The sequence below is a fragment of the Burkholderia sp. WP42 genome, from assembly GCF_000745665.1.
GTDB classification, from domain to species: Bacteria; Pseudomonadota; Gammaproteobacteria; order Burkholderiales; family Burkholderiaceae; genus Burkholderia; species Burkholderia vietnamiensis.
The window spans coordinates 57,228-170,695 of record NZ_KN050726.1 but is presented as its reverse complement, the minus strand read 5'-3'; the positions used below and the strand labels follow the sequence as shown (position 1 = coordinate 170,695).

Annotated in this window: 103 protein-coding genes, 1 tRNA gene and 1 pseudogene (1 of these 105 only partly in view); 64 read left to right on the top strand and 41 right to left on the bottom strand. The window is 68.1% G+C overall.

All coding sequences use genetic code 11. The features are described from left to right. Positions 1–333: 333 nt before the first annotated feature. The 5 genes from EX20_RS28705 (at position 334) to EX20_RS28685 (ending at position 6,126) form a co-directional block, all read left to right on the top strand. A complete protein-coding gene (locus EX20_RS28705) occupies positions 334–1,944 on the top strand; it encodes a DUF2957 domain-containing protein (protein WP_034195501.1) in 1,611 nt (536 codons plus the stop codon). A gap of 71 nt (positions 1,945–2,015) precedes the next feature. Further along, positions 2,016–3,269: a DUF2957 domain-containing protein gene (locus tag EX20_RS28700; RefSeq protein ID WP_014723983.1), complete on the top strand. Its 1,254-nt coding sequence runs from the start codon at positions 2,016–2,018 to the stop codon at positions 3,267–3,269. 65 nt (positions 3,270–3,334) lie between these two features. After that, the gene (locus EX20_RS28695) at positions 3,335–4,159 is read left to right on the top strand and encodes an OmpW/AlkL family protein (RefSeq protein ID WP_014723982.1); all 825 of its coding nucleotides are present in this window, start codon (positions 3,335–3,337) and stop codon (positions 4,157–4,159) included. Between the two features lie 121 nt (positions 4,160–4,280). Continuing rightward, entirely contained in the window at positions 4,281–4,784 is a 504-nt protein-coding gene (locus tag EX20_RS28690; protein ID WP_011880786.1) for a hypothetical protein, read from the top strand. Between the two features lie 229 nt (positions 4,785–5,013). Next, positions 5,014–6,126 carry a hypothetical protein gene (locus EX20_RS28685; protein WP_034195500.1) on the top strand — a complete coding sequence of 371 codons (1,113 nt, stop codon included), beginning with the start codon at positions 5,014–5,016 and terminating at the stop codon, positions 6,124–6,126. A 60-nt stretch (positions 6,127–6,186) separates the two neighbouring features. Here the strand turns inward: EX20_RS28685 and betA are convergent, their stop codons facing one another. The 3 genes from betA to betI are packed head-to-tail and all read right to left on the bottom strand — an operon-like array spanning position 6,187 to position 9,996. Continuing rightward, a complete protein-coding gene (gene betA, locus EX20_RS28680) occupies positions 6,187–7,887 on the bottom strand; it encodes a choline dehydrogenase (protein ID WP_034195499.1) in 1,701 nt (566 codons plus the stop codon). Positions 7,888–7,909: 22 nt separating this feature from the next. Next, the gene (betB, locus tag EX20_RS28675; protein WP_034195542.1) at positions 7,910–9,379 is read right to left on the bottom strand and encodes a betaine-aldehyde dehydrogenase; all 1,470 of its coding nucleotides are present in this window, start codon (positions 9,377–9,379) and stop codon (positions 7,910–7,912) included. Positions 9,380–9,411: 32 nt separating this feature from the next. Then, positions 9,412–9,996 (bottom strand): transcriptional regulator BetI, encoded by a 585-nt coding sequence (gene betI, locus EX20_RS28670; protein WP_011880782.1) that lies wholly within the window; start codon positions 9,994–9,996, stop codon positions 9,412–9,414. Between the two features lie 294 nt (positions 9,997–10,290). On the opposite strand from betI, the gene fdhA reads away from it, so the two are divergent. Continuing rightward, complete coding sequence (fdhA, locus tag EX20_RS28665; RefSeq protein ID WP_011880781.1) at positions 10,291–11,487, top strand: formaldehyde dehydrogenase, glutathione-independent; 1,197 nt, start codon at positions 10,291–10,293, stop codon at positions 11,485–11,487. Between the two features lie 95 nt (positions 11,488–11,582). On the opposite strand, the gene EX20_RS28660 is transcribed toward fdhA, so the two are convergent. The 4 genes from EX20_RS28660 to EX20_RS33095 all read right to left on the bottom strand — a co-directional run bounded on the left by EX20_RS28660 (position 11,583) and on the right by EX20_RS33095 (position 16,380). Beyond that, the gene (locus EX20_RS28660; protein WP_014723978.1) at positions 11,583–12,890 is read right to left on the bottom strand and encodes an NRAMP family divalent metal transporter; all 1,308 of its coding nucleotides are present in this window, start codon (positions 12,888–12,890) and stop codon (positions 11,583–11,585) included. 415 nt (positions 12,891–13,305) lie between these two features. Continuing rightward, positions 13,306–14,121: a hypothetical protein gene (locus EX20_RS28655; protein ID WP_034195498.1), complete on the bottom strand. Its 816-nt coding sequence runs from the start codon at positions 14,119–14,121 to the stop codon at positions 13,306–13,308. Positions 14,122–14,911: 790 nt separating this feature from the next. Next, positions 14,912–15,940: a GlxA family transcriptional regulator gene (locus EX20_RS28650; protein ID WP_011880777.1), complete on the bottom strand. Its 1,029-nt coding sequence runs from the start codon at positions 15,938–15,940 to the stop codon at positions 14,912–14,914. A gap of 20 nt (positions 15,941–15,960) precedes the next feature. Further along, positions 15,961–16,380 carry a hypothetical protein gene (locus tag EX20_RS33095; protein ID WP_231572307.1) on the bottom strand — a complete coding sequence of 140 codons (420 nt, stop codon included), beginning with the start codon at positions 16,378–16,380 and terminating at the stop codon, positions 15,961–15,963. 9 nt (positions 16,381–16,389) lie between these two features. Here EX20_RS33095 and EX20_RS28645 point away from each other — a divergent pair, with 9 nt between their 5' ends. From EX20_RS28645 to EX20_RS28595, 11 genes are all read left to right on the top strand, one after another. Continuing rightward, entirely contained in the window at positions 16,390–17,661 is a 1,272-nt protein-coding gene (locus EX20_RS28645; RefSeq protein ID WP_034195497.1) for a serine hydroxymethyltransferase, read from the top strand. A gap of 42 nt (positions 17,662–17,703) precedes the next feature. After that, complete coding sequence (locus EX20_RS28640; protein WP_011880775.1) at positions 17,704–18,675, top strand: dipeptidase; 972 nt, start codon at positions 17,704–17,706, stop codon at positions 18,673–18,675. Positions 18,676–18,823: 148 nt separating this feature from the next. Next, entirely contained in the window at positions 18,824–19,357 is a 534-nt protein-coding gene (locus EX20_RS28635) for a DUF5943 domain-containing protein (RefSeq protein WP_014723974.1), read from the top strand. Between the two features lie 71 nt (positions 19,358–19,428). Beyond that, complete coding sequence (locus tag EX20_RS28630; protein WP_034195496.1) at positions 19,429–21,492, top strand: NADH:flavin oxidoreductase; 2,064 nt, start codon at positions 19,429–19,431, stop codon at positions 21,490–21,492. Positions 21,493–21,494: 2 nt separating this feature from the next. Beyond that, positions 21,495–23,420: a (Fe-S)-binding protein gene (locus tag EX20_RS28625; protein ID WP_034195495.1), complete on the top strand. Its 1,926-nt coding sequence runs from the start codon at positions 21,495–21,497 to the stop codon at positions 23,418–23,420. A gap of 4 nt (positions 23,421–23,424) precedes the next feature. Next, positions 23,425–24,612, top strand: a complete 1,188-nt coding sequence (locus EX20_RS28620; protein WP_011880771.1) for an electron transfer flavoprotein subunit alpha/FixB family protein — start codon at positions 23,425–23,427, stop codon at positions 24,610–24,612. Next, positions 24,609–25,394, top strand: coding sequence for an electron transfer flavoprotein subunit beta/FixA family protein (locus EX20_RS28615; RefSeq protein WP_034195494.1), 786 nt, complete (start codon positions 24,609–24,611; stop codon positions 25,392–25,394). Before EX20_RS28620 ends, EX20_RS28615 begins: the two co-directional genes overlap by 4 nt. 53 nt (positions 25,395–25,447) lie before the next feature. Continuing rightward, positions 25,448–26,689: an aromatic ring-hydroxylating oxygenase subunit alpha gene (locus EX20_RS28610; RefSeq protein WP_011880769.1), complete on the top strand. Its 1,242-nt coding sequence runs from the start codon at positions 25,448–25,450 to the stop codon at positions 26,687–26,689. A 29-nt stretch (positions 26,690–26,718) separates the two neighbouring features. Then, positions 26,719–27,867, top strand: a complete 1,149-nt coding sequence (locus tag EX20_RS28605; protein ID WP_011880768.1) for an FAD-binding oxidoreductase — start codon at positions 26,719–26,721, stop codon at positions 27,865–27,867. A 135-nt stretch (positions 27,868–28,002) separates the two neighbouring features. Then, positions 28,003–28,866, top strand: a complete 864-nt coding sequence (locus EX20_RS28600; protein ID WP_034195493.1) for a glycine betaine ABC transporter substrate-binding protein — start codon at positions 28,003–28,005, stop codon at positions 28,864–28,866. Between the two features lie 235 nt (positions 28,867–29,101). Further along, positions 29,102–30,757, top strand: a complete 1,656-nt coding sequence (locus tag EX20_RS28595; protein WP_034195492.1) for an APC family permease — start codon at positions 29,102–29,104, stop codon at positions 30,755–30,757. A 124-nt stretch (positions 30,758–30,881) separates the two neighbouring features. Here the strand turns inward: EX20_RS28595 and purU are convergent, their stop codons facing one another. Then, complete coding sequence (purU, locus tag EX20_RS28590; RefSeq protein WP_011880765.1) at positions 30,882–31,766, bottom strand: formyltetrahydrofolate deformylase; 885 nt, start codon at positions 31,764–31,766, stop codon at positions 30,882–30,884. A 181-nt stretch (positions 31,767–31,947) separates the two neighbouring features. Beyond that, entirely contained in the window at positions 31,948–32,874 is a 927-nt protein-coding gene (locus EX20_RS28585) for a choline sulfate utilization transcriptional regulator (protein WP_072465479.1), read from the bottom strand. 199 nt (positions 32,875–33,073) lie between these two features. On the opposite strand from EX20_RS28585, the gene betC reads away from it, so the two are divergent. From betC to EX20_RS28565, 4 genes are all read left to right on the top strand, one after another. Next, positions 33,074–34,609: a choline-sulfatase gene (gene betC, locus EX20_RS28580; RefSeq protein WP_034195490.1), complete on the top strand. Its 1,536-nt coding sequence runs from the start codon at positions 33,074–33,076 to the stop codon at positions 34,607–34,609. A gap of 44 nt (positions 34,610–34,653) precedes the next feature. After that, positions 34,654–35,628, top strand: coding sequence for a choline ABC transporter substrate-binding protein (gene choX, locus EX20_RS28575; protein ID WP_034195489.1), 975 nt, complete (start codon positions 34,654–34,656; stop codon positions 35,626–35,628). 252 nt (positions 35,629–35,880) lie between these two features. Next, the gene (locus EX20_RS28570; RefSeq protein ID WP_034195488.1) at positions 35,881–37,020 is read left to right on the top strand and encodes a porin; all 1,140 of its coding nucleotides are present in this window, start codon (positions 35,881–35,883) and stop codon (positions 37,018–37,020) included. A 236-nt stretch (positions 37,021–37,256) separates the two neighbouring features. Then, positions 37,257–38,507 carry an MFS transporter gene (locus tag EX20_RS28565; RefSeq protein ID WP_034195487.1) on the top strand — a complete coding sequence of 417 codons (1,251 nt, stop codon included), beginning with the start codon at positions 37,257–37,259 and terminating at the stop codon, positions 38,505–38,507. Positions 38,508–38,513: 6 nt separating this feature from the next. Here EX20_RS28565 and EX20_RS28560 read toward each other — a convergent pair whose 3' ends face one another. Further along, entirely contained in the window at positions 38,514–38,876 is a 363-nt protein-coding gene (locus EX20_RS28560; protein WP_034195486.1) for a YbjQ family protein, read from the bottom strand. A gap of 133 nt (positions 38,877–39,009) precedes the next feature. Then, a pseudogene (locus tag EX20_RS28555) lies at positions 39,010–39,618 on the bottom strand (LysR substrate-binding domain-containing protein); the annotation flags it as partial. On the opposite strand from EX20_RS28555, the gene EX20_RS28550 reads away from it, so the two are divergent. Continuing rightward, on the top strand, positions 39,545–41,479 hold the full coding sequence (locus EX20_RS28550; protein ID WP_081350646.1) for an FAD-dependent oxidoreductase: 1,935 nt from the start codon (positions 39,545–39,547) through the stop codon (positions 41,477–41,479). The pseudogene EX20_RS28555 and the gene EX20_RS28550 sit on opposite strands and share 74 nt — an antisense overlap. 49 nt (positions 41,480–41,528) lie before the next feature. Further along, a complete protein-coding gene (locus EX20_RS28545; protein ID WP_011880754.1) occupies positions 41,529–42,317 on the top strand; it encodes an ABC transporter substrate-binding protein in 789 nt (262 codons plus the stop codon). Positions 42,318–42,372: 55 nt separating this feature from the next. On the opposite strand, the gene EX20_RS28540 is transcribed toward EX20_RS28545, so the two are convergent. Next, positions 42,373–43,326, bottom strand: coding sequence for a GlxA family transcriptional regulator (locus EX20_RS28540; protein WP_011880753.1), 954 nt, complete (start codon positions 43,324–43,326; stop codon positions 42,373–42,375). Between the two features lie 369 nt (positions 43,327–43,695). Then, positions 43,696–44,460: an SDR family NAD(P)-dependent oxidoreductase gene (locus EX20_RS28535; RefSeq protein WP_014723959.1), complete on the bottom strand. Its 765-nt coding sequence runs from the start codon at positions 44,458–44,460 to the stop codon at positions 43,696–43,698. A 136-nt stretch (positions 44,461–44,596) separates the two neighbouring features. On the opposite strand from EX20_RS28535, the gene EX20_RS28530 reads away from it, so the two are divergent. Together EX20_RS28530 and EX20_RS28525 are read left to right on the top strand one after the other, a co-directional pair. Then, complete coding sequence (locus EX20_RS28530) at positions 44,597–45,514, top strand: LysR family transcriptional regulator (RefSeq protein ID WP_034195485.1); 918 nt, start codon at positions 44,597–44,599, stop codon at positions 45,512–45,514. Positions 45,515–45,691: 177 nt separating this feature from the next. Further along, complete coding sequence (locus tag EX20_RS28525) at positions 45,692–46,819, top strand: aminotransferase class V-fold PLP-dependent enzyme (RefSeq protein WP_014723956.1); 1,128 nt, start codon at positions 45,692–45,694, stop codon at positions 46,817–46,819. A 63-nt stretch (positions 46,820–46,882) separates the two neighbouring features. Here the strand turns inward: EX20_RS28525 and EX20_RS28520 are convergent, their stop codons facing one another. Continuing rightward, a complete protein-coding gene (locus tag EX20_RS28520) occupies positions 46,883–49,183 on the bottom strand; it encodes an NADP-dependent malic enzyme (RefSeq protein ID WP_011880749.1) in 2,301 nt (766 codons plus the stop codon). A gap of 136 nt (positions 49,184–49,319) precedes the next feature. On the opposite strand from EX20_RS28520, the gene EX20_RS28515 reads away from it, so the two are divergent. The 7 genes from EX20_RS28515 (at position 49,320) to EX20_RS28485 (ending at position 56,245) form a co-directional block, all read left to right on the top strand. Then, on the top strand, positions 49,320–50,291 hold the full coding sequence (locus tag EX20_RS28515; protein ID WP_034195484.1) for a LysR substrate-binding domain-containing protein: 972 nt from the start codon (positions 49,320–49,322) through the stop codon (positions 50,289–50,291). A gap of 264 nt (positions 50,292–50,555) precedes the next feature. Further along, positions 50,556–51,509 (top strand): choline ABC transporter substrate-binding protein, encoded by a 954-nt coding sequence (locus EX20_RS28510; RefSeq protein ID WP_034195483.1) that lies wholly within the window; start codon positions 50,556–50,558, stop codon positions 51,507–51,509. Positions 51,510–51,563: 54 nt separating this feature from the next. After that, positions 51,564–52,493 (top strand): 3-dehydrocarnitine:acetyl-CoA trimethylamine transferase CdhC, encoded by a 930-nt coding sequence (locus tag EX20_RS28505; RefSeq protein WP_011880746.1) that lies wholly within the window; start codon positions 51,564–51,566, stop codon positions 52,491–52,493. A gap of 90 nt (positions 52,494–52,583) precedes the next feature. After that, positions 52,584–53,549 carry an L-carnitine dehydrogenase gene (locus tag EX20_RS28500; RefSeq protein ID WP_011880745.1) on the top strand — a complete coding sequence of 322 codons (966 nt, stop codon included), beginning with the start codon at positions 52,584–52,586 and terminating at the stop codon, positions 53,547–53,549. 6 nt (positions 53,550–53,555) lie between these two features. Then, on the top strand, positions 53,556–54,044 hold the full coding sequence (locus EX20_RS28495; protein WP_011880744.1) for a thioesterase family protein: 489 nt from the start codon (positions 53,556–53,558) through the stop codon (positions 54,042–54,044). Positions 54,045–54,069: 25 nt separating this feature from the next. After that, positions 54,070–55,026, top strand: a complete 957-nt coding sequence (locus EX20_RS28490) for an alpha/beta hydrolase (protein ID WP_011880743.1) — start codon at positions 54,070–54,072, stop codon at positions 55,024–55,026. A gap of 22 nt (positions 55,027–55,048) precedes the next feature. Continuing rightward, complete coding sequence (locus tag EX20_RS28485) at positions 55,049–56,245, top strand: TauD/TfdA family dioxygenase (protein ID WP_034195482.1); 1,197 nt, start codon at positions 55,049–55,051, stop codon at positions 56,243–56,245. A gap of 190 nt (positions 56,246–56,435) precedes the next feature. On the opposite strand, the gene EX20_RS28480 is transcribed toward EX20_RS28485, so the two are convergent. Then, positions 56,436–56,738: a DUF4148 domain-containing protein gene (locus tag EX20_RS28480; protein ID WP_011880741.1), complete on the bottom strand. Its 303-nt coding sequence runs from the start codon at positions 56,736–56,738 to the stop codon at positions 56,436–56,438. Between the two features lie 353 nt (positions 56,739–57,091). Next, complete coding sequence (locus EX20_RS28475) at positions 57,092–57,382, bottom strand: DUF3331 domain-containing protein (protein WP_011880740.1); 291 nt, start codon at positions 57,380–57,382, stop codon at positions 57,092–57,094. A 663-nt stretch (positions 57,383–58,045) separates the two neighbouring features. Between EX20_RS28475 and EX20_RS28470 the strand changes: the two genes are divergently transcribed. The 9 genes from EX20_RS28470 (at position 58,046) to EX20_RS28430 (ending at position 67,283) form a co-directional block, all read left to right on the top strand. Next, positions 58,046–58,810, top strand: a complete 765-nt coding sequence (locus EX20_RS28470; protein ID WP_011880739.1) for an SDR family oxidoreductase — start codon at positions 58,046–58,048, stop codon at positions 58,808–58,810. A gap of 51 nt (positions 58,811–58,861) precedes the next feature. Then, positions 58,862–59,704 carry an ureidoglycolate lyase gene (locus EX20_RS28465; protein ID WP_034195481.1) on the top strand — a complete coding sequence of 281 codons (843 nt, stop codon included), beginning with the start codon at positions 58,862–58,864 and terminating at the stop codon, positions 59,702–59,704. A gap of 23 nt (positions 59,705–59,727) precedes the next feature. Then, positions 59,728–61,005, top strand: coding sequence for an L-fuconate dehydratase (locus EX20_RS28460; protein WP_034195480.1), 1,278 nt, complete (start codon positions 59,728–59,730; stop codon positions 61,003–61,005). 74 nt (positions 61,006–61,079) lie between these two features. Further along, a complete protein-coding gene (locus EX20_RS28455; protein ID WP_011880736.1) occupies positions 61,080–61,856 on the top strand; it encodes an SDR family oxidoreductase in 777 nt (258 codons plus the stop codon). Positions 61,857–61,868: 12 nt separating this feature from the next. Further along, positions 61,869–63,407 carry a sugar ABC transporter ATP-binding protein gene (locus EX20_RS28450; protein ID WP_034195479.1) on the top strand — a complete coding sequence of 513 codons (1,539 nt, stop codon included), beginning with the start codon at positions 61,869–61,871 and terminating at the stop codon, positions 63,405–63,407. A gap of 20 nt (positions 63,408–63,427) precedes the next feature. Beyond that, entirely contained in the window at positions 63,428–64,465 is a 1,038-nt protein-coding gene (locus tag EX20_RS28445) for an ABC transporter permease (protein ID WP_011880734.1), read from the top strand. An 89-nt stretch (positions 64,466–64,554) separates the two neighbouring features. Next, positions 64,555–65,496, top strand: a complete 942-nt coding sequence (locus EX20_RS28440) for an ABC transporter substrate-binding protein (RefSeq protein WP_011880733.1) — start codon at positions 64,555–64,557, stop codon at positions 65,494–65,496. A 63-nt stretch (positions 65,497–65,559) separates the two neighbouring features. Continuing rightward, complete coding sequence (locus tag EX20_RS28435; RefSeq protein WP_034195478.1) at positions 65,560–66,450, top strand: L-fucono-1,5-lactonase; 891 nt, start codon at positions 65,560–65,562, stop codon at positions 66,448–66,450. Between the two features lie 71 nt (positions 66,451–66,521). Next, positions 66,522–67,283 (top strand): FadR/GntR family transcriptional regulator, encoded by a 762-nt coding sequence (locus EX20_RS28430; protein WP_014723942.1) that lies wholly within the window; start codon positions 66,522–66,524, stop codon positions 67,281–67,283. Between the two features lie 16 nt (positions 67,284–67,299). Here EX20_RS28430 and EX20_RS28425 read toward each other — a convergent pair whose 3' ends face one another. Together EX20_RS28425 and EX20_RS32355 are read right to left on the bottom strand one after the other, a co-directional pair. After that, on the bottom strand, positions 67,300–68,541 hold the full coding sequence (locus EX20_RS28425) for an NAD(P)/FAD-dependent oxidoreductase (RefSeq protein WP_014723941.1): 1,242 nt from the start codon (positions 68,539–68,541) through the stop codon (positions 67,300–67,302). Positions 68,542–69,104: 563 nt separating this feature from the next. Beyond that, positions 69,105–70,025: a hypothetical protein gene (locus tag EX20_RS32355; protein ID WP_131929098.1), complete on the bottom strand. Its 921-nt coding sequence runs from the start codon at positions 70,023–70,025 to the stop codon at positions 69,105–69,107. A gap of 46 nt (positions 70,026–70,071) precedes the next feature. On the opposite strand from EX20_RS32355, the gene EX20_RS32350 reads away from it, so the two are divergent. Both EX20_RS32350 and EX20_RS28415 read left to right on the top strand, forming a co-directional pair. After that, complete coding sequence (locus tag EX20_RS32350) at positions 70,072–70,281, top strand: hypothetical protein (protein ID WP_126220612.1); 210 nt, start codon at positions 70,072–70,074, stop codon at positions 70,279–70,281. A gap of 296 nt (positions 70,282–70,577) precedes the next feature. Next, complete coding sequence (locus EX20_RS28415; RefSeq protein ID WP_034195476.1) at positions 70,578–70,799, top strand: SymE family type I addiction module toxin; 222 nt, start codon at positions 70,578–70,580, stop codon at positions 70,797–70,799. A 256-nt stretch (positions 70,800–71,055) separates the two neighbouring features. On the opposite strand, the gene EX20_RS28410 is transcribed toward EX20_RS28415, so the two are convergent. After that, a complete protein-coding gene (locus EX20_RS28410; RefSeq protein ID WP_034195475.1) occupies positions 71,056–71,613 on the bottom strand; it encodes a hypothetical protein in 558 nt (185 codons plus the stop codon). Between the two features lie 787 nt (positions 71,614–72,400). Here EX20_RS28410 and EX20_RS28405 point away from each other — a divergent pair. The 6 genes from EX20_RS28405 to EX20_RS28380 all read left to right on the top strand — a co-directional run bounded on the left by EX20_RS28405 (position 72,401) and on the right by EX20_RS28380 (position 77,844). Continuing rightward, positions 72,401–73,519: a branched-chain amino acid ABC transporter substrate-binding protein gene (locus EX20_RS28405; RefSeq protein WP_034195540.1), complete on the top strand. Its 1,119-nt coding sequence runs from the start codon at positions 72,401–72,403 to the stop codon at positions 73,517–73,519. A gap of 202 nt (positions 73,520–73,721) precedes the next feature. Then, positions 73,722–74,648, top strand: coding sequence for a high-affinity branched-chain amino acid ABC transporter permease LivH (gene livH / locus EX20_RS28400; RefSeq protein ID WP_011880725.1), 927 nt, complete (start codon positions 73,722–73,724; stop codon positions 74,646–74,648). Positions 74,649–74,659: 11 nt separating this feature from the next. Then, complete coding sequence (locus EX20_RS28395) at positions 74,660–75,931, top strand: high-affinity branched-chain amino acid ABC transporter permease LivM (protein WP_011880724.1); 1,272 nt, start codon at positions 74,660–74,662, stop codon at positions 75,929–75,931. Continuing rightward, on the top strand, positions 75,928–76,701 hold the full coding sequence (gene livG / locus EX20_RS28390; protein WP_011880723.1) for a high-affinity branched-chain amino acid ABC transporter ATP-binding protein LivG: 774 nt from the start codon (positions 75,928–75,930) through the stop codon (positions 76,699–76,701). The genes EX20_RS28395 and livG overlap by 4 nt, the downstream gene beginning before the upstream one ends. Next, entirely contained in the window at positions 76,701–77,402 is a 702-nt protein-coding gene (locus EX20_RS28385; protein WP_011880722.1) for an ABC transporter ATP-binding protein, read from the top strand. The genes livG and EX20_RS28385 overlap by 1 nt, the downstream gene beginning before the upstream one ends. A 91-nt stretch (positions 77,403–77,493) precedes the next feature. Further along, complete coding sequence (locus EX20_RS28380) at positions 77,494–77,844, top strand: VOC family protein (protein WP_011880721.1); 351 nt, start codon at positions 77,494–77,496, stop codon at positions 77,842–77,844. 31 nt (positions 77,845–77,875) lie between these two features. On the opposite strand, the gene EX20_RS28375 is transcribed toward EX20_RS28380, so the two are convergent. From EX20_RS28375 to EX20_RS28365, 3 genes are all read right to left on the bottom strand, one after another. Further along, positions 77,876–78,283 (bottom strand): DUF2000 domain-containing protein, encoded by a 408-nt coding sequence (locus tag EX20_RS28375; RefSeq protein ID WP_011880720.1) that lies wholly within the window; start codon positions 78,281–78,283, stop codon positions 77,876–77,878. A gap of 44 nt (positions 78,284–78,327) precedes the next feature. After that, positions 78,328–79,191, bottom strand: a complete 864-nt coding sequence (locus EX20_RS28370; protein WP_011880719.1) for an AraC family transcriptional regulator — start codon at positions 79,189–79,191, stop codon at positions 78,328–78,330. Positions 79,192–79,276: 85 nt separating this feature from the next. Beyond that, entirely contained in the window at positions 79,277–80,578 is a 1,302-nt protein-coding gene (locus EX20_RS28365) for an aspartate aminotransferase family protein (protein ID WP_034195474.1), read from the bottom strand. Positions 80,579–80,654: 76 nt separating this feature from the next. Here EX20_RS28365 and EX20_RS28360 point away from each other — a divergent pair, with 76 nt between their 5' ends. Then, on the top strand, positions 80,655–81,539 hold the full coding sequence (locus EX20_RS28360) for a LysR family transcriptional regulator (protein ID WP_175464260.1): 885 nt from the start codon (positions 80,655–80,657) through the stop codon (positions 81,537–81,539). Positions 81,540–82,068: 529 nt separating this feature from the next. Then, on the top strand, positions 82,069–83,358 hold the full coding sequence (locus EX20_RS28355; protein ID WP_014723934.1) for a right-handed parallel beta-helix repeat-containing protein: 1,290 nt from the start codon (positions 82,069–82,071) through the stop codon (positions 83,356–83,358). A gap of 251 nt (positions 83,359–83,609) precedes the next feature. Here EX20_RS28355 and EX20_RS28350 read toward each other — a convergent pair whose 3' ends face one another. Continuing rightward, the gene (locus tag EX20_RS28350) at positions 83,610–84,251 is read right to left on the bottom strand and encodes a response regulator (RefSeq protein ID WP_011880715.1); all 642 of its coding nucleotides are present in this window, start codon (positions 84,249–84,251) and stop codon (positions 83,610–83,612) included. On the opposite strand from EX20_RS28350, the gene EX20_RS32345 reads away from it, so the two are divergent. Beyond that, positions 84,225–84,830 carry a flagellar transcriptional regulator FlhD gene (locus EX20_RS32345; RefSeq protein ID WP_131929100.1) on the top strand — a complete coding sequence of 202 codons (606 nt, stop codon included), beginning with the start codon at positions 84,225–84,227 and terminating at the stop codon, positions 84,828–84,830. The genes EX20_RS28350 and EX20_RS32345 overlap by 27 nt on opposite strands. Positions 84,831–84,870: 40 nt before the next feature. On the opposite strand, the gene EX20_RS28340 is transcribed toward EX20_RS32345, so the two are convergent. Then, positions 84,871–86,682, bottom strand: coding sequence for an ATP-binding response regulator (locus EX20_RS28340; protein WP_034195471.1), 1,812 nt, complete (start codon positions 86,680–86,682; stop codon positions 84,871–84,873). Positions 86,683–87,067: 385 nt separating this feature from the next. Further along, positions 87,068–87,152, bottom strand: a tRNA-Leu gene (locus EX20_RS28335). A 147-nt stretch (positions 87,153–87,299) separates the two neighbouring features. On the opposite strand from EX20_RS28335, the gene EX20_RS28330 reads away from it, so the two are divergent. After that, on the top strand, positions 87,300–88,625 hold the full coding sequence (locus EX20_RS28330) for a leucine-rich repeat-containing protein kinase family protein (RefSeq protein ID WP_034195470.1): 1,326 nt from the start codon (positions 87,300–87,302) through the stop codon (positions 88,623–88,625). Positions 88,626–88,663: 38 nt separating this feature from the next. On the opposite strand, the gene EX20_RS28325 is transcribed toward EX20_RS28330, so the two are convergent. The 7 genes from EX20_RS28325 to EX20_RS28300 form a co-directional block, all read right to left on the bottom strand. Further along, complete coding sequence (locus EX20_RS28325) at positions 88,664–89,293, bottom strand: LysE family translocator (RefSeq protein WP_034195469.1); 630 nt, start codon at positions 89,291–89,293, stop codon at positions 88,664–88,666. 86 nt (positions 89,294–89,379) lie between these two features. Continuing rightward, positions 89,380–89,556, bottom strand: a complete 177-nt coding sequence (locus EX20_RS32680; RefSeq protein WP_011880711.1) for a hypothetical protein — start codon at positions 89,554–89,556, stop codon at positions 89,380–89,382. 29 nt (positions 89,557–89,585) lie between these two features. Then, positions 89,586–90,032, bottom strand: a complete 447-nt coding sequence (locus EX20_RS28320; RefSeq protein WP_034195539.1) for a copper chaperone PCu(A)C — start codon at positions 90,030–90,032, stop codon at positions 89,586–89,588. 52 nt (positions 90,033–90,084) lie between these two features. After that, positions 90,085–90,450, bottom strand: a complete 366-nt coding sequence (copC, locus tag EX20_RS28315) for a copper homeostasis periplasmic binding protein CopC (RefSeq protein WP_011880709.1) — start codon at positions 90,448–90,450, stop codon at positions 90,085–90,087. A gap of 217 nt (positions 90,451–90,667) precedes the next feature. After that, the gene (locus tag EX20_RS28310; RefSeq protein WP_034195468.1) at positions 90,668–91,045 is read right to left on the bottom strand and encodes a DUF2946 domain-containing protein; all 378 of its coding nucleotides are present in this window, start codon (positions 91,043–91,045) and stop codon (positions 90,668–90,670) included. 94 nt (positions 91,046–91,139) lie between these two features. Continuing rightward, positions 91,140–91,442: a 2Fe-2S iron-sulfur cluster-binding protein gene (locus EX20_RS28305; protein WP_034195467.1), complete on the bottom strand. Its 303-nt coding sequence runs from the start codon at positions 91,440–91,442 to the stop codon at positions 91,140–91,142. Between the two features lie 98 nt (positions 91,443–91,540). After that, entirely contained in the window at positions 91,541–93,439 is a 1,899-nt protein-coding gene (locus EX20_RS28300; RefSeq protein ID WP_034195466.1) for a sigma-54-dependent Fis family transcriptional regulator, read from the bottom strand. A 224-nt stretch (positions 93,440–93,663) separates the two neighbouring features. Here EX20_RS28300 and EX20_RS28295 point away from each other — a divergent pair, with 224 nt between their 5' ends. Next, positions 93,664–93,939, top strand: a complete 276-nt coding sequence (locus EX20_RS28295) for a DUF2964 family protein (RefSeq protein WP_226184110.1) — start codon at positions 93,664–93,666, stop codon at positions 93,937–93,939. A gap of 242 nt (positions 93,940–94,181) precedes the next feature. Continuing rightward, positions 94,182–94,469, top strand: a complete 288-nt coding sequence (locus EX20_RS28290) for a DUF1488 family protein (RefSeq protein WP_011880704.1) — start codon at positions 94,182–94,184, stop codon at positions 94,467–94,469. 156 nt (positions 94,470–94,625) lie between these two features. On the opposite strand, the gene EX20_RS28285 is transcribed toward EX20_RS28290, so the two are convergent. Genes EX20_RS28285 through EX20_RS28275 form a run of 3 tightly spaced genes read right to left on the bottom strand, consistent with a single transcriptional unit; the run spans position 94,626 to position 96,370 of the window. Then, the gene (locus EX20_RS28285; protein ID WP_034195465.1) at positions 94,626–95,489 is read right to left on the bottom strand and encodes an MBL fold metallo-hydrolase; all 864 of its coding nucleotides are present in this window, start codon (positions 95,487–95,489) and stop codon (positions 94,626–94,628) included. 2 nt (positions 95,490–95,491) lie between these two features. Continuing rightward, on the bottom strand, positions 95,492–95,818 hold the full coding sequence (locus EX20_RS28280) for a hypothetical protein (protein ID WP_011880702.1): 327 nt from the start codon (positions 95,816–95,818) through the stop codon (positions 95,492–95,494). 12 nt (positions 95,819–95,830) lie between these two features. Continuing rightward, on the bottom strand, positions 95,831–96,370 hold the full coding sequence (locus tag EX20_RS28275; RefSeq protein WP_034195464.1) for a hypothetical protein: 540 nt from the start codon (positions 96,368–96,370) through the stop codon (positions 95,831–95,833). A 190-nt stretch (positions 96,371–96,560) separates the two neighbouring features. Between EX20_RS28275 and EX20_RS28270 the strand changes: the two genes are divergently transcribed. After that, positions 96,561–97,412, top strand: coding sequence for a LysR substrate-binding domain-containing protein (locus EX20_RS28270; RefSeq protein WP_034195463.1), 852 nt, complete (start codon positions 96,561–96,563; stop codon positions 97,410–97,412). 91 nt (positions 97,413–97,503) lie between these two features. On the opposite strand, the gene EX20_RS28265 is transcribed toward EX20_RS28270, so the two are convergent. Then, positions 97,504–98,805 (bottom strand): NCS2 family permease, encoded by a 1,302-nt coding sequence (locus EX20_RS28265; protein WP_011880699.1) that lies wholly within the window; start codon positions 98,803–98,805, stop codon positions 97,504–97,506. 690 nt (positions 98,806–99,495) lie between these two features. On the opposite strand from EX20_RS28265, the gene EX20_RS28260 reads away from it, so the two are divergent. Continuing rightward, complete coding sequence (locus EX20_RS28260) at positions 99,496–99,774, top strand: hypothetical protein (protein WP_011880698.1); 279 nt, start codon at positions 99,496–99,498, stop codon at positions 99,772–99,774. 163 nt (positions 99,775–99,937) lie between these two features. On the opposite strand, the gene EX20_RS28255 is transcribed toward EX20_RS28260, so the two are convergent. Together EX20_RS28255 and EX20_RS28250 are read right to left on the bottom strand one after the other, a co-directional pair. After that, positions 99,938–100,312, bottom strand: a complete 375-nt coding sequence (locus tag EX20_RS28255) for a DUF2917 domain-containing protein (RefSeq protein ID WP_034195462.1) — start codon at positions 100,310–100,312, stop codon at positions 99,938–99,940. 250 nt (positions 100,313–100,562) lie between these two features. Further along, on the bottom strand, positions 100,563–100,850 hold the full coding sequence (locus tag EX20_RS28250; protein WP_011880696.1) for a hypothetical protein: 288 nt from the start codon (positions 100,848–100,850) through the stop codon (positions 100,563–100,565). A gap of 503 nt (positions 100,851–101,353) precedes the next feature. Between EX20_RS28250 and EX20_RS28245 the strand changes: the two genes are divergently transcribed. Continuing rightward, entirely contained in the window at positions 101,354–102,631 is a 1,278-nt protein-coding gene (locus EX20_RS28245) for an HAD family hydrolase (RefSeq protein ID WP_034195461.1), read from the top strand. Positions 102,632–102,691: 60 nt separating this feature from the next. Here the strand turns inward: EX20_RS28245 and EX20_RS28240 are convergent, their stop codons facing one another. From EX20_RS28240 to EX20_RS28230, 3 genes are all read right to left on the bottom strand, one after another. Beyond that, positions 102,692–103,465: a slipin family protein gene (locus EX20_RS28240; RefSeq protein ID WP_011880694.1), complete on the bottom strand. Its 774-nt coding sequence runs from the start codon at positions 103,463–103,465 to the stop codon at positions 102,692–102,694. Further along, positions 103,462–105,012: an NfeD family protein gene (locus tag EX20_RS28235; protein WP_034195460.1), complete on the bottom strand. Its 1,551-nt coding sequence runs from the start codon at positions 105,010–105,012 to the stop codon at positions 103,462–103,464. The genes EX20_RS28240 and EX20_RS28235 overlap by 4 nt, the downstream gene beginning before the upstream one ends. A 111-nt stretch (positions 105,013–105,123) precedes the next feature. Next, a complete protein-coding gene (locus tag EX20_RS28230; RefSeq protein ID WP_011880692.1) occupies positions 105,124–106,158 on the bottom strand; it encodes an AraC family transcriptional regulator in 1,035 nt (344 codons plus the stop codon). 137 nt (positions 106,159–106,295) lie between these two features. Here EX20_RS28230 and EX20_RS28225 point away from each other — a divergent pair, with 137 nt between their 5' ends. The 6 genes from EX20_RS28225 to EX20_RS28200 form a co-directional block, all read left to right on the top strand. Further along, positions 106,296–107,429 carry an acyl-CoA dehydrogenase family protein gene (locus EX20_RS28225; protein ID WP_011880691.1) on the top strand — a complete coding sequence of 378 codons (1,134 nt, stop codon included), beginning with the start codon at positions 106,296–106,298 and terminating at the stop codon, positions 107,427–107,429. A 223-nt stretch (positions 107,430–107,652) separates the two neighbouring features. Beyond that, positions 107,653–109,365, top strand: coding sequence for an AMP-binding protein (locus tag EX20_RS28220; protein ID WP_034195459.1), 1,713 nt, complete (start codon positions 107,653–107,655; stop codon positions 109,363–109,365). 142 nt (positions 109,366–109,507) lie between these two features. Further along, the gene (locus EX20_RS28215; RefSeq protein WP_034195458.1) at positions 109,508–111,037 is read left to right on the top strand and encodes a CoA-acylating methylmalonate-semialdehyde dehydrogenase; all 1,530 of its coding nucleotides are present in this window, start codon (positions 109,508–109,510) and stop codon (positions 111,035–111,037) included. Positions 111,038–111,055: 18 nt separating this feature from the next. Next, positions 111,056–111,955: a 3-hydroxyisobutyrate dehydrogenase gene (gene mmsB / locus EX20_RS28210; protein ID WP_014723908.1), complete on the top strand. Its 900-nt coding sequence runs from the start codon at positions 111,056–111,058 to the stop codon at positions 111,953–111,955. Beyond that, positions 111,955–112,746 carry an enoyl-CoA hydratase gene (locus EX20_RS28205; RefSeq protein ID WP_034195457.1) on the top strand — a complete coding sequence of 264 codons (792 nt, stop codon included), beginning with the start codon at positions 111,955–111,957 and terminating at the stop codon, positions 112,744–112,746. The genes mmsB and EX20_RS28205 overlap by 1 nt, the downstream gene beginning before the upstream one ends. Further along, positions 112,743–113,468, top strand: partial view of an enoyl-CoA hydratase/isomerase family protein gene (locus EX20_RS28200; RefSeq protein ID WP_011880686.1) — the 5' portion only. The gene runs 414 nt beyond the window's last position; only the first 726 of its 1,140 coding nucleotides appear in the window; its start codon is at positions 112,743–112,745; its stop codon lies beyond the right edge, outside the window. Before EX20_RS28205 ends, EX20_RS28200 begins: the two co-directional genes overlap by 4 nt.

Genomic DNA, 113,468 nt, shown 5'->3' with positions numbered 1-113,468 from the left:
ACGCCTTTCCGAGGGCCCGGCCAAGCTGCCGTTCATCAGCTGTTCGCCTGACGCAGGCGCGACGCGAGTCGCCTGCCTGCGTTACCGCATCGCGTCGGCGCTGTAGCGACGCATCCCGATCCGTTTCGATTGTTCCGACGGCGCCGTGCCCGATGGCGGCGCTGCCGGCTTGCGCCTGCGTGTCGCCGCGACTCCGTGTTCGCTCGGACGAGCCGTGCGGCGCGCGCTGCGCGCATCGTCATGCGCCGCGCCCGATGTGCGCGGCGTGATACCAACCGGCGGGCCACGCAGCCCGACCGGACGAGACTCGTCGTACCTCAAAAGGAGGGGTTGATGCTTTGCATTCCTGAGTGGCGGAAAGCGATCCTGTCGTGTGCCGTGCTGGCGCTGCCGTTCGTCGCTGGCTGCGGCGGCGGTGACGACCCGGGGCCGATCAACGTGCCGCAGTGTTCGGGCAGCGCGTGCGGGCCGAGCGGCGCCGAAACGACGCCGCCCGTCGTGACGAAGCTGTGCCCGGATGCGCTCGACTACACGACCACCTACACCGGCGGCTCGGGCAGCGGCGAATACGTGAAGGTGAAGTTCGACACGACCAGGCTCACTTACCAGATGCAGTTCCTCGAATCGTCGGTGCCGACCTCGGCGGGGCAGGTCAACGACACGCGTGCGGGCCTGACGATCAGCGGCGCATTCCATCACCCGACCAACCTGCCGACCGCCGAGCAGAACCGCTGCGCGTTCGTGCTCGACAGCGGCGCAACGAGCGACGGTGCATATTCCGTGACGATCAATCGCGCCGATCCGCCGATGCTGTTCGTCGGCAACGGCGTGGTCGGCGGCGGCATTCCGGGTGCGACGATCGCGTTTCCGGGCATCGAGCTGCTGCCGGGGCTGTTCCTCGGCACCGTGCCGTCGCGTACGTTCGACTTCTATCCGTTCATCGGCTTCACCGACACCGAGACCGATTTCGCGAAAGTCGCGGGCAACTACAACGAGGTGGGCATCCATCTGTCGCCGCTCGGCGGCAACGCGCAGAGCACGGCCGGCCCGGTCGGCTGGGAGCCGGACGTCGTGAACTGGAACCAGACGCTCAATGCCGACGGCTCCTGCACGATCACGCCGAACAGCGACTACTCCTGCCAGACCACCGGCTCGCCGTGGACGCTGCGCAAGAACGCGGACGGATCGAACGACAACGTGTTCGTGAGCAATGCGGTGGCGAGCCAGTTCGGCACGCCGGTGTACCCGCTCGCGGGGCAGGGCGCGTCGCTCGTGATCGCACCGAGCCAGGCGAAGGGCATCATGATCGTCGGCAAGCTCAACGGCGTGCGCGTGCCGGTCGTGATTCGCGTCGGCTACAACCACGTCGATGCCGGCAATCTGCTTGCGTCCGTCGCGGACCCCGAGGTCGGCATCTCGATGCTTTCGTCGACGACCGCGATCGCCGCGAATTCGCTGAAGGGCGGCTACATCGGCGCGACGAGCGCATCCGCATGCGGTGTCGTGACGTCGACCGGGCAGGCGAACGCGCTGGCGGTGGGCGGGCCGAGCCTGGACGTGAGCGTCCCGCACCCCGACCTGCCGGGCACGTTCATGAACGGCGCGTTCTATTCGGCGGCCGGCAGTTGCAACGACGGCACCGCCGTGTCGACGATGGCGGCGAACTACACGTCGACGCTGTTCCAGGGCGCCACCGCGGCGTTCATCGATCCGCAGACTTCGTCGGTCACCTCGCAGTTCGCGCTCGACTACACGCAGGCCACGCCGGGCAAGATCAAGGTGACGGTCGCCCAGGACTTCAACGCGAAGGGCGCGAACGGCAACGTGGCGATCTTCGCCAAGGGCGACACGGGCTGGCTCGTGACGGCGGGCAACGTCTACGCGATGGTGGTCAACAACAGCAAGGTCAACCCGTTCTTCACGGTCGGCGCGTTCGTTCAGTAACGGCGCATCGAACACGGAACCCCGGCGGCGCACGCAGCGCCGCCGGCGAACAAAATTTCAAGAGGATTCCTATGAACGTGAAGCATTGGATGGTGGCGGCGTCGCTCGCGCCGCTGGTGGCCGCGTGCGGCGGCGACGGCGACCCGCCGGCCGTCAGCCCCGTGCGGCTGTGTCCGCAGACGATCGACTACAACACGGCCTTCGTCGGCGGCTCCGGCTCGGGCGAGCTCGTGAAGGTGCAGCTCGACACCACGAAGATGACGTACCGCGTGACCTACCTCGCGTCGCCGGTCCCGACCACGACCGGCACGGTGCAGCCGACGCGCGACGCGGCGCCGGCCAACGTGGTCGACGGCACGCTGGTCGACGAGACGGGGCTGCCGACGGTGAAGCTGAACCAGTGCACGTTCCGGATGCAGAACGCGAGCCTCGACCCGACCCGGCCGGCCCGCCTGTTCCTCGGCGAAGGCGTGCTCGGCGGTGCGATTCCCGGCGCGACGATCCAGTTCGACGGCGTGATCGGCGTCGGCAAGATCTCGAAGACGACGTTCCCGTACTACCCGTTCATCAGCTTCTCGTCGCTCGAAACCGATCTGTCGAAGATCGCCGGCACCTACAACCAGCTCGGCTATCACCAGGTGCCGTCGCAGAGCTTCGCGCCGGTGGCGCTCGACCAGCAGGTGACGATCCACGCGGACGGCAGCTACGTCGAAACCGACAACTTCGGCAAGAAGAACGGCGGGCAGCCGCTGGCGTCGAGCGCGACCGTGAACCAGCCGTTCACGCTGCGCGCCGACGCGCCGGCCTTCCAGTCGCTCAACTACCAGCCGCAGATTGCGCCCACGCTCGCGGCCGTCGATCCGGCGAAGGCCGGCAAGGGCATTCTGATCGTCGGCAAGCTGCGCAATCAGCTCGTGCCGATCTTCATCCGGACCGGCGCGGCGAATGCGGACCTCACGCAGGGCCCGCCGAGCGCCGACGACGAATCGGGCATCTCGTTCCTGAGCCCGCAGACGGCCATCGCGCCAGGCTCGCAGAACGGCGAGTACACGGGGGTCGACAGCACGTTCAACTATCGCGCCACCGCGCTCGTCGGCGCGCAGGCGACGCTGCTCGATCCGTTCAACGCGTCGCAGGCCGCACTCGCGCGCGCGCTGAACCTCGACTTCACGCAGCAGGTGCCGGGCGTCGTGACGACCGTGCATGCGGACGCGGCGTCGGGGCCGGCCACCGGCAAGTTCGTGTTCACCGGCGGCGTGTTCGGGTTCCTCGACATGGCCGATGCAAGCAATCCGTACTTCACGGTCGGCGCGTTCGTGCAGTGATTGCGCGCAGCGACACGGCGGCGCCGCGCAAGTGCGCGGCGCCCGGACAGAACAGGGGAGACTTCATGAAGAAGGTGATTGCCGCGGGTGCCGTCGCATGCATGTCGACGCTTGCATCGGCGCAGCAGGCGGGTGACAACGTCGCGACGCTGGGCTGGCTGCACATCATGCCGCAGGATTCGACCAACGGGCTGACGACCAATCTCGCCAACATGCCGATCAATGGGCCGCTGCGGCTGCCCGGCTCGTTCACGTCGCCGGGCACCAGCCTGACGGTGAACAACGCCGATACGGTCGGCCTCACGCTCACGCACTTTTTCACCGACCACATCGCGGTGACCTCGGTACTCGGCGTGCCGCCCGAATTCACGCTGACCGGGCACGGCGTGATCCGGCCGCCGGGGCCGTCCGGCGCGCTCGGCTCGGTCGACATGGACAAGACGTCGAACCAGCCGGCCGTGAAGAACGCGCGGCAATGGAGTCCGACCGTCATTCTTCAGTACTACTTCAATGCGCCGACCGCGAAGTTTCGTCCGTTCGTCGGGATCGGCGTCGCGTACAGCTGGTTCAGCAACATCGAGCTGAACGGCAACTTCGCGAGGGACATCAACGAGAACCTCGGCAGCGTGCTGGCGGCCGGGGCCGGCAAGCCGGGACCGACGTCGGTGGAGGGCAAGGCGTCGTCGTCGTTTACGCCCGTCTACAACATCGGCGCGAGCTACGCGATCGACAAGCACTGGGGGCTGACGGCAACGCTGACCTACATGCCGCTGAAGACTTACTCGTCGCTCGTGATCAAGGCGGCCGACGGCTCGACGCTCGCCACCACGCGCACCAGGCTGAAGGCCGATCCGCTGATTACGTTCGTCGGGATTTCCTACAAGTTCTGAGCCGCACGGCGCGCCCGGCGCGCGCCGTGCGGCTTCCTGCGACGGGCCGGCCGTTCGCTTCGTCCGGGCCGTCGCGTTTCCGGCGGCATGCCGCCATTTGTGAAGAGAGGGGGCAGTTCAAATGAGCATTCGTCAAATCGCATCGCTTGTTGCTGCAGTGGCATTCACCGCGGCTGCGGCCGCGCCCGCGTTCGCGGTGACCGTATCGCGCGCGGACGGCCAGCCGATGAACCCCAACGGCGAACCGTTCTCCGCGTCCGGGCTCACGACGCTCAGCAAGGGGTCGATCAATGCGGCATGCAACGCGACGTTCAACGGCACGATCACGTCGACCGGCATCGTCAACATCACGTCGACGACCTTCACGGGCGGCGCCACCTGCGGGCTGATCAGCGGCAGCGCGACGAGTGCGTCGCCGTGGACCGGCCAGGCCGACAGTCCGACCCAACTGTCGATCAACAACGCGAAGGTGACCGTCACGCTGCTCGGCACCTGCGGGCCGAGCAAGGTCGTGACCGCGTGGAGCGATCCGAACTCGTCGCTGACGTTCAACAACGCGGTGCTGACGCCGGACTGCAAGGTCAGCGGCACGGTCGTCACGTCGCCGAAGTTCCACGTGCAGTAAGCATCGCGCGATCGCGACCGCACGCCTGCCGGTTACGAGGGCCGTGAGAGGATGCGCGGCGGGCGTCGCGGTTTCGCGGGACTGGGCGTGGCCGCTCGGACCAGCGCGGATCGACGCGGCAGCGAGGCAGGCGGTGCGGCTCATCGCGCCGCCTGCGCTTGACGGGACCGCTTGACCGGCCCACTACATAACAACCATTCCGATTCGCCGGAACTCCTTCGGACCACCCATGCTCACCGACCCAGCGAAGTATGGCGATGCCCGCGGTGCGACGCCTGACCGGCTGCGCACGGCCGCGTGGCTGCAGTATCTGATCGAACGTCTGCACGTGCCGGCCGGTGCCGAGGCCGACGCGGCCGCTGCGCCGTCGGCGGACTCGCGCGATGCGCGCGTGCGCGCCGGCGCAGCGCTTTCCGATGAGGCGATCGCCGTCCTGCACGAGGTCGCGCCGTGGCTGGCGACGGATGGCGGCGGTTGCGCATGCGACGCGGGCGACGCGCTCGAAGCATGCGTGCACGTGCCCGACGCGCAGCAGTTGGCGCATGCGGAGCGTCGCTGCCCCGGTTCGCGCGCGGCGTTCGAAGCCGCTCACGGATTCGTCGCTGCGTGGACCTTCGACGATCCCGACGATGGCTGGGCCGCACTCGAGCGGATTGCCAGCGGCGTCGCCCTCGATGACGGCAGCGGCGAACGCGCACCGCATGAAGCCGAAGCAGACGGCGAAGCACCGCCTGCGAAGAACCCGAGAGAACGCCGCGTGGCGGTCGCCGCGGGCGGCATGGACGCGTCGGCCGGCCCCGACGCGATCATCGACGCGCTCGTGCTGCGCGTGTGCGGGCCGCGCGACGCGGCGGCCCGCATCGACGAGATGGCCGCGCTCGCGACGTACTGCGCGGCGCTCGCCGCAGGCACGCGGATGTCGCTGGCCGCATACGGCGGCCGGCACAATCTCGTCGCGCGCGCGATCCGCGAACGGCGCGGCGATCTCGCATCGGTGTCCGGACTGCTCGCGGCGGTGTCGGTGTGCCGGCTCGAACGGCTCGTCGGCGCGGGCAGCTTCTGGGCGTATTACCTGCTGGCCGGCGTCGTGATCGCGGCGCCCGACACGGTGCGCGCATATGCGCGCCGCTTCTACGGCGACGCATGGCAGAGCTGGCTCGATCAGACGCTCGCATGGCCGGCGATCGGCCGCTTCGGGCCGAAAGAAGAGGTCGCGTTCGACCGCTTGCGCGGCGCGATGAGCCTGACGTCGCGTGCGAACCCGATCGTGCGCGCGAAACGCATACGGTCGCGAGCGACCGCGATCACGCGCTTCAATGCGGGCGGCAGCGACGCCCAATGAAAAACGGCTCGCGGCGAGAACGCCGCGAGCCGTGCACGCTGTCGTCGCGCGCGGACGCGCCTACGCCGTCTCCGGTTGCCGCACCGCTTTCGCGACGTTGCGCGCCGGCGCGCCGTTCGCGACGTAGTACGCGACGTTCGCACGCGCGAGCGGCTGACGCCCGCGAATCCGGTCGGCGATCTTCTCCGCGATCATGATCGTCGGCGCGTTCAGGTTGCCGGTCGTGATGATCGGCATGATCGACGCGTCGACGACCCGCAGCCCGTCCAGCCCATGCACGCGGCCTTCGTCGTCGACCACGGCCATGTCGTCGTAGCCCATCTTGCACGAGCACGACGGATGGAACGCGGTCTCGGCGCGCGCGCGCACGAACGTATCGAGTTCCTTGTCGGAGCGGCAGTCGGCGCCCGGGTTCAACTCGCGGCCGCGATAGCGGTCGAGCGCCGGTTGCCGCATGATCTCGCGCGTCGCGCGGATCGCATCGCGGAATTCGCGCCAGTCGAGCGCTTCGGCCATGTAGTTGAACAGGATGCTCGGATGGTCGTTCGGGTCGCGCGAGCGCAGCTTCACGCGGCCCCGGCTCGGCGAGCGCATCGAGCCGACGTGCGCCTGGAAGCCGTGCATCTCGATCGCGTTCGAGCCGTTGTAGTTGATCGCGACGGGCAGGAAGTGATACTGGATGTTCGGCCAGGGATCGTCGTCGCGCGTGCGGATGAAGCCGCCGGCCTCGAAATGGTTGCTCGCGCCGAGGCCCGTGCCGTTCAGCATCCATTCGAGCCCGATCTTCGGCTGGTTCCACCATTTGAGCGCCGGATACAGCGAGACGGGCTCCTTGCATTCGTACTGGATGTACATCTCCAGGTGATCCTGCAGGTTCTGGCCGACCCCCGGCAGGTCCAGCACGATCGGGATGTCGAGTTCCTTCAGCCACGCGCCGGGGCCGACGCCCGAGCGCTGCAGCAGTTGCGGCGACGCGATCGCGCCGCTGCACACGAGCACCTCGCGGCGCGCATGCGCGGTGGCGCGCTCGCTGCCGCGCAGGTATGCGACACCCGACGCGCGCTTGCCGTCGAACAGGATGCGGTCGGCCAGCGCGTGCGTGACGATCTCGAGGTTCGGGCGCGTCTTCGCCTGGTCGAGGTAGCCGCGCGCGGTGCTCGCGCGGCGGCCCTTCGGCGTGACGGTGCGGTCCATCGGGCCGAAGCCTTCCTGCTGATAGCCGTTGAGGTCGTCGGTGCGCGGATAGCCGGCCTGCACGCCGGCCTCGACCATCGCTTCGAACAGTGGGTTCGCGCCCGGCTTGCTGGTCGTGACCGACACGGGGCCGTCGCCGCCGTGGTAATCGTTCGGGCCGACGTCGCGCGTTTCGGCCTTCCGGAAGTACGGCAGGCAATCGAGATAGGTCCAGCGCTCGAGGCCCTGGTGCGTCGACCAGTTGTCGTAGTCGAGCGCGTTGCCGCGGATGTAGCACATCCCGTTGATCAGCGACGAGCCGCCAAGCCCCTTGCCGCGGCCGCATTCCATGCGGCGGTTGTCCATGTGCGGCTCGGGGTCGGTTTCGTACGCCCAGTTGTAGCGGCGGCCCTGCAGCGGATAGGCGAGCGCCGCCGGCATCTGCGTACGGAAGTCGAAGCGGTAGTCGGGGCCACCGGCTTCGAGCAGCAGCACCGTGACGTTCGGATCTTCCGTCAGGCGCGTCGCGAGCACGTTGCCCGCGGAACCGGCGCCGCAGATGATGTAGTCGTATTCGCGTGTCGTCATGACGGGATATCTCCTATCGTTCTCAAAACACCGGGTTGTAGCGGCCGAGTTCGACCTGTACCGATTTGATTCGAGTGTAGTGTTCGAGCGTCGTGATGCCGTTCTCGCGTCCGACACCGGATTGCTTGTATCCGCCAACCGGCATCTCGGCCGGCGATTCGCCCCACGTGTTGATCCAGCAGATGCCGGCTTCGAGGCGATGGATCGTGCGATGCGCGCGCGACAGGTTCTCCGTGACGACGCCGGCCGCGAGGCCGTAGTGCGTGTCGTTCGCGCGCGCGATCACTTCGTCCTCCGATTCGAAATCGAGGATGCTCATCACAGGCCCGAAGATTTCCTCGCGCACGATCTTCATGTCGTCGCGGCAGTCGCCGAATACCGTCGGCGCGACGTACTGGCCGTCGGCGAAATGGCCGTCGGTGAGCCGCGTGCCGCCGGCCAGCAGCTTCGCGCCTTCCGCCTTGCCGCTGGCGATGAAGCCGAGCACCTTGTCGAGCTGCGCGGCCGACACGAGCGGGCCGAAGTTGGTGTCGGCATCGGTCGGCTTGCCCACGCGGATCCGCTTCACGCGTTCGAGCACCTTGGCGGTGAACGCGTCCTTGATCGAGCGCTGCACGAACACGCGCGTGCCGTTGGTGCAGACCTGGCCCGAGCTGAAGAAGTTGGCGGTCACCGCGATGTCGGCCGCGCGATCGAGGTCGGCATCGTCGAACACGATCAGCGGCGACTTGCCGCCGAGCTCCATCGTCACTTCCTTCAGCGACGACGCGCCGGCCAGCGACATCACCTTCTTGCCGGTCTCGACGCCGCCCGTGAACGACACCTTCGCGATGTCCGGGTGACCGGTCAGCAGCGCACCGACCGAGCCGTCGCCCTGCACGACGTTGAACACGCCGGCCGGCACGCCGGCTTCCGTATAGATCTCGGCGAGCTTCAGCGCGGTGAGCGGCGTGACCTCGCTCGGCTTGAACACCATCGCGTTGCCGGCCGCGAGCGCGGGCGCCGTCTTCCAGCATGCGATCTGGATCGGGTAGTTCCACGCGCCGATGCCCGCGCACACGCCGAGCGGCTCGCGGCGCGTGTAGACGAACGACTCGGCGCGCAACGGCACCTGCAGCCCTTCGATCGCGGTCGCGAGGCCCGCGTAGTACTCGATCACGTCCGCGCCGGTGACGATGTCGACCGCGAGCGTCTCGCCGATCGGCTTGCCGGTGTCGCGCGTCTCGATCGCCGCGAGTTCGTCGTTGCGCTCGCGCAGCAGATCGACTGCGCGGCGCAGGATGCGCGAGCGCTGCATCGCGGTCAGCGCCGCCCATTCGCGCTGCCCTTGCTGCGCCGAGGCGACCGCACGGTCGACGTCGGCCGCGCTCGCTTGCTGCACCTGCGCGAGCAGCTCGCCGGTGGCGGGATCGAAGGTGTCGAAAGTCTTGCCGCTGGTGGCGTCGACATAAGCGCCGCCGATGTACAGGCGCTGCAAACCGTATACGGACATGAGGATCTCCAGGTTGGCGACTGCGCGACGCGTCACGCGGACGCGAGCAGCAGGTCGATGTAATCGTGGGCGAGCTTCAAGGCCGCCCGGGTGTCGATCGGGCCGCCGGCGAGCGCGCCGCGCAGCCACAGGCCGTCGATCAGCGCGGCGAGGCCGCTGGCCGCTTCGCGCGCCTTCGCGCGCGGCAGGCGCTTCGCGAATTCGGCGCACAGGTTCGAGTGCAGGCGCCGCGTGTTGACGTGCTGCAGGCGCTTGAGCCTCGGCTCGTGCATGCTCTGCGACCAGAACGCGAGCCAGGTCTTCATCACCGGCGCGCTGACCTGCGTGTCGTCGAAGTTGGCGGCGACGATCGCGCGCAGCCTCGCGCGCGGATCCTTGCGCGCGGCGACGCGGCGGCGCGTGGTGGCCGCCCACAGATCGCGCAGCACGTGCCGCATCGTGGCTTCGAGCAGGCCGTCCTTGTCGCCGAAGTAGTGACTGACGATGCCCGTCGAGATCTTCGCGCGCTGCGCGACCGACGCGAGCGTCGTGCCGGGCAGGCCGGCCTCGTCGATCGAGCGCAGCGTCGCGTCGATCAGCTGCGCGCGACGGATCTCCCGCATTCCGACTTTCGGCATCGCGCACTCCTTCGCCCCGGACGGGCCGTTCGTGGAAGTCGAGAGCTTATCGGTTTTTTATTGATCGTTCAATCAACAAAAAATCGGGTCCGACGATGTGCGGCGGCGACGCCGTGCGGCGGCGCGGCGCCGGCTCGGGCTTCGCGCGGCCGATGTCGGCACCGGTCAAACACCTGTCGCGTTTGAGACATCGGCGCCCCGGTCTCGGGGACTACTCTCGAACAGCACGTTGCAGGTGCGCCGCAGTCGTGCGGCGGCCCGCAGCGCGAACCAACGAGACATGGAGACAATACGATGAGCAGCAATCGAGGTGTCGTCTATCTTGGGCCGGGCAAGGTCGAGGTGCAGAAGATCGATTATCCGAAGATGGTCGATCCGACCGGGCGCGCGATCGGCCACGGCGTGATCCTGAAAGTGGTGAGCACGAACATCTGCGGTTCCGACCAGCACATGGTGCGCGGCCGCACGACCGCGCCGGTCGGACTCGTGCTCGGGCACGAGATCACCGGCGAGGTGGTCGAGGTCGGCCCCGACGTCGAGACGCTGAAGATCGGCGATCTCGTGTCGGTGCCGTTCAACGTCGCGTGCGGACGCTGCGCGATGTGCAAGGACACCCATACGGGCGTGTGCCTGAACGTGAACCCGTCGCGTGCGGGCGGCGCGTACGGCTACGTCGACATGGGCGGCTGGATCGGCGGACAGGCCGAGTACGTGCTCGTGCCGTACGCCGACTTCAACCTGCTGAAATTCCCGGACCGCGATCAGGCGATGGCGAAGATCCGCGACCTGACCTGCCTGTCCGACATTCTGCCGACCGGCTACCACGGCGCGGTGAGCGCGGGCGTGAAGCCGGGCTCGACGGTCTATATCGCGGGCGCAGGCCCGGTCGGGATGGCGGCGGCCGCGTCGGCGCGGCTGCTCGGCGCGGCGGTCACGATCGTCGGCGACATGAACGCGGAACGCCTCGCCCATGCGCGCGCGATGGGCTTCGAGACGGTCGACCTGTCGAAGGATGCGTCGCTCGGCGAGCAGATCGCGCAGATTCTCGGCGTGCCGGAAATCGACTGCGCGGTCGACTGCGTGGGCTTCGAGGCGCACGGCCACGGCTCGTCGGGCAGTGCGGAGGAAGCGCCGGCGACGGTGCTGAACTCGCTGATGGAGATCACGCGGCCTGCCGGCGCGATCGGCATCCCGGGCCTCTACGTGACCGACGATCCGGGCGCGAAGGACAAGGCCGCGCAGCACGGCAGCCTGAGCATCCGCTTCGGCCTCGGCTGGGCGAAGTCGCATTCGTTCTTCACGGGTCAGACGCCGGTGCTGAAGTACAACCGCAACCTGATGCAGGCGATCCTGTTCGACCGGCTGCCGATCGCGAAGATCGTCAACGTCGAGGTGATCTCGCTCGATCAGGCGCCGGAAGGCTACAAGAAGTTCGACGGCGGCGCACCGCGCAAATTCGTGATCGACCCGCACGGCCTGCTCGCGGCCTGACGCGCGAACGGCTCACATGAAGCGGGCGGCGCCGGAGACGGCGCCGCCCGTTTTTCATTCCTCGACGACTCTCCCGACGCCTGCCGCGCTACCGGTCAGAACGAAGTCACCACCATCCCGACCGCGATCACGAACATCACGATCGTGGCGAGCCAGCCCAGCGCGCGCAGCCAGCCCTTGACGCTGAAGGCACCCATGATGTCGGTGCGCGACGCGATCAACATCATCACGACCATCACGGGCACGGCGATCACGCCGTTGAGCACGGCGCTCCAGTAAAGCGCCTTGATCGCGTTGATGGACGTGAAATTGATGACCATCCCGATCAGCGTGGCGATCGCGATGGTGGCATAAAAGGCCTTGGCCTCCTGGACCTTCCGCGAAAACCCGACGGGCCAGTCGCGCGCCTCGCCTACGGCGTAGGCGGCCGAGCCGGCCAGCACCGGCACCGCGAGCAAGCCGGTCCCGACGATGCCGACGGTGAACAGCAGCGCCGCGAAGTGTCCCGCGATCGGCCGCAGTGCGAGCGCCGCCTGCGCCGAAGTCTGGATGTCCGTGATGCCGCCTGCGTTGAGTGTGGCGGCGGTGGTGGCGAGGATCGCGAGGGCGACCAGATTGGACAGGCCCATCCCGGTCACCGTGTCCATCTCGATGCGGTGCAGCGCCGTCGGCGCCTGTGCCGGCGCGCTGAAAAGGTCGCGGCGGGTCGGATGCGCGTGCATGTCCTCCACTTCCTCTTCGGATTGCCAGAAGAACAGATAGGGGCTGATGGTGGTGCCGAAGATTGCCACGACGAGCGTCAGGTAGGACGACGTCCAGCTCAGATGCGGAACGAACAAATGGCTCGCCAGACGCGCCCATTCGATATGCGCGATCGCGAGCACGGCGAAGTACGCGAACAGCGACAACGTGAACCATTTCAGCACGGCGACGTAGCGCGTGTACTGCAGCAGCAACTGCATCGCGATGCAGATGGCCGAGAAAAGCAGCACGTACAGCCACTTCGGGCCGGGCAGCAGGAGCGCCATCGCATCGGCCATCGCGCCAAGATCGGCGCCGAGATTGATGATGTTGGCGATGAGCAGGAGCACGACGACCCATTGGAGCAGCCAGTCGGGATAGTGCCGGCGCAGCACGCCGGCGATGCCGTGGCCGGTGGTGCGCCCGATCCGGGCGCTGATCATCTGGATCGCGACCATCAGCGGATAGCTGAACAGCAACGTCCACGAAAGCCCGTAGCCGAACGCCGCGCCGGCCTGACTGTAGGTTGCGATGCCGCTCGGGTCGTCGTCCGATGCGCCGGTGATCAAGCCGGCGCCGAGAAAGCCGAACAGGCGCGGTTTGGACGGACCGACGACGGGGTCGCGCGTGGGTAGGGGATCGTTCTGTGAATTGCTGTCCATGGGACGAGGGTCTTTGCGCGAGGGCGGGAATTCGGGTGGGTGTCTACCGACGCGGGTTATGACGCGCGCCCGTTCCGTCAGACGCCCGCGAGGGTTGCGCCGTAAGCCGACCTGCCGTGCGGGATGAGCCGGTAGACGAGGCAGCCGATAGCGTATCGGATTCTGGCGAAGGAGGCATTCTCGTTCGCTCCTCGCGGCCGAGCGCGGGCGGTTGGTCGACCAGCGGCGGCGGGAGGCTTGCGAGCGGGGTCGTGACTATGCGGGGTTGGTCGGCGGGTGCGCGCGGGTGGCCGGGGCAGGCTTCGTCAGCGGCCACGGATATTGTCCGGCGCCGACTGGAGCGGCGGCGACCGACGGCTCCGCTACCGACATCCGCGGCAACTGACGCGCAACCAGGTTCCTCGCTGCGCGGCCGTCAGTGTCCGCGGTACAGATAGGCCATTTCGGCGTCGGTCGCCCCGCGTCGCAGATGGCGCGCGTGCCAGCTCACGCGACGGGTCGCATGCGTGCGCCGGGCCGGGACGCCGCCTTTCCAGTCGGCGACGCGGATGCCGCCTTGCGCGCGGTCCGTGTCGCGAAGCGGCGGCACTTGCCGCGCGAGCGTCGCGGGCGCGCCTGCGCCCGCTCTCGCACTCGCCCTCGCGTGGCGGCTCGAGGCCGCACCACGCGGACCGTCGACGGTGGCCGGCTGGCCGGCATCGGCGAGCGGGCCGGCCGCCGGCGCCAGCGTCTCATCCCGACGAAACGCATAGACGGGTGCGGGCAGCACCGGCAACGCGGGCGTGTCGGCGACCTGCACGCCGGCGTCGGCCGCGCCGGTGCTCGTTGCGCCGTGGCCGCGACAGACCGGGTCGGCCCGGCACGTGCGGTCGAACGTCACGTAACCGCCGACGAGCAGGACCAGCGTCAACACGCTGAGCAACGGTGCGCTCGATGCGCGCGGCCGATGAATCGCCGCGTTGCGTACGGCGGCCGCGAAGCGCGACACCCATGTGGGTGCCGACGGCGCGCCGTGGTCGGGAGCGGCCGGCTCGCCGCCGCGCCAGCGACCGAGCGGGGCGAACGGCCGGTTCCCCGTTCCGCACACGGGGCAGGTATCGCTGGCGCGGAATGCCATGAAGCCGCATTCCCGACAGCGCTGACTGACCGTCACGCGCGGCTGGACGCGCACATTCATCGCGCCGAGCAGCGTGTCGCGTGAGCGGACTCTCCGGCTGGGCAGGACTCGCATCGTCGTTGCTACCTCGTTTGTCGTTGCCGGTCGGCGAGCGTTCCGAGGGTCCGGATCGCATCCTCGACGGCGGGAGGCCACGGCCAGCGATGGCTGAGCCGGGTATGGCGTGCTTGAACTGGTCGGTCGACTGGAATGTCGCGTCGTCGTCGCGCGCGGTTTGCGACGCGTCGGTGCGGTGCTGGATCGCAATGCATTCGCGTGGCGTGGTGGTTCGGGACAAGCTGACCACGGCGCGCACATGCGGCGGTCGGCGGCTCGCTTTCGCACATGTAGAAGCCGCGCCGCGCGGTAGCAGGATTTACACGACGCGCGCCGCATGCGGACGGCTCAGTCGCGACGCGCGCGACATGGGAGAAATCACCGTACCGGATCGAGTTGGCGACCATTTGCGCGATCGCCGCATATCGCTTCATGCGTGGCCTCCGGCCGGGCGCGGCCGGCGCTGAAGAAAGATTAGCAACGGCAACCGCCGCATTCAATCCCGCCCCAATCGCCAATGTTTCGCGGGCGATTCCGCTCCGCTGCATCGGTTCGGGAACCGGGCGTCCTGCGCAAGTCTCGTTCCCGCTGGCGGGTCGGTACGGCGTCACGTTTTCCGCTGCCGAGCGGCGAGGTTGCTGAAGCCGAACGCGCGCGAATGCACATTCGAGGATCGTGTACGCGGCGCGCGATGCAGCCACCTGACACGCTCGCCGAAACGCACGCGCCGAAATCGTCAGCGCAAAAGAAAAGCGGCCATTGGGCCGCTTTCGTGATTGCAACGCTCGCGCCGCAGTCGGCGCCGGCGTCACGCATGGAGCGCATGCACCGGAAACATCGGCGCGGCCGCCGCCGCTGCGCCCTGCGCGAGCGGCGCCACCTGCTTGCGGCGCTCGCGCGTCGGCGCGACGCCGAACGCGTCGCGATAGCTCTTGCTGAAATGGCACGCCGACTGGAACCCGCACGCCATCGTGATGTGCATGATCGACATGTCGGTCTGCAACAGCAGCTCGCGTGCGCGGCGCAGCCGCAGCGTCAGGTAATAGTGGGTGGGCGTCATCCCGAGGTGCTCGCGGAACAGCCGCTGCAACTGCCGCTGCGACATGTTCGCGAGCCGCGCGAGCTCCTCGCGCGACAGCGGCTCCTCGATGTTGTTCTCCATCAGCGCGATCACTTCGAACAGCGACTTGTTCGCCGAGCCGAGCCGTGCGACGAGCGGCATCCGCTGCTGCGCGCTCGTGTCGCGCACGTGTTCGACGATGAACTGCTCGGCGATCTGCGTGACGCGCGCGGTGCCCACGCGTGCGGCGATCAGGTTCAGCATCATGTCGAGCGGCGCGACGCCGCCCGTGCAGGTGATGCGATCGCGGTCGATGACGAACAGCTCCTTCAGGAAGCGCGTGTCCGGAAACTCCTCCTTCAGCGCCGACATGTTCTCCCAGTGGATCGCGCACGCGTAGCCCGCGAGCAGCCCCGACTTCGCGAGCGCATAGGTGCCCGTGCACAGGCTGCCGAGCGCGACGCCCGAGCGCGCGAAACGGCGCAGCGTCGACAGATGGTCGGGCGTGGTCGCGCGCTGCACGTCGACGCCGCCGCACACGAAGACGATATCGGGCAGCCCGACGCAATCGGCCGGCCCCGTGTCGACCGTGAGCCCGTTGCTGGCCGTCACCGGTCCGCCCTCCGGGCTGATCACCGACCAGCGGTAGAGCGGCTGGCCGCTCAGATAGTTCGCCATCCGAAGCACCTCGATCGCATTCGTGAACGCGATCATCGTGAAGTTCGGCAGGGGCATGAACGCGAAGTGAGACAGCGACGCTGTGCGGTCGGGCGACATGGGGAGCGTTCCTTGAATCTCTAATAGCTATGGGCCCGAGTGGCACGGATCGGGCTGCCGTATTGTGTGAGCCAGCGCAACAAGCGTGCCATACGGCTAAACCCTAGCTCCATACGTTGTCTGGCCGTCCGGCCGATATTGCACTGCACCGTAAGCGTGATGCGCTGCACCCCGCGCGCGCAGCGGCGGCACCGGCGAAGTGCTTGCGCACGAACGCAGCGCACGACGCCGCGCGCAGCGGCGCTTCGAAAAGCACGATCGGTCACTTGTGCAAAACGGACGCGCATGGCGGAAAAGGCAAAGAACGCGTCTAAATTCATCAATCCGCCGAAAATCCGAACGACAAGAATAGAGCCGTCGGCAGCCTTGCACTGGAAGCGCTGGAAACCCAGGTACGGCGGGCCTCGAGCTTCGGTTACACGCCCTTCATTCTTCGTCACGGACGCACTATGTCGAACACCCAGCCTTTCTTCTCGCAGCCCCTCGCCGAGCGCGACGCCCCGGTGCGCAGCGCCATCCTGAAGGAGCTCGAGCGCCAGCAGTCGCAGGTCGAGCTGATCGCGTCGGAAAACATCGTGTCGCGCGCCGTGCTGGAAGCGCAGGGTTCGGTGCTGACCAACAAGTATGCGGAAGGCTATCCGGGCAAGCGCTATTACGGCGGCTGCGAATTCGCCGATGAAATCGAGGCGCTCGCGATCGAGCGTGTGAAGCAGATCTTCAACGCCGGCTATGCGAACGTGCAGCCGCATTCGGGTGCGCAGGCGAACGGCTCGGTGATGCTCGCGCTCGCGAAGCCGGGCGACACGGTGCTCGGCATGTCGCTCGACGCCGGCGGCCACCTCACGCACGGCGCGAAGCCGGCGCTGTCGGGCAAGTGGTTCAACGCGGTGCAGTACGGCGTGAACCGCGACACGATGCGCATCGACTACGACCAGGTCGAGGAGCTCGCCCACCAGCACAAGCCGACGCTGCTCATCGCCGGCTTCTCCGCTTATCCGCGCGCGCTCGACTTCGCGCGCTTCCGCGCGATCGCCGACAGCGTCGGCGCGAAGCTGATGGTCGACATGGCGCACATCGCGGGCGTGATCGCGGCCGGTCGCCATGCGAACCCGGTCGAGCACGCGCACGTCGTCACGTCGACCACGCACAAGACGCTGCGCGGCCCGCGCGGCGGCGTGATCCTGATGAAGGCGGAGTACGAGAAGCAGATCAACTCGGCGATTTTCCCGGGCATCCAGGGCGGCCCGCTGATGCACGTGATCGCCGGCAAGGCCGTCGCGTTCGGCGAAGTGCTGCATGCCGACTTCAAGACCTACATCGACCGCGTGCTCGCGAACGCGCAGGCGCTCGGCGACGTGCTCAAGGCAGGCGGCGTCGATCTCGTCACCGGCGGCACCGACAACCACCTGCTGCTGGTCGACCTGCGCCCGAAGGGGCTGAAGGGCGCGCCGGTCGAGCAGGCGCTCGAGCGCGCGGGCATCACCTGCAACAAGAACGGCATTCCGTTCGACACCGAGAAGCCGACCGTCACGTCGGGCATCCGCCTCGGCACGCCGGCCGGCACGACGCGCGGCTTCGGCGTGGCCGAGTTCCGCGAGATCGGCCGCCTGATTCTCGAAGTGTTCGACGCGCTGCGCGCGAATCCGGACGGCGACCACGCGACCGAGCAACGCGTGCGCCGCGAGATTTTCGCGCTTTGCGAGCGCTTCCCGATTTACTGATCGACGACCCCACACACGCAGAGACTAGAGCGAGAGGCAGATATGAGCACGCTGCATCAGGACAGCATCATCATCGATGGATTGAACATCTCGAAGTTCGAGAAGCCGGTGTTCGAAGACATGCGCCGCGGCGGCATCACCGCCGCGAACTGCACGGTATCGGTGTGGGAGAACTTCACCAAGACCGTCGACAACATCGGCGTGATGAAGAAGAAGATCCGCGACAACGGCGAGCTGCTGACGCTGGTGCGCACCACCGACGACATCTTCCGCGCGAAGCAGGAAGGCAAGACCGGCATCATCCTCGGCTTCCAGAACGCGCATGCGTTCGAGGACAACATCGGCTACATCGAGGCGTTCGCCGACATGGGCGTGCGCGTCGTGCAGCTTTGCTACAACACGCAGAACCTGGTCGGCACCGGCTGCTACGAGCGCGACGGCGGCCTGTCCGACTTCGGCCGCGAAGTGATCACGGAAATGAACCGCGTCGGCATCATGGTCGACCTGTCGCACGTGGGCGGCAACACGTCGTCGGAAGCGATCGCGTTCTCGAAGAAGCCGGTGTGCTATTCGCACTGCCTGCCGTCGGGCCTGAAAGAGCATCCGCGCAACAAGAGCGACGCGCAGCTCAAGGAGATCGCCGACGCCGGCGGCTTCGTCGGCGTGACGATGTTCGCGCCGTTCCTGAAGCGCGGGATCGAAGCGAACATCGACGACTACATCGAGGCGATCGAATACGTCGTGAACCTGATCGGCGAAGACGCGGTCGGCATCGGCACCGACTTCACGCAGGACTACGCGAAGGAATTCTTCGACATGCTGACGCACGACAAGGGCCGCTATCGCCAGCTGACGAACTTCGGCAAGGTGATCAACCCCGAAGGCATCCGCACGATCGGCGAATTCCCGAACCTGACCGCGGCGATGGAGCGCCACGGCTGGAAGGAGTCGCGCATCCGCAAGATCATGGGCGAGAACTGGGTGCGCGTGTTCAAGGACGTGTGGGGCGCGTAAGCGCACGCACGAACCGAACCGAGCCGAACCGCCCCAGCGATTCAACACCACAAGAATCCGGCCGTGCCGGCGCGTCGCGCGCTGGCGCGCGGACGATATCGCGCCTGCGCCCGAGCCGCGCGGCGTTTTTCCTCACGGAGCCACCACGATGCAACCGCAACTGCCGATCAACGTCGATCCCGATACCGGCGTCTGGACCACCGACGCGCTGCCGATGCTGTACGTGCCGCGTCACTTCTTCACGAACAACCACGTCGCGGTCGAGGAAGCGCTCGGCGTCGAAGCGTATGCGCAGATTCTCTACAAGGCCGGCTACAAGTCCGCCTACCACTGGTGCGACAAGGAAGCGAAGCTGCACGGGCTGACCGGCATGGCCGTGTTCGAGCATTACCTGAAGCGCCTGTCGCAACGCGGCTGGGGCCTGTTCTCGATCATCGAAGCCGATCCGGCCAGCGCACGCGCGAAGATCGAGCTGCGCCACTCGTCGTTCGTGCTCCAGCAGCCGGAGAAGGAAGGCAAGCTCTGCTACATGTTCGCGGGCTGGTTCGCCGGCGCGATGGACTGGGTCAACGACACGACGCCGGAAGGCCAGGGTGCGCCGCGCGCGCAGTCGAAGGAAGTGCAGTGTGCGGCCGAGCACCACGATCACTGCGTCTTCGAAGTGTCGCCGATCGCCCACTGACGCACTGAAGCCGCCCAGCAACACCACAACACCCGCAATACGAGACATTCGAACGCCAGAGGTCGCCAGCGATGCGTTATCCCCACCTGTTCAAACCCATGCAGCTGAACCAGCTGACGCTGCGCAACCGGATCGTCAGCACCGCGCACGCGGAGGTGTATGCCGAGCCGGGCGGCCTGCCGGGCGACCGCTACATCCGCTACTACGAGGAGAAGGCCAAGGGCGGCGTCGGCCTCGCGATCTGCGGCGGCTCGAGCCCCGTGTCGATCGACAGCCCGCAGGGCTGGTGGAAGTCGGTGAACCTGTCGAACGACAAGATCATCGATCCGCTCACGCGGCTGGCCGACACGATGCACAAGCACGGCGCGAAGATCATGATCCAGGCGACGCACATGGGCCGCCGCTCGTCGTTCCACGGCGAGCACTGGCCGCATCTGATGTCGCCGTCGGGCGTGCGCGAGCCGGTGCACCGCGGCAACGCGAAGATCATCGAGATCGAGGAAATCCGCCGCATCATCGGCGATTTCGCGGCGGCCGCGAAGCGCGTGAAGGCGGCCGGCATGGACGGCATTGAGATCTCGGCGGCGCACCAGCATCTGATCGACCAGTTCTGGAGCAAGCGCTCGAACCATCGCACCGACGAATGGGGCGGCAGCCTCGAGAACCGTCTGCGTTTCGGCATCGAAGTGCTGACGGCCGTGCGCGAGGCGGTGGGCAAGGACTTCTGCGTCGGGCTGCGCATGTGCGGCGACGAATTCCACGAAGATGGCCTCGATCACGAAGCACTGAAGGAAATCGCGCAGGCGATGTCCGAGACGGGCCTGATCGACTACCTGAGCGTGGTCGGCTCGGGCGGCGACACGCACAACACGATCGCGAACTGCATGCCGCCGATGGCGCTGCCGCCGGAGCCGTTCGTGCATCTCGCGGCCGGCATCAAGTCGGTCGTGAAGATCCCGGTCATGCACGCGCAGAGCATCCGCGATGCGGGCCAGGCCGAGCGCCTGCTCGCGAACGGGATGATCGACCTGGTCGGCATGACGCGCGCGCAGATCGCCGATCCGCACATGGTGATCAAGATCCGCGACGGCCGCGAGGACGAAATCAAGCAATGCGTCGGCGCGAACTACTGCATCGACCGCCAGTACAACGGCCTCGACGTGCTGTGCATCCAGAACGCGGCCACCTCGCGCGAAGCGACGATGCCGCACATCATCGAGAAATCGCGCGGCCCGAAGCGCAAGGTCGTCGTGGTCGGCGCGGGCCCGGCCGGGCTCGAGGCCGCGCGCGTCGCGAAGCTGCGCGGCCATGACGTCGTGCTGTTCGAGAAGAACGCCGAGGTCGGCGGCCAGGTGATGATCGCGGCGAAGGCGCCGCAGCGCGAGCAGATGTCGGGGATCATCCGCTGGTTCGACATGGAAACGAAGCGGCTGGGCGTCGACCGGCGTCTGGGCGTCGCTGCCGACGAGAAGATGATCATGGCCGAGAAGCCGGACATCGTCGTGCTCGCGACGGGCGGCTCGAGCTTCACGTGGCAGGTGCCGGCGTGGGGCGTCGCCGAAGGGCTGGCGGTCAGCTCGTGGGACATCCTGACCGGCAAGGTCGAGCCGAAGCAGAACGTGCTGCTGTTCGACGGCGTGAGCACGCATGCGGGCGCGGGCGTCGCCGACTTCATGGCGAGCCGCGGCTCGAAGGTCGAGGTCGTCACGCCCGACGTGAAGGTGGCCGACGACTGCGGCGGCACGACGTTCCCGATCTTCTATCGGCGCCTGTACGCGCTCGGCGTGATCCCGACGCCGAACACGATGCTCGACCGCGTGTACGAGGAAGACGGCAAGAAGATCGCCGTGCTGCGCAATGAATACACGGAAGAACTCGAAGAGCGCGCGGTCGACCAGGTCGTGATCGAGAACGGTTCGGCGCCCAACGACGAGCTGTACTGGAAGCTCAAGCCGGAGTCGGTGAACCGCGGCCAGATCGATCCGCACACGCTGTTCGCGGCCGAGCCGCAACCGTGCCTGTCGGAAGAGCTGGGCAACGGCCGCTTCCTGCTGTTCCGTGTCGGCGACTGCATCTCGATGCACAACGTCCACGGGGCGATCTACGACTCGCTGCGTCTCGTCAAGGATTTCTGAAGATGAATCCGGCTTTCCTCATTACAGCACTGCTGTGGCTGTCGGTGGCGGGGCTCGTGTTCGCGGTCGCGAAGCGCTCGTCCTACTGGCGTCTCGGGCGCGCGACGGCGCCCGGCTCGTTCGGCGTCGCGAACCTGTTCGCGATTCCGAAGCGCTACTTCGTCGACCTGCACCACGTGGTCGCCCGCGATCCGTACATCGCGAAGACCCACGTCGCGACCGCGGGCGGCGCGATCGCCGCGCTCGCGCTGGTGTTCGTCAACTACGGCCTCGCGATCTATTCGCCGTGGCTCGACCGGCTGATCTTCGTCGCGGCGCTCGCGATGCTGGTCGGCGCGGTGTTCGTGTGGCGCCGTCGTGCGGCGAAGAACGTGCCGGCCCGGCTGTCGCGCGGCCCGTGGAACACGCTGCCGTGGATGCTCGGTTCGTTCGCGCTCGGCCTCGTGCTGTTCATGGTCGTGCCGACCGGCGCGATGTCGGGCGCGTTCGCCTTGCTCTGCGCGCTGCTGATCGCGGCCGGCGCGTTCACGATGACGGTCGGCGCCGCGAAGGGCGGCCCGATGAAGCATGCGATCGCCGGGCTGCTGCACCTCGCGTTTCACCCGCGTCAGGAACGTTTCGCGGCCACCCGTGAATCGTTCACCGGCAACGGCACCGCGACGCCGCCGACCGCGCTGAAGCTGCCCGATATCGAACACGACGAGTACGGCGTCGCGAAGCCGGTCGAATTCCGCTGGAACCAGCTGCTGAGCTTCGACGCATGCGTGCAGTGCGGCAAGTGCGAAGCCGCGTGCCCCGCGTTCGCGTCGGGCCAGCCGCTGAACCCGAAGAAGCTGATCCAGGATCTGGTCGTCGGGATGGCCGGCGGCACCGATGCCGCGTATGCGGGCAGCCCGTACCCGGGCATCCCGGTCGGCCAGCATCGCGGCGAGCCGAACGGCCCGATCGTGTCGGGCCTGATCGAAGAGCAGACGCTGTGGTCGTGCACGACCTGCCGTGCATGCGTGCAGGAGTGCCCGATGCTGATCGAGCACGTCGACGCGATCGTCGACCTGCGCCGCAACCGCACGCTGGTGCACGGCACGGTGCCGGGCAAGGGCCAGGAGGTGCTCGCGAACCTGCGCGAGACGGGCACGATGGGCGGCTACGACACGGCCGCGCGCTACGACTGGTCGGTCGACCTGAACGCGCCGATCGCGCAAGCGGGCAAGCCGGTCGACGTGCTGATCGTCGCGGGTGAAGGCGCGTTCGACATGCGCTACCAGCGCACGCTGCGTGCGTTCATCAAGGTGCTGAACAAGGCGGGCGTCGACTACGCGGTGCTCGGCGGCGCCGAGACCGACACGGGCGACGTGGCGCGCCGCCTCGGCGACGAAGCGACGTTCCAGCAGATGGCGAAGCGTCTGATCGGCACGCTCGGCGCGCTGTCGTACCAGCAGATCGTCACGGCCGATCCGCACGTGATGCACAGCCTGCGCAACGAGTATCGCGCGCTCGGGCTGCGCGTGACGGTCAAGCATCACACGACCTACCTCGCGGAGCTGGCCGACAGCGGCAAGATCGCGCCGAAGGCCGTCGATGCGCTGCGCGAGAAGCGCACCACGTACCACGATCCGTGCTATCTCGGCCGCTACAACGGCGAGACGGAGTCGCCGCGCAAGCTGCTGAAGAAGATCGGCATCCAGGTCGTCGAGATGGAGCGCAACGGCATGCGCGGGCGCTGCTGCGGCGGTGGCGGCGGTGCGCCGCTGACCGACATCCCGGGCAAGCAGCGCATTCCCGACATCCGCATCGCCGACGCGCGCGCGATCGGTGCGGACGTGGTCGCGGTCGGCTGCCCGAACTGCACGGCGATGCTCGAAGGCGTCGTGGGCCCGCGCCCCGATGTGCTCGACGTAGCCGAACTCGTTGCCGCCTCGCTGGAGTGAATCGATGAACCCGATCAAACGAATCGATCCGCGCCGGCCGTTCATCATCACGGCTGCCGGCCTGAAGCGCATCACGCTCGGCGAGGAAGGCAGCGCCGACGCGAGCGCCGCGCAGTGGTCCGCGCACGGTCATGGCGGCGCGGCCGCGAAGCCGCGCCGCGCGGTGCAGGACCCGAAGCACGTGATGCTGGTGGTCGCGCACACCGAGCGCGGCGCGCTCGACGACCACGCGCGGCAAGCGATCGCCGCCGCCGCGGTGCTCGCCGACGCGCAGACGGAAGTCGCGCTGCTGGCGTTCGGCGAACTGAAAGACGACGCGGCCGCGCTCGGCGTCGACAAGCTGGTCGAGCTGACCGGCTTCGACCGTCGCGCGTTCGCGCCCGAAAGCGAATTGCAGGCGTTGCAGGCCTGTGCGGCCGCGCTCGCGCCGAAGCACGTGCTGATGCCCGACAACGCGACGGGCGACGGCGATCTCGGCCGGCGCTACGCGGCGGCGGCCGGCGCGAGCGTCGCGACCCATGTGGTCGAGATCGACGCGAAGCACGTCGGCGCGTATGCGCACGCGGGCCGCGCGTTCGCCACCCGTGACCTGCCCGACGTGATCCTGCTCGCGCCGAACGCGGTGGAGCCGAAGCTGCCGTTCGTCGGCGCCGGCGAGCGCCTGGCTGCGGACTTCATTCATCCGACCGGCGACGCGGCCGGCGCGGCCGGTGCGGCCGACGCCTATCGCGACCTCGGCCTCGACGAAATCGACGCGGCGCAAGTCGCGCTGGAGGAAGCCGACTTCATCGTGTCGGCCGGCAACGGCGTGTCCGACATCGCCGCGTTCGAGCGGCTTGCCGGCGTGTTCGGCGCGGCGATCGGCGCGAGCCGCGTCGCGGTCGACAACGGCCATTTCACGCGCGACAAGCAGGTGGGCGCGACCGGCAAGACGGTCGAGGCGAGCGTGTACATCGCGTTCGGCATCTCCGGCGCGGTGCAGCATCTGCAGGGGATCAAGGACTGCCGCCATGTGATCGCGGTCAACCTCGACGGCAGCGCGCCGATCGCGAAGCGCGCGAACCTGACGGTCGTGGGCGACGCGCAGGCGACGATCTCGGCGCTGATCGAACAGGTGCAGGCCGCGCGCGCTGCGCGTGGACAATCGCCGGCCGCGGTCGGCGCCCGTGAAACGGAAGGAGTCGCAGCATGAACGCCCCCCGCCAGTTGCAACGCATCGCGGTGCTCGTGTCCGTGGGCCGGCATCCGGTCAGCGGCACCGCACGATACAGCCGCAACGACGCGGCCGCGCTCGAGCTTGGCCGCCAGCTCGCCGAGCGGCACCGCGCGCAGCTCGACGTCGTCCATGCGGGCGACCCCGCCAATCAGGCGCTCGCCGAATACCTCGCGCTCGGCGCGCGCGAGGTCGAGGTGCTCGCGTGCCGCGACGGCGACGACGCCGCGCACGCGCTCGCGGCCCGCGTCGAAGGCTACGACCTCGTGCTGACCGGCACCCGCGCTGAAGGCGCGTACGACACCGGCATGCTGCCGTACCGCGTCGCCGCGACGCTCGGCTACCCGCTGGTCGGTGCGGCCGTCGACGTGACGGTGGACGCCGGCCGCGCGGCGGTCCGGCAATTCTTGCCGAAGGGGCTGCGGCGCCGGGTCGACACGGCGCTGCCGGCGGTCGTCGCGGTGCATCCGCTCGCGAACGCGCAGCCGCGCTACGCGTATGCGCGGCTGCGGGCCGGCGCGATCCGGCCGGCGCTCGCGTCGAGCGGCGCGGATGCCGAGGCGGCCGCGTGGAAGGTCGGTCCGGTCGAGCGTAAACCCGTAAAACTGGTCGCCGCCGAGAAGCGCTCCGGGCACGCGCGGATGCTGTCCGCGACGACGACCGAAAGCCGCGGCGGGAACGTCGTAAATGAAGGGAGTTCAGTCGAAAAAGCACAAGTGATCCTCGCGTATTTGCGCGAGCATCAGCTCATCGACTACTGATTTTTGGGGCCTGTCGGCAACCACCCAGGGATGCAAGGAATCCGGAGCAAACGATGAAAGTATCGGCAGACATTCGCGCACTGATCGAACGACGCAAGGCAGGCTACAGCCTCGAGGCACCGTTCTATACGAGCGAGGAAATTTTCGCGCTCGACATGGAGGCAATCTTCCGCCAGCACTGGATCCAGGTCGCGGTCGAGCCTGACGTCCCGGAGCCGGGCGACTACGTGACCGTCGAGCTGGGCAGCGACTCGATCCTGATCGTGCGCGACGACGACATGGAGATCCGCGCGTTCCACAACGTGTGCCGCCACCGCGGTGCGCGCCTGTGCAACGAGGACAAGGGTTCGGTGGGCAACATCGTGTGCCCGTACCACAGCTGGACCTACAACCTGACCGGGCAGCTGATGTTCGCCGAGCACATGGGCGAGCAGTTCGACCGCTGCAAGCACAGCCTGAAGTCGGTGCACGTGCAGAACCTCGCGGGCCTGATCTTCGTGTGCCTCGCCGACGAGCCGCCGGCCGACTTCGCGCAGCTGCGCGCGCAGATGGAGCCGTACATGCTGCCGCACGATCTGCCGAACGCGAAGATCGCCGCACAGGTCGACATCATCGAGGAAGGCAACTGGAAGCTCACGATGGAGAACAACCGCGAGTGCTATCACTGCGTCGCGAACCATCCGGAGCTGACGATCTCGCTGTACGAATACGGCTTCGGCTACCAGCGCTCCGACGCGAACGCCGAAGGCATGGACGCGTTCGCGGAAACCTGCGTGCGCCGCGGCAAGGAATGGGCCGAGATGGGCCTGCCGTCCGCCGAGATCGAGAAGCTGCTCGACGTGACCGGTTTCCGCACGCAGCGCCTGCCGCTCGACCGCAGCGGCGAATCGCAGACGCTCGACGCGAAAGTCGCGTCGAAGAAGCTGCTCGGCAAGTTCGAACAGGCCGACCTCGGCGGCCTGTCGTTCTGGACGCAGCCGAATTCGTGGCATCACTTCATGAGCGACCACATCGTCAGCTTCTCGGTGATTCCGCTGTCGGCCGGCAAGACGCTCGTGCGTACCAAGTGGCTCGTGCACAAGGACGCGAAGGAAGGCATCGACTACGACGTGAAGAACCTCACGGCCGTGTGGAATGCGACCAACGACCAGGATCGCGCGCTCGTCGAATTCTCGCAGCGCGGCGCGAGCAGCAGCGCGTACGAGCCCGGCCCGTATTCGCCGTACACGGAAGGCCTCGTCGAAAAATTCTCGGCCTGGTACATCGCCCGGCTCGCCGAAAAGATCGGCGCATAGTATCCAGCAGCGGACAAGCGGAGCAAGACATGATGCGAGATGCGGCCAATTTCGAGCCGGTGGACAGCCGGGTCACGCACCCGGCGTTCTGGAACGCGCTGCCGGAGCGCTGGACGAGCGACGTCGAGGAAACGCTGGTGTGCTGCCACGTGCGGCAGGAAACGCATGACGTGAAGAGCTTCTTCTTCCGTTCGCCGCAGGGCCGTACGTTCTCGTTCGAGCCCGGGCAGTTCATCACGCTCGAGCTCGACATCGACGGCGAGACGATCAATCGCTGCTATACGATCTCGTCGTCGCCCGCGCGGCCGCACACGATTTCGATCACGGTCAAGCGGGTGCCGGGCGGCAAGGTGTCGAACTGGCTGCACGACAACCTGCAGCCGGGCGCGCCGGTGCGCGTGCTCGGCCCGGCCGGCGAATTCACCTGCGCGCGGCATCCGGCGCGCAAGTATCTGTTCCTGTCGGCCGGCTCGGGCATCACGCCGCTGATGTCGATGAGCCGCGCGCACCACGATCTCGCCGAGGATCGCGACATCATGTTCGTACACAGCGCGCGCACGCCGGACGACATCATCTTCGCGCGCGAGCTGGACCTGATCGCATCGAACCACACGAACTTCCGCACGTCGTTCGTCGTCGAGCGCGTCGGCGCGCGCACCAACTGGCCGGGCGTCACGGGTTTCCTGACGCTGCCGCTGCTGAAGCTGATCGCGCCGGACTTCATGGAGCGCGAGATCTTCACGTGCGGGCCGGCGCCGTACATGAAGGCCGTGCGCGACCTGCTCGACGAGGCCGGCTTCGACCGCAAGCAGTATCACGAGGAGAGCTTCTCGTTCGAAACGCTCGCGCAGACCGCGAGCGACGACGTGCTCGCCGAACTCGTGCCCGCGGCCGACGGCGGCGACGTCGCGACGAAGCAGTACACCGTCAGCTTCGCGAAGAGCAACCGCGAGATCTCGTGCGGCTCCGAGCAGCACGTGCTCGACGCGGCGCGCCAGTCTGGCGTGCGGCTGCCGGCATCGTGCACGCAGGGCATGTGCGGCACCTGCAAGGTGAAGCTCGTGTCGGGGCAGGTCGAGATGAAGCACAACGGCGGCATCCGCCAGCGCGAGATCGATCAGGGCATGGTGCTGCTCTGCTGCAGCAAGCCGCTGTCGGATCTCGTCATCGACAAATAGCGCGCAACGCATCGTCGGCCGTCCGTGCGCGTCGCGTGCGGACAAGCATCCGTCGCAAAATAGCGATACCGTGGATTTGTGGTTGAAGAACCTAGAGAGGCAACGCGCGGTGAGCGCATATCAAGGAGATCGACCATGAAGCTGTTCGGGAAACTGCTGTGGGCCGGCGCAGTGTCGGCGATGGTGACGCTGAGCGCGTCGGCAATCGCGGATACGAAGCCGACGCTGAAAATCGGTTACGTAGAAGGCTGGGACGACAGCGTCGCGACGTCGAACGTCGCGGCCCGCGTGATCGAGAAGAAACTCGGCTACCACGTGCAGCTGGTGCCGGTCGCCGCCGGGATCATGTGGCAAGGCGTGGCGCGCGGCGACCTCGACGCGACGCTGTCGGCGTGGCTGCCCGTCACGCACGGCTCCTACTGGAGCGAATACAAGACGAAGGTCGTCGACCTCGGCGTGAACTTTCCGGACGCGAAGATCGGCCTGATCGTGCCCGACTACGTGAAGGCGAAGAGCATCGACGATCTCAACGCCGAGAAGAGCAGCTTCGGCGGCCGCATCGTCGGTATCGACGCGGGTGCGGGCGTGATGCGCAAGACCGACGAGGCGATCAAGAGCTACGGGCTCAGCTACACGCTGATGCCGAGCTCGGGTAGCGCGATGACGGCCGAGCTGTCGCGCTCGGTCGGTGCGAACAAACCGGTGATCGTGACCGGCTGGGCACCGCACTGGATGTTCGCGAAGTGGAAGCTGCGCTTCCTCGACGATCCGAAGAAGGTGTTCGGCGGCGCGGAGCACGTCGACAGCGTCGTCAATCCGCAGCTCGAAACGAAGGCGAAGCCGGTCGTCGCGTTCCTGAAGAAGTTCCAGTGGAAGCCGGGCGAGATCGACAGCGTGATGCTGGCGATCCAGAACGGCTCGAAGCCGGATGCGGCCGCCGACGCATGGATCGCAGCGCATGCGGACCGCGTGAATGCGTGGACCGAAGGCGCGCAATAAGCCGCAATAAGCACACGACGGTTCGTCCCGCGAATCGTCACGACGACACGCCGGGAATGGCTAGCAGGAATCCGAAACAATCGTGAATCCATGCGTCCATATCCCGGCTTTCTTTTGCTGATTCTGCAAAAAACCCCGCAAGTTGTTACACTACGGCGCTCGTGCGGAGTCATCTGCTTTGCATCGAACCAGCGTAAACGCTAAAGCGCCAACACTGATCGAGAGGAGGAACTGGATGAGTCAAGCAGGACTGCGTGCGAATCGCACCAGCGATGTCGAGACAACCATCTCACATGATTCGACGGGCCACACGCTGCAGCGTGGCCTGACATGGAAAGACGCATTCTGGGTGACGAGCGGCGTGCCGGCTGGCGTGCTGTTCACGATCGGCGGCGTATGCACGACGATCGGCCAGCCCGCGTGGGCGATCTGGATCGCCGCGATCGCGATGGGGCTGATTCAAAGCGCGACTTATGCGGAAATTTCGGGGCTATTTCCTCATAAATCGGGCGGCGCGTCGGTGTACGGCGCGATTGGTTGGGTCCGTTACAGCAAGCTGATTGCCCCGGTTTCAGTGTGGTGCAACTGGCTCGCGTGGTCGCCGATGCTCGCGCTCGGCTGCGGCCTCGCGGCGAGCTACGCGCTCACGAGTCTCTTTCCCGCCGACGCGGCGGTGCTGCACTGGCAGCTCAAGGTCGCCGATCTCGGTTTCATCAAGCCCGGCCTCTCCCTGCGAATCAACGCGACGTTCATCATCGCGACGATTCTTCTCCTCATCACGTTCAAGCTCCAGCACAGCGGCGCATCGAAGGCGGCGCGCACGCAGCGCATCCTCGGCATCGCGTCGCTCACGCCGCTGTTGATCGTCGGCATCGTGCCGTTCGTCACCGGCGACGTGCCGATGTCGCATCTGCTCCCGCTGCTGCCGCTCGGTCACGACGCGAACGGCAACGTCACGGCCGCGACGTTCGGCACGTGGAACGGGCAGGGCGTCACGATGGCGCTCGGCGCGATGTTCATGGCCGGCTGGGCGTCGTATGGGTTCGAGACGGCCGTCTGCTATACGCGCGAGTTCCGCGATCCGCGCCGCGACACCGCGAAGGCGATCTTCTGGTCGGGCGCATTGTGCCTGGTCGTGATGACGCTGGTGCCGATGGCGTTCCAGGGCGCGCTCGGCACGCAGGCGCTGCTCGATCCGGCGATCGGCGACGGCACCGGCGTCGCGGCGGCGATGGCGAAGATCGTCGGCGGCGGCGTGTGGGTCGCGAATGCGGTCGTCGTGATGCTGATGCTGTCGATCCTGCTGATCGTGATGACGTCGATGATGGGCTCGTCGCGCACACTGTATCAGGCATCGGTCGACGGCTGGCTGCCGAAGTACCTGTCGCACGTGAACGAGCACGGGTCGCCCACGCGCGCGATGTGGACCGATCTCGGCTTCAATCTCGTGCTGCTGATGATGTCGGACTACATGACGGTGCTGTCGATCTCGAACGTCTGCTACATGTTGTTCGTGTTCCTGAATCTGCAGTCGGGCTGGATCCACCGGCTGGATCGCGGCAACTGGGAGCGGCCGTTCCGCTGCCCGACCTGGCTGCTCGTCGGCGGCGCGATCTGCGGCTATGCGAATCTCGTCTACGTCGGCGCCGGTGCGAACCTGCAGGGCGACGGGACGCTGCGCAACGGGCTGATCGCGATGCTGCTGATCGTGCCGGTGTTCCTGTATCGCCACTACTGGCAGGATCGCGGCTGCTTCCCCACCCAGATGCAGCGCGACATGGAGCTCGAAGTGCCGCAGCGTGCGATGTGGCTGAACCTGATGCCGTATGCGTCGCTGGTCGGCGCGGCGCTCGCGATCGGGTTGTCGTATTACTTCGCCTGGGTGAAATGAGTCACCGCGCGCGACACGCGTCGCGCGCTTCACCGAAGTGCACGTGACAAAAAAAATCGACCGGCTTTTGCCGGTCGATTTTTTTGCGCGCAGCCCGCGTCCGAGCGGGACCGTCGGCGCGCGCTTACGGAAACACCACCGTCCGGTCGCCGTTCAGGAACACGCGCCGCTCGATGAACGCCTTCACCGCGCGCGCGAGCGTGAGGGATTCGACGTCGCGGCCCACCGCCAGCAACTGCTCCGGCCGCAGCGCATGATCGACGCGCTCGACGACCTGCTCGATGATCGGGCCTTCGTCGAGATCGTCGGTCACGAAGTGCGCGGTGGCGCCGATCAGCTTCACGCCGCGCGCATGCGCCTGGTGATACGGCTTCGCTCCCTTGAAGCCGGGCAGGAACGAGTGATGGATGTTGATCGCGCGATTCGCGAGCTTCGCGCTGGTCTCCTGCGACAGCACCTGCATGTAGCGCGCGAGGATCACGAGTTCCGCGCCGCTCGATTCGAAGAAGTCGAGCCACTGCGCTTCCTGCTGCGCCTTCGTATCTGCCGTGATCGGGAAATGGCGGAACGGCAGCCCGTGCTGCGCGGCGAGCGGCTCGAAGTCGGGATGGTTCGACACGATGCCGACGATGTCCATCTTCAGCTCGCCCATCCGCCAGCGGAACAGCAGATCCGCGAGGCAGTGCTCGAGCTTCGACACCATGATCAGCACCTTGGGCCGCGCGTTGACGTCGTGAATCGCCCATTGCGTGTCGCCGCCGTCGCCGGCGAGCGCGGCCGCGATCGGCCCGAACTCGTGGCGCAGCGCGTCGATCTGCAGCGTCTCGTCGGTCGGATGAAACACGCAGCGCACGAAGAAGTGGTTGCTGAGATCGTCGTCGAACACGTTCAGCGCGTCGACATAGCAGCGATGGCGCTCGAGAAAGCCGACGACGGCGGCGACCTGGCCGGCCGCGCTCGGGCACGACAGCGTCAGGACGAATTGATCGGGGCGTGAGTCGGCGGTCATGGGATTCCTCGGGTGTCATGGGGCGCGAAGCCGCGGCGCAGCGCGGCTTCGCGCCGCGTGTCGCGGTAGCGGGAGGCTCAAGTAAATCAGGACGATTACGCGGCGGATAGAACCAACCCGCCGTGTGGCTGGTATCGGCGCGCCAGCGCCGCCGCGCCCATGCGCGATCGCGCGCGGCGCGTCACGCCGTTGCGCACGCGTCGAGCAGCCAGCGCCGGAACACGTGGGTCGCGTCGGTCTCGGGCCGTTGCGGCGGCCGCACCAGGAAGTAGCCGCGCGACGTGACGACCGGCGCGTCGACGAGTTTCACCAGTTGCCCGGACGCGACCAGCTCGTCGACGAGCGGCGACCAGCCGAGCGCGGCGCCTTCGCCGAGCAGCGCCGCGTGGATCACCAGCGCATAGCTGTTGAAGGTCACGCCGCGCGCGGCGGCCGGCGCGTCGAGGCCGTGCGCGTCGAACCAGCCGGCCCACGACAGCCAGCGCTCCGGGTGCGTCGGCTGCACGTGCAGCAGCGGCAGCGCGTGCAGATGTTCGGGCCGCGCGACGTGCGCGTGCGCCGCATGGAACGCCGGCGCGCAGACGGGCGTGACCGATTCGGGAAAGAGCCGCGCGGCCGTGCACGACGGCCAGTGGCCGTCGCCGAACAGGATCGCGATGTCCGCGTGATCGCGCTGCACGTCGTAATCCTGTGACGTGACGACGCGCACGTCGACGTCCGGCATCACGCGTTTCAGCCCGGCCAGGCGCGGCATCAGCCAGTAGGTCGCGAAACCGACGTCGGTGACGATCGTCAGCGCGCCGTGCTCGCGGCGCGCGCGCAGCGTCGCGGTCGCGCCGCGCAGCGTCTCGAGGCTCGCGCGCACGGCTTTGTACAGGCACTGGCCGTCGTTCGTCAGCGTGACGCCGCGCGGGCTGCGCTCGAACAGCGGCACGCCCAGCTCCGCTTCCAGCTGGAACACCTGCTGGCTCACGGCCGGCTGCGTCGAGCCGAGCTCGCGCGCGGCGGCCGTGAAGCTCTGCAGACGCGCGGCCGATTCGAACGCGCGCAGCGCCTGCATCGACGGTAACGATTCGGATTTCGACATAAGCCTCTCTAATGGCCCCATAAGAGCCGGACGTCTTCCCGCGCGGATTCGGGCGGGAGATAGTGCATCGGACGGCTCGGCGCCGCGCGGCCTGTCGCGATTCTAGCCAGTCGCGGCCCGAGCGCGCGGCACTTCGTGCAGCCGCGTCCGTCATGCCGGCTGCGTCGCTGCAACAGCGTCGCGCCGTTCCGTTCGAACACCGATTTCCCCACGACCGCCGATGACGAACCCGACTCCCAACATCCTGATCCTGATGGCCGACCAGCTCACGCCTTTCGCGTTGCCGGCCTACGGCAACCGCGTCGCGCGCACGCCGACGCTCGACCGGCTCGCCGCGCAAGGCGTGGTGTTCGACGCCGCGTACTGCGCGAGCCCGCTGTGCGCGCCGTCGCGCTTCTCGCTGCTGACCGGCAAGCTGCCGTCGCGTATCGGCGCCTACGATAACGCCGCCGAATTGCCCGCGCAAACGCTGACCTTCGCGCACTACCTGCGCGCGGGCGGTTACCGGACGATGCTGTCCGGGAAAATGCACTTCTGCGGCCCCGACCAGTTGCACGGCTTCGAGGAGCGGCTCACGACCGACATCTATCCGGCCGACTTCGGCTGGGTGCCCGACTGGGACCACCCGACCGAGCGGCCGAGCTGGTATCACAACATGAGCTCGGTGCTCGACGCCGGGCCGTGCGTGCGCACCAATCAGCTCGATTTCGACGACGAAGTGACGTTCGCGGCCCGCCAGAAGCTGTTCGACGTCGCGCGCGAGCGTGCGGCCGGCCACGACGCACGGCCGTTCTGCATGGTCGTGTCGTTGACGCATCCGCACGATCCGTATGCGATCACGCGCGAATACTGGGACCTGTACCGCGACGACGAGATCGACATGCCGGCGGTGCGGCTCGACGCCCAGCAGAGCGATCCGCATTCGCAGCGGCTGCGCTTCGTCTGCGAGAACGACCGTACGCCGCCGACCGACGCGCAGATCCGCGCCGCCCGCCGCGCATACTACGGCGCGACCTCGTACGTCGACGCGCAGTTCGCCAGCGTGCTCGCCGCGCTCGAGCAATGCGGCTTCGCCGACGACACGATCGTGATCGTCACGTCCGACCACGGCGACATGCTCGGCGAGCGCGGGCTCTGGTACAAGATGACGTTCTTCGAGGGCGGCTGCCGCGTGCCGCTGATCGTGCATGCGCCGCGGCGCTTCGACGCGGCGCGCGTGCGCACGCCGGTGTCGCACCTCGACCTGCTACCGACGCTGGTGGACCTCGCCGGTGTGACGCCGGCCGGCGGCTGGCCGGACCCGGTCGACGGCGCGAGCCTCGTGCCGCAGCTGCGCGGCGCGCCGGCGCACGACGTCGCGCTCGGCGAATATCTCGCCGAAGGCGCGGTCGCGCCGATCGTGATGATTCGCCGCGGCGACTGGAAGTACGTGCACTGCGCGGCCGATCCCGACCAGCTGTACAACCTCGCCGACGATCCGCACGAGCGCATGAACCTGGCCGGCCTGCCCGACGCGGCGGAGGTGCTCGCCGCGTTGCGCGCGGAGGCCGCGCGGCGCTGGAACCTGACCGAGCTCGACGCGCAGGTGCGCGCGAGCCAGCGGCGCCGGCGCTTCCATTACGCGGCGACCACGCAGGGCCGCATCCACGCATGGGACTGGCAGCCGTTCACCGACGCGAGCCAGCGCTACATGCGCAATCACATCGAACTCGACACGCTCGAAGCGATGGCGCGCTTCCCGCGCGTCGGCCGCTGAACGCATACATCGCGCACACCGACGAACGACGGAGGAACCGACTCATGAAACGGCAATGCAATGCAGCAATCCGCAGACTCGGCACGGCGCTCGCCGCAGCCGCCTGCGTCGCGGCGACGGCGCTGCAGCCCGCGCACGCCGCCGACGCGCAGACGTGTCGCGACGTGAAGATGGCGGCGCCCGGCTGGACCGACATCGACGCGACCAACGCGATGGCCGGCGTGGTGCTGAAGGCGCTCGGCTACCGCCAGGACGTGGCGAACCTGTCGGTGCCGATCACGTACCAGGGGCTGAAGAAAGGGCAGGTCGACGTGTTCCTCGGCAACTGGATGCCCGCACAGGCGCCGCTCGTGAAGCCGTTCGTCGACGAGAAGGCGATCGACGTGCTGCACGCGAACCTGAGCGGTGCGAAATTCACGCTTGCGGTGCCCGACTACGTGGCGGCGGCCGGCGTGCACACGTTCGCCGATCTCGCGGCCCACGCGGACCAGTTCGGCGGCAAGATCTACGGGATCGAGCCGGGCGCGCCCGCGAACCAGAACATCAAGCGGATGCTCGCCGATCATGCGCTGGGCGCGGCGAACTGGTCGCTGGTCGAATCGAGCGAGACGGGGATGCTCACGCAGGTCGAGCGCGCGGTGCGCGACAAGCGCTGGATCGTGTTCCTCGCGTGGGAGCCGCACCTGATGAACACCAAGTTCCATCTGACCTACCTGTCGGGCGGCGACGCGTACTTCGGGCCGAACTACGGCGGCGCGACCGTCAACACCGTGACGCGCGCGGGCTTTGCCGGCCAGTGCGCGAACCTCGCGCGGCTGTTCCGGCAGATGACGTTCTCCGTCGACGTCGAGAACCGCATGATCGCCGACATGCTCGACCACAAGACGCCCCCCGCCGTCGCGGCGCAGCACGTGCTGAAAGCGGACCCGCCGCTGGTCGAGCGCTGGCTCGACGGCGTGACGACCGCGGCCGGCGCACCCGCGCTGCCGGCCGTGCGCGCGGCGCTCGACGCGCGCTGACGGCCCCTCGGGCGGCCGGTTGCGGCCGCGCCGCCCGTCTCCGTGTTTTCCCGAACGGTCGTAACGAGACTATTTGTTGTCGCCTTTAGACGGGTGAGCCGAAATATGGGTTTGTACTTTTTGCCAATGGCTGCGTTATTGCGGAATACGTAATAGCGAAGCCAGAGGAGTACAAAATTCGAATCAGCCAGCGCAATGCGGCGCGCGCCAGCCAAGATTCCTTCCATCGAACGGTTCAGGGGGTAGTCGACAATGAAGCAAACGAAAGTTGCCGTAGCCGCCGCGCTCGCGTGCGCGGCCTGCATTCCCACCATCGGCCACGCGCAGAGCAGCGTGACGCTGTACGGGATTCTCGACGCCGGCATCACGTACGTGAACAACACGGGCGGCTCGCACGTGGTGAAGTTCGACGACGGCGTCTCGTACGGGAACCGCTTCGGCCTGAAAGGCACGGAAGATCTCGGCGGCGGCCTGAAGGCGGTGTTCGCGCTCGAGAGCGGTTTCCACCTCGGCAACGGGCAGCTCGGCTTCGGCGGCGCCGAATTCGGCAGGCAGGCTTATGTCGGGCTGCAGAACGACTGGGGCACGCTGTCGTTCGGCAACCAGCTCGACATCACGAACGAACTCGTATCGATCTACAACATCTCGGCGTGGGGCAGCGGCTATGCGATCCACCAGGGCGACTTCGACCGGTTCAACGGCGACCGCCTGCCGAATTCGGTGAAGTTCCTGTCGAACGACCTGAGTGGCTTCAAGTTCGGCGCGATGTACTCGTTCGGCAACGTCGCCGGCAACTTCCATCGCAACAGCGCGTGGAGCGCGGGCGCGAGCTTCACGAAGGGCGACTTCTCGATCGGCGCCGCGTACACGCGCCTGAACAACCCGAACGGCATCTATGCGTTCGACCCGTACGCGATGATCGGCACGCATACGTTCCTCGGGCAGCAAACGGTCACCGTCGATCCGGCCACCGGAGCACGCACCGACCTGTTCGCGAACACGGCGATGGACGTCGACAGCCAGGGCACGTTCGGCATCGGCACGAGCTACACGATCGGCAAGCTGTCGCTCGACGCGAACTTCTCGTACACGACGATCAAGGGCTTCGGCCAATCGTCGCACATGCAGGTCTACGAAGGCGGCGGCATGTACCAGTTCACGCCGGCGCTCAGCTTCATCGCCGGCTACCAGCACACGCGCTTCGAGGGCCACCACTGGAACCAGGGCACGGCCGGCCTGCACTACCTGCTGTCGAAGCGCACCGACGTGTACATCTCCGGCGATTACCTGCGCGCGTCGCAGGGCGTCGACGCGGTGATCGGCTACAGCTTCACGCCGTCGACCACGCAGACGCAGGCCGACGTGCGGATCGGGATGCGGCATTCGTTCTGAGCCCGGCAGGGTAGTTCATTCGACGTCTTCAGCGAGGTCTCTCTTTCGCGCGAACTGCGGTTCGCGCTTTTTTTTTTGCTGCGATTTTTGTTGCGATAGGGCGCCGGGTGCGACATGCGCGTGCCGAGCGCGGTCGCGGCACTTGACGATATCATCGCGGTTCGACACGCGCCGTGTCGCGCCGATCGCCTGCCGGCGACACGACGATATCCCGTCGATATCCCGCCGATGACCCGATGACCACCCCGTTACCCGAATCCGCTCCGCCGTCGCCGCTACCGGCGAATCTGTTCCGCCATGCGCCGTTCCAGCGTTTCTGGGGGACGCGCGTGACGTCGTCCCTAGCGTTCCAGATCCTGTCGGTCGCGATCGGCTGGTACGTTTATACGCTCACGCACAGCGCGTTCGCGCTCGGCCTCGTCGGGCTTGCGCAGTTCGTGCCGATGTTCGCGCTGACGCTCGTCGTCGGGCAGGTGGCCGACCGCTACGACCGGCGGCGCATCGCGACGATCTGTCAGAGCGTCGAGGCGCTGGCTGCCGGCGTGTTCGTGCTCGGCGCGGCACGCGGCTGGCTGACGGCGCCGGGCGTCTACGCGCTCGCGGCGCTCGTCGGCACCGCGCGCGCGTTCGAATCGCCGTCGGTGTCGTCGCTGCTGCCGGCCGTCGTGCCGCGCGGCGACCTGCCGCGCGCGACCGCGCTGTCCACCTCGGCCAACCAGGCCGCGCAGATTCTCGGGCCGGCGTTCGGCGGCCTGCTGTACGGCGTCGGCGCACCGGCCGCGTTCGGCACGAGCGCCGCCGCGTTCGCGATTGCCGCGGTGCTCAGCGGCACCATCCCGCTGCGCAGCGCGCCGCCCGCGCGCGAGCCGGTCACGCTGCGTTCGGTGTTCTCGGGCATCGCGTTCATCCGGCGCGAGCCGGCGATCCTCGGCGCGCTGTCGCTCGACCTGTTCGCCGTGCTGTTCGGCGGCGCGACCGCGCTGTTGCCGATCTATGCGCGCGACATCCTGCAGGTCGGGCCGTGGGGGCTCGGCGCGCTGCGCGCGGCGCCGGCCGTCGGCGCGCTCGCGGGCACGCTGTGGCTCACGCGCTTTCCGCTCGACGTGCGGCCGGGCCGCGCGATGTTCGGCGGCGTGATCGCGTTCGGCATCGCGACGATCGTGTTCGGCCTGTCGCGGCATTTCGCGCTGTCGCTCGTCGCGCTGGCGGCATTGGGCGCGTCGGACGTGGTGAGCGTCGTCGTGCGTCTGTCGCTCGTACAGCTGCGCACGCCGGACGACATGCTCGGGCGCGTGAGCGCGGTGAATTCGCTGTTCATCGGCACGTCGAACCAGCTCGGCGAATTCGAATCGGGCGTGACGGCCGCATGGTGGGGCGCGCCGGCGGCGATCGTCGTCGGCGGCACGGCGACGATCGCGGTCGCGCTCGCGTGGATGCGCCTGTTTCCTCAGCTGACCGGCATGAAGTCGCTCGAACGCGACCGGTGATGCGCGTCACGCATCGGGCGTCACGCACACCGCGGTGCCGTAGCAGATCACTTCGGTGACGCCCGAGCCGATCTCGGTCGAGTCGTAGCGCATCGCGACGATCGCGTTCGCGCCGAGCTTGCGCGCATCCGCGAGCATCTTCTCGAATGCCTGCTCGCGCGCCTTCTCGCACAGCGACGTATAGAGCGTGATGTTGCCGCCGAAGATGGTCTGCAGCGCCGCGCCGAACGAGCCGACGATCGAGCGCGAACGCACGATGATGCCCTGCGCGACGCCGAGCGAGCGGACGGTCGTGTGGCCCGGCAGATCGAAGGCGGTCGTGACGCGTGCGGGCGTGAGCGCATCGGCGGAGCGGGAAAGGTCGGTCATGGCGGCGCACCGTATCGCGGAAGTGGATGGACGACGATTCTATCCGGAATGACGGGCCTGCCCGGCGCGGGCCGCGCGCATGCCGGGCGCGCGCACGGGCTGCGCGATCGCTTTCGTCCGCTATCCGCCTCGTTCATTCGCCGCGTCGATCGTGCATCCGCGCGAAGGCATCGCGCAATTCCACACAGAATGCATCGCCGAGCATCGACAGCGGCTGCGACGCGGACGTCACCAGATAGAAGTGATCGGGCACGGCCGGCTCGAACGGCTTCACGGCCACGCGATGCCCGGCAAAGGCCGCCGTCACCGGATCGATCAGCGCGACGCCGGCGCCGTTCGCGACGAAGGCGACGATCGTCTGCGACAGCTGCGCCTCGATCGACAGCACGCGCGACACGCCGGCCTCGACGAACAAGCGGTCGATCGCGCTGCGCGCGTCGAAGCTCGGCGGAAACGAGATGAACGACTCGCCGCTCAGATCGGCCGGCCGCACCACGCGCTTGCGCGCGAGCCGGTGCCCGCGCGGCACGATGCAGCACATCGCGCCTTCCGCGAGACGCTCGGTGCGCACCGCCGGATGCGGGACCGGCTCCGCGATCAAGCCGACGTCGCACTGGCCCGACGCGACCTTGTCGACCACGGTGGACGCGCTGTGCGCGAGCAGCGTGATGTCGACGCCCGGATGCGCGTGCGAGAAACGCGTGACGAGTTCCGGCAGCAGGTCGAGCGCGACGGCCGGCGCGCTGTGGTCGCCGAACGACGGCCATGCGAATCCGCTCTATACGCTGCGCGCGATGCTGCAGGCGTTCGTGCAAAGCGGCGGCGTCTATCTGCCGCGCAACCCGGTGAACGAGATCCGTCCGCATGCCGGGCGCTTCGAGGTCGACACGCGCGAAGGCCGTCTCGAAGCGGGGCGCATCGTGCTCGCGGCCGGACTCGACAATGCGCGCCTCGCGCCGATGGTCGACATGCACGCGCCGATCGCGCCGCTGCGCGGCCAGATCATGGTCACCGAACGGCTCGCGCCGTTTCTCGACTATCCGACGCTGGTCGTGCGCCAGACGCCCGAGGGTTCGGTGCTGCTCGGCGATTCGGCGGAAGACGTCGGCTTCGACGACGGCCAGACACGTGCCGCGATGGTCGACATCGCACGCCGCGCACGCACCGCGTTTCCGGCGCTCGCGCATGCGCGCATCGTCCGGGCCTGGGGCGCGCTGCGCATCATGACGCCCGACGGGCTGCCCGTGTACGAAGCGTCGACTGCGCATCCCGGCGCGTTCGTCGCGATCTGCCACAGTGGCGTGACGCTCGCGGCCGCGCCTGCCGAACTCGCGCGCTGGCTCGGCAGGGATTACGTCGCCGGCCGGCCGCTCGTCGACGCGTTGCATGCGAGCGGCGCGCGTTATCTGCCGCGCAGCACGGTATGGCAGGTGGCGTTGGAGCCGGAGCCGGTCGCGATGCTGACGCGAAGCGGTCCGTCGGGCGGCACGCTCGAAATCGGCGCGCGCGCGGTGCTGATCGCGGCCGGCGCGCAGGAGCGGCCGTGGCCGATACCGGGCTGGACGCTGCCGGGCGTGATGGGCGTCGGCGCCGCGCAGTCGTTGCTGAAATCGTCGGGGCTCGCGCCGTCGGCCGACACCGTGCTCGCCGGCAGCGGCCCGCTGCTGTGGCTGTTCGCGGCGCAATTGCTGAACGCGGGCAGGCGCGTGCGCGCGCTGGTCGACACGACGCCGCGCGATGCGTGGCGCCGTGCGCTTCCGCACGCGCTGCCGGCGCTGCGCGGCGCCGACTATCTGCTCAAGGGCTGGCGCATGCTGCGTGCGGTGCGCGATGCGGGCATCGCGGTTCATCGCGGCGCGACCGACGTGCGGATCGACGGCGACGGCCGCGCGCAAGCCATCCACTTTCGCGGCGCGCACGGCATCGCGCATTCGCTCGACACGTCGCTCGTGCTGTTGCACCAGGGCGTGATTCCGTCGACGCAGCTCGCGCGCGCGCTCGGCTGCGCGCATGAATGGGACGGACGCGCGGCATGCTGGCGGCCGCAATGCGACGCGCGCGGCCGCAGCAGCGTCGCGCCGGTCTGGATTGCCGGCGACGGCGCCGGCATCGGCGGCGCGCAGGCCGCGGCACTGGCGGGCGAAGTCGCCGCGCTCGACGTTGCTGCCGCGCTCGGCGTGCTCGATCGGCACGCGCAGGCCGAACGCGAGCGCCCGTTGCTGCGTGCGCGGCGCCGTCATCTCGCCGTGCGTCCTCTGCTCGATGCGCTCTATACGCCGCCCGCCATGCTGCGCCGCCCCGACGGCGACACCATCGTATGCCGCTGCGAGGAGATCACGGCCGCCGAAATACGCGGCCTCGCGGCGCTCGGCTGTCCGGGGCCGAACCAGATGAAGGCGTTCACGCGCTGTGGAATGGGGCCGTGCCAGGGGCGCTGGTGCAGCACGACGGTCGGCGAACTGATCGCCGACGTGCAGCGGCGCGACGTCGGCGACGTGGGCCACTACCGGATCCGCGCGCCGATCAAGCCCGTGACCGTCGGCGAGATGGCCGACGCGCTTGAACTGTCGAACGATTTCCGGCGCGGCGAATTCCCGAGCTGACGCACGGCCCGCGCATGCCCCAGCTTGCCCACCCGAACGGAGCCTGACCATGAAGAACAAGACCCGCATCACGATCCTGCTTTCCGCCGCCACGATGGCCTTCGCGACGCTGGCGTCGGCGAAGGAGTGGACGACGATCCGCATCGGCGTGGACCCGACCTATCCGCCGTTCGAATCGACCGCGACCGACGGCAGCGTGCAGGGCTTCGACGTCGACCTCGGCAATGCGCTGTGCGCGAAGCTGAACGCGAAATGCGTGTGGGTGTCGAGCAGCTTCGACGGACTGATTCCGGGCCTGCAGGCGCGCAAGTTCGACGTGATCCTGTCGTCGATGGCCGCGACCGAACAGCGCCGCCAGCAGATCGACTTCACCGACCGCCTGTACCGCAACCAGACGCGCCTGATCGCCCGCACGGGCGCCGGGCTGCTGCCCGACGCGGCGAAGCTCGCCGGCAAGCGCATCGCGGTCGAACAGGGGACGATCCAGGAGACCTATGCGCGCGAGAAATGGGCGCCGGCGAAGGTCGAGGTCGTGCCGTACCCGAGCTACGACCAGGCGTATGCGGACCTCGTGACGGGGCGCATCGACGGCGTGCTGATGGATGCGGTGCAGGGCCAGCTCGGCTTCCTGGCGACGCCGCGCGGCAAGGGCTTCTCGTTCGCGGGCGGCGTCGTGTTCGATCCGCGGATCATGGGCAACGGCGACGCGATCGGCGTGCGCAAGGCCGATACCGACCTGCGCGACGCGCTGAATCGCGCGATCGCGCAGATTCGCAGCGACGGCACGTATCGCAAGATCGAGTCGAAGTACTTCGACTTCGACATGTACGGGAATTGACGGCCGTCGCCGCGGCGCGCGGCAACGCATCGGTTCGCGGCGCGCCCCGCACCGCTCAGCGCTTCGGCGCGAGGCCGCCGCGGTCGCTGCGCGGGCTCACGCCGAAGCGCGTGCGGTACGTGCGCGAGAAATGCGACGGCGATTCGAACCCACACGCGACGCACACCGACGTGATGCTCATGTCGGTCTGCTGCAGCAGCTCGCGGGCGCGATCGAGCCGCAGGTTCAGATAGAAGCGCGTCGGCGTGTCGTTCAGCGTCGCGCTGAACAGCCGTTCGAGCTGGCGTCGCGTGATCGACACCTCCTGCGCGAGCGCGTCGGAGCCGAGCGGCGTCTCCATGTGACGCTGCATCGAGTCGATCACCTGGATCAGCTTGCGGTTGTGCACGCCGTAGCGCGCGGCGATCTCGAGGCGCTGGCTGTCCGAGCGCTGCCGGATGCGGCTCACGACGAACTGCTCGGAGATCGCCGCGGCGAGATCGGCGCCGTGCCGCCGGCCGATCAGGTCGAGCATCATGTCGATCGACGCGGTGCCGCCCGCGCAGGTGATGCGCCGCTCGTCGATCTCGAACAGCTCCTGCGTCGCGTTCAGGCGCGGGTAACGCTCGCGGAACGCGGCGAGCGCCTCCCAGTGCAGCGTCAGCGTTTGCGACGCGTCGAACAGCCCGGCTTCCGCGAGCACGAAGCTGCCGGTGTCGATGCCGCCGAGCGTCGCGCCGTGCCGGTGCTGGCGGCGCAGCCAGTCGGCGAGCGCGCGGTCGTAGCAGGCGAGCGGATCGAAGCCGGCGACGACGAACACCGTGTCGACCTGCCCGACGTCCGCATAGGCGGCCTCGGCCGCCACCGGGATGCCGTTGCTCGCGGCGACGGGCGCGCCGTCCGCGCTGATCACGTGCCAGCGGTACAGCTCGGTGCGGAACCGGTTCGCGACCCGCAGCGGTTCGACCGCGGACATGAAGCCGAGCGCGGAGAAGCCGGGCAGCAACAGGAAGTGGAAATCCTCGGGCATCGCGGGGTCGCGTCGAATCGGATGAAGGCCGGGCGACGAGCGGGGCGCAGTGCGCGCCGGACGCTCGACACTGGATTATCGCGGGTTTGCGCGGCGCTCCGCGTATTTTCGTGCGACGGCCGCTGCAGCCGCTCGACCGAGAAGCGGGCGACGAGATCGAAGTTCAGCGGGATCAGGCGGTACAGCGAATGCGTCGACTGGCCCGCGAAACGCTCGGCGTGCGGTCGCCGACGGCAGCTCGCCGAATTGCGTGTTGTAGACGGTCGCGAAATTTCCGAGGCGGATGAGGCCCCGGCGCGCGGCGGCAGCGCTGACCGGCGTCTCGGCGTGGCGCGTGCCGCCGGTCTAACCGCCGCAGCCTCATCATGTTCAGATCTGTTGCTGACCGCCGTCGACGAACAGCTCGATGCCGTTCACGAAGCTCGCATCGTCCGACGCGAGGAACAGCGCAGCGCCCGCGATTTCCTCGGGTTCGCCGAGGCGCCCCATCGGAATCAGCGAAGCCAGATAGTCGGCGAGCCCCTGACGCTGCGCGGCGTCCTGGCCGGCGAGGTCGAGCAGGCCCGGCGTACGCGTCGCACCGGGGCTGATCGTGTTCACGCGGATGCCGCGCTCCTTGAGGTCGAGAATCCAGTTGCGTGCGAACGAGCGTACCGCGGCCTTCGACGCCGCATACACGCTGAACGCCGCGGTGCCGGCGCTGGCTGCCGTCGAGCCGGTGAGGATCACCGACGCGCGGTCGGCGAGCAGCGGCAGCGCCTTTTGCACGGTGAACAGCACGCCTTTCACGTTGCGATCGAACGTGTCGTCGAAGTGCTCTTCGGTGATGCTGCCGAACGGCAGCATCGAGCCGCCGCCCGCGTTCGCGAACAGCACGTCGAGGCGGCCGCGTTCTTCGCCGATCTGCGCGTACAGCGCGTCGAGTTCGTCGAGCTTCGTCGAGTCGATCCGCACGCCGGTCGCGCTGCCGCCGTTGTCGCGGATCGAGCCGACCGCGGCGTCGAGTTCGGCCTGACGGCGGCCGGTCACGTAGACGTGGGCGCCTTCCGCGGCGAAGCGCTGGGCGGTCGCGAGGCCGATCCCGCTGGTGCCGCCGGTGACGAGTGCGATCTTGTTGTCGAGCTTGCGTGCCATGGTGCTTCTCCTTTCGATATCTGGATGAGGGGGTTCGTGTTACGTGCTGCGATGTAAGGAGAATATCGACGCACCCAGGCTTTCGAAATAGAATTGATTGCAAGCCAATGTTGCATAAATGAAAAGATGAGGGGAAATGGCCAGATTGCCTGACTTCGAGGGGCTCGCGATGTTCGCGAAGGTCGCCGAGGAGGGCTCGTTCGCGGCGGCGGCCCGCTCGATGGGCGTGTCGGTGGCGACCGTGTCGCGCGGCGTCGCGCGCCTGGAAGACCGGCTCGGCGGGCGGCTCTTCAACCGCACGTCGCGGCAGCTCGCGCTCACCGAGTTCGGCCGGACCTTGTGCGAAAAGGCGGGCGACATGTATCGCCACGCGGAAGAAGCGGAGAGCGCCGCGCGTGAGATGGCCGTGCAGCCGCGCGGGCTCGTGCGGCTCGCGGTGCCGATGTCGTTCGGCCTGCGTTGGGTCGCGCCGCTGTTGCCGGCGTTCTTTCGCGCCTATCCGGAAGTGTCGATCGACCTGCATCTGTCGGATGCGTCGGTCGATCTGATCGCCGACGGTTTCGATGCCGCGCTGCGGATCGCCGCGCTGCCCGATTCGTCGCTGGTCGCGCGGCGCCTGTGCGCGGTGACGCAATACGTGGTCGCGTCGCCGGCCTATCTGGCGCGCGAAGGCCGGCCGACGCATCCGCGCGATCTGGCCGGGCGCGCATGCCTGTCGTATGCGTACCGCGCGCACAGCGACGTGTGGCGCTTCACGAACGACGCCGGCGAAGAAGAACCGATCCTGCCGGACGGGCCGCTGCGCGTGACGAATTCCGACGCGCTGCTGCCGACGCTGCTCGAAGGGCTCGCGATCGGCGAGCTGCCGGAGTTCATCGCCGGCGAATATCTGGCCGACGGCCGGCTCGAAGCGATCCTGACCGACTGGTCGCTCACCAAGGGCGGCCTGTACTTCATCACGCCTTCCGCGCGCGCCCGGCCGGCGAAGATCGCCGCGCTGTCCGACTTCTTCGCCGAACATCTGTCGGAGCCGAGCTGGCGGTGGCCGAGGTAGGCGAGCGGCGCGGCAACGTGCAGCGCGCCTCCGCGCCCCGTCGTACCAAGCGCAGCGGCTTTCGCTAGAATCGGTCGTCGTCGATGCAACCGTCATCCGATGTTGCATTGCAGCGGCGGCGTCCGCCCGGATGCCGCGCGCGCTCATCCCATGCCAGATTCTTTACCGGAGGCGAACGTGCCAGGATTACTTCCCGATGTCGACCGCGACGGGCTTCTCGAATATTCGGTGGTGTACACCGACCGGTCGATCAATCACATGTCGCAGCGCTTCCAGCACGTGATGCGCGACATTTCCGCTGCGTTGAAGCAGGTCTACCACGCGAAGGCCGTCGCCATCGTGCCGGGCAGCGGGACCTTCGGCATGGAGGCCGTCGCGCGGCAGTTCGCGACCAACCGCAAATGCCTCGTGATCCGCAACGGCTGGTTCAGCTTCCGCTGGTCGCAGATCTTCGAGATGGGCGGCATTCCGTCCGAAGCGATCGTGCTGAAGGCGCGTCCGGTCGAGCCGGGCCGGCAGGCCGCCTATGCGCCTGCGCCGCTCGACGAAGTGGTCGCCGCGATTCGCGAGCACAAGCCGGATCTCGTGTTCGCGCCGCACGTCGAGACCGCCTCCGGCATGATGCTGCCCGACGCGTATCTGCGCGCGGTGGCGGACGCCGTGCATGCGGTCGGCGGGATGTTCGTGCTCGATTGCATCGCGTCCGGCACGGTGTGGGTCGACATGGAGGCGACCGGCGTCGACGTGCTGATCAGCGCGCCGCAGAAGGGCTGGAGCGCCTCGCCCGGCTGCGGACTGGTGATGCTCGGCGCGCTGGCGCGCGAGCGGATCGACGCGACCACCAGCACCAGCTTCGCGTGCGATCTGCGCAAGTGGCTGCAGATCATGGAGGCGTACGAGAACGGCGGCTTCGCGTATCACGCGACGATGCCGACCGACAGCCTCGCGACGCTGCGCGACGTCATCGCCGAAACACAGGCGTACGGCTTCGACAAGGTGAAGGCCGAGCAGCTCGAGCTCGGCGCGCGGATTCGCGCGTTGCTCGCGCAGAAGGGGTTTCGCAGCGTGGCGGCCGAAGGCTTCGAGGCGCCGGGCGTGGTCGTCAGCTATACCGACGACGACGGGATCCGTTCCGGCAAGAAGTTTGCCGACGTGGGCGTGCAGATCGCGGCCGGCGTGCCGCTGCAATGCGACGAGCCGGCCGACTTCAAGACCTTCCGCATCGGCCTGTTCGGCCTCGACAAGCTGCATGACGTCGATGCGGCGGTGGCGCGCTTCGCCGCTGCGCTGGAGCGCATCGTATAAGCGCAACGGGCGGTGCGCAGCACCGGACGAGGGGCCGCCTCGGCCGCCCCTCGTCCGTGGTCGTTACGCCGCCGCGTTGCGATTCGCCTCGATCACCGTCAGCGCGGTCATGTTCACGATCCGCCGCACGGTCGCGCTCGACGTGAGGATGTTCACCGGCGCATTGACGCCGAGCAGGAACGGCCCGACCGCGACGTTGCTGCCCGCTTCGGTCTTGAGCAGGTTGTACGCGATGTTGCCGGCGTCGACGTTCGGGCACACGAGCAGGTTTGCCGCACCCTTGAGCGGCGACATCGGCAGCAGCCGCAAGCGCAGCGACTCATCGAGCGCGCAGTCGCCGTGCATCTCGCCGTCGGCCTGGATGTCCGGCGCCTGCGCGCGGATGATCTCCAGCGCGTTGCGCATCTTCGCGCCCGACGCCGCGCTCCCCGACCCGAAGTTCGAACGCGACAGCAGCGCGACCTTCGGCGTCAGGTTCAGCCATTCCATCTGGCGCGCCGCCGCGATCGTGAATTCGGCGATCTGCTCCGCATCGGGGTTGTCGTTGACGTGCGTATCGACGAGCGCGACGGTCCGCTGGTTCAGCAGCAGGATGTTCATCGCCGCGTAGGTCGACGCATCGGGCTTCCTGCCGATCACTTCGTCGACGAAGCGCAGGTGGTTGTGATATTCGCCGACGGTCCCGCAGATCATCCCGTCCGCATCGCCGAGCCGCACCATCATCGCGCCGATCAGCGTCAGGCGCCGGCGCATCTCGACGCGCGCCATCTCCTTCGAGATGCCGTCGCGGCAACGCAGTTCCCAATACGTCGTCCAGTACTGCGGGAAGCGCTCGTCGTATTCCGGATTGGTGACCTCGACGTCCTGGCCGAGCCGCAGGCGCAGCCCGAAGCGCTCGATGCGCGCGAGCAGCACCTCGGGGCGACCGACCAGGATCGGACGCGCGAGCTTCTCGTCGACGATCACCTGCACCGCGCGCAGCACGCGTTCGTCCTCGCCCTCGGTGAACACGATGCGCGCCTTGCCGCCGTCGCGCACCAGCTGGCGCGCGGCCGCGAACAGCGGCTTCATGAACGCGCCCGAGTGATAGACGAACTGCTGCAGCTGCTCGACGTACGCGTCGAGGTCGGCGAGCGGGCGCGTCGCGACGCCGCCTTCGATCGCGGCCTTCGCCACCGCCGGCGCGATACGGACGATCAGGCGCGGGTCGAACGGCTTCGGAATCAGGTATTGCGGGCCGAACGACACCTCGTCGCCGCCATAGGCCGCCGCGACGATGTCGCTCTGTTCTTCCTGCGCGAGACCGGCGATCGCGTGGACCGCGGCGATTTCCATTTCACGCGTGATCGTGGTCGCGCCCACGTCGAGCGCGCCGCGGAAGATGTACGGGAAGCACAGCACGTTGTTGACCTGGTTCGGGAAATCCGAGCGGCCGGTCGCGATCACGACGTCGTCGCGGGTCGCATGCGCGAGCTCCGGGAAGATCTCCGGCGTCGGATTCGCGAGCGCGAGGATCAGCGGACGCGCGGCCATCGCGCTCAGCATCTCCGGCTTCAGCACGCCGCCGGCCGACAGGCCGAGGAAGATGTCGGCGCCGCCGATCACCTCGGCCAGCGTGCGCGCATCGGTTTCCTGCGCGAAGCGCTCCTTGGCCGGGTCCATCAGCGTGGTGCGGCCGCGGTAGACGACGCCTTCGATGTCGGTCGCCCACACGTTTTCGATCGGCAGCCCGAGGTCGACGAGCAGGTCGAGGCAGGCGAGCGCGGCCGCGCCGGCGCCCGAGGTCACGACCTTCACGTCCGAGATCGACTTGCCGACCACCTTCAGCCCGTTGATGAACGCGGCCGCGACGGTGATCGCGGTGCCGTGCTGGTCGTCGTGGAACACGGGGATCTTCATGCGCTCGCGCAGCTTGCGCTCGACGGTGAAGCACTCGGGCGCCTTGATGTCCTCGAGGTTGATCCCGCCGAAGGTCGGCTCGAGGCCGGCGATGATGTCGACCAGCTTGTCCGGGTCGGTCTCGTTGATCTCGATGTCGAACACGTCGATCCCGGCGAACTTCTTGAACAGCACGGCCTTGCCTTCCATCACCGGCTTCGACGCGAGCGCGCCGATGTTGCCCAGACCCAGCACCGCCGTGCCGTTGGTGATCACGCCCACCAGATTGCCGCGGCTCGTGAAGCGATGCGCGTTCAGCGGTTCGGCGGCGATCGACTCGCAGACGCTCGCGACGCCCGGCGTGTAAGCCAGCGCCAGATCGCGCTGCGTCACGAGCGGCTTGCTGGCGACGACCGAGATCTTCCCCGGCGTCGGAAACTCGTGATAGTCGTACGCGGCTTGCTGCTGAGTCTCTGTCTGTTTCATGTTTTGGGGTCCGGGCAGGTGCGTCAGGCCAGTCCCGACGCGATCGATGACGGCCATTCTAGGGATCGGCCATAAGGAGATGATTCTGTTTTAATATCGGGCCATCACTTTTTCCTGATGGTGCGACGGTCCCAAGGTGACATTCGACGCAAACGACGTGGTCCGGCGCCTCGGCGCGCGGCTGAAGATGCGGCATCTGATGCTGTTGCTGCAGATCCAGCAGCACGGCTCGCTGACGCGCGTCGCGGAGCACATGGCCAGCAGCCAGCCGGCCGTGACCAACGCGCTGTCGGAGCTGGAGAGCATGTTCGGCACGCCGCTGTTCGAGCGCTCGTCGCGCGGGATGCGGCCGACCGCGCTCGGCGCGGTCGTGCTGGAGCGCGCGAAGGCGATGCTGAAGGACCTCGAGCATCTGGCCCGCGAAATGGAGGCGGTGGCGGCCGGCCATGCGGCCCACCTGCACATCGGCGTGATCCCGTTCATTTCGGGCCAGATGCTGTCCGCGGCGCTCAAGCGGCTGCAGGCGGGGATGGAGCGGCGTCTGACCGTGACGATCCACGAGGGCACCAGCGACCAGTTGCTGCTGCAGCTGAAGGATCACAGCGTCGATCTGGTGATCGGCCGCGCGTCGTCGGCGATCGATCTCGGCCAGGTGTCGTTCGAAGTGCTGTATCAGCAGCAGCCGCGGATGATCGCGAGCCGGCGTCTCGCCGCGAAGCTGGCCCGCATGCCGCTCGACTGGGAGAAGCTGCGCGCGCTCGACTGGATTCTCGGCGCGCCGCACACGCCGATGCGCGAGCAGGTGACCGACCTGTTCCTGTCGGCCGGCATCGCGCCGCCGGTGCCGATCGTCGAGAGCTACTCGTCGAAGCTGATCGGCGAAATGATCGCGTCGAGCGACGACGCGGTGTCGATCGTGCCGGCCGATATCGCCGAGGAAATGGTGCGCATCGCGGGCGTCGCGATCGTGCCTTACTCGCTGGTCTGGACGCTGCCGCCGATCGCGCTGTTCACGCGCGCGGCCGAACCGCATGCGCCGACGCGCGATCTGCTGGTCGACGCGCTGCGCGCCATCTGCCGCGAAACCTACGTCGACGTACGGCGCTGACGCGTCGCCGTTGCGGCGCCTCCGCGTCACCGTCCCGACGCCGCATCCGGACAACCGCCCGCCCGCCGCGATCGCCGTAAAACCCCCGCCGCACAAGCCACTGCGCGCGCGTAGTGGTTTCCACTCATAGTCGCAAACAGTCAAGAACAGGTCGCCGGCGGTCGCCTTGCGGGCAATATGGCCCGTTACTTTTACTCCCACGATGCAGGCCGGGACGCACTTCCGCGAACCCGTCGGACATCGGTCCAACCGGGAGAGAAGACCATGAAGTCGACAAAGATCGCCGCGTTCGCCGCGGCCGTGCTGGCGACCGGCGCATGCGCGACTGCCGCGCAGGCCGAGACGGAGGCGGCGAGCTGCCGCAACGTCCGCTTCGCCGACATCGGCTGGACCGACATCACGTCCACCACGGCGCTCGCGTCGACGGTGTTCGAAGGGCTCGGCTACAAGCCCACGACGACGATCGCGTCGGTGCCGATCTCGTTCGCCGGCCTGAAGAGCAAGCAGCTCGACGTGTCGCTCGGCTACTGGTGGCCGGTGCAGCAGAAGCAGCTGCAGCCGTTCCTCGACAGCAAGTCGATCAACGTGGTCGAGCCGCCGAACCTGTCCGGCGCGAAGGCGACGCTCGCGGTGCCGAGCTACGAATACCAGGCCGGCCTGAAGACCTTCGACGACATCGCCAAGCATCGCGCGGAGCTCGACGGCAAGATCTACGGGATCGAGCCGGGCAGCAGCGCGAACGCGACGATCCAGAAGATGATCGACACGAACCAGTACGGCCTCGGCGGCTTCAAGCTGGTCGAGTCGAGCGAGGCCGGGATGCTGGTGACGGTCGAGCGTGCGATCCGCGAGAAGAAGTGGGTCGTGTTCCTCGGCTGGGAACCGCATCCGATGAACATCCAGATCGGCATGAACTATCTGGCCGGCGGCGACGCGGCGTTCGGCCCGAACTACGGCGAAGCGCGCGTGTACACGCTGACCGCCTCCGACTTCATCTCGCGCTGCCCGAACGCCGGCAAGCTGGTCGAGAACCTGCGCTTCACGACGCAGCTGGAGAACCAGCTGATGCAGTCGGTGATGAACAAGACCAAGCCGGCCGACGCGGCGAAGGCCTACCTGAAGAAGAACCCGCAGGTGCTCGATGCGTGGCTCGCCGGCGTCAAGACGTTCGACGGCAAGGACGGGCTGCCGGCGGTGAAGGCCTATCTCGGCCTGTGACGCGGCACCACGGAAACTGAACGACACGAACCGAATCAAGCGAGGGTAAGCGGCATGAACAATGAAGTCATCATCACCTGTGCGGTCACCGGTGCGGGCGATACGGTCGGCAAGCATCCGGCGATTCCGGTCACGCCGAAGCAGATCGCGGCCGCCGCGATCGAAGCGGCGAAGGCCGGCGCGACCGTCGCGCACTGCCACGTGCGCGATCCGCACACGGGCCGCGGCAGCCGCGACCCGAACCTGTACCGCGAGGTGGTCGACCGGATCCGCTCGGCCGACGTCGACGTGATCATCAACCTGACGGCCGGCATGGGCGGCGATCTGGAGATCGGCGCCGGCGAAGAGCCGATGCGCTTCGGCCAGGGCACCGACCTCGTCGGCGGCCTCACGCGCCTCGTGCACGTGGAGGAGCTGCTGCCCGAGATCTGCACGCTCGACTGCGGCACGCTCAATTTCGGCGACGGCGACTACATCTACGTGTCGACGCCCGCGCAGCTGCGCGCCGGCGCGCGGCGCATCCAGGAGCTCGGCGTGAAGCCGGAGCTGGAGATCTTCGATACGGGCCATCTGTGGTTCGCGAAGCAGCTGCTGAAGGAAGGGCTGCTCGACGATCCGCCGCTGTTCCAGCTGTGCCTCGGCATCCCGTGGGGCGCGCCGGCTGACACCGGCACGATGAAGGCGATGGTCGACAACCTGCCGCCCGGCGCGCACTGGGCCGGCTTCGGCATCGGCCGCATGCAGATGCCGATGGTCGCGCAGGCGATGCTGCTCGGCGGCCACGTGCGGGTCGGCCTCGAAGACAACATCTGGCTCGATCGCGGCGTCCACGCGTCCAACGGCACGCTGGTCGAGCGCGCGCGCGAAATCGTCGAACGCCTCGGCGGGCGCGTGCTGACGCCGGCCGAAGGGCGTCGCAAGCTCGGCCTGCCGGCGCGCGGCGAGCGCGCGCTCGAGCGCCGCCCGATCACCGAATTCGCCTGAGCGCCGGTTCAGCAGTTCAGCGATTCATTGCGGCGGCGCGCAGCTGCGCGCGCGCCGTCCGATTTTCCTCGCTTCGAAGGATGCATTGACATGGCAGTGAAGACCGACATCAGGACGTTCGCCGCGATCGGCACCGGCGTGATCGGCAGCGGATGGATTTGCCGTGCGCTCGCGCACGGTCTCGACGTGGTCGTGTGGGACCCGGCGCCGGGCGCGCCGGAGCGGCTGCGCGCGAGCGTCGCGAACGCATGGCCCGCGCTGGAGCGCGTCGGCCTCGCGCCGGGCGCGGACCCGGCGCGGCTGCGTTTCGCAGCGACGATCGCGGAGTGCGTCGCCGACGCGGACTTCATCCAGGAAAGCGCGCCCGAGCGCGAAGCGCTGAAGCTCGAGCTGCACGAGCAGATCAGCCGCGCGGCGAAGCCGGACGCGATCATCGCGTCGTCGACGTCCGGGCTGCTGCCGAGCGACTTCTATGCGCGGGCCACCCATCCGGAGCGCTGCGTGGTCGGCCATCCGTTCAATCCGGTCTATCTGCTGCCGCTCGTCGAGGTGCTCGGCGGCGAGCGCACGTCGCCGGAGGCCGTCGAAGCGGCGATGACGATCTATCGCACGCTCGGCATGCGGCCGCTGCACGTGCGCAAGGAGGTGCCGGGCTTCATCGCGGACCGGCTGCTCGAGGCGTTGTGGCGCGAGGCGTTGCATCTCGTCGACGAAGGCGTCGCGACGACCGGCGAGATCGACGACGCGATCCGCTTCGGCGCGGGCATCCGCTGGTCGTTCATGGGCACGTTCCTGACCTACACGTTGGCGGGCGGCGACGCGGGCATGCGACACTTCATGCAGCAGTTCGGCCCCGCGCTCGAACTGCCGTGGACGAAGCTGGTCGCGCCGCAGCTGACCGATGCGCTGATCGACCGCGTCGTCGACGGCACCCGCGAACAGCAGGGCACGCGCAGCATCAAGGAGCTCGAGCGCTATCGCGACGAGTGCATCACCGAGGTGCTCGACGCGATCGCGACGGTGAAGGCGCGGTATGGGATGCGATTCGAGGATTGAACCAACATGACCGGCGATACTCCGCTGACGATTTACCACGACGTCGTGCGGCCCGAGTGGGTCGACTACAACGGCCATCTGCGCGATGCGTTCTATCTGCTGATCTTCAGCTTCGCGACCGACGCGCTGCTGGACCGGATCGGCCTCGACGACGCCGCGCGTCGCGAGCGCGGCCGCTCGGTCTACACGCTCGAAGCGCACGTCAACTATCTGCAGGAAATCAAGGAGGGTGCGCGCGTGCGCGTCGACGTGCGCGTGCTCGCGCACGATGCGAAGCGGCTGCATCTGTATCTCGAACTGTTCGCCGACGGGTACGACGCCGCGGTGGCGGCGAGCGAGCAGATGCTGCTGCACGTCGCGACGCGCGGCGGCGCGAAATCGGCGCCGTTCGACGACGACGTGGCCGCGCGCGTGGCCGGCTTGCACGCGTTGCAGCTCGATTGCGCGGCGCCCGCCTACGCGGGGCGCGTGATCGGCCTGCCGCCGCGCCGCTGACGCGGCGAACGACGGCGCGCACGCGATGCTCGAAGCGCAAATCGCAGCGTTCGTCGCGGCGGTCGACGCCGCGTATCCGGCCGGCACGGCCGCGCGCTCGCCGGCCGAGCAACGCCGCATCTACGATCGCTTCGCGGCCGCGTGGACGCCCGCCGAACTGCCGCCGGGCATCGTGCGGCACGACGCCTTATGGCGCGCGCCGCACGGGCCCGCGATCGCGCTGCGGCGCTACGCGCCGGCGCACGGCGCACCGCGCGGCACCGTGTTGTTTTTCCATGGCGGCGGCTTCGTCGTCGGCTCGCTCGACAGCCATGCGCTGATCACCGCGCAGCTCGCGGCCGACACCGGGCTCGCGGTGATCGCCGTCGCTTACCGGCTCGCGCCCGAGCATCGCGCGCCGGCCGCGCTCGAGGATTGCCTGGCCGTCACGCGCGCCGCGCGCGATGCGGCGCACTGGCCGTTCGGCCCGTGCGCGCGGCCGCTGACGCTCGCGGGCGACAGCGCGGGCGGCAATCTCGCGGCGGCCGTCGCGACCGCGCTGCGCGACGCCGGCGAAGCGGGCCTCGACGGCATCGCGCTCGCGTATCCGATGCTCGGCATCGAGCCGCAGGCACCGGCGCGCGACACCGAAGCGCATGCGCGGATGCTCACGCTCGACGACGTTCGTCGCTATCGCGCGCTGTACTGGGCGCAGGCCGACGCAGCCGCACTGAGCGCCGATCCGCTGCTGCGCGCGTCGGTGCCGCTCGTGGCGTCGCGCTTCGACGGGCTGCCGCCGGTGCTCGCGATCGGCGCGCAGCACGATCCGCTGCGCGACGATGCGCGCGTCTACGTCGAACGGATCGTCGCGGCCGGCGGCGTGGCGCGGTACTGGATGGGGGAAGGATTGGTGCACGGCTGCTGGCGCGCGCTCGGAACGAGCCCGCAGGCGGCGCGGATGCACCGGATGATCGGCGGGTTTCTGCTCGCACCACACGCGTAGCGGGCGTTTCCGGGAGGCAACGATGCAGGCAGCGCAACACCGTATCGAGGACTGGCGGACCTTTTCCGCCGACGCGACGATCGCCGCGGCGACGCTCGGCGACGCAGCGGTGGAGGTCGAGTGGAGCGACGCGCGCCGTTCGCCGTTCCACTTCGACTGGCTGCGCGACAACTGCACGTGTGCCGCGTGCGTGCATGCGCTGACGCGCGAGCAAATGTTCGAGATCGCCGATGCGCGCGCCGATCTGTCCGCGCGCGCCGTGCACGTCGACCGCGACGGCGCGCTGCACGTCGAATGGAACGACGGGCATCGCAGCGCGTGGTCGCCCGGTTGGTTGCGCGCACATGCATATGACGACGCATCGCGCGCCGAACGCCACGCGGCGCACGGGCCGCACGTATGGCTCGGCGACGATGCCGCGGCGCTCGGCGTGTTCGCGTGGCGCGACCTGATGGACGACGACGGCGCGTTGCACGCATGGCTCGGCGCATTGCAGCGCACCGGCCTGACGCTCGTCGAGGGCGTGCCGGCCGAGCGCGGGCGGGTCGCCGACGTCGCGCGGCGCGTCGGCCTGATCCGCGAGAGCAATTTCGGCGTGCTGTTCGACGTCGAATCGAAGCCGCGGCCGGACAGCAATGCATACACGTCGCTGAACCTGCCGCCGCATACCGATCTGCCGACCCGCGAGTTGCAGCCGGGCGTGCAGTTCCTGCATTGCCTCGCCAACGACGCGACGGGCGGCGACAGCGTGTTCATCGACGGCTTCGCGCTCGCCGACGCACTGCGACGCGAACGTCCGGCCGATTTCGAGCGCCTCGTGTCGACGCCGTTCGAGTTCTGGAACAAGAGCGCGCACAGCGACTATCGCTGCTCCGCGCCCGTGATCGGGCTCGATGCGCGCGGCAACGTCAGCGAGGTGCGCGTCGCGAACTTCCTGCGCGGGCCGCTCGATGCGCCGGCCGATGCGGTCGCCGCCGTCTATCGCGCGTACCGGCGCTTCCTCGTGCTGGCGCGCGAGCCGCGGTTTCGCGTGCAGCGCCGGCTGCGCGCGGGCGACATGTGGGCGTTCGACAACCGCCGCGTGCTGCATGCGCGCACCGAGTTCGATCCGGCGACCGGTCGCCGGCATCTGCAAGGGTGTTACGTCGATCGTGATGAATTGCTGTCGCGCTGGCGCGTGTTGTCGCGAACGCTGGGCGCCGTGGCCGCGCCGCGTTGACGGCGCACGGCTTGGCCGCATCTACCTCGGCGGGGAAAAAGCGCCCGGACGCGGTGCGTCCGGGCGAAGCCACCCGTTGCCGGGCGGCGGAGGTATGCGTATCGCAAAACAAGACGAGCCCGCTTGACGGGCTCGTCCGGGTACTGCTTCAGCGCGTCAGGCGCTGTGCGCCCGCCGAGGGCGCGTCGGCTTACTGGCCGAAGAAAACCGAGTCGCGGGCGTTCGACGACGTTGCTGCCGCCGGGGCGCCCGAATGGACGACCGGCGCCGGCTGCGCGCCGTAACCGCTGGCGTCCGCACCGTGCACGCGCGCTTCGGCGGCCTGGATGTCGGTCGGGTAATACGGGCTCGCGAGGCCCGGCTTGTAGCCGGCCTTTTCGAGCTGAACCAGTTCGTTGCGCACTTGCGCACGCGTCACGGTGCTTTGAGCGAACGCGCCGAACGAAGCGGACAGCGCAACAGCGGCAACGACTGCGGAAACGAGCGATTTCATGATGACCTCCGGTGTTTTATTTGATTCGCTTGCGACACCATGTCTGCAGCGATTGGGTTGAATCTTAGTCACCGGGTCGTTCAGGGTAAACGCTGATTTTGACGATAGATTGTTTCCTGATGAGTAACAGTGCGGCGCCGATCCAGCCTTTCATCGTGCTTTCGTTTCCGCCTGTGCAATGAGTCGCAGCGCGCCGCGACGTCACGTCGGCCGACTCGGCTGCATGCCGGCGCGACGCCCGTGCGTGCGGATACCCACGGCGTGCGCGTCGGATGACACGGGCAGCAGAGACGGGGAATCGGCGCGCCGCTTGCGCGTCGCGCAGCCGCCGACGTGGCGGCGCCGCCGCGCGCTTAGCGGTTGCCGGCCAGCGCGAGCACTTCGGCCGCGGAGATCATCGCGGCCGCGTTGGCGGGCGCCGGGCGCTCGGCCGGGCGGAACACTTCGTCGCCGCGCTGGATCACCTGGCGCGACAGCGCGCAGGTGCCGGTGCGCTGCGCGAAGCGGCGGCGCCAGCGTTGTTCGCCGTAATGGCAGCGGCCGGGTTCGACCCAGCGAACCACCAGCAGCGTATCGGAACGTTCGAGAATTTCGACGTGGACGTCGGCGGGATCAAGCGCAGGCATGGATTGGGGTGCCTTCATTTTGCCGTTTCCTAAAGCGCAGTGCGGTTTCGTCGATGGCAGTGGATGTCACTACCCGAGCGCGAATCCGTAGCGGTTTCCATGAGTGGTGCGCTAAATGTAAGCGTCTGTGACGGGAAAAAACATCCTGTTTGGCTCAAATTACCTTTTGCCGATTTAGAAACAATGAGGGCGCGTTTTCGGGTAAAACGCCCACGACAAAAGCGCCCCGGACTTAAACGTCCGGGGCGCGAAATCGGCCCGCGCCAACGTGCCCGCTCGCCCGGGCACGTCGGACCCCGCGGGGGACGGAGATGCCCGCCGCACTTGGCGGCGGACGCTGCGGTGGACCGGTAGGGCGCGGCCGACGACGCCATGATCCCGTGCGCGCCCGGTTGCCAGCCTGACGCGAACATGACTTTTTTGTCAGTTTCGTGCCGGCCGCACTCGCGGCGCGCGCGCGCCAATCGGCGCGAGCCGCATGCCTATTGGCGTTGCGGGCAATCGCGCGGCGCGGCGAAGGCTCGTTTCCCGACTTCTCCGCTGTTTGGCGACCGATTTTGTCGCTCGGGAAAACACTGAATCCCACGTTCGTGACAAATCCGGATTCTCTTCCTAAGATTGGTTGGACCTTTGGTCCTTTGTGCCAATCGGCCGGCTCGACCGGCTCTCCCGGAGGGGCTCATGAGATTGCAGGGCAAGCGTGCGCTGGTGACGGCGGCTGGACAGGGCATCGGCCGCGCGACCGCGCTGCGGTTCGCAAGCGAGGGCGCCGACGTGCTGGCGACCGACATCAACGACACCGCGCTCGAGCAGCTCGCGGCCGATGCGCAACGTGCAGGCGGCCGGCTGTCCACGCGCCGGCTCGACGTGACCGCTGCGGCCGACGTGGCGGCGCTGGCAGCGCGGGAACGCGCGTTCGACGTGCTGTTCAACTGCGCGGGCTTCGTGCATCACGGCTCGATCCTCGACTGCGACGAGCGCGCGTGGGCGTTTTCGTTCGATCTGAACGTCACGTCGATGTACCGGCTGATCCGCGCGCTGCTGCCGGCGATGCTGGAGGCGGGCGGCGCGTCGATCGTCAACATGGCGTCCGCCGCGTCGAGCGTGAAGGGCGTGCCGAACCGTTTCGTCTACGGCACGACCAAGGCGGCCGTGATCGGCCTCACCAAGTCGGTCGCCGCCGATTTCGTCGAACGGCGCATTCGCTGCAACGCGATCTGCCCCGGCACGATCGCGTCGCCGTCGCTCGAACAGCGCATCGCCGAGCAGGCGCGCGCACGCGAGGTGTCGACCGACAGCGTGCGCGCGGCCTTCGTCGCGCGCCAGCCGATGGGCCGCATCGGCACCGCCGACGAAGTGGCCGCGCTCGCCGCGTATCTCGCGTCCGACGAAGCGTCGTTCACCACCGGCACGATTCACGTGATCGACGGCGGCTGGTCGAACTGACCGCGGCGGCCGCCCGCACCTTTCCATCCACTTCCGTTTCGCTGGGACGACATGAAACTGATGAGATTTGGCGACAAACACCACGAGAAACCGGGACTGCTCGATGCGCAGCGCAGGATCCGCGACCTGTCGGGCGTGATCGACGACGTCGCCGGCGACGCGCTCACGCCCGCGTCGCTCGCGCGGCTGCGCGAGCTCGATCCGGCGTCGCTGCCGCTCGTCGACGGCACGCCGCGGCTGGGCGCCTGTGTCGGCCGGGTCGGCAAGTTCATCTGCATCGGCCTGAACTATTCGGATCACGCGGCCGAGTCCGGCATGGAGGTGCCGAAGGAGCCCGTCGTGTTCGGCAAATGGACCAGCGCGATCTGCGGGCCGAACGACGACGTCGAGATTCCGCGCGGCTCCGAGAAGACCGACTGGGAAGTCGAGCTCGGCGTGGTGATCGGCCGGCCCGGCCGCTATATCGACGAAGCCGATGCGCTGTCGCACGTCGCCGGCTACTGCGTGGTGAACGACGTGTCGGAGCGCGAGTACCAGCTCGAACGCGGCGGCACGTGGGACAAGGGCAAGGGCAACGACACGTTCGGCCCGCTCGGCCCGTGGCTCGTCACGGCCGACGAAGTGCCGGACCCGCACGCGCTGCGCTTGTGGCTCGAGGTGGACGGCCACCGCTACCAGAACGGCTCGACAGCGACGATGGTGTTCCGCGTGCCGTTCCTGATCAGCTATCTGAGCCGCTTCATGAGCCTGCAGCCGGGCGACGTGATCTCGACCGGCACGCCGCCGGGCGTCGGCCTCGGGCAGAAGCCGCCCGTCTATCTGCGCGCCGGGCAGGTCATCACGCTCGGCATCGACGGGCTCGGCGAGCAGCGCCAGCGCACCGTGCAGGCCTGAAACCCTTTAACGGAGCGTTCGCCATGCCTGTCATTCGATCGATGCGCGTCCTCGACGTGCGCTTTCCGACCTCGCGCGAGCTCGACGGCTCCGATGCGATGAATCCGGACCCCGACTACTCGGCCGCCTACGTCGTGCTCGAAACCGACCGCGACGGGCTCGCGGGCCATGGGCTCACGTTCACGATCGGGCGCGGCAACGAGATCTGCTGTGCGGCGATCGAGGCGATGCGTCACCTCGTCGTCGGCCTCGATCTCGACTGGATCCACGAGGACATGGGCCGCTTCTGGCGGCACCTGACGTCGGACAGCCAGTTGCGCTGGATCGGCCCCGACAAGGGCGCGATCCATCTGGCGACGGGCGCCGTCGTCAACGCGGTGTGGGACCTGTGGGCGAAGGCGGTGGGCAAGCCGTTGTGGCGGCTGGTGGCCGACATGAGCCCGGAAGAGATCGTGCGCGCGATCGACTTTCGCTACCTGACCGACTGCCTCACGCCGGACGAGGCGCTCGACCTGTTGCGCCGCCAGGCGCCGGGCAAGGCCGCGCGGATCGCGGCGCTCGAGCGTGACGGCTACCCGTGCTACACGACTTCGGCCGGTTGGCTCGGCTACGGCGACGACAAGCTGCGGCGCCTGTGCCACGAGGCGGTCGACGCCGGTTTCGACTACGTGAAGCTGAAGGTCGGCGCGAACCTCGACGACGACATCCGCCGCGTGTCGATCGCGCGCGACGTGATCGGCCCGGCGCGCAAGCTGATGATCGACGCGAACCAGGTGTGGGAAGTCGGCGAGGCGATCGACTGGGTGCGCGAGCTGGCGTTCGCGAAGCCGTGGTTCATCGAGGAGCCGACGAGCCCCGACGACGTCGAAGGGCATCGCAAGATCCGCGACGCGATCGCGCCCGTGCAGGTCGCGACCGGCGAGATGTGCCAGAACCGCGTGCTGTTCAAGCAGTTCATCGCACGCGGCGCGATCGACGTCGTGCAGATCGACGCGTGCCGGCTCGGCGGCGTCAACGAGATTCTCGCGGTGATGCTGCTGGCCGCGAAATACGGGCTGCCGGTGTGTCCGCACGCGGGCGGCGTCGGGCTGTGCGAATACGTGCAGCATCTGTCGATGATCGACTACGTGTGCATCTCGGGCACGAAGGAAGGGCGTGTGGCCGAATACGTCGATCACCTGCACGAGCATTTCGTCGAGCCGTGCATCGTGCGCGGCGCGGCCTACATGCCGCCGACCGCGCCCGGCTTCTCGATCGAGATGAAGCCCGACTCGCTCGAGCAGTACCGGTTCCGCGGCTGACGCAGGGTGCTGGCGGCGCGGCGTCGCACGACGTCGCGCGACGAGATGGACGATACGAACGACGGAGACGCGAAGTGGATCTGGATCTGCAGGACAAGGTCGTGATCGTGACCGGCGGCGCATCGGGCATCGGCGCGGCGATCACGTTGCGGCTGGCCGACGAAGGCGCGATTCCGGTGGTGTTCGCGCGCCACGCCCCGGACGACGGCTTTCTGCGTGCGGTCGAACGGAAGCAGCCGCGCGCCGTGTGCGTGCGCGTCGAGCTGCAGGACGACGCGCAGTGCCGCGACGGCGTCGCGCAGACCGTCGCGCGCTTCGGCCGCATCGACGGGCTCGTCAACAACGCGGGCGTCAACGACGGCGTGGGGCTCGACGCCGGGCGCGACGCGTTCGTCGCGTCGCTCGAGCGCAACCTGATCCACTACTACGCGATGGCGCATCACTGCGTGCCCCACCTGAAGGCGACGCGCGGCGCGATCGTCAACATCTCGTCGAAGACGGCCGTCACCGGGCAGGGCAACACGAGCGGCTATTGCGCGTCGAAGGGCGCGCAGCTCGCGTTGACGCGCGAATGGGCCGTCGCGCTGCGCGACGACGGCGTGCGCGTGAACGCGGTGATTCCGGCCGAGGTGATGACGCCGTTGTACCGCAACTGGATCGCCGGCTTCGACGATCCGGACGCGAAGCTCGCCGCAATCGCCGCCAGGGTGCCGCTCGGCAAGCGCTTCACGACGGCGGAAGAGATCGCCGATACCACCGTGTTCCTGCTGTCGGCGCGCGCGTCGCACACGACGGGCCAGTGGCTGTTCGTCGACGGCGGTTACACGCATCTCGATCGTGCGATCGACTGACGGCGGCGACCGATGCGAGCAGACCCGAACCCCAACGACGCGCCGCCGCTGATCGCGTTGAGCGGCGTCAGCAAGCGCTTTCCCGGCGTGCTCGCGCTCGACGACTGCCGCTTCGACCTGCGCGCCGGCGAAGTGCATGCGCTGATGGGCGAGAACGGCGCGGGCAAATCGACGCTGATGAAGATCCTCGCCGGCGTGTATCAGAAGGACGGCGGCGAGATCCGGATCGACGGCCGCGCGGTGGAGATCGCCGAGCCGCGCGCGGCGCAGGCGCTCGGCATCGGCATCATCCATCAGGAGCTGAACCTGATGAACCACCTGAGCGTCGCGCAGAACATCTTCATCGGCCGGGAGCCGCGCGGCCGCTTCGGCGTGTTCATCGACGAGGACCGGCTGAACCGCGACGCGGCCGCGATCTTCGCGCGGATGCGGCTCGCTCTCGATCCGCGCACGCCGGTCGGCCGGCTGACGGTCGCGAAGCAGCAGATGGTCGAGATCGCGAAGGCGCTGTCGTTCGACTCGCGCGTGCTGATCATGGACGAGCCGACCGCCGCGCTGAACAACGCGGAAATCGCCGAGCTGTTCCGCATCATCGGCGACCTGCGGGCGCACGGCGTCGGCATCGTCTACATCTCGCACAAGATGGACGAGCTGCGCCAGATCGCCGATCGCGTGACGGTGATGCGCGACGGCAAATGGGTGGCGACCGTGCCGATGGCCGATACGTCGATGGACGCGATCATCGCGATGATGGTCGGCCGTCAGCTCGATACGCAGCCGCGCACGCCGCCCGATACGTCCGCGAACGACGTGGCGCTCGAAGTGCGCGGGCTGTCGCGCGGCCGCGCGATCCGCGACGTCGGCTTCACGTTGCGGCGCGGCGAGATTCTCGGCTTCGCGGGGCTGATGGGCGCGGGCCGCACCGAGGTCGCGCGCGCCGTGTTCGGCGCGGACCCGGTCGACGCGGGCGAGATTCGCGTGCACGGCAAGCCGGTGACGATCCGCACGCCGGCCGACGCGGTCGCGCACGGGATCGGCTACCTGTCGGAGGACCGCAAGCATTTCGGGCTCGCGCTCGGCATGGACGTGCAGAACAACATCGCGCTGTCCAGCATGCCGCGCTTCGTGCATCGCGGCATGTTCGTCGACGCGCGCGCGCTGCGCGCCGCCGCGCATGCGTACGTGCGGCAGCTCGCGATCCGCACGCCGTCGGTCGCGCAGCCGGTGCGGCTGCTGTCCGGCGGCAACCAGCAGAAGATCGTGATCGCGAAGTGGTTGCTGCGCGATTGCGACATCCTGTTCTTCGACGAGCCGACGCGCGGCATCGACGTCGGCGCGAAAAGCGAGATCTACAAGCTGCTCGACACGCTCGCCGCGGACGGCAAGGCGATCGTGATGATCTCGTCGGAGCTGCCCGAGGTGCTGCACATGAGCCACCGGATTCTCGTGATGTGCGAAGGGCGCGTGACCGGCGAGCTGCGCGCGGCCGACGCCACGCAGGAAAAGATCATGCAGCTCGCGACGCAGCGCGAGTCGACCGTGTTGTCCTGATTCAGGTGTCCACTCCGATCATGTCCAACGATACGCATCCCGTTCCGCCCCTCGCGTCCGCCGACACGCCGGCCGGCGCCGCGAACCTGAAGTCGCGCCTGTTCAACCCGGCCGCGCGGCAGAAGCTGCTCGCGTTCGCGAGCCTCGTGTTGCTGATCGTGTTCTTCGGTTTCGCGTCGCCGAACTTCCTCGAGGTCGACAACCTCGTCGCGATTCTGCAGGCCACGGCCGTCAACGGCGTGCTCGCTGTCGCGTGCACGTACGTGATCATCACGTCGGGCATCGACCTGTCGGTCGGCACGCTGATGACGTTCTGCGCGGTGATGGCCGGCGTCGTGCTGACCAACTGGGGAATGCCGCTGCCGCTCGGGATCGTCGCCGCGCTCGGCTGCGGTGCGCTGTCGGGCTGCGTGTCGGGCTTCGTGATCGCGAAGATGAAGGTGCCGCCGTTCATCGCGACGCTCGGCATGATGATGCTGCTCAAGGGGCTGTCGCTCGTGATCTCCGGCACGCGGCCGATCTACTTCAACGACACGCCGGGCTTCACGTCGATCGCGCAGGACTCGCTGATCGGCAGCGTGATCCCCGCGCTGCCGATTCCGAACGCGGTGCTGATCCTGTTCGTCGTCGCGATCGGCGCGTCGATCGTGCTGAACCGCACGCTGTTCGGCCGCTACACGTTCGCGCTCGGCAGCAACGAGGAAGCGCTGCGGCTGTCGGGCGTGAACGTCGATGCGTGGAAGATCGCCGTCTACACGTTCGGCGGCGCCGTGTGCGGAATCGCCGGGCTGCTGATCGCGTCGCGGCTGAACTCCGCGCAGCCCGCGCTCGGCCAGGGCTACGAGCTCGATGCGATCGCGGCGGTCGTGATCGGCGGCACGTCGCTGTCGGGCGGCTCGGGCAGCATCGTCGGCACCATCATCGGCGCGTTCATCATGAGCGTGCTGACCAACGGGCTGCGCATCATGTCCGTCGCGCAGGAGTGGCAGACGGTCGTCACGGGCGTGATCATCATCCTCGCCGTCTACGTGGACATCCTGCGCCGGCGCCGCCGCTGATGCACGAAAGAACGCAGACACGCAAACCCGCATGCGCTTCATCGCCGGCCGGGCCGGCATTTCAGTCGATACAACCAAGGAGACGCGAAGTGATCAGGAGCAAGGTGTTGAACGCGATCGCCGGGCTGACGTTCGCCGTCGGCGTGACGGCCGGCGCGCATGCGCAGGAAGCCTATATCCCGCTGATCTCGAAGGGCTTCCAGCATCAGTTCTGGCAGGCCGTGAAAGCCGGCGCGATGCAGGCGGCGAAGGACTACAAGGTGAAGGTCACGTTCGAAGGCCCCGAGACCGAGGCGATGGTCGACAAGCAGATCGACATGCTGTCCGCGGCGATCGCGAAGAAGCCGGCCGCGGTCGGCTTCGCGGCGCTCGACAGCAAGGCCGCGCTGCCGCTGCTGAAGAAGGCGCAGGCGGAGAAGATTCCGGTGATCGCGTTCGACTCGGGCGTCGACAGCGACATTCCGGTGACCACCGCCGCGACCAACAACAAGGCGGCGGCCGCGCTCGCGGCCGACAAGCTCGCCGCGCTGATCGGCGACGAAGGCGAGGTCGCCGTGGTCGCGCACGACCAGACGAGCCGCACCGGCATCGACCGCCGCGACGGCTTTCTCGAACGGATGAAGGCCGCGCATCCGAAGGTGCAGGTGGTGACCGTGCAATACGGCGAAGGCGACCAGCTGAAGTCCACCGAGGTCACGAAGTCGATCCTGCAGGCGTATCCGAAGCTCAAGGGGCTGTTCGGCACCAACGAGGGCTCGGCGATCGGCGTGGTCAACGGCGTGCGCGAGATGAAGCGCAAGGTCGTGATCATCGGCTACGATTCGGGCAAGCAGCAGAAGGACGCGATCCGCAGCGGATTGATGGCCGGCGCGATCACGCAGAACCCGGTCGGGATCGGCTACAAGACGGTCGAAGCCGCGGTGAAGGCGATCAAGGGCGAAAAGCTGCCGAAGGTCATCGACACCGGCTTCTACTGGTACGACAAGACCAACATCGACGACCCGAAGATCACCGCGGTGCTGTACGACTGAGCGTCATGCGGCGCGCGACGATGCTGCGCGCGGCGACGACGCGGGGTGAAGCACGAGGACACCATGAGCGCAGTGCGTATCGATTCCCATCAGCACTTCTGGCGTTATCGCGCGGCCGACTATCCGTGGATCGGCCCGGCAATGGACGCGCTCGCCCGCGACTACCTGCCCGCTGCGCTGTGGCCGCAGATGCACGCGCATGCGCTCGCTGCGTCGATCGCGGTGCAGGCGCGCGCCGGGCGCGACGAGACGGCGTTCCTGCTCGAGCTCGCGCGCGACGACGCGCGAATCGCGGCGGTGGTCGGCTGGGAGGATCTCGCGGCGCCGGAGCTGGCCGAGCGCGTCGCCGCGTGGCGCAGCCCAAAGCTGCGCGGCTTTCGCCATCAGCTGCAGGACGAAGCCGACGTCGCGGCGTTCGTCGGGCAGCCCGCGTTCAATCGCGGCGTCGCGTGGCTTCAACAGCATGGCTACGTATACGACGTGCTGGTGTTCGAGCGCCAGTTGCGCGACCTGCGCGCGTTCTGCGCGCGGCACGACGCGCACTGGCTCGTGCTCGATCATGCCGGCAAGCCGGCGCTCGCGGAATTCGAGCGCGACGCGACGGCGTTCGCGCGCTGGCGTGCCGAATTGCGCGAGCTGGCCGCGCTGCCGCACGTCGTGTGCAAACTGTCGGGGCTCGTGACCGAGGCGGACTGGCGGCGCGGCCTGTGCGCGCCGGACCTGCGCCACGTCGAGCAATGCCTCGATGCGGCGCTCGCCGCGTTCGGCCCGCAGCGGCTGATGTTCGGATCGGACTGGCCCGTGTGCCTTCTCGCGGCGTCGTATGACGAAGTGGCGTCGCTGGTCGAGCGCTGGGCCGCCGCGCGGCTGTCTCCGGCCGAGCGCGACGCGCTGTGGGGCGGCACGGCCGCGCGCTGCTATGCGGTGCCGGGCGATGCGATGGCCGGCATATAGAATAGGCGCGCACGGCCCGGCGCTCGATGCGTCGGACCGTGCGCAAAACAACCGCTCATCCGTATCGAAGTATGTCCATCCAGCCGATTCAGAACCGCCGCCTGTACCAGCAGATCGCCGACAAGCTCAGTGCGATGATCGAGTCCGGCGATTTCCCGCCGGGCAGCTACCTGCCGCCCGAGCGCGAACTGGCCGAGCGGTTCGGCGTGTCGCGCACGTCGGTGCGCGAGGCGCTGATCGCGCTCGAGGTCAACGGGCTCGTCAGCGTGCGCGTCGGCGACGGCGTGAAGGTGCGCCAGCGCGAGGCCGCTGCCGCGCCGCAGCCGCTTGCTGCCGCGAAGGTCGCGCCGTTCTCGATCGTCGAGATCGATCCGGAGCTCGGCATCGCGCTCGACCTCGACACCGAGATCCCGCCGTTCGCGCTGTTGCAGGCGCGCCGCCTGATCGAGCCGGAGGCGGCGGCGCTCGCCGCGCAGCACGGCTCGGACGCGCAGATCGAGGGGATTCGCGACGCGTTCCTGCGCAACCAGGAAGACAACCAGAGCGGGTCGCTCACGCATCCGGGCGATCGCCTGTTTCATATCCGGATCGCGGAGGCGAGCGACAACGCAGCTTATGCGCTGATGATCAAGCAGTTGCTCGCGCACAAATACGATCCGATGTTCCAGCGGCTGCAGTCGCTCTACATGCCGAACGACATGCCGCACCGGTCGGAGCTGGAGCACCGCGCGATTCTCGACGCGATTCGCGCGCGCGACCCGGAGGCCGCGCGTCGCGCGATGGCCGAGCATCTGGACGAAGTGATCGAGATCTTCGGCCGCGCGCTCGACTGAGCGCAGGCCGCCGGCGTCAGAAGCGCTCGGCGCGGTAGGGCGTCGGATCGGTGAACGGCGTTTCGCCGGTCATCATCTCGGCCAGCAAGCGGCCGGACACGGGGCCGAGCGTGAGCCCGTGATGGTTGTGCCCGAACGAGAACCACAGCCCGCGATGCGCGGGCGCGGGGCCGATCACCGGCCGCATGTCGGGCGTGCACGGGCGAAAGCCGAGCCACGGCTGCGGATCGAGCCGCTCGCCGAAGCCGAACACCGGACGCGCGATGCGTTCCGCGCGATCGAGCTGCACGCCGGTCGGCGGCAGGCCGCGGCGCGCGATTTCGACGCCCGTGGTGAGCCGCAAGCCGCGCCGCATCGGTGCGATCACGTAGCCGTATTCGCGATCGACGATCGGCGCCGACGGCGTGCCGCGCTCCGATGGCGCGTAGTGCATGTGATAGCCGCGCTTCTCGCGCAGCGGGATCTTGTAGCCGAACTTGCCGAACACCGTATCGGACCACGGGCCGAGCGCGACGACCATCGCCGGCGCGGCGATCTTGCCCTGGTCGGTCATGACCTGCCAGCCGGGCGACAGCGCGTCGACGCTCGCGGCATCGCCGGTGAGCAGCGTGCCGCCGCCTTGCACGAACAGCTGCGCATAGCTTTTGACGAGCGCGGACGGATCGACGACGCTTTTCGGATCGAGCCAGTGCAGTGCGCCGCAGAAGCCGGCCGCGAGGCTCGGTTCCTTGGCGCGCAGTGCTGCGGCGTCGAGCGGCTTGATGCCGAGCCCGTGGCGGCGCGCGGTGAGGCCCGCATCGGCGACGGCGCGCTCGAACGCGGAAGGCGTGCGGAACGCTTCCATCCAGCCGCTCGCGCGCACGAGCTCGCCTGCGCCGGCGCGCGCGATCAGTGCGTCGTGCTCGGCGATGCAGCGCTCGATCAGCGGCAGCATGTCGCGCGACGCGGCCGCGTGGCGCAGCGGCGCCGATTCCCACCAGAAGCGCGCGAGCCACGGCGCGAACGCCGGTAGCGACGCGCTGTGCCAGTAGAGATCGGTCGAGCGGTTCAGCGCGTAGCGCATCAGCGTGAACGGGCTGCGCGGAAACGGATACGGCTCGATCGACGAGCGCTCGATCAGCCCCGCGTTGCCGAAGCTCGTGCCTTCGCCGGGCGCGGCGCGGTCGACGAGTGCGACCTTGCGGCCGCGATCCTGCAGGTGCAGCGCGGCGCTGACGCCGACGATGCCGGCGCCTAGAACGATTACGTCGAAGTCCATCATGTCAGTGGCTGTTGGCGGGGCGCTGGGCCGGGTGACGGGGTGCGCGCCGGGATTGGAGAGTGTTCGAACCCCAAGCATACTCGCGGCGGAGTGGGGCACCAAGCGGGTATGCGCTGTCGACGTAGTGCAGATGGGCCGTGCGCGACTATTGGAGGTTGTCCGGCTCAGTCGGGGCAGCAGCCCGCGCACGGTCCAGCAGTCGGGTGGGACGGGCGATATATGCGCTGCGGATTTGACGCGCTCCAATGCGATGGGCGGCGTGTTCGTGGGGGCGGACGAGATTCCGGCCGAGCTCTTTTGATGTGCCGATGTCGCGGCTCGAACTAGTGGCAGGACCTGTTGCGTGGACAACCAACGTAACCACGAGCAGTGGACTTCTACCGGCTGCAATGAACGCATCGTTGGCGATATTCGTTAACGGCGCGGACATGCGGTAAGCGTTTGCGTACGACGCGGGCCGGACATTCGGCGGGGCGCTACTGACGAGGGTATGGAGTTTGCCCGCGACGATCTGTGCTCTCCCGTGCAAGTTCGCTCGTTGCATAGCCTGGCCCTCCAGATCATTGAGTGTCGCCAGCCTTGGCCGAAAAGTCGGGGGCTTCAAACGGCGGCGGCAGATATGTCGTGTCGATTGTGTAGCCCTCAGCCGTCCATTCTGCTTCATGTTTCGCTCGTTCCGCCCTTGCCGGCGTCAATTCGTCAGACAGGTATTTCTTCCATTGCCTCCGGCGTTCGATGCTATCAGTAAAATACGGCGTGTAATTATCAGATGCCGTGCTTACCTGAATATCTGTCAGGTAATATCCCATGCCGGGAGTCGACGACGATTGAAATGAAAGGGATAGTGTCAAAAAGACGCCGTCAGCATAAAAAAGCCATCTTGGCTCGGATGAGATTAAGCTTTTCCATTCCTCCGCGGTCGGTGTGTAGGTAGAGTCGATCGAATAAAGCGTACCGGGTTGCGACAAAGCATAAGCCGTTGCCTCTTTGCCGACGAGCCGCGGATCGGATGTCTCGATATACCTCTTCCACCCCGCATCTCTCAGTTTTGTCAGCAGGGCTATGATTTTGTCGCGAGCCTCTTCGTACGAGGTTGTACCCGAAGGTGAGATGTTGAAATTGACATCCCAACTATCAACTCCGCTTTCCGGACTGTCTTTGTCGCCCAACCCGGTCGCGATCGCCACGTTGTCGAGATCGAATGAATACTGTCCTTGAAGATATCTTGCCCGTCCGAGCTTCTTTGGATCGTCCCAGCGCATTTGATATACGTACACGCCAGACGGGTGATTCATCGTGGAAAATCCTTGTGCCACGGCATCCGATTTTCCGTCTGATCCGAATTTAATGGTGACAACTTGAGGTGATATTCTTGTGTTCTTTTCGCGTCGGACGGCTGTTGATGCGTAAATTGCAGCGCACAAAGCGATGGCTGAAAAAATGCACCACAGAAATTTCATCGATTTACGTTCAGGCAACATGGGCATTGTCGCCTTTGTGTGAAAAATCAATCATGTTAGACCGCTCATGACTGCAGTCGCTGTTTCGGAAACGGCTCCAACCGCTTCCGGCATTGTCATCTTAGACCTTGCCTCGATCGACGATCGCTATCTTGAATGTCTCGCGGCTGCAAGCAAATCCCTTTGCAAGCTTGGACTGAGTGACGATAACTCATGCAAATTGTTTCAAATCGCCGCATTCTTGAAATCGAGTGACGTTGCTGGCATCAGCGAATGAGACGCCTCCGTGCGCACAAGCAATTGCATGCCTATGCCTAATGGCGAACGTTAAGGCGAGTCGGAAATATTGCGCGTAAATGATGTCCTAATAGGACTGTCCAACGATGATCGCGCGTATATCGCGCGCGCGAATGGGCGCTAGGCGTTCACCGGACATGTCGAAGCATCGGCTCGTCGAATGAGTAAAAAGGAGGAATCCGGGAAATCAAAAAATCGGCAGTAAACGAGCGCGGGCCGCAAGTGCTACCAACACTCACGGCCCGCTGACCACAGCCAACTAACCAGGAGTTGCCCATGGCTAAGGCGAATGATAAAGCACGTCCCCCGATTACGGAACGCTTTGTGACGGTCCAGGAGATCTGGGGTTTTCCGAAAAACATGAGCGTCAGGCCCAAGACGTTTTATCCGTACATGAAGATTGGCGGAATGTGGCTCGTCAATGATGCGGGTTTTGAGCCGGGCGAGAAGGTGCGGATAGCGATCGAGCCAGGTAGGCTGGTCATCACGGCGATGTGAGACGCCGCCGCGGCGCTGCACGTCGATGCGATTCGTCGAGAGGCGCATCGGCTGATCGGCTAGTGTGGCGGAGCAACTACATCCCGCCCAGGGACCGCCGTTGAATCGGCGATAGCGAAGGCCGCGCGGACGCACCGCGCGGCCTAGTAGAATTTCGCTACGCTCAAGTACGAGTCTCAACTCCGCGTGCGGTCGTGTCCCGCAAAGCCGCACCTCAAGCCCCGGCAGGACAGCTGCTACCCCACCACAGCCCCCATCACCTCCCGATATTGCAAACCGACCGCGACGTCCCCGCGCCGCGCGTAACCACGCAACGCGAGCGCGCACCGTTGTCGTAGAACAACGCACGCGGCGGCGGTGGCAGCACAGCCGAATTGAACCGGTTCGACGCGTCGGGCACGTAGAGGAATGGATTCGGCGCGCCGATGGAGTAGTGCGGTACATCGACGGGCCGCTGCTCGTCGGCCCACCGATGTTCGTTCCGGCGCTGCTCGCGCTGTTCGATCTCCGACAGCACGCGACCGAGGCCGCCGCCCGTCGAAGGCTGCGGCTCGAGCTTGTCCCCCGACACACGCAATGCACGCGTATCGCGCGTATCGAACGGGCTGCGCTTGAGCGGCGCCGCTTCCTTCGCGCGTCGTTTCGTGCGAACCGGGCGGACGTCGTTCCGGGCCGCGGCGCGACGTTCCGAATGAAACAGATTGGTATTGCCTGAACCGTCGATCAGCGAATCGCGACTCGAAGCGTCGGCAGCACCGAGCGAAAGCGCGCAGGCAATGGTGGCGGCGGAAGAAAAACGAAGAGGATGATGCATCGGGCCCTCCGGCAGGTGACATGCAACGAGAAAAAACGGCAGATCACTGGCTGGCTGCGGTGCGACAGGGGGCGCGACAGGGGCGCGTCAAACGACGTGCAGGAGGGCTGGCTGGATTGCGGTTGCGAGTTCGAATTATTTCACAGATATAACAATATGCTTTCTTAACGCGAGAAATCGTCAGCATAAAGAAGGAAATCGCGCGATCCGCTCGCGCCCCACGCCGGTGCGTTCGCCCGAATCCTCTGTTGAATACCTGCCGCGGCATACAGCCGTGCACGACTTCCGAATCACGCGTCATGTCTCCCGATCTCGCCGAACGCGTTGTCCAGCAAGGCTTCATCGTGCAGAGAGCTTCAAAATCGCAACCCGATTGCACCGGCCACCAACCTCACGACCGTCACCCAGTTGCTCCCCGATCGCCACCGCCACCGCCCGAGGTTTCTCCGTGTTTTCCCTCATAGGAGCCGCATTTTTGACAGACGTTTCAAAAACGCCCATATAATTTCGGCTGCCTTGCCAACGGCTGTCGGAACATCCCTCCGACCAGCGATTTGGCAAGCGGGGCAGGCGAAACGCTTGCGCAATGCAAGACGCATCACGATGTCTTTCCGAACCAGACGTCCCCTTCGGGGACTGCAAGAGCCGGGCCCCGCTATGCATCATCCCTCCGCAGGTCCGTCTTCATGTGTCTCGGGCGTGTCCCATATCCTCGCCCCGGGTGCTGTTCGATTGCGCAAGTCATGCCGCCTTTGCCCGTATGACTAACAACATCGAGGAGTTCCTGATGACGCTGTCCCGTCTTACCTCCATTTCCGTCGCCGCCGTGCTGTTCGCCGCCGGCGCCGCCGCCGCGCAAGCGGAAACCGTGAAGATCGCCTTCGCCGGCCCGATGAGCGGCTCGGTCGCCCAGTACGGCGACATGGTGAAGGCCGGCGTGCTGACCGCGGTCGAACAGATCAACGCGGCAGGCGGCGCGGGCGGCAACAAGCTCGAACTGGTGACGATGGACGACGCATGCGAACCGAAGCAGGCCGTCGCCGTCGCCAACAAGATCGTCAGCCAGAAGATCAAGTACGTGATCGGCCACGTGTGCTCGGGCTCGACGATTCCCGCCTCCGACATCTACGAGAACGAAGGCATCGTGATGGTCACGCCGTCGGCCACTGCGCCGCAGCTGACCGAAGGCAAGAAGCGTCACTTCATCTTCCGCACGATCGGCCGCGACGATCAGCAAGGCCCGGCCGCCGCGCACTACATCATCAACAACGTGAAGCCGAAGAAGGTCGCGATCCTGCACGACAAGCAGTCGTACGGCCAGGGCATCGCATCGTCGGTGAAGAAGGACCTCGAAGCCGCGAAGATCCCCGTCGTGCTGTTCGAAGGCATCAACGCCGGCGATTCGGACTACTCGGCGGTCATCACGAAGCTGAAGTCGCAAGGCGTCGATTTCGTCTACTTCGGCGGCTACCACCCGGAAATGGGCCTGCTGATGCGCCAGGCGCGCGAGCAGGGCGTGAAGGCCACGTTCATGGGCCCCGAAGGCGTGGGCAACAAGGACGTGACCGCGATCGCCGGCCCGGCGTCGGAAGGCATGCTGGTCACGCTGCCGGCCGACTTCTCGGCCGACCCGGCCAACGCGGGCCTCGTGAAGGCGTTCGCCGACAAGAAGCGCGACGCGAACGGTCCGTTCCAGATGCCCGCATACGCAGCGGTGAAGATCATCGCCGATTCGATCGCGGGCGCGAAGACGACCGACCCGACGAAGGTGGCCGCGTACATGCACAAGACGACGTTCGACACGCCGATCGGCAAGGTCGCGTACGACGCCCAGGGCGACCTGAAGGCGTTCAAGTTCGTCGTCTACACGTGGCACAAGGACGCGACGAAGACCGCCGCCAAGTAACAACGCAGTACCCGCCCGCGCACCCGCCTCGTCCGGCATCCGGACGGGGCGGCGTGCGTATTGGTCGCGCATCGGCCGCGCATCGGCCCGATGCGCGCCGACGGGCGGCCCGAGACACACCAGACACACCGTGCATCGCGCGCGGCCCCACGCCACGATCCGGCGGCGGCCCGCGACCGATGCCAACGGGAGCTTCCCGCACATGACTGACTTCTTTCCCCAATTCGCCCAGCAGCTGGTCAACGGCCTGACGCTGGGCGCGATCTATGCGTTGATCGCCATCGGCTATTCGATGGTCTACGGCATCATCGGCATGATCAACTTCGCCCACGGCGAGATCTACATGATCGGCGCGTACGTGGGCCTCGTGACCCTCACCGCGATCGGCATCTCGGCCGGCTATCCGCTGCCGCTCGTGCTCGGCGCCGCGCTGATCGTGTCGGTGCTCGTCACCGGCCTGTACGGCTTCGCGGTCGAGCGCGTCGCGTACCGGCCGCTGCGCGGCGGCCCGCGCCTCGTGCCGCTGATCTCGGCGATCGGCATGTCGATCTTCCTGCAGAACTACGTGCAGATCGGCCAGGGCGCGCGCGACGTGTCCGTGCCGGTGCTGATCTCCGGCGCGTTCGACATCCATCTCGGCGGCGACTACGACGTGACGGTGCCGTATGCGCGCCTGCTGATCGTCGGCGTGACGCTCGTGCTGATGATCGCGCTCACGCTGTTCATCTCGCATTCGCGGATGGGCCGCGCATGCCGCGCGTGCGCCGAGGACATGAAGATGGCGAACCTGCTCGGCATCGACACGAACCGCGTGATCTCGTTCACGTTCGTGCTCGGCGCGATGCTGGCGGCCGTCGGCGGCGTGCTGATCGGGCTGACGATCGGCAAGCTCAATCCGTACATCGGCTTCGTCGCCGGCATCAAGGCGTTCACCGCCGCCGTGCTCGGCGGGATCGGCAGCATCCCGGGCGCGATGCTCGGCGGCGTGCTGCTGGGCCTCGCCGAAACCTTCGCCGCAGGCTACATGCCGGCCGAGTACAAGGACGTGGTCGCGTTCGGCCTGCTCGTGCTGATCCTGCTCTTCCGCCCGACCGGCCTGCTCGGCAAGTCGGACATCGAAAAGGTCTGAGGGAGACGCAGATGAGTCAAGTCATTTCCGTGCGCCGTCCTTCCGCTGGCGCGACCGCCGGCCAGGCGCTGAAGAATGCGGTGGCCGCCGCGCTGCTGACCGCGATCCTCACGATTCCCGTGTTGGGCCTGCAGCTGAAGCTCGACGGCTATCAAGTGGTGCTGACGCCGCACTGGCGTCCGGTCTGGATCGCGGTCGCGGCCGTGTTCCTGTTCCAGCTGTTCAAGCCGTGGCTCGTGCGCGCGAAATCGGCGGTGAAGCTGCCGGCGGCGCCCGCGATCGGCGCGCCGCAGCAGCGCGCGATCATCTGGGTGCTGCTCGCGGTCGGGCTCGTGTGGCCGTTCTTCGGCTCGCGCGGCGCGGTGGACGTCGCGACGCTCGCGCTGATCTACGTGATCCTCGGCCTCGGGCTGAACATCGTGGTCGGCTTCGCGGGGCTGCTGGATCTCGGCTACGTCGGGTTCTACGCGGTCGGCGGCTATACCTACGCGATGCTCAACCAGTATTTCGGGCTGTCGTTCTGGGAGTGCCTGCCGATCGCGGCGCTGGCCTCGGCGACCTTCGGCTTCCTGCTCGGCTTCCCGGTGCTGCGGCTGCGCGGCGACTATCTGGCGATCGTCACGCTCGGCTTCGGCGAAATCATCCGCCTGCTCGCGAACAACCTGACCGACCTGACGGGCGGCCCGGACGGCATCTCGAGCATTCCGAAGCCGACGGTGTTCGGCTTCGAGATGGCGCGCTCGGCGAGCGTCGAAGGCGCGAAGACCTTCCACGAGCTGATCGGGCTGGAATACAGCGGCGAGCACATGGTGATCTTCCTGTACCTGATCGCGCTCGCGCTGGTCGGCTTCACGCTGTTCGTGACGAGCCGCCTGATCCGCATGCCGATGGGGCGCGCGTGGGAAGCGCTGCGCGACGACGAGATCGCGTGCCGCTCGCTGGGCCTGAACCCGACCCGCATCAAGCTGTCGGCGTTCACGCTCGGCGCGGCGTTCGCCGGCATCGGCGGCGCGTTCTTCGCGGCGCGCCAGGGCCTCGTGAATCCCGAATCGTTCACGTTCATCGAATCGGCGCTGATCCTCGCGATCGTCGTGCTCGGCGGGATGGGTTCGCAGCTCGGCGTGATCCTCGCCGCGATCCTGCTGACCGTGCTGCCCGAAGTCGCGCGCGGTTTCGCCGAATACCGGATGCTGATCTTCGGTCTGGTGATGGTGTTGATGATGATGTGGCGTCCGCAGGGCCTGCTGCCCGCGAGCCGTCCCCACGTGGAGCTGCCGCAATGAGCGCGAATCCAGAACTGTTGAAGGTCGCCGGGCTGCAGATGCGCTTCGGCGGGTTGCTCGCGGTGGACGGCATCGATTTCGACGTGCGCCGCAACGAGGTGTTCGCGATCATCGGGCCGAACGGCGCGGGCAAGACCACGGTGTTCAACTGCGTCGGCGGCTTCTACAGGCCGACCGGCGGCGACGTCGTGCTCGACGGTCATGCGATCGCCGGGCTGCCGAGCCACAAGATCGCGTTGAAGGGCCTGGTGCGCACGTTCCAGAACATCCGTCTGTTCAAGTCGCTGACGGTGGTCGAGAACCTGCTGGTCGCGCAGCATCGCAAGGTGAAGTCGGGGCTGCTGCCGGGCCTGTTCGCGACGCCCGCGTATCGCCGCGCCGAGAAGGAAGCGCTCGAACGCGCGGCCGTGTGGCTCGACCGGATGGGGCTGACGGCGGTCGCCAACCGGCCGGCCGGCACGTTGTCGTACGGGCACCAGCGGCGTCTCGAGATCGCGCGCTGCATGATCACCGAGCCGCGCCTGCTGATGCTCGACGAGCCGGCGGCCGGCCTGAACCCGCAGGAGAAGATCGAGCTGCAGCAGCTGATCGACAGGTTGCGCCGCGAGTTCGGCGTATCGGTGCTGCTGATCGAGCACGACATGAGCCTCGTGATGGGCGTGTCGGACCGCATCCTCGTGATGGAGCACGGCCGGCCGATCGTGATCGGCACGCCCGACGCGGTCCGCAACGACCCGCGCGTGATCAAGGCGTACCTGGGGGAAGAGTGATGCTGAAGCTGGAACGGGTCCATACGCACTACGGCGCGGTCGAAGCGCTCGCCGGCGTGTCGATCGAAGTGAACAAGGGCGAGATCGTCACGCTGATCGGCAGCAACGGCGCCGGCAAGACGACGCTGATGATGACCGTGTGCGGCACGCCGCGCGCGTCGTCGGGCCGCGTGCTGTTCGAGGGCAACGACATCACCGCGATGTCGACGCACCAGATCATGCGGCAGGGGATGGCGATCTCGCCGGAAGGGCGGCGCGTGTTCCCGAGCCTGACGGTGCTCGAGAACCTGAAGATGGGCGGCTTCTTCGCGAGCCGGCACGAGATCGACGACGGCATCGAGCACGTGTTCAAGCTGTTTCCGCGCCTGAAGGAGCGCGCGGCCCAGCGGGCCGGCACGATGTCGGGCGGCGAGCAGCAGATGCTCGCGATCGGCCGCGCGCTGATGAGCAAGCCGCGCCTGCTGCTGCTCGACGAGCCGACGCTCGGCCTCGCGCCGCTCGTGATCGCGCAGATCTTCGACATCATCCGGACGATCCGCGACGAAGGCGTCACGGTGTTCCTGGTCGAGCAGAACGCCAACAAGGCGCTCGGCGTGGCCGATCGCGGCTACGTGCTGGAGACGGGGCGCGTCGTGCTGGCCGACACCGGCGCGAACCTGCTCGCGAACGACCGGATCAAGCAGGCGTATCTCGGCGGCTGAGTGCACCGCGCGCCGCCGGCCTGCAACGGGCCGGCGGCTTGCGGCGCGCGGTGCCGCTGCCGCTCGTTCACACGTACCGAGGAGGCAACCGATGAAGGTCAAACGCATCGTCGCGAACGTCGACACGCAGTCGGTCGACGACGCCAAGCGCTTCTATCAGCAGATCTTCGGTCTGGACCTGCTGATGGATCTCGGCTGGATCGCCACCTACGGCAGCGCCGAGCGGATGCGCGTGCAGATCAGCTTCGCATCGCAGGGCGGGTCCGGCACGCCGACGCCCGACCTGTCGATCGAAGTCGACGACCTCGACGAGGCGCTCGCGCGCATTCAGGCGGCCGGCATTGCGGTCGAATACGGGCCGGCCGACGAGCCGTGGGGTGTGCGGCGCTTCTTCGTGCGCGATCCGTTCGGCAAGCTCGTGAACGTGCTCGTGCATCGCTGACCGGCTCGCGCGCCGCGCCGCACGGACACCTTCATGCGTGCAGCGAGAGCCCCTTCACGGCCTTGTCGACGGCCTTCTTCGGCCCGTGCAGCGCGAGGCCGACCAGATCCAGATTGGCGGCATCCTCGGCGCGAAACGCGTCGCGGTTGGCCGCGTCGTGCCCGGTCGAGAACATCGCGCGCACGTACGGCACGATCCTCAGCTCGCGCGACAGCGCCTGCCGATGCGCGGCCTGCAGCCCGTTCAGATCGGCCGCGAACACCAGCATCGGCTGGCCGAGCATGCGGCCGTAGCGATTGCCGGCCGCATCCTCGTATGGCTCGCCGAGCGCATCGGGTGCACCGGCCGCGACACCCGTCGCGAGAAACGCGACCACGTTGAGTTTCTGCCACGCCGCGAGATCGTCGCGCACGATCAATGCCACCTTCGTATCGAACATGAGTGCTCCTGGTTGAAGCGCTCATGATCGGACGCCGCGCGCGTTCAGTCTGGAACGTTTGTGCAGATCCGCCGATACGCGGCCGGCGTCATCCGGTACGCGCGGCGGAACCAGCGGCCGAGGTGGCTCTGGTCGGCGAAACCGACGTCCGCGGCGGCCTGCGCGGGCGTGCGGCCGGCCGCGAGCAGCCGCCGCGCGGCGCGCAGCCGCAGGCGCACCAGATACGCGTGCGGCGACGTGCCGTAGGCCCGCTGGAACAGCCGCGTGAGCCGGAAGCGATCGACGCCAGCGAGTTCGGCGAGTTCGTCGAGCCCCGGGTTGCCGTCCATTCGCATGTGCAGCAGCTCGCGCACGCGCGCGATCGCGGGCGGCACGTCGCGGCCGCCGACGCCGGTCGGCGACGACGCGCGCAGCTGGCCGCCGAGCCGCGTGAGCAGACGGTCGAGCGTCTGGTCGCGCGCGAGCTTGCCTTCGTTGCCGTGCAGCGCGACGAAGGCGTCGCGGATCGCCTCGACGAGCGCGCGATCGTCGACCAGCGTATGGCCGAACGCGGCTTCGACGCCGCTCAGGCCTGGAAGATCGATGCGGCGCGCCGCACGCTCGACCCATGCCTGCGGCAGGTACAGCATCGAATACGTGAAGCCGCCGGCTTCCGGCGCATGGCCGTCGTGCGTCGCACCGGGCTCGATCAGGATCGCGCGGCCCGGCACGCTGGTATGCAGCGACCGATGGCACTGGAACCGCTGCACGCCCTGTTCGGTGAAGCCGATCAGCATGTCGTCGTGATCGTGCGGGTCGTATGCGTGGCCGCTGAAATGCGCGCGCAGGCTTTCGATCCCCGTTTCAGGATCGCGGCGCGCGACGAGCCAGTGCTCGTGCGTGCCGCCGTCATCCGCTGCGCGTCCCATCGCTCGCCTCGCTGCCCGTCGTTGCCCGGCGGATAGTGTACGCAGATCGCGGAGGGTCCGTGCGGCGCCGGCGCACGCGACGGCGTTACAGCGCGCGCGCGATCGCCTGTTCGAGCAGCGACAGCCCGAGATCGATTTCGGCTTCGCTGACCGTCAACGGCGGCGCGATCCGGAACACGCCGCCCATCCCCGGCAGCTGCACGATGTTCATGCTGAGCCCGAGCTTCATGCATTCGCGCGTGATCTTCGCGCCGAGGCCGTCCGCCGGCTCCTTCGTGCGCCGATCCTTGACGATCTCGACGCCGAGCAGCAACCCGCGTCCGCGCACGTCGCCGATGCATTCGAAGCGCTCCATCAGGTCGAGCAGCCCGCGCCGCAGCCGCTCGCCCATCAGGTTCGCGCGTTGCACGAGGCCGTCGCGCTGCACCACGTCGAGCACGCGCAGGCCGACCGCGGCCGGCAGCGGGTCCGACACGTGGGTCGTGTAGAACAGGTAGCCGAGCGCGTGCGCCCGCTCCTCGATCTGTGCGGACGTGACGACGGCCGCGAGCGGCAGCCCGGCGCCGAGCGTCTTCGACAGCGTCAGGATGTCGGGCGTCACGCCGTCGCGCTGGCACGCGAACATCGTGCCGGTGCGGCCGACGCCCGTCTGCGCTTCGTCGAGGATCAGCAGCATCCCGCGCTCGTCGCACTTGCGCTTGAGCGCCGCCATGTAGCCGTCCGGCAGTTCGATGATGCCGCCCGAGCTGAGGATCGGCTCCGCGATGAACGCGGCGAGATTGCCGCTGGACTGGCGATCGATCAGATCGAACGCGTAGTCGAGCTCGGCAAGGTAGTCGTACGCGCCGTTGCGCTCGAAGCGCGGCCGGTACGCGAACGGCGCCGGAATCGCGAACGAGCCCACGGCCGCCGGGCCGACGCCCCTGCGGCCCGCGCTGTAGGTGGCGGACGCCGCCGCGCCGGTCATCCCGTGCCACGACTGCGCGAAGCCGACGATCTCGTACTTGCCGGTGACGAGCTTCGCCATCCGGATCGCCGCTTCGTTCGATTCCGCGCCGGTGCTCAGCAGCAGCGCGCGATCGAGGCCCGGCGGCGTGAGGTCGGCGAGGCGCGTCGCGAGCTCGACGACCGGCCGCGACAGCATCCCGCTGAACAGGTGATCGAGCTTGCCCGCATATTCGGCGATGACCGCGACGATGTCCGGATGGCAGTGCCCGAGCACCGCGCTCATCTGGCCCGACGTGAAGTCGAGGATCGCGCGGCCGTCCGCGTCGTAGACGAAGCTGCCCTGCGCACGCTCGACGATGAGCGGCTCGAACGTGCCGCCGTAGCGGATCAGGTGATGCGTCGCGTTGTGCCAGAACGTTGCGTCGTCGTTTGCGGACATCGTTTTCTCCAGGCGAGGGGCAGGGAACGCTTGCAGTCTAGGCGCCGCTCTGTTTTGATGGAAACGAATAGTTCTTATGCAAGGTAGAAAAGGAGCTAATACCTTGGCACGTTCGCTCGACATCGATCTGCTGCGCTCGTTCGTCGTGATCGCCGAAGTGCGCTCGCTCAGCCGCGCGGCGGCGCGGGTCGGCCGCACGCAGTCCGCGCTCAGCCAGCAGATGCGGCGGCTCGAGGAGAGCGTCGACCAGCCGCTGTTCCAGCGCACCGGACGCGGCGTGGTGCTCACGCATCCCGGCGAGCGGCTGCTGCTGCATGCGCAGCGCATCCTGCGGCAGCACGACGAGGCGCTGGCCGATCTGTGCGGCACGGGGCTGTCGGGCACGATCCGCTTCGGGTGCCCGGACGATTACGCGCAGGTGTGGCTGCCGTCGCTGCTGCGGCAGTTCTCGAGCCATCATCCGCACGCGATCGTCGAGGTCGTGTGCGGGCCGACGCCGCGGCTGCTCGAACAGCTCGACAAGCGCGCCGTCGATCTCGCGATGATCTCGGTGCCCTGCGAGGCGCCAACCGACGATTTCATCCGCCGCGAGCAGCTGGTGTGGATCGGCTATCCGGGGCTCGATACCGCGCAGTTCGAGCGGCTGCCGCTCGCGCTTTCCGATCCCGACACGCTCGACCACATCGCGGCGTGCGACGCGCTGGCGCGCGCCGGGCGCGATTACCGCGTCGCCTATGCGAGCAGCAGCCTCGCGGGGTTGATCGCGCTGGTGCGCTCCGGGCAGGCGATCGCGGTGATGACGCAAACGGCGGTGCCCGCCGACCTCGCGATCCTCGCCGCCGATCGCGGGCTGCCGCCGCTGCCGGCCGTGGGCGTCACGCTGCGCTTCGACCGGAAGCGGCCGTCGCATCTGACGGCGGTGTTCGCCGAGCACATACGCGCGGTGTTGCCGCTGTTGTGACTCGCGGCGGCCGAGGCGGCGCATGCCGTTACCGTGCGTCGCAGCGCAACTCCCGTCAGAACCGATGATGCGCATGCCCGCGGTGCGGCTTTCCGCATCGCGGGTCGTAAGTTCGGTCGCGTGCAGGCACGCTGCTGCCGCGCGACCGTCTTACGACGTCGCGCGCCTTCTGTCGCATTTACACGCGTCGATCGCGAAATAGACTTCGAATCGAGCGACCCGATGCGCGGGTCGACAGGGCCGCCCACCATCCCGCGTCGCTCACGCAACGGCCTTCGCACGTCATTCGACGGTAGCTGGCTACCGGGGACCGTCGACCATCGGGCCGCGTTCGGGGGAGCGCGCCTGTTTCGGTGGAAGCGCGGGTGACGACGTCAAGCGATGCGCCACCCAACTGTTTTCGCACGAACCCGTTCCGTCCCGCTGGCCGACCTCGGTCGCGCCGGCTCGCCGTCGACCGCCGACCTCATCGGGCCGGATGCCGCCGCATCGGATGCCGCTGCGGGCGGATGGGCAACGAGGGGTCAGCATGAACAGGTCACTTCGGATCGTCAGTGCCGCGCTCGCCGCGCTGGCATGCAGCGCCGGCCATGCGCCGGTTCCGGTCCACGCGGCGACGCTCACGTATACCGCGCCGTCGCACGCGTTCCACCCATCCCGCGCATCGCGCGTGCGACCGGCCGCATCGGCTACGCTGCCGCCCGTGATCGTCAAGCCGGCCGTCGACGGCAGCGACCAGGCCGACGCGCTGCAGACGGCGCTCAATGCATTGCAGGCCGGGCAAACGCTGATACTTTCGCCGGGACGCTATACGGTCAGCCGGTCGCTGTCGGTTGCGATGTCGGGTGTCGTCGTGTCGGGCTACGGCGCGACGCTCGCGGCGACGAATCCGGCCGACCAGACGATCGTGATGAGCGGCGCCGATTCGACGCTGGTCGGCGTCACGCTGATCGGCGCCGGCACGACGCGCCTCGCGACACCGGCGTCGACCAAGGTCGAAGTGACCGGCACCGGCGTTCAGGTGCTCGGCGTGACGGTGCAGGGCGGCGCGAGCGCGGGCATCTTCGTGTTCGGCGGCCGCAACGTCGCGATCGTCGGCAATACGGTGCGCGCGACGCTTGCCGACGGCATCCACATGACCGACGGCGCAGCCAACGTGCTGGTGCAGGGCAACACGGTGACGGGCACCGGCGACGACCTGATCGCCGTCGTCAGCTATCTGTCCGACGGCCGCGTGAGCAACAACGTGCTGATCGACCACAACACCGTATCGGGGAACTACTGGGGGCGCGGAATCGCCGTCGTCGGCGGCCAGGCGGTGACGATCTCGAACAATACGGTCGACGGCGTGCAGAAGGCGGCCGGCATTCTGGTCGCGCAGGAGGACAGTTGGCGCACCTACGGCGTCTCGAACGTCGTCGTCGACAACAACGTCGTGTCGAACGTCCAGAACGCGAACGTCGACAACGGACTGTTGCCGACGCAACAGGGCGCACTCGAGCTCGATACGTGGTCGGGCACGGTGTCGTATGTCGTCGTCACGCGCAATCGCGTGACCGGGTCCGGCTATACCGGGTTCCGCGCGCTGGGGAACGTGTGCGCGTTCGAGGCGGCAAACAATGCGTTCGCGTCGATCGCGCAAGCGCCGGTGTCGTTGCTGTCGCGCGGCTGCCCGGCAAGCCGGATCGTCGTGGCCGGCAACACGCTCGACGGCGTTGCGCTGGTCGCGCCGGTCGGCGCATCGCCGTCGGGAACGATTCAGGCGACCGGCGCGGCGACGGCGACGATGCCGCAGGTGCGTACCAATCTGATGCGGTAGCCGCGCGGCGCAACGCCGTCACGCGGCGCCGCACGGACCGCAGGTTTCGGCATACGCGTGCATTATCGTCGCGACGTGCGGCCGAATCGCGTCGGTGCCGAATGTTGGCCTCGGCGCGCGCCGACAAGCACATCGCGCGTCGGGCCATCCGGCGCGGGCGTGCCGGAAAATCCGGCCGCCGCATCGGGGCGTACATGGTGCGATCGGATCTCGCAGCGCTTGTCGCGCGTGCGCGAGCTGCCCATCCCGGCTTACAGCAGCCCGGCTTTGCGCGCGGCCGCTGCCGCCTGGGTACGGTTCAGCACATTGAGCGCCTTGAAGATCGCCGTGACGTGCGCCTTGACCGTCTTCTCGGACAGATTGAGGCGATCCGCGATCACCTTGTTGGGCACGCCTTCTGCAACGTATCGCAGCACCTCGATCTGGCGCTGCGTGAGCGGCCCGGCGCTGCGCGTCGCCGGCGCAGGACGCGGGCTGCCCGGTGCGGCCGACGACGAATCGTCGAGCATCAGCGGCGGCACGTAGCGCTCGCCGTCGAGCACCATCCTGATCGCCGACAGCACCGTATGCGGCCCCGCCGATTTCGGCACGTAGCCGAGCGCGCCGCGCGCGAAGGCGGCCCGCACGTCGGCCGCATCCTCGGACGTGGACAGCACGATGATCTGCAGTTGCGGGCACTTGCCGGCAAACGCGGAGATCGCATCGAGGCCGTTCATTCCCGGCAGCTTCAGGTCGAGCACGATCGCGTCGAAATCGGCGGATTGATCGAGCATCCGCATCGCATCGTCGGCGTTGCCGGCTTGCGCGACCGTTACGTCTTCGCCGTTTTGACGCAGCAATGCGGCTACGCCGTCGCGCAGAATCGGATGATCGTCGACGATGAGAATCTTCATGAGAATCCGCGATGCCGAAGGGAGGAAAAGCTGCCGGTTGAACGAGGCCCGAGGTTGCGTGCAAGGCCCGGATGGCTGGTCGTGGTCGCGTTCCGCCGTGCGATCTTACAGGCAATCGTGCGCGTGCAACGCGCCTGTTTCGGCGACGTCGATCGTTGCGGCGACATCGTATTTACATTGCCGCATGAATCGCCGCGACTGACTCGCGCCGGTAACCAATCCCCGGCGATCGTCGCTGCGTGGTGGCGTCCCGGTGCAGGCCAAATTCGATGCGCCGACAACCAAACAGAATCGCGGCAATGGCCGGATCGCCGGATGGGCGGACCGCCGGATCGCGCGGATTCGAACTGCAATTTGGCGTGGATGCCGAGGATTCGTAATTCGGGTGACGCAGTGTGGGAGGCGAACGTGTCGTACTTGTGGTTGTCGCTGCAACGACTGCTGGCGGATTGCGCGACCGCGACGTTCCGGCTCGGCATGACGGGCGACCCGGCCGATGCGAATGCATCGCTGTCGATGACGCTGAGGATCGAGAGGAGCGAACTCGCGTCGTTCGATCGATCTGCGTGCCGCGCCTGAGTGTGCCCGGCGTCACCGATGCGACGGCGCGCGGTTCGGCTCACTCCGGTTCGCCGCTCCGCGCGCGCACGCCGGCCGCGATCAGGTTGCCGATCGCCGCGCGCAGCTTGCCGTTCGGGATCGGCTTGTGCAGCAGCAGGCAATGGCTCGCATGGGCTTCGGCAAGGCGGTCGGCGGCCGTGTCGCCGCTGATCAGCAGCGCGGGGATGTCGTCGTTGTATTCGCTGCGCAGCCGCTCGATCACCGTCAGCCCGTTTTCGGCGCCGCGCAGGCGGAAGTCGCAGACGAGCAGGTCGGGGCGGCGCGCGCATGCCGACAAGCGTTCGATCGCAGCGTCGCCGCTGTCCGAGACGATCGTTTCATAGCCCCACAGTTCGAGCAGTCTGGCCATGCCGTCGCGGATCGCGAGCTCGTCGTCCACGACGACGACGAGCCCCGAGTGATGCGACACGTCGTCGGCGGGTTCGGCCGATGCGTCGGCTTGCGCAGCAGCGTGATCGCAGCGGCTCACCCACACTTCGAAGCACGATCCGCGGCCGGGCGCCGAGCGCACCTTCAGCTCGCATTCGAGCAGGTCGGCCAGCCGTCGCACGATCGCGAGCCCTAGTCCGAGGCCGTTTTCGCGGTCGCGTTCCGGGTTGCCGACCTGGTAATACTCCTGGAACACCAGCTCGAGCTGGTCGGCAGCGATCCCGCGTCCGGTGTCCCATACCTGGATCGCGACGCGTGCGCCGCGTCGTCGGCAGCCGACCACGATCCGGCCGGCATCCGTGTAGCGCACCGCGTTGGACACGAGGTTGCGCACGATGCGCTCGAGCAGCACCGGATCGGTATCGACGATCGCGCGGCACGGGACGCGCGTCAGCGTCAGGTTTTTCGCCGCCGCGTCGAGCATGTGATCGGTGCATGCGTGTTCGAGCACCGCGTCGACGTGCACCGGCCTGCGATGCACGTCCACCACGCCGGCATCGAGCCGCGACACGTCGAGCAGCGCGCCGAACAGCGAGTCGAGCGCATCGGTCGAACGCTCGATCTGCACGAGTATCTGCGCCCGCTCCGCGTCGGTCTTCGTGCCGCGCAACGCGCCGACCAGCAGGCTCAGCGCGTGGGACGGCTGACGAAGATCGTGGCTCGCGGCGGCGAGAAAGCGCGATTTGGCGAGATTGGCTTCTTCGGCGATCTGCTTCTGGCGCAGCAGGTCGTCCGCGAGCCGCTTCGCGGTCCGGTTGCGCGCGCGCAGATCGCGGGCGAGCTGTTCCGCACGAAAGCGCAGGCGAATGTTCTGCGCCGCGCTTCGGTTGGCGAGCAGGCCGAGATAGGCAATCACGCAGACGAACAGGAACATCATCGGCGCCGTCGCCTGCTGCACGCGATTGTCGGACAGCGCGGCGGCGACGACGTACGGGACGGTGGCCGGCAACAGGAACGCGAGGAACGCCGGAAGATACGTGCCGAAGACCGGCACGGCGCCGGCCACTACCCCGAGCGTGGCGGTGACCGCGAGGCTCTCGACCTCGAACCCGCGTCCCTTCGCCAGTTCGATCGACGACCACCCCCAGCCGATCCCGGCCGCCGTGCTGCAGGCGACGAATCCTGCCGCCCAGCGCGATCTGCGCGTGTCGCGGTTGGCCGAGCGGTGGTAGCGCCACGCGAGGCACGCGTGCGCCGTCGAGCACGCGACGATGTACGACAGCCACGCGGCGCCGGCCAGCGGATCGACGCGCCCGAGGCGCTCCAGCGAAACGACGAGTGTCGCGGCCAGCAGCGTTCCGCCGCACACGCTCAGGGTCACGATGCCGTAGACGAGCTTCAGTTGTTCGGCGGCGATCGGGCTTTCCGGATGCATCGTCATCCAACGGGCTCCCCGAGGTACGAACGCAATTGCAGCAGGCGGCGCACGTCGGTCCTGCTGGGCCGGCATGTCGACGCTGGGTTGGTCGATCGTCGGCAAGGATCGCGCCGATGGACGGTCAAGTATCGCCATGTCGGATCATGGCGTCCATCGGTCGATCGTCCGTTTTGTGGCGCCGAGCGGAACGGCGTGGGGAGGGGAGCATCGCTCGCCGGGGAGCCGACCGGGATCGGCGAACGATGTCGCGGCACGCGCACGCGCGCCGCCGTCGATTGCTGCGGCCGAGCGATCCGCGCGTTGTGCGCGCCCAATAAAAAAACCGCGAAGCGTTGCGCTGTCGCGGTTTCTTTTCTGTGCCCGAAACACGGTCGATGAAAACCGTATCTGGTGCCGACGGCGAGACTCGAACTCGCACAGCTTTCGCCACTACCCCCTCAAGATAGCGTGTCTACCAATTTCACCACGTCGGCACTTCGGTACTGCAAGGGGCGCAATTCTAGCGTCACATTGCGCGTTTGTGAAGGGGGTATGCCGCGATTGCGCTGGCGGCGTGCGCGATCCCGGTAAAATCCGTCGGTCCGCCCGGCCCAACATCGCATCCGTACCCGCTTCTTCCCGTGACGACCACCCTCGAACAACTTCAATCCGGCCAGTTGTCCGGCGCCCGAGAACTCAAGCTCGCGTGCGGGCTGACCGAATTCCCGCGCGAGATCTTCGACCTCGCGGACACGCTCGAAGTGCTCGATCTGTCCGGCAATGCGTTGTCCACGCTGCCGGATGACCTCGCGCGGCTGCACCGGCTGCGCATCCTGTTCGCGTCCGGCAACCGCTTCACCGAATTTCCCGCAGCGCTCGGCGCGTGCCCGCAGCTCGACATGATCGGCTTCAAGGCGAACCGGATCCGCACGGTGCCGCGCGGCGCGCTGCCGCGTGCGCTGCGCTGGCTGATCCTGACCGACAACGAGATCGACGCGCTGCCGGCCGACATCGGCGACTGTTCACGCCTGCAGAAGCTGATGCTCGCCGGCAACCGGCTGCGCGCGCTGCCGGCCGAATTGGCGGCGTGCCGTGCGCTCGAGCTGGTGCGTCTGTCCGCGAACCGGCTCGACGCGCTGCCGGACTGGCTGTTGCGCCTGCCGCGCCTTTCTTGGCTCGCGGCCGCCGGCAATCCGCTCGGCGCGGGCCCGGAGGCCGCCGCGTCTGCCGAGCCCGGCGTGGCCGAGATCGATTGGGCGTCGCTCGCATGCGAACACCGGCTCGGCGAAGGCGCGTCGGGCGTGATCTACCGCGCGCAGTGGCGTGCGGAGGGCCGCGCGACGCGCGCGGTCGCGGTGAAGCTGTTCAAGGGCGCGGTGACGAGCGACGGGCTGCCCGACTGCGAAATGGCCGCGTGCCTGCACGCGGGCCGCCATCCGAACATGATTCCGGTGATCGGCAAGCTGCGCGGTCATCCGGACGGCGCGCACGGCCTCGTGATGGAGCTGGTCGATCCGGCGCTGACGAATCTCGCCGGGCCGCCGAGCTTCGCATCGTGTACGCGCGACGTCTATGCGGCCGATGCGCGCTTCGCGCCGGCCGACGCAGCGCGGCTCGCACACGGCATCGCGTCGGTCGCCGCGCATCTGCATGCGCGCGGCATCATGCACGGCGACCTGTACGCGCACAACATCCTGCACGACGGGGCAGGCGGCGCGCTGCTCGGCGATTTCGGCGCGGCGTCGCTCTACGACGTGAACGAGCGCGTGCGCGCGGCGCGGTTCGAGCGGCTGGAAGTCCGCGCGTTCGGTTACTTGCTGCGCGAGTTGCTGGAGCGATGCGAGCCGCGTGCCTGGGCCGCCGCGCAAGCCCTCGGCGCGCTGGCCGCTGCGTGCGTGAACGACGAGGTCGACGCGCGGCCGTCGTTCGAGCAGATCGTCGCCGCGCTGGCTGCAACGATGGACTGACGGTGTCGTGCGCGCGGTGCCCGCGCGGGCGTTCGCGCTTAAGCTTGCCGCGCCGTCAGCAGCTTGATCCCGAGCGCGACGAACAGCAGCCCGCTCGCGCGCTTGGCCGCGCGCAGCCACGGGCTGACGCCGAAGCCGCGATGAAGCCGGCGCACGCCGAACGAATAGAGGCTGTGCACGACGATGACGGTGCATGCGATCGTCGCGTACATCGCGACGAACTGCATCGCGAGCGGCCGATCGTGCGAGATGAACTGCGGCATGAACGCGGACAGGAAGATCATCGTCTTCGGATTGCTGCCCGACACGAACAGCGCTTCACGGAACAGCTTGCTGCGATCCGGTTCGACGCTTGCCGCGCCGCTGTCCGGCGCGCGCCGGTGGCGATCGCCGCGCAGTTGCCGGATGCCGATGAAGATCAGGTACGCGGCGCCGACGACTTTCATCGCGACGAACAGCGGCGGCATCGCGGCCAGCACCGCGCCCACGCCGAGCGCGACCAGCCCGACCACCGCGCCCTGTGCGACGAGATTGCCGGCGATCGTGGCTGCCGTGCCGCGCGAGCCGTAGCGCACCGTATTGCGGATCACCAGCAGCACGTTGGGGCCCGGCGACAGCGTGGTCGCGAGATAGGCGGCGGCAAACAACATCCAGGTCTGAACGGACATGCGGCGCTCCGGAAGGCGGGGTCTGCGGTCGGGGTGAATCGCTGCATGATGCCACGGCTGCGCGCGGCTCACCCCGGCGCATCGCGTCAACGCGTGTCGCGCACGCAGGATGCGACGATCGACGCAGGCGAATCGATTGCGGCCGGCCGCGTGATCCACGCGACCCACGCCGCCCATAAACCGCAGACGATCAGCACGGCGAGATTCAGCGGCGTCCGGTAGCGGACGATCCGGTCGGCGAGCGTCGGGCGTTGGTGGCTCATGTTGGTCTCCTTCGGGCGGGGATAGGGCGTTACTGGCCGGTGTACGACGGCGCCTTCGCGTCGCAGGTCACGGACACCGTCGAGCCGTCGGCGAAGTGCAGCGCGAGCGGCACCTTCGCACCGGGCGCGACCGGCTTGCGCGCGTCCTCGAGCATCACGTGATAGCTCTTCGGCTTGAACGTGACCGTGCCGTGCGCGGGCACCTCGACCGCGTCGACGTGGACCATCTTCGCGGTGCTGCCGGCCGTCAGCGTTTCGTGGATCATCGCCATCCCGTATGCGGGCGTGTCGATGCCGGTGAGCGTGGCCGGCTTGTCGCCGTCGTTCTTCAGCGTGAAGTAGCCGGACGACGGGGCCGTCGCCGGCATCGTGCGGATCCAGCAGCCATCGGCCTGGACGGCCGACGCGGCGAAGGTGGCGGGCGCCTGCAGCGCGAGCAGGGCGAACAGCAGGCTGGCGGGAATCGAGCGTTTCATCGAGTGCATTCCTTGTCGGGTATCGGAAGTTGCCGTGCGGGCATCGTCGGCGTCACTTCACCGTGAACGTGTAGCGGCCCTGCGTGCGATGGCCGTCGCTTGCCACCGCGACCCACGCGACCGTGTACGTGCCGGCCGCGAGGCTTGCGAGGGCGACGTGCATGCGCTTGCGGTTGCCGGCGTCGACCGTCGATTTCCCGTCGGCGACCGACTGGCCGTGGCTGTCGGTGACCACGATCGAGCTGAATGCGGGTTCGAGCGTTTCGCTGAAGTCGATCGCGACCTCGTGCGGCGCGCTCGCCAGCGTGGCATCGGCGGCGGGGTCGAGGGTTTTCGGGTGTGCGTGCGCATGAGCAGCCTGCGCGATGACGAAGCCGGCGACGACGAGTGCGCCGCGAACGAACGAAGTGATTTTCATGTTGGTTGATCCGATCGGAGATGACGAGGAGAACGATGCGTTCGACGCGTCGCCGCGCGCGTTCGCACGCGCGCATGCCGCAAGCGGGCGTGCGCGCACGGCGCGATGCCGCGGGCAGGCAATACGGTCGAACAGGAACGTTTTGGCGCCGCGCGCGACGAGGCGCGCGCAGGCGGACGGCGCGATGCGCCAACGCATCACGCGCGGTGACGGTGCTTCAGGCGGCGGACGGTGGCGCGCGCGGTTGCGCGACGGTGAGCGGCAGCGCGCGCGGCAGGCTCTCGAAGCGGGTCGCTTCGCGGTGCCGCAGCGGCGCAAGATTGGCCGCGAACGTCAGTTCGGGCGCGGGCAGGGCCGGCGTATGCGCGAGCAGGCTGCAATAGCCGCATGCCTGCAGATGGGCCTGCAGGCTCTTCGACGACGCAGCGTCGCCGTGGTCGGCATCGCTCGGCCCGGCCGTGCAGTAACCGGCGAGCAGCGCGTCGACGCGGTGTTGCGTCGTCAGCGCCTGTGAGATCGTCGGCGCGAGCGTCGTCATCAGGATGGCGAGCATCCCGATCAGACTGACGATCTTGCGGAGACGACGACTCAGCATGCGATGCGCGGCGGCATATGGAGGAAGGCGATGCTGCGGATTATGCCACGCAGCCGCCGCGGCGGCGGGCGCGGCACACGGCCGCGCGCCGCGCTCATTCGATCATTTGGGCGTCGGGCACGTCGAGCACGAGGTCCGACGTCGCGACGGCCACGCACGGCAGCGTATAGCCTTCGGCCTTCTCGTCGCGGCTCAGCCCCGGCCACTCGATCGTGTAGCGCACGCTGCCGCTGACGATCCGGCACAGGCAAGTGCGGCACGTGCCGTTGCGGCACGAGCGCGGCAGGCTGACGTGCGCGAACGCGGCGGCTTCGAGCAGCGTCAGCGAGTCGGGCGCGTCGAACGTCGCGCCGAGCGGTTCGACGCGCACGAGTGGGGGACGTTCCGGATCGGTCATGGTGAAGGCGGGCGGCAGGCGGCGGCAATGCGATGCGAGCGCCCAAGCATACCCGAAGCCGCGCGCGGCCGGCGCCGTGCAGGCCGCCGGCCGCGATCTCAGTGCCGGCGCAGATAGCGGTAGACGGTATTGCGCGCGAGCCCGAGCTCGCGCGCGGCAGCCGACACGTTGCCGCCGTGCCGCGCGAGCACCGCATCGATCACCGCGGCCTGGTGGCTTTGCAACGTCGTTGCCGCGCGCGTGCCGGCCGGCGCGGGCGAGCTCGCCGGCGCGTCTTCGCAGTCGAGCCAGAAATCGTCGGGCAGGTGCGCGAGCGCGATTTCGGCTTCGTCTTCGGCGAGCATGCCGGCCGTGCGCAGCACGTTGGTCATCTGCCGCAGGTTGCCGGGCCAGCGGTGGCGCAGGAATGCGTCGAGGACGTCGGCGGCGACGCGCGTCGGCATCGGCTCGCTGTGCGCGAGCCGCGCGAGGATGCGCTCCACCAGCACCGGCAGGTCGGTGCGCGCGGCGAGCGGCGGCAGCGTGACGGCGAGCCCGTTGATCCGGTAGAACAGGTCTTCGCGGAACGTGCGCTCGGCGATCATCGCGCGCAGGTCGCGGTGAGTCGCGCACACCACGCGCACGTCGACCGGCACCGCGCGTGCGCCGCCGAGCGGCATCACCGCGCGTTCCTGCAGCACGCGCATCAGCCGCACTTGCTGCGCGAGCGGCATGTCGCCGATTTCGTCGAGAAACAGCGTGCCGCCGTCGGCCTGCGCGATCTTGCCGGGGCTGCCGCGCTTGCGCGCGCCGGTGAACGCGCCGTCCTCGTAGCCGAACAGCTCGGCCTCGATCAGCGAATCGGGCAGCGCGGCGCAGTTGACGGCGACGAACGGGCCGTCGGCGCGCGGCGACGCCTGGTGCAGCGCGCGGGCGAGCCATTCCTTGCCGGTGCCCGTCTGGCCGAGGATCAGCAGCGGCAGGTCGCGCCCGCGGATCTTCGCGACCCGGTCGAGCACGGCAGCCATCCGTGCATCGCCGGTGTCGAGCGTCGCGAACGTGATCGCCTCGGGGTCGACCGCGCGCGGGCGCGCGGCGACGGGCGCCGGTGCGGGCGGCGTGACGGCGACGGTCGTCTTGCGCGCCTCGGCGAATTCGCAGCGCGCGAGCACGCGCACGCCGGTCGACAGCGTCAACTGGAACGGCGCGCCCGGTGCACGGGCCGCCTGCTGCGCGAGCTGATTGAACTGCATGCCGAACAGCGCGTCGCAGCCGCGATGCTGCAGTGCATCGAACGTCGCGCCGAGCTGAAACTGCGCGCTGCGGTTCGCGGCGATCAGTCCGCCGTCGCGGTCGAACGCGACGAGCCCGGCGAACAGCGAGTCGACGCAATCCTCGTGGGCGTGGAAGCGCAGCCGCAGCGCTTCGGCGCAGCGGTTCGCGAACAGATGGTTCTCGATCAGCTGCGCGGACATTCGCACGAGCGCGAGCGTGTGCGGGCTGAAGCCGCGCGGATCGCCGCTCACGTCCAGCGTGCCGAGCGTGCGGCCGAACGGATCGATGATCGGTGCGCACGAGCAGGTGAGGATGTGATTCGCGCGCAGGAAGTGCTCCTCGCCGTGCACGGCGACGGCCTGGCCCGACGCGAGCGCGGTGCCGATCGCGTTGGTGCCGCGCATGCCTTCGGCCCACGACACGCCGGTGCACAGCGCGACGCGGTTCGCCTTCTCGATGAAGTCCGCGTCGCCGATGCTGTGCAGGATCACGCCGTCGGCATCGGTGAGGAGCACGAGGCTTTGCGTGTCGGCGATCTGCGCGTGCAGGTTCTCCATTACCGGGCGCGCGTGGGCGAACAGCGCATGGTTCGTGTCGAGGAGTTCGCGCAGCGCGAGCCGCGACAGCGGCGAGAAATCGGGGCGCTCGTCCGCGCGCAGGCCGAGCGACGTCGAGCGGGCGTGCGCCTGTGCGAGCAGGTCGTTGCGGCCCGCGGTGGCGGGCAGCACGAAAGGTTGAGGCATGTGTCGTCTCCTGTCGGCCGCGGGCGGCGCCGAAGCGCGTGCCGGGGCACCGTGCGTCGCGGTCGGCCCGCCGTGACGCGTTGCGCGGCGCCATCCGGGCTGCGCTTGGCGGGCTGCGCCCGCGCGCCTCGGCGGCCGCGATCGATATCGCCTCATCATACAAGCGCCGCGCGCGTTGTGCGCGCCGCGTATAAACCCGTCTTGCTTTCACGCGGCCGCCTGCAATGATGGAAGTGGAGCACGCACGCGCCGTGTTCCGCATTGCAACATGCATGCGACGTGACATGCATCCGTTCGGGAGACCCATCATGGTTCGGACGGAACTCAGAGTCGTGCTGGCGGCCATCGCCACTTTCATCATGCTCGGCGGCATCGGCGTCGCGATCCACGGTTTGCTGTTCGACGCGATCGACGCCGTCCGGTACGGGGCGGCCGCAATCGCGGTGGGCGCGACGACCGCCGCGATCGCGCTCAACATCTGGCCCACCGATCCTCACTGACGCCGCGCGGCGCACGCCGCTGCAGGGCGCGCTGGTCGGACGAAAATGCGCGTCGGAACGACGCACGCCCAAAATTTGCCTCCTGCGCGAAACCGTCTAAAGTGGAATGCAACCGGCATGCATCGTCCGCGCGACAAGCCCGTGGGCGACGCCCCTGCCGGCGAGCCCGCGTCCATTTTCGTCCGGCCGGTGGCGGACGACGGACGCGGTCACGTGTTGACTACCGGACGAAGGGCGGCGCCATGCAGATCCATTTCACGAACGAGAAGCCCGAATATTCGGGGCGCGACCTGATGCTCGGATTCACGGCGCTCGTGAATGGCGAGCGCGTCAAATGCCAGATCACGGCCGAAGCGCTGGAAGACCATTTCGGCGCCGCGTCGCCGCGCTTCGAGGACATGGTCGGCGCGTACGACCAGCATCGCGAGCGCATCGAGGCGGCCGCACGGCGGCTCTTGTCCGAAACGCGCGCGCAATGCGTGACGCTGCGCAGCGGCTACGTGCGCTTCTACGAGGCGAACTGGCGCTGAGCCGCACGCTCGGGTAGTGACGCAGCGGGCGCCGAATTCCGGCGCCCGCGTCGTATCGGCGCGGCGCGGCGCGCATGCGGCGCCGCGCGTGCGGCGACCCGCGCGTCGCATTGCGCCCGGTTCGCGCCGCCCGAACCCGTCAGGATTCCATCGCGTTCAATCCGTCGCGACCAGCGCATACGCGCCGTCGGTTGCGCCGTGCGCGCGGGCGATGCGAGCGAAGCCCGTATCGGCGAGGTGCATGCCCGCGATCATCAGGTTCTCCCCAGCGGCGTGCGCGAGCGTGGCCGCGCGCGTCGCGCATGCCAGCGACGCATCGTGGTCGAACGCGATCGACACGTCGGGGTGCGCGACCTGAACCGGCGCGAAATGCACGAGATCGCCCCAGATCAGCAGGCGCTCGCCGCGCGATTCGACGCGATAGCCGGTATGGCCGGGCGTGTGGCCCGGCAGCGGCACCGCCGCGATGCCGGGCAGCACGTTGCCGCCTGCGATGGTGCGCAGCTGCGCGCGACAGGCGTCGAACGCGCGCCGTGCCAGCTCGAAATTCCCGCGTGCGCGCTCGCTGGCGCGTTCGTATGCGTCGTGATCCAGCCAGAACGCCCGTTCCCGTTCGTGAATCAGCACCTCGGCGCGCGGGAAGGCCGGCTGTCCGCGCGCATCGAGCAGGCCGCCGATATGATCGGGATGCGCGTGCGTCAGCAGGATCGTGTCGATGTCGCGCGCATCGATCCCGGCTTGCGGCAGCGCCGCCGGCAGCAGGCCGCCCCAGTTGCGGAAGCCGCCGGCGCCGGCGTCGACCAGCACGGTCCGGCCGCCGCCGCGAATCACATAGCAGTTGATGTTGACGTCGGACGGCGCCGGCACGCCGGCCCGCTGCATGATGCCCGCGGCCGCGTCGACGTCGATGTTCGACAGCAGATCGAGGCCGGCGCTCAGCGTGCCGTCGCTGAGCGCAATGACGGAGAAATCGCCGATCTGACGGCACGGGAACGGCGGGCGCGCAATGGACGGGTTCATGGTCAGTTCCGGGCGTGAAGGTGGGCGCTGTCGTGGCCGAAGCAGCGGATGCGCGCGACCAAGCCGGTGTGGCGGAGAATTTCGCGGTCGAGCGAAGCCATGAATCGATCGATCAATTCGGCGGTGCGCAGTGGGCCGAGGCGAAAGCGGATCTCCGCGCTGACCGGGTGTCCGCAGCCGTGCCGCACTGGCACGAACGCGACGTGGACGGTGCCGGGCGCGGCATTCAGCACGTCGGTGCAGAGCGTGTCGCATGCCGACGACAGCGCGGCGAGGGACGTCTGCGCCGGCATGCCGGCCTCGGCGATGAAAATCGTGACGCTGGGCATGGCCGGCTCCCGTCAGCGTGCGGCGGCCGTGGCCGGCGTGCCGACGAGCTGCTCGCCGATCGGCGCATAGAGCCGGATCGCCGCGCCGGCTGCGTGCGACGCGAGCCGTGCTCCGTCGCGATCGAGCACGGCCAGCCAGCGGTGGGCCGGCCGACGATCCAGCGCGACCGCATGCAGCGCGGCGGCGGCGATGCCGGCCTGGGCGACCGGCGCGGCGTCGTCGCTCACGGCCAGCCATTGGCCGTCGGCGACGGCCGGCGCGGGCGCGGCGCTGTCGTACACGTTGCGGCGCCACTCGACGATGTGCGGCTGCCAGCGTGCGAAATTGCCGCCGCCCTTCGCGCGATACTCGGCCGACGTCAGCACGTCCGGCGCGTCGATCGTATGCAGCGCCAGATAGACGGGGCCGTCGCCGCCGAGCGCGCGAAAGCGTTGCGACGTGCGAAAGCCCGACACGGAGATCAGCGCGGGCAGTTTGACGCGGCTGTAGAAGTCGCTCCACTCGGCTTCGACGGCCGGCTCGGCGATGCTGCATTCAACGGCATAGATCATGACTTCTCCACGGGTGGCGAGCGGCCGTCGGCATCGGCGGGCTGGCTCGTTGATTGAGTTTTTGTCATGATAGTGAGTCGCCGAACGGTGGAAAAACGATGATTCGTCATCGTTCAGTGACATTCGATCAAGCTGTGGCCCAACCGGGGGAAACGTGACGCGACGCAGGATTCCGAGCAACTCGGCCTTGATGGCATTCGAGGCCGCCGCGCGGCACGGCAGCTTCGCGCGGGCCGCCGACGAGCTCGCGCTGACCGAAGGCGCGATCAGCAGGCAGATCGGCCGGCTCGAGGCGTTCCTGGGCGTGGCGCTGTTCGAGCGTGTCGGCAACCGCGTGCGGGTCGTGCCGAACGGCGCGCGTTACGCGGCGCAGGTGCGCGAAGTGCTGGACCGGCTCGAGCGCGACAGCCAGTACCTGATGGGGCAGGCGGGCGACGGCGGCAGCATCGACATCGCGGTGACGCCGACCTTCGCGACGCGTTGGCTGATTCCGCGGCTCGGCGGATTCCAGGCGGAGCATCCGAACATCACCGTGCATCTGGCCGATCGGGCTGAGCCGTTCGTGCTCGCCGGCAGCGGCTTCGATGCCGCGATTCATTTCGAGCATCCGGCGTGGGCCGGCATGCATACGTATCGGTTGTGCGAGGAGGTGCTGGTGCCGGTCTGCCGCCCGTCGCTGCTCGCGGGCGGGCACCCGGACGCGCTGCTCGGCACGCTGCCGCGCCTGCACAAGCGGCAGACGCCCGACGCGTGGTCGGCCTACGTGCAGGAGACGGGATTGCCGGTCGACAACCCGGCTGCCGGCGCGCGGCACGATCTTTATTCGATGCTGATCGCCGCGGCGCTGGCCGGGCTTGGCGTCGCGCTGGTGCCGCGGCTCTATGTGGAAGCCGAGATCGCGCAGCGTTTGCTCGCGGCGCCCTGGCCGGACGGCCGCGGCGTGGTCAAGCGCTTCTGTCTCGTGGTGCCCGAAGCGCTCGAATTGGGCGACGGCCCGCTGCGTACTTTCGCGCGCTGGGTGCTTCGGCAGGCAGGCGCGTGATGCGGCGGCGCGTGCGCCGCATGCGCGCCCCAACGAAAACGCCACCCGAAGGTGGCGTTGCGTCATCGTGGGTCGCGCCGCGGCGCGTGCGTCACTCGCCGCCGAGGTAGAAGTAGCGGAACAGGAACACGGCCGCGATGATCCACACGATCGGCTTGACCGTGCGGGCCTGGCCGGTCAGCAGCTTCAGGCCGCCGTACGCGATGAAGCCGAACGCGACGCCGTTCGCGATCGAATACGTGAACGGCATCAGCAGCGCGGTGAGCGCGGCCGGCACGGCTTCGGTCGCGTCGTCCCACGGGACGTCGACCATCTCGCGCAGCATCAGGCACGACACGTACAGCAGCGCGGGCGCCGTCGCGTAGCCGGGCACGACGCCGGCGAGCGGCGCGATGAACAGGCAGGCGAGGAACAGCACGGCGACGGTGATCGCCGTCACGCCCGTGCGGCCGCCGGCCTGCACGCCCGAGGCGCTCTCGATGTACGCGGTGGTCGACGACGTGCCGAGCACCGAGCCCGCGACGATCGCGGTGCTGTCGGCGAGCAGCGCCTTGTTCAGGCGGTCCATCTTGCCTTCGACGAGCAGGCCGGCGCGGTTCGCGACGCCCATCAGCGTGCCGGTCGCATCGAACAGCTCGACGAGGAAGAACACGAGGATCACGTTGATGATTCCGGTCGACAGCGCGGCGCCGATGTCGAGCTTGAACAGCGTCGCGTCGATCGACGGCGGGGCGGAGAACACGCCATGGAACTGGTTGTCGCCGAAGAAGAACGACAGGACCGTGACGCCGATGATGCCGATCAGGATCGCGCCGCGCACGCGCAGATAGTCGAGCGTGACGATCGTGAAGAAGCCGACGATCGCGAGGATCGTGTCGTGTTTGTGCAGGTCGCCGAGCGTGACGAGGGTCGCGGGACTGCCGACGATCACGCCGGACGTCTTCAGCGAGATGATGCCGAGGAACAGGCCGATGCCGGCGGTGATCGAGATGCGCAGCGATTTCGGAATGCCGTTGACGATCGCCTCGCGCACGCGCAACAGCGTGACGAGCAGGAACAGGCAGCCGGAGATGAACACCGCGCCGAGCGCGGCCTGCCACGTGAAGCCCATGCCCTTGACGACGGTGTAGGCGAAATACGCGTTCAGGCCCATGCCGGGCGCGCACGCGATCGGATAGTTCGCGTACAGGCCCATGATGATCGACGCGAGCGCCGCGACGAGGCAGGTCGCCACGAACACCGATTCCTTCGGCATGCCGGCGTCGCCGAGAATCGCAGGGTTGACGAAGATGATGTAGGCCATCGTCAGGAACGTGGTGACGCCCGCGAGTATTTCGGTGCGGAAGTCGGTGCCGGCTTCAGCGAAGCCGAAATACCGCTTGATGGATTCCATGAAGGCGTTTCTCCGGTCGGGTTGTCGTGTTGCTTGTTGTTCGTGCCGAATTGTTGTAAGCCAGCGCGAGGCCGGCGTACTGTAACCAGCCACTATTGCGATGCTATCGGCGGATTGTAATAGCGTGGATAGCTCGGACGATATAGTCGCGGGGCGCGATCGCGCGCGTTCGCGCGGACGGCCGCAGATGCACGTTGCAGATGCACATCGCGCGACGGCGGCGCGCATTTTACCGGTTCGGGCGAAGCGGCCGGGCGCAAACGATGGAAACGATTCGGTGGCGGGTACGACGGCGATGGCACGACGCCGTGCGGTAGAGAGGGTGCGCCTGCAAGAGCGCGCCCGCCCGAACGGGCGGGCAGCTGCGCGCGCCGGCCGTTCGGCAGTCCGGGCGGCGGCGGACATCGGGCTATGCTGCTCCGAAGCCGGCGCGTGCGCAACTGCGATTTCGCGCCGCTCGCGCGACTGTGGTTTCTGTGTAAAAGATCGCAAGACGCCATCGCGTTAACCGGCAAGTCTTTCTACGATAGATGAACCGTGCACGCACGCCGGCCGATCGCTGCCGACGCGGGGGAGTCGCAGTCCGTGCAGGCCAGGCGGCGAAGTGCGGTAACGGTCGTTGCGCGTTCGGGCACGCGCGACCGGTTGCGATAGCCCGATGCGGGTTCGTCCGTCATCACGGAGGTCAGCATGTTGAACTGGATCAGCCGTTGGGCGATGCGGCACGCCCCCACGCCGGAAAAAACCGCTGCGTCGATGCTCGTCACGGCGCGCATGGAACTGTTCACGGCCGAACAGCGCGTCATCGATGCGAAATTACAAGCGGATTACTGGCGCACGCGTGTGTCGTTCCTCGAGGAGGTGCAAAAGCAGGGCATCGATCCGTGGGTGACCTCGCAGGCGGCGCAACGTCCGGACGTCGACACCACACCCCGCGGTACGGGCCCGCGTCTCGCCGCCAGCACCTGACGCATGCGTTGCATGTGAAAGCTGCGCAGGGCGCGCGATCGCGCGCGGCACGCAGCGGCGTGCCGCGCCACTCGAAGCGCACCCGCGGCCGATTGCGCCGCGGGTGCGTTCGTTTTCCGACGCGGTCGTTCGCCGCGTCAACGCGTTGCGCGGCAGCGCAGCGTCAGTCCCGCCTTCTCCCTCTTGCGGCGAGCCAGCCGCGCATCCGCGCGAGCGTGCGTCCGAGGCGATCGCCGCGCCGCACGTATGCGGTCGTGATCGATGCTTCGGCGGGGCGGCCGTCGTAGGTGCCGAGCCAGACGCGATCGCCGCGCGCGATGCGCAGCACGTCGCCCGGCTGCACCCAGTAGTCGTCGACGCTCGGCGGGCGCGTGATCCACAGCGCGGCGCCGTGCGCGCGGATTTCCGCATCGCTCGGCGCGCGCCACGTCAGCGTCGTGTGCGGTGCAACCGCGAAGCGGATCACGACGGTCGGTAACGCGATCGCGCCGGCGCGGCGCGAGTCGGGACGGTCGAACAACGGGCTTGCCTGGTCCATCGTCTGCTCCATTCGTTGGGCCGGACGAATGAAGCGCACCAGAACAAAAAGGCCTCATCCGTTTCCGGTGAGGCCTCGTGTGACATGCGTACTGCTCGGATGCTAACGCACAAGCGCCTCCCGTGATCCATTCTTTCGAATGTTCACCGGGCAATGAATCGCGATGGCGATGTGCTTGAACGTAGGCATGCGAACGAGTGTGTCGATGTCGTACGGCGTTGTCAACGACTATTTGGGCGTCGCGCGGCGCTCACGCGTCGCGCTGCGCGAGGCCGTTCACGAGCAGTTCGGACAGCAGGCCCGTCATCCCGTTCGGATGGGTGGCCGCACGCGCCTTCAGCTGTTCGACGAGTTCGGCGTTGAGCTTGCACGCGAACGGCACGAGACCCTGTTCCTGGTCGAGCTTGCGCTGCGCGCGGCGATCGAGCTTCGCCGCTTCGTCGGCGCCCTTGCCGAAGCGCGCGGAGCCGGACTGCTTCATCGCTTGCGTGAGCTTCAGCGCCTTGTTCTTTTCGAGATCGGTTTTCTTCATGGCCATCGCGGCACCTCCGGGAAATGAAGCCGCGATTGTACGCATTTCGGCGCACGCACCGCCGGAACCGTCGAGTTGCAGGGCGTGGCGCGGCGCGGGCGTCGTCCTTCGTCGCGCTCCGGTTGCCGTTCTGCGCGGCGGGCCGGCGCGTCATGTCATATATGAGAGCGCCGGTTCGAGCCTTCGCAATGCGGTGTGTATGTAACCGGCCTTGAAGTCACGCAGCGCTGCGCCGCTCGGGTTCGAGAACGGCGGCCGGCAACCGCGGTAGGGACGGGAGGCACCAGGACGCGGCGCAGCGCCCCACGCGAGGTCCGCGCACGCGTCCGGATGTCGCGCCGGATCAATTCGCCGTCGCGTCGTGGCGCGACGCTGTCAAATTGCCGAAATAATTTCGTCACATCATTCGCCCCCATTCGACGCCTTTGCGGCCTCGAATGGGGACGATGTGTCGCGCGTCGCGCGGGGCAGCGGCCGAAGCCGATTCGGCATTTCAACGGAGAGATACCATGCAACGCCGCAAGTTCATCAACACCCTTGCCGCGGCGACCGCTGCGACGCCGCTGATGCTCAAGGCCGGCATGGCCGGCGCGAAGAGCGCGACCGCGCCGGACGCGCTGGACCCCGGCCGCTGGTCGCCGTTCAACGCCGCGCGCCTGCAGATGGTGCTCGACCGGCATGGCGTCGCGAGCGCGGGCTACGACGCCAGGCGCCGCCCGTATGCGGTGTTCGACTGGGACAACACGTGCATCATGAACGACTGCGAAGAAGCGTTGCTGATGTACCAGATCAACCATCTGCAATACAAGCTGACGCCCGACGAGTTCGTCGGCGTGATGTGGAAGGACGTGCCGAAGGGCGCGTTCATGAAGGACTACACGACGGTCGACGGCAAGCCGGTGACGATGGAGGACCTCGCCGCCGACGTCGAGTCCGACTACCGCTGGCTCCATGCGAACTACCAGGGCTTCGGCGGCGACAAGAGCCTCGACGAGATTCGCGAGACCGACCAGTTCAAGGACTTCCGCGCGAAGCTGTACTTCATGTACGACGCGATCTGCGACACGCATCCGCTCGAAGTCGGCTACAAGTGGATCATCTACTTCTACAAGAACATGACGACCGCCGAGCTGCAGGCGATGGCGCAAGCGTCGAACAACTACGGCATCGGCGACGCGCTGCGCAAGGTCCGCTACGAAAGCCCGAAGGCGCTGCCGGGCAAGGCGGGCGTGGTGGCCGACACGCATTTCCACGGCATCCGCATTCACGAGGAGATCCGCTCGGTGATGCATACGCTGCGTGCGAACGGCATCGACGTGTACGTGAGCACCGCGTCGCTCGACGACGTCGTGCGCGTGTTCGCCGGCAACCCGAACTACGGCTACGGCGTGGCGCCCGAGAACGTGATCGGCCTGCGGCTCGACATGCAGGACGGCAAGTACACGAGCACCTATCCGGCCGGCTGGCATTTCAACTGGGGGCCCGGCAAGACGGTGGGGATCCGCAACGTCCTCGCGTCGAAGAAGGGCTACGGCCCGCTGCTGGTGTTCGGCGACAGCGACGGCGACGCGTGGATGCTGCGCGATTTCAAGGACACCGCAGCCGGCGTGATCGTCAACCGGATGAAGAAGGGCGAGATCGGCGCGGACAGCAAGCTCGCGTCCGAACAGATCGGCAACCCGGACGCGCGCTTCCTGCTGCAGGGCCGCGACGAGCACACCGGGCTGATGATTCCCGACGAGAAGTCGATCAAGTACGGCAAGACCGAGCGCAAGCTGCTGGCCTGACGCGCACCGGACGCGGGCGCCGCCGCACCCATCGGCGCCGGCGCCCGGCGTATCCGAGCCTCAACGCTCGGGCGGTGCGCCCAGGCGGTCCAGCAACGCCCCGAGCAGATCGATCGGCAGCGGAAACACGATCGTCGAATTCTTGTCCGCCGCGATGGTCGTCAGGGTCTGCAGGTAGCGCAGCTGCATCGCCTGCGGCTGCTGCGCGAGCCGCTGCGCGGCCTGCAACAGCTTCTCCGACGCCTGCAATTCGCCTTCCGCATGGATCACCTTCGCGCGCCGCTCGCGCTCGGCCTCGGCCTGCCGCGCGATCGCGCGGATCATCGTCTCGTTCAGGTCCACGTGCTTGATCTCGACCGTCGACACCTTGATGCCCCACGCGTCGGTCTGCGCGTCGAGCGTCTTCTGGATGTCGGCGTTCAACTGCTCGCGCTCGGCGAGCAGCGCGTCGAGTTCGTGCTTGCCGAGCACCGCGCGCAGCGTCGTCTGCGCGAGCTGGCTCGTCGCCTCGAAGAAGCGCGCGACCTGAATCACGGCCTTTTCCGGATCGACGACGCGGAAATACACGACCGCATTGACCTTCACCGACACGTTGTCGCGCGTGATCACGTCTTGCGCGGGCACGTCGAACACGACGGTGCGCAGGTCGATCCGCACGACCTGCTGGACGATCGGGATGATCAGCACGAGGCCCGGCCCCTTGACCTTCCAGAAGCGGCCGAGCATGAACACGACGCCGCGCTCGTACTCGCGGAAGACGCGGATCGACGAGGCGACGAGCACCACGACGAAGACGATCAGGACGCTGCCGAAGCCGAACGTATAGCCGATCATGACGGGGCTCCCCGCTGTTGTGGTTCGTGTGCCGGCACGTCGTAGAGCGGCGTGACGGTGAGCGTCAGTCCGTGGCGGCCGGTGACGCGCACGCGACAGCCGGCCGCCAGCGGCGTGCTGCTCGCGACGCGCCAGCGCTCGCCGTGCACGCGCGCCCAGCCGGCCGCCGACGGCGCGGGGCCGGCGGCGCCGTGCGGCTCGTCCGGACGCAGGCCGTCGTCGAGCACTTCGCCGACGCTGCCCAGCATCGCCTCGGCGCCCGTCACGACCGGCCGCCGCCGCGCGCGCAGCGCGACGCTCGACACGCCGGCCACCAGCAGCGCGCCGGCGGCCGCGAGGCCCGCGATCAGCGGCCACGGAATGCCGTAGCCCGGCACGTCGGTGTCGATCAGCATCAGCGCGCCGATCGTGAACGCGACAATCCCGCCGAAGCCGAGCACGCCGAAGGTCGGCAGGAAGGCCTCGGCGACGAGGCAGCCGAGCCCGAGCAGCACGAGCCCGAGGCCCGCATAGCTGACCGGCAGCAACTGCATCGCGAACAGGCCGATCAGCAGGCAGATGGTGCCGGCCACGCCCGGCAGCACGAAGCCCGGATTCGCGAATTCGAAGAACAGCCCGTAGATGCCGATCGTCAGCAGGATCAGCGCGACGTTCGGATCGGCGACGATCGACAGGAAGCGGCTGCGCCAGTCGGGCGCGAGCACGACGAGCGGCGCGTGCGCGGTCGCGAGCCGCAGCGTGCCGGCGCTCGTCGTCACGGTGCGGCCGTCGAGCCGGCGCGCGAGATCGGCCGGGTCCTGCGCGATCAGATCGACGACGTGCTGCGCGCGCGCGTCGTTCGCGGACAGGCTCACGGCCTCGCGCACCGCGCGCTCGGCCCAGTCGGCATTGCGCCCGCGCAGCTGCGCGAGGCCGCGGATGTACGCGGCGGCGTCCTGCGTCGCCTTGCGGATTTCGGTCGATTGCGTGTCGTTCGGCAATTCGGCCGACGTCGCCGACGTGCCGGATGCGCCCGAGGCCGCGGCAGGCGACGATCGCGGCGTACCCGGCGCGCCGCCGCCGATCCCGAACTGCACCGGCGACGCCGCGCCGAGATTGGTGCCGGGCGCCATCGCGGCGACGTGGCTCGCGTAGACGATATAGGTGCCGGCGCTCGCGGCCCGTGCGCCGCCCGGCGCGACGAAGGCCGCCACGGGCACCGGCGAGCCGACGATTGCCTTGATGATCTGGCGCATCGACGTGTCGAGGCCGCCGGGCGTATCGAGCTGCAGGATCGCGAGCGGCGCATGCACGCTTGCCGCGCGGTCGAGCGACCGGACGATGAAGTCGGCACTGGCCGGCCCGATCGCGCCGTTGACCGGAATCACGACGACCGGCGCGGCGGCGGGTGCGTCGGCCGGCGCGGCGGCGCCTGGAGCGGCCACCGCCGCGCACACGACCAGCAGCGCGGCGAACAGCGCGGCGCGCGCGACCCGCGCGGACAGCGGGTGACGGGAACGGGCGCCGCGCGCGGCGGGCGCCGGCGGCGCGTGACGATGAATGCGCATCGGGGCGTCCGGGCGGCGCGCGGCCGCGCGCCGTCCGGCTCGCGGAAATGGGCGTTGGCCCGATGCTTGAAGATTAGGCGCTTTCGGCGGAAAGCGCGAAGGCGGCGGCGTTCAGCGCGCGCCGCCCGCGCGCGCAAGCGCCTCTTCGCGGTACTCGGCCGGGCTGCGCCCGCTCCATTTGCGAAACGCGCGGTAGAACGCGCTCGGTTCCGCGAACCCGGTGGCCGCCGCGACGTCGGCGATCGTGCGCGACGGATCGGCCAGCGCCTCGAACGCGAGATCGCGTCGCAGCGTGTCCTTGATCGACTGGTACGCCTGGCCTTCCTGGTGCAGCTTGCGCCTGAGCGTCGCCTCGGCCACGTGCAGCCGCGCGGCCATCCCGTCCGCGCCCGGCCACGACGCGGGCGGCATCCCGCGCAGCACGGCGCGCACGCGCTGCGCGAGCGCGTTCGGATTGCGGTACTTGACGATGAAGCTGGCCGGCGCGTTGCGCAGGAAGGTTTTCAGCGTCTTTGCGTTCTGCACGACGGGCAGCGTCGCGAATTCCGGATCGAAATCGACATACGAATCGGGCTGGTTGAACCGCATGTCGTCGCACAGCATCGACGGATATTCGTGATCGGCGGGCGGCGTGTCGCAGCGAAAGCTCGCGTGCAGCACCGGGATGCGCCGCCCGATCAGCCAGCAGGTCAGCCCGTACACGATGATGAAATAGGTCGCGTACGTGAACATCGCCGGCGCGGCGCCGTTGTTGCGGTGCACGAAGCGCAGCCGCACGCGCTGCGGATTGGCGTCGAGCTCCGCGTGGAGATCGTCGAGCACGCAGTGCATGAAGTTCACCGCGCGCGCCATCGCGCGCAGCCCGTCCTGCGCGGACAGCGCGGCCTGGCTCATCGCGATGAAGCTGCCACTGCGCATCGGATGGCGGTCCTGCCCGAAAAACTCGTCGTCGAGCGCGCGCGCGATCGCATTCCACAGCGCGCCGTATTGCTGCGCGCTCACGCGCGCGCGCGGCTGCGCGAGCAGCGCGGGCGCGATGCCGGCCTGCGCGAGCAGCGGCTCCGCCGCGACGCCGCGGCGGGCGGCCAGCGCGACGCTGTACGCGACCAGGCTGATCGCGATGGTTCCCCTTTCGTCCTGCTTCATCCGTATCGCCGGTATGGCAAAAACGCTCAGTGTAAATGAGCGGCGCGAGCATCGAACACCGGCGCGCGCTTGCCTACACTTGTTGCATCGAAACGAAACGACGGCCGTCACAGGCGGCCGCAGGAGACGGCAGGACCATGGACGAGCTTTACACCGAAGATCAGCGGATGATCCGCGACGCCGCGCGCGCCTTTGCCACCGAGGTGCTGGCGCCGAACGCCGCGCAGTGGGACCACGACGCGCGCTTGCCCGACACCGTCGTCGCGCAGCTCGGCGAACTCGGCCTGCTCGGGATGATCGTGCCGCAGGAGCTGGGCGGCGCCTATACCGACTACGTCGCGTACGCGCTCGCCATGGAGGAGATCGCGGCCGGCGACGCCGCCTGCGCGACGATGATGAGCGTGCACAACTCGGTCGGCTGCGGGCCGATCCTGGGCTTCGGCACGCCCGCGCAGAAGGATCGCTGGCTCGCCGAGATGGCGGCCGGCCGCGTGATCGGCGCGTTCTGCCTGACCGAGCCGCACGCCGGCTCCGAGGCGCACAACCTGCGCACCCGCGCGGAGCTGCACGACGGCCAATGGGTGCTCAACGGCGCGAAGCAGTTCGTGACCAACGGCCAGCGCGCCGGCGTCGCGATCGTTTTTGCCATGACCGATCCCGATGCCGGCAAGCGCGGCATCTCGGCGTTCCTGGTGCCCACCGACACGCCGGGTTTCATCGTCGGCAAGCCCGAAAAGAAAATGGGGATTCGCGCGTCCGATACGTGCCCGATCACGCTCGAGAACTGCACGCTTCCCGCCGACGCGCTGCTCGGCAATCGCGGCGAAGGGCTGAAGATCGCGCTGTCGAATCTCGAAGGCGGACGCATCGGCATCGCCGCGCAGGCGCTCGGCATCGCGCGCGCCGCATTCGACAAGGCGCGCCGCTATGCGGGCGAGCGCGTGCAGTTCGGCAAGCCGATCGCCGAGCATCAGGCGATCCAGCAGAAGCTCGCCGACATGGCCACCCAGATCAACGCGGCGCGCCTGCTCGTCCATCACGCGGCGAAGCTGCGCACGGCTGGGCTGCCGTGCCTGTCGGAGGCGTCGCAGGCGAAGCTGTTCGCATCCGAGATGGCCGAGCGCGTGTGCTCGGACGCGATCCAGATCCACGGCGGCTACGGCTACCTCGCCGATTACGAGGTCGAGCGCCACTATCGCGACGCGCGCATCACGCAGATCTACGAAGGCACCAGCGAAGTGCAGCGGATGGTGATCGCGCGGCAGCTGTGAGCGGCCGCGCGCGCAATGGAGCAACGGGCAATCAGGCAGGGCACGCAGCGACGCGGTGAAGGTGGTGAGGGCGGTGAACGCGGCACGCAACGACGTGACCGTGCGCCGCGACGATGGGGGACCGGCGCATGCGCCGGTCGTCCGCAGTATGGATGGAGACAATCCGGGCACGGAGCGCGAGCAAGGTGCGATGCACCGACGCTCGCGGACAGGAGACGACACGATGACGGTACAGGCATTCCTGGACGCACGCGACTTTCTGCTGCGCCATCGCACCGACTACGAAACCGCGTACCGCGATTTCGAATGGCCGGTGCTCGATGCGTTCAACTGGGCGCTCGATTATTTCGACCCGATGGCGCGCGGCAACGACGCGCCCGCGCTGTGGATCGTCGATGCGGCGACCGGGACGGGCGCCCCGTATTCGTTCGCGCAGATGTCCGAGCGCTCGTCGCGGATCGCGAACTGGCTGCGCGGCATCGGCGTCGTGCGCGGCGACCGGATCCTGCTGATGCTGCCGAACCGCGTCGAGCTGTGGGACGCGATGCTCGCCGCGATGAAGCTCGGCGCGGTCGTGCTGCCCGCGACCACGCAGCTGTCGGCGGACGACGTGCGCGATCGCGTGCAGATCGGCGGCGTGACCTATGCGATCGTCGACGAGCACGAAACCGCGAAGTTCGAACAGGCGGGCCTCGGGCTGAAGCGGAAGATCGTGGCCGGCGCGCCGCGCGACGGCTGGCTCGCGATGAACGACGGCTACGCGGCGAGCGCGGCGTTCGAGCCCGACGCCGTCACGCGGTCGAACGAAGCGATGTTGCTGTACTTCACGTCGGGCACGACGTCGAAGCCGAAGCTCGTCGAGCATACGCACCGCACGTACCCGGTCGGGCACCTGTCGACGATGTACTGGATCGGGCTGCAACCGGGCGACATCCATTGGAACATCAGCTCGCCGGGCTGGGCCAAGCACGCGTGGAGCTGCTTCTTCGCGCCGTGGAATGCGCAGGCGTGCGTGTTCGTCTTCAACTACGCGCGCTTCGAGCCGAAGGCGGTGCTCGACGCGCTCGTCAAATACCGCGTGACGACGCTGTGCGCGCCGCCCACCGTGTGGCGCATGCTCGTGCAGCAGCCGCTCGCGACGTTCGACGTGCAGCTGCGCGAGATCGTCGGCGCGGGCGAGCCGCTCAATCCGGAGATCATCGAGCGCGTGAAGAAGGCGTGGGGCATCACGATTCGCGACGGCTACGGCCAGACCGAAACCACCTGCCTGATCGGCAACACGCCGGGGCAGCCGGTCGTCGCGGGCTCGATGGGCCGGCCGCTGCCCGGCTACCGGATCGCACTGCTGGACCCGGACGGCGCGCCCGTCGGCGAAGGCGAGGTCGCATTGCCGCTCGGCGGCGGCACCGGCGCGATGCGCCCGGTCGGGCTGATGAACGGCTACGCGAACAACCCGGATGCGACCGCGTACGCGATGCGCGACGGCCACTACCGCACGTCCGACATCGCGATGCGCGGCGACGACGGCTACTACGTGTACGTCGGCCGCGCGGACGACGTGTTCAAGTCGTCCGACTACCGGCTCAGCCCGTTCGAGCTCGAAAGCGTGCTGATCGAGCACCCGGCGATCGCGGAAGCGGCCGTGGTGCCGAGCCCGGACCCGGTGCGGTTGTCGGTGCCGAAGACCTTCATCACGTTGCGCGACGGCTTCGAGGAAAGCCCGGCGCTCGCGCTGGAGATCTTCCGCTTTTCGCGCGAGAAGCTAGCGCCGTACAAGCGCATTCGCCGGCTGCAGTTCGCCGAGCTGCCGAAGACCATCTCGGGGAAGATCCGTCGCGTCGAGCTGCGCCGCCGCGAGATCGAGCGCGGCGACGATGCGACTGCACGCATGCCCGGCGAGTACTGGGAAGAAGATTTCGCCGCCGAACTGAAGTGACCGCCGGCGGGCCGGGCGCGCCGCTTGCGGCGATCATGCGCGGCCCGTCGACGCGGCAGAAGATGATCTAACCGATCGAACCGACTGACCCGGCCGCCCGGCGCGAGCGCGCGACGCGGCCCACTGCAAGGAGAGCACACCGATGAACGCGAATGCGACGCCCCAGCCGGGGCAAGACGTGCCGACGGTCAAGCTGCTGATCGACGGCGCCTTCGTCGAGTCCGCCACGAGCGAGTGGCGCGACATCGTCAATCCGGCCACGCAACAGGTGCTCGCGCGCGTGCCGTTCGCGACCGCGGCGGAAGTCGACGCGGCCGTGCAGGCCGCGCACGCCGCCTATGCGACCTGGAAGAACACGCCGATCTCCGCGCGCATGCGGATCATGCTGAAGTTCCAGGCGCTCGTGCGCGCGAACCAGCAGCGCATCGCGAAGACGCTGACCGCCGAGCAGGGCAAGACGCTGCCGGATGCCGAAGGCGACATCTTCCGCGGCCTCGAAGTGGTCGAGCATGCCTGCTCGATCGGCACGCTGCAGCTCGGCGAATTCGCCGAGAACGTCGCGGGCGGCGTCGACACCTACACGCTGCGCCAGCCGCTCGGCGTCTGCGCCGGCATCACGCCGTTCAACTTCCCGGCGATGATCCCGCTGTGGATGTTTCCGATGGCGATCGTGTGCGGCAATACGTTCGTGCTGAAGCCGTCCGAGCAGGACCCGCTGTCGACGATGGAACTGGTCGAGCTCGCGATCGAGGCCGGCGTGCCGCAGGGCGTGCTGAACGTCGTGCACGGCGGCAAGGACGTGGTCGACGGGCTCTGCACGCATCCGGTCGTGAAGGCGATTTCGTTCGTCGGTTCGACGGGCGTCGGCACGCACGTGTACAACCTCGGCAGCCAGCACGGCAAGCGCGTGCAGTCGATGATGGGCGCGAAGAATCACGCGGTCGTGCTGCCCGATGCGCATCGCGAGCAGGCGATCAACGCGCTGGTCGGCGCGGGCTTCGGCGCGGCCGGCCAGCGCTGCATGGCGACTTCGGTGGTGGTGCTGGTCGGCAGCGCGCGCGACTGGCTGCCCGAGCTGGTGGCGAAGGCGAAGACGCTGAAGGTCAACGCGGGCTCGGAGGCGGGCACCGACGTCGGGCCGGTGGTGTCGCGCGGCGCGAAGGCGCGCATCCTGTCGCTGATCGACGCGGGCGTCAAGGAAGGCGCGAAGCTCGAGCTCGACGGCCGCGGCGTGACGGTGCGCGGCTTCGAGGAGGGCAACTTCGTCGGCCCGACGTTGTTCTCGGGCGTGACGACCGACATGACGATCTACCGGGACGAGATCTTCGGGCCGGTGGTGGTCGTGATGGAGGTCGACACGCTCGACGAAGCCATCGCGCTCGTCAACGCGAACCCGATGGGTAACGGCGTGGGCCTCTTCACGCAGAGCGGCGCGGCCGCGCGCAAGTTCCAGAGCGAGATCGACGTCGGCCAGGTCGGCATCAACATCCCGATCCCGGTGCCGGTGCCGTTCTTCAGCTTCACCGGCTCGCGCGGCTCGAAGCTCGGCGATCTCGGCCCGTACGGCAAGCAGGTCGTGCAGTTCTACACGCAGACCAAGACGGTCACCGCGCGCTGGTTCGACGACGATACGACGGCCGGCCCGGTCAACACGACGATCCGGCTGCACTGAGCCGGGGAGGACACCAACATGAAGATCGGATTCATCGGCCTCGGCCACATGGGTGCGCCGATGGCGCTGAACCTGCTGAAGGCCGGCCACGACGTGCATGCGTTCGACCTGAGCGCCGACGCATTGCGCGCGCTGCAGGACGCCGGCGCGCAGGTGGCCGCGTCGCCGCGCGATGCGGCGGCCGGCGCGGCGTTCGTGATCACGATGCTGCCGGCCGCGCCGCACGTGCGCTCGGTGCTCGCCGGCGAGAACGGCGTGCTGGCCGGCCTGGGCGCCGGCGCAACCGTGATCGATTCGAGCACGATCGACCCCGCGAGCGCGCAGGCGTTCGGCGCGCTCGTGCGCGAGCATGGCGGCGCGTTCGTCGATGCGCCGGTGTCGGGCGGCACCGGCGGCGCGGCCGCCGGCACGCTGACCTTCATGGTCGGCGGCAGCGACGCCGATTTCGAGCGCGTGAAGCCCGTGCTCGCCGCGATGGGCAAGAACATCGTCCACTGCGGCGCGACCGGGATGGGGCAGGTCGCGAAGGTCTGCAACAACCTCGTGCTCGGCATCTCGATGGCGGCCGTGTCGGAGGCGATGTCGCTCGGCGTCGCGCTCGGCATCGATCCGAAGGTGCTGGCCGGCATCGTCAACACGTCGACGGGCCGCTGCTGGAGCTCGGACACCTACAACCCGTATCCGGGCGTGATCGACACCGCGCCTTCGTCGCGCGGCTACAGCGGCGGCTTCGGCACCGATCTGATGCTGAAGGATCTCGGCCTCGCGAACGATGCCGCGCGGCAGGCGCGCCAGCCCGTCTATCTCGGCGCGCTCGCGCAGCAGCTGTACCAGACGATGAGCAGCCGCGGCGACGGGCAACTCGATTTCTCGGCGGTGATCCGCCTGTACCAACCGGCTGGCAAGAAGGACGCGTGATGATCGAACTGGACTACGTCGACGACGGCGCGATCGCGTGCGCGACGCTCAAGCGTCCGCCCGCGAACGCCTTTACCGCCGACGGACTGCGGCAACTGCAGGACACCGTCGCCGAACTGAACGCGAACCCGCGCGTGCGCGCGCTGGTGATCACCGGCGACGGCCCGAAGTTCTTCAGCGCCGGCGCCGATCTGAACACGTTCGCCGACGGCGACGCCGCGGTCGCGCGCGCGATGGCCGCGCGCTTCGGCGCGGCGTTCGAGACGCTGCACGACGCGCGCGTCGTGACGATCGCGGCGATCAACGGCTATGCGATGGGCGGCGGCCTCGAATGCGCGCTCGCGTGCGACATGCGCATCGCGGAGACGCATGCACAGATGGCGCTGCCCGAGGCGTCCGTCGGCCTGCTGCCGTGCGGGCTCGGCACGCAGACGCTGCCCTGGCTCGTCGGCGAAGGCTGGGCGAAGAAGATGATCCTGGCTGGCGCGCGCGTCGATGCGGCCACCGCGCTGCGCATCGGGCTGGTCGAAGACGTCGTCGAAAGCGGCGCCGCGCGCGACGCGGCGCTGGCGCTCGCGCGCAACGTCGTGCGGCAGAGTCCGCATGCGCTCGCGTACAGCAAGGAGCTGATCGGCCTCGCACGCCGCGGCGTGCCGCGCAGTGCGGCGCTCGCGGTCGAACGCGAACGCTTCGTCGACCTGTTCGATACCGCCGATCCGCGCGAGGGCGTGGCCGCGTTTCTCGGCAAGCGCGCGCCGCAATGGCATACCGATGGAGATACGCAACGATGAGCACGCCGATGACGACCGATGACCGCTTCGCGCAACCCGCGCCCGAGGTGCTGTTCCGCGTGGTGAACCGCGTGGCGTTGATCACGCTGAACCGGCCGGCCGCGCTCAATGCGTTGTCGTATTCGATGATCGGCGAGCTGGCCGCGCTGCTCGAGCGCTGCCGCGGCGACGACCAGATCGTCGCGGTGGTGCTGCGCGGCGCCGGCGAGAAGGGCTTCTGCGCGGGCGGCGACGTGCGCGCGCTGCACCGGATGGTCGCGCAGCGCGAAACCTGGCTGCCGTTCTTCGTCGACGAGTACCGGCTCGACTACGCCATTCACACGTTTCCGAAGCCGGTGGTCGCGTTGATGGACGGCGTGACGATGGGCGGCGGCATGGGCCTCGCGCAGGGGGCGGCGCTGCGCGTCGCGACCGAGCGCAGCAAGATCGCGATGCCCGAGACGCGCATCGGGCTCGTGCCCGACGTCGGCGCGACGCATTTCCTGTCGCGCATGCCGGTCGAGCTCGAGCTGTACGTCGGGTTGACCGGCGCGGTGTTGTCCGGCGCCGATGCGCTGATCGCGAAGCTCGCGGATCTGTGCGTGCCGTCGTCGTGGCTCGATACGTTCGAGACGCGCATCGAAAGCGTCAAATGGGACGGCGACGTGCTGGCGGCGCTGCGCAAGGTGTTCGAGCCGCCGTGCAACGTCGTGCCGCATGCGGCGCTCGACACGCAGATGGGC

What these genes read in the sequence shown, in the direction of transcription:
- EX20_RS28240 (WP_011880694.1), bottom strand. Translation starts at nt 103,465, where the DNA reads ATGATCGGCTATACGTTCGGCTTCGGCAGCGTCCTGATCGTCTTCGTC.
- EX20_RS28540 (WP_011880753.1), bottom strand. Translation starts at nt 43,326, where the DNA reads ATGCCCGAGGATTTCCACTTCCTGTTGCTGCCCGGCTTCTCCGCGCTC.
- EX20_RS28500 (WP_011880745.1), top strand. Translation starts at nt 52,584, where the DNA reads ATGGCAGTGAAGACCGACATCAGGACGTTCGCCGCGATCGGCACCGGC.
- EX20_RS28375 (WP_011880720.1), bottom strand. Translation starts at nt 78,283, where the DNA reads ATGTTCGATACGAAGGTGGCATTGATCGTGCGCGACGATCTCGCGGCG.
- EX20_RS28205 (WP_034195457.1), top strand. Translation starts at nt 111,955, where the DNA reads ATGATCGAACTGGACTACGTCGACGACGGCGCGATCGCGTGCGCGACG.
- EX20_RS28610 (WP_011880769.1), top strand. Translation starts at nt 25,448, where the DNA reads ATGAAAGTATCGGCAGACATTCGCGCACTGATCGAACGACGCAAGGCA.
- EX20_RS28305 (WP_034195467.1), bottom strand. Translation starts at nt 91,442, where the DNA reads ATGACCGATCCGGAACGTCCCCCACTCGTGCGCGTCGAACCGCTCGGC.
- fdhA (WP_011880781.1), top strand. Translation starts at nt 10,291, where the DNA reads ATGAGCAGCAATCGAGGTGTCGTCTATCTTGGGCCGGGCAAGGTCGAG.
- EX20_RS32350 (WP_126220612.1), top strand. Translation starts at nt 70,072, where the DNA reads ATGACTGCAGTCGCTGTTTCGGAAACGGCTCCAACCGCTTCCGGCATT.
- EX20_RS28410 (WP_034195475.1), bottom strand. Translation starts at nt 71,613, where the DNA reads ATGCATCATCCTCTTCGTTTTTCTTCCGCCGCCACCATTGCCTGCGCG.
- livG (WP_011880723.1), top strand. Translation starts at nt 75,928, where the DNA reads ATGAGCGCGAATCCAGAACTGTTGAAGGTCGCCGGGCTGCAGATGCGC.
- EX20_RS28295 (WP_226184110.1), top strand. Translation starts at nt 93,664, where the DNA reads ATGATGGAAGTGGAGCACGCACGCGCCGTGTTCCGCATTGCAACATGC.
- EX20_RS28480 (WP_011880741.1), bottom strand. Translation starts at nt 56,738, where the DNA reads ATGAAATCGCTCGTTTCCGCAGTCGTTGCCGCTGTTGCGCTGTCCGCT.
- EX20_RS28695 (WP_014723982.1), top strand. Translation starts at nt 3,335, where the DNA reads ATGAAGAAGGTGATTGCCGCGGGTGCCGTCGCATGCATGTCGACGCTT.
- EX20_RS28445 (WP_011880734.1), top strand. Translation starts at nt 63,428, where the DNA reads ATGTCCAACGATACGCATCCCGTTCCGCCCCTCGCGTCCGCCGACACG.
- EX20_RS28355 (WP_014723934.1), top strand. Translation starts at nt 82,069, where the DNA reads ATGAACAGGTCACTTCGGATCGTCAGTGCCGCGCTCGCCGCGCTGGCA.
- EX20_RS28620 (WP_011880771.1), top strand. Translation starts at nt 23,425, where the DNA reads ATGAACCCGATCAAACGAATCGATCCGCGCCGGCCGTTCATCATCACG.
- EX20_RS28505 (WP_011880746.1), top strand. Translation starts at nt 51,564, where the DNA reads ATGAACAATGAAGTCATCATCACCTGTGCGGTCACCGGTGCGGGCGAT.
- EX20_RS28310 (WP_034195468.1), bottom strand. Translation starts at nt 91,045, where the DNA reads ATGCTGAGTCGTCGTCTCCGCAAGATCGTCAGTCTGATCGGGATGCTC.
- EX20_RS28530 (WP_034195485.1), top strand. Translation starts at nt 44,597, where the DNA reads ATGGCCAGATTGCCTGACTTCGAGGGGCTCGCGATGTTCGCGAAGGTC.
- EX20_RS28225 (WP_011880691.1), top strand. Translation starts at nt 106,296, where the DNA reads ATGGACGAGCTTTACACCGAAGATCAGCGGATGATCCGCGACGCCGCG.
- betA (WP_034195499.1), bottom strand. Translation starts at nt 7,887, where the DNA reads ATGACGACACGCGAATACGACTACATCATCTGCGGCGCCGGTTCCGCG.
- EX20_RS28380 (WP_011880721.1), top strand. Translation starts at nt 77,494, where the DNA reads ATGAAGGTCAAACGCATCGTCGCGAACGTCGACACGCAGTCGGTCGAC.
- EX20_RS28600 (WP_034195493.1), top strand. Translation starts at nt 28,003, where the DNA reads ATGAAGCTGTTCGGGAAACTGCTGTGGGCCGGCGCAGTGTCGGCGATG.
- EX20_RS28650 (WP_011880777.1), bottom strand. Translation starts at nt 15,940, where the DNA reads ATGTCGCCCGACCGCACAGCGTCGCTGTCTCACTTCGCGTTCATGCCC.
- EX20_RS28235 (WP_034195460.1), bottom strand. Translation starts at nt 105,012, where the DNA reads ATGCGCATTCATCGTCACGCGCCGCCGGCGCCCGCCGCGCGCGGCGCC.
- EX20_RS28560 (WP_034195486.1), bottom strand. Translation starts at nt 38,876, where the DNA reads ATGACCGACCTTTCCCGCTCCGCCGATGCGCTCACGCCCGCACGCGTC.
- EX20_RS28290 (WP_011880704.1), top strand. Translation starts at nt 94,182, where the DNA reads ATGCAGATCCATTTCACGAACGAGAAGCCCGAATATTCGGGGCGCGAC.
- EX20_RS28550 (WP_081350646.1), top strand. Translation starts at nt 39,545, where the DNA reads ATGTCGACGCCCGGATGCGCGTGCGAGAAACGCGTGACGAGTTCCGGC.
- EX20_RS28395 (WP_011880724.1), top strand. Translation starts at nt 74,660, where the DNA reads ATGAGTCAAGTCATTTCCGTGCGCCGTCCTTCCGCTGGCGCGACCGCC.
- betB (WP_034195542.1), bottom strand. Translation starts at nt 9,379, where the DNA reads ATGTCCGTATACGGTTTGCAGCGCCTGTACATCGGCGGCGCTTATGTC.
- EX20_RS28320 (WP_034195539.1), bottom strand. Translation starts at nt 90,032, where the DNA reads ATGAAACGCTCGATTCCCGCCAGCCTGCTGTTCGCCCTGCTCGCGCTG.
- EX20_RS28450 (WP_034195479.1), top strand. Translation starts at nt 61,869, where the DNA reads ATGCGAGCAGACCCGAACCCCAACGACGCGCCGCCGCTGATCGCGTTG.
- EX20_RS28460 (WP_034195480.1), top strand. Translation starts at nt 59,728, where the DNA reads ATGCCTGTCATTCGATCGATGCGCGTCCTCGACGTGCGCTTTCCGACC.
- EX20_RS28495 (WP_011880744.1), top strand. Translation starts at nt 53,556, where the DNA reads ATGACCGGCGATACTCCGCTGACGATTTACCACGACGTCGTGCGGCCC.
- EX20_RS28325 (WP_034195469.1), bottom strand. Translation starts at nt 89,293, where the DNA reads ATGTCCGTTCAGACCTGGATGTTGTTTGCCGCCGCCTATCTCGCGACC.
- EX20_RS28595 (WP_034195492.1), top strand. Translation starts at nt 29,102, where the DNA reads ATGAGTCAAGCAGGACTGCGTGCGAATCGCACCAGCGATGTCGAGACA.
- EX20_RS28275 (WP_034195464.1), bottom strand. Translation starts at nt 96,370, where the DNA reads ATGATCTATGCCGTTGAATGCAGCATCGCCGAGCCGGCCGTCGAAGCC.
- EX20_RS28700 (WP_014723983.1), top strand. Translation starts at nt 2,016, where the DNA reads ATGAACGTGAAGCATTGGATGGTGGCGGCGTCGCTCGCGCCGCTGGTG.
- EX20_RS28340 (WP_034195471.1), bottom strand. Translation starts at nt 86,682, where the DNA reads ATGACGATGCATCCGGAAAGCCCGATCGCCGCCGAACAACTGAAGCTC.
- EX20_RS32355 (WP_131929098.1), bottom strand. Translation starts at nt 70,025, where the DNA reads ATGTTGCCTGAACGTAAATCGATGAAATTTCTGTGGTGCATTTTTTCA.
- EX20_RS32345 (WP_131929100.1), top strand. Translation starts at nt 84,225, where the DNA reads ATGATCGTCGACGATGAGAATCTTCATGAGAATCCGCGATGCCGAAGG.
- EX20_RS28475 (WP_011880740.1), bottom strand. Translation starts at nt 57,382, where the DNA reads ATGAAGGCACCCCAATCCATGCCTGCGCTTGATCCCGCCGACGTCCAC.
- EX20_RS28490 (WP_011880743.1), top strand. Translation starts at nt 54,070, where the DNA reads ATGCTCGAAGCGCAAATCGCAGCGTTCGTCGCGGCGGTCGACGCCGCG.
- betC (WP_034195490.1), top strand. Translation starts at nt 33,074, where the DNA reads ATGACGAACCCGACTCCCAACATCCTGATCCTGATGGCCGACCAGCTC.
- EX20_RS28655 (WP_034195498.1), bottom strand. Translation starts at nt 14,121, where the DNA reads ATGCGAGTCCTGCCCAGCCGGAGAGTCCGCTCACGCGACACGCTGCTC.
- EX20_RS28535 (WP_014723959.1), bottom strand. Translation starts at nt 44,460, where the DNA reads ATGGCACGCAAGCTCGACAACAAGATCGCACTCGTCACCGGCGGCACC.
- choX (WP_034195489.1), top strand. Translation starts at nt 34,654, where the DNA reads ATGAAACGGCAATGCAATGCAGCAATCCGCAGACTCGGCACGGCGCTC.
- copC (WP_011880709.1), bottom strand. Translation starts at nt 90,450, where the DNA reads ATGAAAATCACTTCGTTCGTTCGCGGCGCACTCGTCGTCGCCGGCTTC.
- EX20_RS28645 (WP_034195497.1), top strand. Translation starts at nt 16,390, where the DNA reads ATGTCGAACACCCAGCCTTTCTTCTCGCAGCCCCTCGCCGAGCGCGAC.
- EX20_RS28570 (WP_034195488.1), top strand. Translation starts at nt 35,881, where the DNA reads ATGAAGCAAACGAAAGTTGCCGTAGCCGCCGCGCTCGCGTGCGCGGCC.
- EX20_RS28425 (WP_014723941.1), bottom strand. Translation starts at nt 68,541, where the DNA reads ATGGACTTCGACGTAATCGTTCTAGGCGCCGGCATCGTCGGCGTCAGC.
- purU (WP_011880765.1), bottom strand. Translation starts at nt 31,766, where the DNA reads ATGACCGCCGACTCACGCCCCGATCAATTCGTCCTGACGCTGTCGTGC.
- EX20_RS28360 (WP_175464260.1), top strand. Translation starts at nt 80,655, where the DNA reads ATGCAAGGTAGAAAAGGAGCTAATACCTTGGCACGTTCGCTCGACATC.
- EX20_RS28415 (WP_034195476.1), top strand. Translation starts at nt 70,578, where the DNA reads ATGGCTAAGGCGAATGATAAAGCACGTCCCCCGATTACGGAACGCTTT.
- EX20_RS28465 (WP_034195481.1), top strand. Translation starts at nt 58,862, where the DNA reads ATGAAACTGATGAGATTTGGCGACAAACACCACGAGAAACCGGGACTG.
- betI (WP_011880782.1), bottom strand. Translation starts at nt 9,996, where the DNA reads ATGCCGAAAGTCGGAATGCGGGAGATCCGTCGCGCGCAGCTGATCGAC.
- EX20_RS28520 (WP_011880749.1), bottom strand. Translation starts at nt 49,183, where the DNA reads ATGAAACAGACAGAGACTCAGCAGCAAGCCGCGTACGACTATCACGAG.
- EX20_RS28625 (WP_034195495.1), top strand. Translation starts at nt 21,495, where the DNA reads ATGAATCCGGCTTTCCTCATTACAGCACTGCTGTGGCTGTCGGTGGCG.
- EX20_RS28685 (WP_034195500.1), top strand. Translation starts at nt 5,014, where the DNA reads ATGCTCACCGACCCAGCGAAGTATGGCGATGCCCGCGGTGCGACGCCT.
- EX20_RS28660 (WP_014723978.1), bottom strand. Translation starts at nt 12,890, where the DNA reads ATGGACAGCAATTCACAGAACGATCCCCTACCCACGCGCGACCCCGTC.
- EX20_RS32680 (WP_011880711.1), bottom strand. Translation starts at nt 89,556, where the DNA reads ATGAGCCACCAACGCCCGACGCTCGCCGACCGGATCGTCCGCTACCGG.
- EX20_RS28705 (WP_034195501.1), top strand. Translation starts at nt 334, where the DNA reads ATGCTTTGCATTCCTGAGTGGCGGAAAGCGATCCTGTCGTGTGCCGTG.
- EX20_RS28690 (WP_011880786.1), top strand. Translation starts at nt 4,281, where the DNA reads ATGAGCATTCGTCAAATCGCATCGCTTGTTGCTGCAGTGGCATTCACC.
- EX20_RS28430 (WP_014723942.1), top strand. Translation starts at nt 66,522, where the DNA reads ATGTCCATCCAGCCGATTCAGAACCGCCGCCTGTACCAGCAGATCGCC.
- EX20_RS28485 (WP_034195482.1), top strand. Translation starts at nt 55,049, where the DNA reads ATGCAGGCAGCGCAACACCGTATCGAGGACTGGCGGACCTTTTCCGCC.
- EX20_RS28350 (WP_011880715.1), bottom strand. Translation starts at nt 84,251, where the DNA reads ATGAAGATTCTCATCGTCGACGATCATCCGATTCTGCGCGACGGCGTA.
- EX20_RS28250 (WP_011880696.1), bottom strand. Translation starts at nt 100,850, where the DNA reads ATGGCCATGAAGAAAACCGATCTCGAAAAGAACAAGGCGCTGAAGCTC.
- EX20_RS28280 (WP_011880702.1), bottom strand. Translation starts at nt 95,818, where the DNA reads ATGCCCAGCGTCACGATTTTCATCGCCGAGGCCGGCATGCCGGCGCAG.
- EX20_RS28270 (WP_034195463.1), top strand. Translation starts at nt 96,561, where the DNA reads ATGGCATTCGAGGCCGCCGCGCGGCACGGCAGCTTCGCGCGGGCCGCC.
- EX20_RS28385 (WP_011880722.1), top strand. Translation starts at nt 76,701, where the DNA reads ATGCTGAAGCTGGAACGGGTCCATACGCACTACGGCGCGGTCGAAGCG.
- EX20_RS28285 (WP_034195465.1), bottom strand. Translation starts at nt 95,489, where the DNA reads ATGAACCCGTCCATTGCGCGCCCGCCGTTCCCGTGCCGTCAGATCGGC.
- EX20_RS28630 (WP_034195496.1), top strand. Translation starts at nt 19,429, where the DNA reads ATGCGTTATCCCCACCTGTTCAAACCCATGCAGCTGAACCAGCTGACG.
- EX20_RS28255 (WP_034195462.1), bottom strand. Translation starts at nt 100,312, where the DNA reads ATGGACCAGGCAAGCCCGTTGTTCGACCGTCCCGACTCGCGCCGCGCC.
- EX20_RS28300 (WP_034195466.1), bottom strand. Translation starts at nt 93,439, where the DNA reads ATGCCTCAACCTTTCGTGCTGCCCGCCACCGCGGGCCGCAACGACCTG.
- EX20_RS28230 (WP_011880692.1), bottom strand. Translation starts at nt 106,158, where the DNA reads ATGAAGCAGGACGAAAGGGGAACCATCGCGATCAGCCTGGTCGCGTAC.
- EX20_RS28605 (WP_011880768.1), top strand. Translation starts at nt 26,719, where the DNA reads ATGATGCGAGATGCGGCCAATTTCGAGCCGGTGGACAGCCGGGTCACG.
- EX20_RS28635 (WP_014723974.1), top strand. Translation starts at nt 18,824, where the DNA reads ATGCAACCGCAACTGCCGATCAACGTCGATCCCGATACCGGCGTCTGG.
- EX20_RS28615 (WP_034195494.1), top strand. Translation starts at nt 24,609, where the DNA reads ATGAACGCCCCCCGCCAGTTGCAACGCATCGCGGTGCTCGTGTCCGTG.
- EX20_RS28365 (WP_034195474.1), bottom strand. Translation starts at nt 80,578, where the DNA reads ATGTCCGCAAACGACGACGCAACGTTCTGGCACAACGCGACGCATCAC.
- EX20_RS28265 (WP_011880699.1), bottom strand. Translation starts at nt 98,805, where the DNA reads ATGGAATCCATCAAGCGGTATTTCGGCTTCGCTGAAGCCGGCACCGAC.
- EX20_RS28260 (WP_011880698.1), top strand. Translation starts at nt 99,496, where the DNA reads ATGTTGAACTGGATCAGCCGTTGGGCGATGCGGCACGCCCCCACGCCG.
- EX20_RS28215 (WP_034195458.1), top strand. Translation starts at nt 109,508, where the DNA reads ATGAACGCGAATGCGACGCCCCAGCCGGGGCAAGACGTGCCGACGGTC.
- EX20_RS28545 (WP_011880754.1), top strand. Translation starts at nt 41,529, where the DNA reads ATGAAGAACAAGACCCGCATCACGATCCTGCTTTCCGCCGCCACGATG.
- EX20_RS28220 (WP_034195459.1), top strand. Translation starts at nt 107,653, where the DNA reads ATGACGGTACAGGCATTCCTGGACGCACGCGACTTTCTGCTGCGCCAT.
- EX20_RS28435 (WP_034195478.1), top strand. Translation starts at nt 65,560, where the DNA reads ATGAGCGCAGTGCGTATCGATTCCCATCAGCACTTCTGGCGTTATCGC.
- EX20_RS28245 (WP_034195461.1), top strand. Translation starts at nt 101,354, where the DNA reads ATGCAACGCCGCAAGTTCATCAACACCCTTGCCGCGGCGACCGCTGCG.
- EX20_RS28405 (WP_034195540.1), top strand. Translation starts at nt 72,401, where the DNA reads ATGACGCTGTCCCGTCTTACCTCCATTTCCGTCGCCGCCGTGCTGTTC.
- EX20_RS28565 (WP_034195487.1), top strand. Translation starts at nt 37,257, where the DNA reads ATGACCACCCCGTTACCCGAATCCGCTCCGCCGTCGCCGCTACCGGCG.
- EX20_RS28640 (WP_011880775.1), top strand. Translation starts at nt 17,704, where the DNA reads ATGAGCACGCTGCATCAGGACAGCATCATCATCGATGGATTGAACATC.
- EX20_RS28510 (WP_034195483.1), top strand. Translation starts at nt 50,556, where the DNA reads ATGAAGTCGACAAAGATCGCCGCGTTCGCCGCGGCCGTGCTGGCGACC.
- livH (WP_011880725.1), top strand. Translation starts at nt 73,722, where the DNA reads ATGACTGACTTCTTTCCCCAATTCGCCCAGCAGCTGGTCAACGGCCTG.
- mmsB (WP_014723908.1), top strand. Translation starts at nt 111,056, where the DNA reads ATGAAGATCGGATTCATCGGCCTCGGCCACATGGGTGCGCCGATGGCG.
- EX20_RS28370 (WP_011880719.1), bottom strand. Translation starts at nt 79,191, where the DNA reads ATGGGACGCGCAGCGGATGACGGCGGCACGCACGAGCACTGGCTCGTC.
- EX20_RS28470 (WP_011880739.1), top strand. Translation starts at nt 58,046, where the DNA reads ATGAGATTGCAGGGCAAGCGTGCGCTGGTGACGGCGGCTGGACAGGGC.
- EX20_RS28585 (WP_072465479.1), bottom strand. Translation starts at nt 32,874, where the DNA reads ATGGGGCCATTAGAGAGGCTTATGTCGAAATCCGAATCGTTACCGTCG.